We start from the raw sequence: 112,771 nt of genomic DNA, 5'->3' as shown, positions 1-112,771 counted from the left end.
CCGTGCACCACCACTCCCCTGGCCCAAAAGCCCATCAGCACGCCACGAAAGGAAGCAGCATGTCCAACTTTTACGCAACCTCGCCGGCCTCGAGCGCCGACGACTCCGAGTTCGACGGTTCGTCACCCGCAAAGACCACAAAAGCCGCCGCGACCCACACTGCGAACGTCGCCGCCGACCAGGCCGCGAACGTGGGCGACACCGCCGCGCACGCCGCCGGCGAGGTCGCCGACGTCACCAAGGATGAAGTGGGAAAAGTCGCCGCCGAAACCAAGAAGCAGGCGAAAGACCTGCTCACGGATGCCCGCAGCCAGCTCACCGAACAGGCCGGCGAACAGCAGGCCCGAGTCGCCGAGGGCCTGCGCTCGATCAGCGACGAACTGACCCAGATGGCCGGCGCGTCCGACGCTGACGGCGTCGCGACGGACCTCGTGCGGCAGGCCGCATCTCGCGCCGGCAGCGTCGCCACCTGGCTCGATGACCGCGACCCCGGGTCGCTGCTCGACGAGGTGCGCTCCTACGCTCGACGCAAGCCCGGCACGTTCATAGCCCTGGCCGCTGCAGCGGGAATCCTGGCCGGCCGGTTGACCCGCTCGGTCGCCGCCGAGTCTGCCGACGAGGCGAAGAAGACCTCCGGGGACCTCGCCGATACCACGCCGCGGTATGCCGGCGCAGCAGATGCCGGAGTCGGTCTGTCCGGTACCGGTGGCGCCGTCGGCCAGGCCGGAATCGTCGGACTCACCGACACGAGCGGCCGCACGAGCGTCACCGCGCAGCCTGGCCTGCTCGGCGACGACCCCGACCTGGCGGTTCCGGAACGATGACCGACCTGCACACTCCGTCGGAGCAGAAGGCCGCGGAAACCTCGCTGGGAGACCTGCTGGGAGAAGTCACCCGTGACCTCTCCACACTCATGCGCCAGGAACTCGAGCTGGCCAAGGCCGAACTGCGTCAGTCGGCCACCCGGGCCGGAAAGGGCGCCGGCATGCTGGGCGGCGCTGGCTACGCCGCGCTCATGGCCGTGCTGTTCCTGTCGATTGCCCTCTGGTGGGGACTGGGCTACCTGGTCGGCAACGCCTGGTCCGGCCTGATCGTGGCCGGACTGTGGGCGATCATCGGCCTCGTGCTCTTTGTGATGGGCCGCAAAGAGATGAAAACCGTCAAGGGTGCACCAAAAACCGTTGACTCCCTGAAGAAAATCCCCGACACACTGAAACGAAATGAGGAAAACCGATGACCGACACCGACCGCACCCCCGATCAGATCCGCATGGACATCGAGCGTACCCGGCGCGAGCTCGGCGGCGACGTCGATGCGCTCGCCGACAAGGTGACTCCGTCGAAAATCATGCAGCGCCAGACCGACAAGGTGAAGTCTGCCTTGGGTTCGGTGTCGGAACGTGTCATGGGCGCGGCCTCGGAGACCGGCGACGCTGTGTCTTCGGCGACCGACACCATCGGTGATCTGCCGCACCAGGCCGCAAACAGGGCCAAGGGAAACCCCATGGCCGTCGGGCTCATCGCCTTCGGTATCGGCTGGTTGGCCGCGTCGCTGGTTCCCGCCAGCGACAAGGAGAAGGAACTGGCCGGTTCATTGAAGGAAGCCGCCCAGCCGCTCCTCTCCGAAGCGACCGACGCAGCCAAGCAGTTGGCCGACAACCTGCGTGAACCCGCGCAGGAGGCCGTCGCCGCGGTGAAGGACAGCGCCACCGACGCCGTCGAGGAGGTCAAGTCGGCCGCGCAGGGAGCCGCCGGCGACGTTAAAGACGAAGCACAGTCAGCGAAGGACACCGTCACCGACACGGCTCGCGACGAGGCCGCGTCGGCGAAGCACAAGAGTGACACTGGCCTGTACTGATCTGCCGTACTGATTCACCAGACGGATGCTGCGGCTCGTCCGCCAGCCGCCCCGGTTCGGGCCGGGGCGGCTGGCGGGCGCCGCAGCATTCGTCGTACCCTTAGTACCCGTCAAAGCTGCGCGGCAGCCATGTCAGCGCCAAAATTGCGAGAACGCAGCACATTTTCAGCGCCGGGGATCGCGATCCCCGGCCTCATTCGACCCGAGCAGAGAGATTTTCATGGTTGACAAGGGCCAGAGCCAGGAACTCGCCGACGCGCCGGAGCCGGACGACGACCGTAAGCCAGACTCCCCGACCGAGGTAACCAAGACCTCCTGGAAGTACGTTTTCAAGCGCACGCTGGGCGAGTTCGGCACCGACCAATGCACCGACATTGCGGCGTCGCTCACCTACTACGCCGTCTTGTCGTTGTTTCCGGCGCTCATCGCCCTGGTCTCGCTGCTCGGCGTGTTCGGGCAGGGAAAGCAGTCGGCCGACACCCTGCTGACGATTCTGGCCTCGGTCGCCCCCGGGGACGCCCTCGAGGTCATTCGCGGACCGATCGAACAGTTCAGCACCTCACCCTCGGCCGGGTTCGCCCTGGTAGCGGGAATCGCGGTGGCGATCTGGTCGGCATCCGGTTATGTCGGCGCGTTCAGCCGTGCCATGAACCGCATCTACGAGATCGACGAGGGTCGCACCTTTCTCAAACTCAAGCCGACCCAGCTGCTCGTGACGGTCATCGGCATCGCCCTGCTGCTCGTGGCCGTGCTCATTCTGGCCATTTCCGGCCCCGTGACGGATGCCGTGGGCGCAGCCCTCGGGCTCGGCCAGACCGTGCAGGTGGTCTGGTCCATTGCCAAGTGGCCGGTGCTCGCGGCGACCGTGGTGCTGCTGATCGCGGTGCTGTATTACTTCACGCCCAACGTGCGGCAGCCGAAGTTTCGCTGGATGAGCCTCGGGGCGCTCGTGGCACTGGTGGCGATCGTGGTCGCCTCGCTCGGCTTCGGGTTCTACGTCACGACCTTCTCGAACTATGCCAAGACCTACGGCTCGCTGGCCGGGATCGTGATCTTTCTGCTCTGGCTGTGGCTGACCAACCTCGCCCTGCTGTTCGGAGCCGAGTTTGACGCCGAACTCGAACGCGGACGCCAGCTGCAGGCCGGCATCGCCGCCGAGCAGAATATCCAACTGCCGCCGCGCGGCACAAAGAAGAGCCAGAAGGCCGCCCTGAAGGAGATGCAGACGGTCGCCGACGGCCGTCGCATCCGCAAGGCGAACGCCGCCCCGCCCGAGTAGGAGCTGCGCCCGTCCCACCCCATCTCTGTGTCCGCCATTTTGACGGGGCCCGGGCCCGGAAAGCGAGAGGTGCGGAGGCTGGTTGGATAGGAGGACGTGTTCGACGGGACACGGTCGATCCATTCAGGGGGTTCAGCGTGCGACTGCTCTACGCCCTGCTGCTGAGCGGCATCATCCTGTGCGTGGGGCTGTCGGCGCTGCTGCCGAGCGCGACGCTCGTCGCCGGCGGGCTCACGATCGCCGCCGCTGCGGCCGGACTGGTGCTGGTGACCCGCACCCAGCGCATCATTGCCCTGCTGCTGATCGGCGTGGGACTGGCATCCGTTGTGCTATCGATTCAATTGGGCAGCAACATCAACGGCCGCGACCTGCTGTCGGTCAATCAGGACCTCATCGGCATGCTCACGGCGGTGTCCTTTCTGCGGCTGATCACACCGACCGCGCTGACCACGCGCACCCGGCTGCACGGCCGGCTCGCCGTGGTGCGAACCGCCCTCGCGACGCACGCGCTCGGCGCCGTCATTAATATCGGTGCGGTCAGCATCGTCGGGGATCACCTGCGCGGCCGGTCGCCGCTGCGGCTCGCCGATGCCGCACTGTTGACCCGGTCGTTTTCGGCGGCGGCGTTTTGGTCGCCGTTCTGGGCGGCGGCCGCGGCCGCGACCACGCTCGTACCCGGAGCGAATTCCCTCGTGCTGCTCCTGGTGGGTCTGGCGCTCGCGCTAGTCGCGATCGGCCTGAGTGTCTGGGACATCTTTCACCTGTGGGGCCGCGAACTGCCCGCGTATACCGGCTATTCCCTGACCTGGGCGCTCGTGCGCGTACCGCTGGCCCTCGTGGCAATCGTCATCACCGCTCACCAGCTGTTTCCCGCGGTTTCGGTGCCGCGCATCGTGCTGCTCGCCGGTCTGGGCGTGACCCTGATCGGCCTGCTGATCATCGACGGTCGCGGGGCCCTGCGCGCGCTCGCCCGGCACGCCCGGCATGACCTGCCCCAGCTGCGCGGCGAGGTCACGCTCTTCGCCTCGGCCGGCGTGCTCGCCGTCGGCCTGCGGATGCTGCTTCCCCTGTTCGACCTGCCGCTGCCGGTGTCGGAGTTCACCGTTTTCGTCGCCTGGACGATGATGCTCGCCATGATTCTGCTCGCGTTGGTCGGGGTACACCCGGTCGTGTCGGTCGCGATCGTCGCGGCGCTGGTGCAACCGCTGCACCCCGACCCCACGCTGTTCGTGCTCGCTGCGTGCATCGGTTGGGGAGTGTCGACAGCGGTCGGGCCGATCACCGGGCTGACCATGCTGCTCAGTGCGCGCTATGGCATCAGCAGCTCCACCCTCACCCGCCGCAACCTGGTCTACCTGGCGGCCGTGCTCGTCACCGCGTGGCCGGCGCTGCTGCTCTGCGCCGCACTGGTGTAGCCCAGAACCCGGCGGCTGCCGCCGACGTCGTCGCGCGAACAGCGGATGGCCACGCCAGATCTTGGCGCGCGCTACGCCCGTTACCGTCGCGCTCACCCAGATGAGGCGCGCTCAAGCGGATGCCGGCCGAAAACAGGAGTGCACCCGTTCGCGCGGCGAACGGACGTGCCCTCCTGAGCCAGATTAGACAGCGACTTCGACCGGCTCGTCGCTGACGACGTAGTTCTGAATTTCGATCAAAAGCAGGTCGCCGGCTTCCTGGTCGGTCAGGCCCTGGGCCAGAGCGAGTTCGGAGACGAGGATCTGGCGGGCCTTTTCGAGCATGCGCTTCTCGCCGGCCGAGACGCCCTTGTCCTGGTCGCGGCGCCACAGGTCGCGCACGACCTCGCTGACGCGGTAGACGCTGCCGCTGGCCATCTTCTCCTGGTTGGCCTTGTAGCGGCGCGACCAGTTGCCCGGCTCCTCGGTGAAGGCGTTTTGCAGAATTTCGTACACGGCACTCACGCCGGCGGCGTCGATGACGTCGCGCACGCCGACGAGCTCGACGTTGTCGACGGGCAGCTGAATGGTCAGCGCGCTGGTGTGCACGTTGAGGGTCATGAACTGCTTCTCGACGCCCTTGATGGTGCGGGTCGCGAGGGCCGTGATGGTGACCGCTCCGTGGTGCGGGTAGACCAGGGTTTCGCCGATTTCGATCTTCATAGAATGCGCCTTCAGTGTTGTGTGGGTGAGGCAACGCGAACGGGCGTTGCTGAAGCAGGGGTATCGAGCAACCAGCCGGGCAGCAGGGCCACGAGCTGGTCGACGAGTTCGTCATCTGAGACATCGAGGTGACCGCGCATCCAGGCGCCGATCAGGGTGAGGGCGCCGCCGGCGACGTAGGTCGTGACCAGTTCGGCGTTGACGGCGTCGTCGAAGACCAGTATCGACTCGAGCAGGCGGGTGGCGTAGGCCTCGATGATCTGGTCGTGCGCGCTGCGCGTCAACGGCAGTTCGAGCACGCTCGCGTAGAGGGGAAAGTTTTCGACCATGTGGTCGACCAGGCGGGCATAGCCGAGTCGGGCTGCGTTCTCGCCGGTGCGCGGCCGGGGCAGGTCGAGCCCGGCCGAGCCGATATCGGCGAACTGCGCCTGCAGCAGCTCGGCCGCAAGCACGTCGAGGCTCGCGAAGTGAGCGTAGAAGGAGCTGCGGCTGATGCCGGCCAGGCGCACGATCTCGGCCACCGAAACGGATGCCGCCGGTTGGGCGATCAGCGCCCGGATCGCCGTGAGAATAAGCTGCCGGGTGCGCTCAGCGCGGGGGTCGTGCTTCAATTCGCCCTGCACACTGAACGGCACCGCATCGGACTGCACCGCTCCCGCCAGCAGGCGGGGGGCAGTCAACGAAGTCATCCATCTATCCTACCACTTTTCGGACACATGTCCGAGACGGGGTTGCCGGTTCACGGCGCACTCGCACAAAGCCCGCGACCGGGCACTCGGATTCAGCGCTGACGACACTGGTCCAGCAGCTGCGCGCAGCGAATGAAGCCGAGGTGCGAGTAGGCCTGCGGGTGATTGCCCAGGTGGGTTTCGGTGGCCGGGTCAAACTCTTCAGAGAGCAGCCCGGTCGGGCCGGCCAGGGCGATCAGCTGATTGAACAGGGCTTCGGCCTCGTCAAGGCGCCCGGTGAGCACGTAGGCCTCGATCAACCAGGTGGTGCAGATATGAAAGCCGCCCTCGAGGCCGGGCAGGCCGTCGTCGTAGCGGTAGCGGAACACCGTGGGCCCCGCGCGCAGTTCGCGCTCCACCGCACTCACGGTCAACTGAAAGCGCTCATCGGTCACGTCGAGCAGTCCGGACAGACCGATGTGCAGCACGGCGGCATCGAGGTCGGGGCTGTCGTAGGCCACGGTGTAGGACTGGGCTTCCTCACTCCACCCCTCGCTCAGCACCTCCTCGCGAATGGTGGCGGCGAGCAGAACCCAGTCCTCGCCCACCTCGCGCCCATGCCGTTCGGCGGTGCGGATGGCCCGGTCCACGGTCACCCAGCACATGGTCTTCGTGTAGGTATGGTGCCGCGGCGAACGCCTGGCTTCCCAGATTCCATGGTCGGGTTCCTGCCAGCGACTCGTGACGGCGTCGACCATCTCGGTGAGCAGGTGCCACTGAAAGTCCGAGAGGGTACCCTGCCGGGCGCTGAGCGTGTCGATCAGTTCGGCGACCGGGCCGAACACGTCGATCTGCACCTGATTGTCGGCGGCGTTTCCAATGCGTACCGGGCGGGAGCCGGCGTAGCCGGGCAGCGACTCGAGGCTCGCCTCAGTCGACAGCGACGAGCCGGTGACCGAGTAGAGCGGATGCAGCCACTGCGCGCCGGGACTGTCGTCCACGACCCCGGAGAGCCAGCGCAAAAACCCGTCGGCTTCGTCGCTCGAGCCGAGGTCGACAAGCGCCCTGACCGTCATCGAGCCGTCACGCAGCCAGCAGTAGCGGTAGTCCCAGTTGCGGGTGCCGCCGATACCCTCGGGCAGCGAGGTGGTCGAGGCGGCGAGCACCGCACCGGTCGGTTCATAGCACAGGGCCCGAAGCACCAGCGCTGAACGGCCCACGAGCGAGGGCTTCACGCTCGGCAGCGACAACGAATTCACCCACGCACGCGAGTCATTCATGACCGCGCCGCGCCGCGTGGCTTCACCAGCGGCATCCGCTTGATAGGGCTCGGTGTCGCCGCAGCGCAGGTTGAGCATGACAGCGCCCTGCGACAGGTCGACGACGGCGGTCGCTGTTTCGTTGCGGCCGTCGCTCCTGACGGTGAACTCGACACCCGCCGCCGTGAGCACGATCGGGTCAGGAATGCCGGTGAGCGTGACGATGCCTGTGCCGGCGTGCATGTTGAAGTAGGCGACGGCGTAGTCGGGTCGCGGCGCGAACACGATGCGGGCCAGACCGGTGCCGGTGAGCTTGCGCACCAGGTTGGTGATGCCGAGCGGCGAGGGTTCAATGTAGTCGGTCACGGTGACGTCGGCCCAACGGGTTTCAACGATCATGGTGTTGTCGACGTAGCGCTGGCCGAGCACCCGGCTCTTCTTCACCGGTTCGATCGAGAAATGCCCGGCCTCTTCGCTGCCGAGAATGCTCGCGAACAACGAGCCAGAGTCGGGCAGCGGATGCGTCATCCAGCAGATGCGCGCTTCCGGCGTGACGAGGGCTGTCGAGGTGCCGTCGCCGAGCATGGAATGGCGTTCGATGGCAACGACGTGCTGGCCGAACAGCCAGTCCTTCCGAAGCTCGAACAGCAGAGCGAGCATCTGGGCGAGCATTTCCGGACCGCTGATGCGATGGTCGGCGACGGACTCGCCGTCGCCGATGCGAATGCCGAGGTCCGGGCCGTGCAGGGTGTTCATGGCCATTTCGTCGCTCTCGGCGTCGCCGGCGAAGAAGGCGGCGCTGACGCCGAGCCGGGTGCGCAGGCGATCCAGTGCCACACCGGAGTGTTGGGAATCGTCGGCCGGCTCCGGGGCGTCAAAGAATTCCGAGTCGAACTCGGCACCGTTCGACCCGACCAGGTGCACTTCGCGGGGCAGGCGGGAATCCGCGGCGAGGTCCCGCAGCGGGCGGCCCGACATGACGGCCGTGTGGGTGTTGGGCAGGGCAGCGAGGGCGCGCAGGGCGGTCGCCGACTCGGCCAGCAGCACCGACGGAACGTCGGAAGCGACGTGGTGCGAGAGCGTGCCGCCGTAGTTGCAGGCCACCAGCAGTGAGGGCGTGCGCGCGAGCTGCTGCAGGTCCTGCAGGATCTCAGCTGACAGCCCCGTCAATGTTCGTGGAAGATTTTTGGAAAGATTCATGCGATGGGGCATCTGAGATTCCTTGCAGGAGGCGTCGACCGTCAAACCAGTTGCTAGACCTAGGCGACGTTACCATTTGCGGATGTCCGCTCCACCTTTTGGCGCGAGGGTTCCGTCGGGGCGAGGCTGCGGCATCCGCTAGCCTGTAGGCGCGACCACACTCAGTGTGCGGCGAATCCGGCAGGTGGATGACATGGCAACGAGGTGGGCGCGATTCGTGCGCGGCTGGCTGACCGCCGCCGTGGCCGTGCTCGTCGCCGCCCTCTCTCACGTGGCCGCCGGTGGGCATGCCCCCGCCCCGGTCAGTATCGCGATAGCGCTCGCCTTCGCCGGCATGGTCAGCGTGGCGCTCGCCGGCAAGAATCTCTCGCTCGTGCGGCTCACCCTGTCGGTGGGGTTCAGCCAGGTGCTGTTCCACCTGCTGTTCGGGCTCGGCGGATCGGCCGGCTCGATGACCGTGGCCGGGCATCACGGAGCGGCGACCGTGATCGTGGGGGCGGCATCCGCTGCGCCGGTCTCGCCCGCTATGGACTGGATGTGGCTGGCCCACGCTGTTGCGGCGGTCGTCACGATCGTGGCGTTGCGCCGCGGCGAGCGCACCTTCTGGGCTTTGGTCGAGCTGGCGCGCACCGCCCTGGTGGCCGTGATCATCGCCCTGGGCATCGTGTTGCCGACGCCGAGGAGCGTTCTCGTGCGCGCCGCTCGGCACCTCACCTTCATTCCGTTTGATCTGGCCGTGCTGCTGTCGCCAATGCGACACCGCGGCCCGCCCGCCGCGCCCACAGCCGTCTAACCGGCGCGCCCGCGCGCATCCGCTCGCGGCACTCATTTGAGAAGCCGGCACTGGTTTGAACCAGTGCCCCGAGCCCAAACCCGTGCCACGAAGCACCCACCCTTCTCGCGACCTTTTCGGAGGCACAGCATGCACCATTTTCCTGCCCGAAACCGGCTCCTGGCCGGTCTCGGGGCTCTCGCACTCGCCGCGACGTTCGCGATCGGCGGTGCCGCACCGGCCGCAAGCGCCCACGACTCGGTGCTCGCCACCGTGCCATCCAACACCGAACACGTCGATCTGGCACCGGCCACGGTATCAATGCGGTTCACCGACGACATCATGCAGCTTGGCGCGATCATGCTCGTCGTTGATTCGGCGGGCACCGACTGGGCGCAAGGCGAACCTGCCCTCGACGGTCCGACGGCCTCCGTGGCCGTCGACCCGGCCCTGCCGGACGGCGGCTACCAGGTGCGCTGGCGGGTCGTCTCGGCCGACGGGCATCCCATCTCCGGCACGTTCGACTTCAGCGTCGGCTCCGGCGCGTCGGCAGCACCCACGACGGATGCCGCCACGCCCGCTGTCAGCACTGCCCCCGATCCGAGCATGGCCGCGTCCGCACCGTCCCCGGCCGGGCTGCCCGTCGGCGTCACCGCGCTTCTCGGTGCCGTCGTCGGCCTCGGACTCTTTCTCGGCATCCTGGCGCTGACCCGGCGCCACGCAGCATCCGCTGCACGCACTTTTCCCACTACAGAAAAGACAGAACAATGACTCTCACCACCACCCCTCGCATTCTCATCGTCGCCGTCGCCGCGCTCCTCACCCTCGCGGGCTGTGCCAGCACGACCGACACCGCGGCTCCGGCAGCCACGACCGACACCGCGGTCGAGACCACGGCGGCCACGAGCCTCACCATCACCGATCCGTGGGTCAAGTCCGCCGAAACAGGAATGAGCGCCGCGTTCGGCACCCTGACGAACTCGAGTGACACCGACATCAACATCGTTTCGGCCATGTCGCCGGCGGCGACCATGATCGAGCTGCACGAGACGATCGAAGACGACTCGGGAGCCATGGTCATGCAGCAGAAAGAGGGCGGCTTCATCGTTCCTGCCAATGGTTCCTACGAGCTGGCCCCCGGCGCCAATCACCTCATGATGATGAAGCTGACCGAGCCCCTCGTCGCTGGCGCCGAGCAGACCTTCACCCTCACCCTCTCCGACGGTTCAACCTTCGAGTTCACGGCCCCGGCCAAGGACTACTCGGGCGCCAACGAGAGCTATAACAAGTAATGTCCGGCGATCAGCAGGCATCCGCTGGTCGTCGTCTCAGCCGGCGGCATCTCCTTCTGGGAGGTGCCGCGGCCGGGATCGGCGCCGTCGGCGCGGTCGGCATCGACCTCGCCACCCGAGAGGCCCCGCAGGCCGTCGCTGAGCCCCTCAACGGCTCGCAGACCGTGCCGTTCTACGGGGTGCACCAGGCCGGAATCGACACCGTGCCGCAGAGCAACGCGACACTGATCGCACTCGACCTGGCCCCCGGAACCGACGCCCCGGCGCTGCGCCGGCTCCTGAAGATTCTCACGAGCGACGCCGCCCGGCTCAGCCAGGGCGAGGCGGCGCTCGCCGACTCCGAACCCGAACTCGCCGTCGCACCGGCCAGGCTCACCGTCACGTTCGGCTTCGGCGCGAACCTCGTGGCGATGGCCGGCGGCACCGCGCCGAGCTGGCTGCGACCGCTGCCCGCTTTCGGCATCGACCGGCTCGACCCGGCCTGGGCCGACGGTGACCTGCTGTTGCAGATCGCGGCCGACGATTCCCTCACCGTGGCGCACGCCACCCGCATGCTGCTCAAAGACAGCCGCTCCTTCGGCACCGTGCGCTGGGTTCAGAGCGGCTTTCGGCGGGCGCCCGGCTCGGTCAAGCCCGGAACCACCATGCGCAACCTGTTCGGCCAGGTCGACGGCACCGTCAACTTCGTGCCGGGTACCCCCGATTTCGAACGGTTGGTCTGGGGTTATGCCGGCAACCCGACCTGGCTGCACGGCGGAACCGGGTTCGTGTTGCGGCGTGTGGCCATGCAACTCGACAAGTGGGACAAGCTCGACCGATCCGGGCGGGAGGCATCCGTTGGGCGAACCTTGAGCAACGGCGCGCCGCTCACCGGCGTCAACGAAACGGATGAACCCGATTTCGACGCGAAGACCGCAATCGGTTTTCCGGTGATCCCGGAGTTCTCCCATCTGCGCCGCGCCCGCAGCGAGAACCCCGACGAACGTATCCTGCGCCGCGGCTACAACTACGACGACCTGCCCACCAATGACAGCGTGTCCAATTCCGGGCTTCTGTTCATTACCTTTCAAGCGGATGTGGACGCCCAGTTCGTGCCGATCCAGCGTCGCCTCGACGCTCTCGACCTGCTGAACGAGTGGACCACGCCGATCGGGTCGGCCGTCTTTGCCATCCCGCCGGGCTGCGCCGCTGGCAGCTACATCGGTGACACGCTGTTCTGAGCCGGCCGGCCCCCTACGCGCTCGTGGCCCGTGTTTGAGAAGATGGCACTGGTTTGAACACGTGCCACCTTCTCAAACACGGGCCACCAAAGCGGATGCCGCGGTTAGATGACCTCACCCATCGGGAGGTTGCCCTTGCGGGCATCCAGCTTGCCGAAGTGGGTCTCGAGCAGGCTCTTCATCTTGTGCAGGGCACCGGTCAGGGCTTCCTCGACGGCGTTGGCGTTCTCGGTCACGACGACCGGCGTTCCACCGGCCGGGCGAACCTCGAGGGTGCACTTGATGTCGTCGGTGCTGCTGCGTCCGGCGCTGCCATCGATGAGGTGAACCTCAACCCGGGTCAAACGTTCGCCGTAGCGTGCGAGGGATTCTTCGACGATGGTTTCAAGCGCTCCGGCGACCCGCTCGGTGCCGTTGACGTTGCTGTCGGTGTTCACGATGACCTGCATTATCACTCCTCTAATTGCTTCTGACTTAAGGCTACCGCTCCCCGCTCCTGGCCCGGTACGGCCGCCGCATCCGCTCGCCAGAGAGCCCGGCTGCAGATGACCACGACGCTGGCTCTCGACGCTGCGGGAACGCTGGCCGAAAGCATCAAGGCGCTCGGGTGATTCGCCTGACGAAGCCGTAGCCTGTGTGCATGCAGACCAGGCCGCAAGTGAGTGACCGGGTCGTCGCCATCGACATCGCACGCGGCCTCGCGATCATCGGCATGTTCGTCGCTCACGCCGTCCCGCGCGCAGGAGACGCCGAACTGTTCGTCGACGGCCGCTCGTCGATTCTGTTCGCGACCCTCGCCGGGGTATCGCTCGGCATCATGACCGGGTCGGCGCATCCACTCCTGCGCGGCCAGCGCTCCGATCGCGTCATCGGCATCCTGATCCGTGCCCTTTTCCTGTTCCTGCTCGGCGTGCTGCTCTCGAGCCTGAACAGCGGCGTGGCCGTTATCCTGCACTTCTACGCCCTCATGTTCCTGCTGCTCATTCCGATGCTCTTTCTACACCGGTGGCTGCTCGGCGTGATCGGCGTCATCTTTCTGGTCGGCGCGCCGTTGCTCGGCGCCGCCCAGAATGAAGTGGATGCCGGTGCGCCCCCGATCAGTTACTTCGTCGACTACTTCTTTCTGAACGGTACCTACCCGGTGCTCATCTGGATGCCGTTTCTGCTCGCTGGTCTCATCATCGCGCGCTCCGACCTGGCCCGGCCGAGAACGCAGGTGGCCCTGGTCGGGGCGGGTGCGTCAGCGGCGGTCGCCGGGTACGGCGCGGCGGTCGTCGTACCGGGCATCAGCGCGCAGGCCCATTCCGGCTCCATCGCCGAAGTGCTCGGCTCGGGCGGACTCGCCGTAATGCTCATCGCTGCGCTGCTCTGGCTCACAGCCGTGGAACGTGAGGCCCCGGCACGGAGCCTGCGCGGCATCCTCTCGCCGATCGCTGCAACCGGTTCGATGGCGCTCACCATTTATACGGTGCAGATTCTCGCCCTGGCCGTGGTCGCCGGTGGCACCGAGATCGACTATCCCGGCTGGCCGCTGCTCGTCGGGATGCTCCTGCTCACCCTGCTCGGTGCCGGTCTGTGGCGACAGTTCCTGGGCAAGGGGCCCATCGAGCGCCTGCTCGCCTGGCTGACCCGTGGCCCGCGCAGGGGCTGATCAGCTGATGCCGCCCATGCGTTCGAGCGCCGCGCGCATGATCTGCGCCTCCGGCGTCGGCGCCACATGGTGGTTGGTGTAGATGCCGACGAGCCACTGCAGAACTTCATCTTCGCTCATGGCAACGGCGTTCCAGTCCACCCCCGGTTCGGCGGCTGTGCGCGGCTCACCGGTCTCCGGGTCGAGCCAGGCCCGGGCTATCGGCGTGTCGGGGTCAGCATTGTTCATGTTCCAGAGCAGGGCAATCGGGTGGTTGTCGCCGTCGATGTGCTCGTGATCGACCCGGCCGGAACCGAGCCAGGGCAGCGTCAGCAGCTCACCGATGATACCGACCTCGATCAGTTCGAGCTGGGTCGGTTCGGTCTCGGGAACGTACAGTGTGAGGCCCTGCTCGAACCACTCGGCGGCCTCGAAGATCGAGTCGAGCAGATCATCGAGGGCGTCGACCGCCTGCACCAGAATAAGCGCCCACTCGAGCAGTTTTTCGGTCTGGTCGGCCGGCCAGGGGCTCTCGAACGGGTCGCTCGTGCCGTGGTAGTGAAAGCTGGGTCCGGCCTCGTCGAGCAGCACGTGCAACTGGCCGCTGTCATAGTCGATGCTCAGATTGAGCGCCCCGCCCTCGTCGTCACGGTCAGCAAACAGGTCGGGATGCGCCAGCTCCGGGGGCAGGGTGACGGCCGCAGCGAGCCGGGGTCCCAGATCGAGTACGACGCGAAACTGGATGGTCGGCAGGCGCAGGGTTTCATCCTGCTCGAAGTGCTGGTCTGACATGCTTTGAGTTTATCGATCGTGCAGGCACACTCCCGCGCGGACGCCCCGTCGCGCAGCATCAGCCATCGTGGCAGACTGCGCCGTATGGATATCGAGCTGTGGTGGCCCAAGCTGATGCCGTCGACGCGGGAGTGGCTGATGCAGAACAACGGTGACGCCGTGCCGCCCGAGTTCGTCTCCGAAATCGCCAGAGCCGGCGGTGAGATCGACCCGGACAGTGAAACGGATCAACCCGGCACGTACCTCTCCGATGACGACGTCGACTGGGTCGAAACACGCGCCAACGAAGAAGAGCCCACCTAACACCAGAGCGGGTCTGCTCGAGGGTCCGCCAGGCAGGGGCGACGCTGCAATAGGCTGGAGGTCCGAGGGCGATTCCGAACGTTTCGCCGAACGGATGTTCGCTGCCAGTGACACAGACCCGTCGCTCCTGGCTTCCGGCTGGTCCCGCGCCGACATCGGCCTGTCGTCAGCGTTGGGCAACCACCATTCTTTGGCTTCGTGACACAGACAGGAACAGCAATGACTGACTCCCCGGGCCAGTACGCCTTTGTTGTACGCCACCTCTCCAAGGTTTTCGGCGGCTCGGGGCAGGTTCATGCGCTGAGCGACATCAACCTGAACCTGAAAAAAGGCTCGTTCACCTGCATCGTCGGCCCGAGCGGATGCGGCAAGTCCACGCTGCTGCGCATTCTCGGCGGCCTCGAGACAGCCACCTCGGGTGACGTGCAGATTAACTTCGAGCAGACCCGGGTACCGCGCTCGGCCTTCGTGTTTCAGGAACACGGCGTGTTTCCGTGGTTCAACGTGCTGGAGAACGTGGCGTTCGGCCAGAAGATGGCCGCGGTGTCGAAAAGACAGCGCGAGAGCGAAGCCCGCAATTGGATCGCCGAGGTCGGCCTGACCGGCTTCGAAGACGCCTACCCGCACCAGCTCTCCGGCGGGATGCGGCAGCGCATCGCCATCGCGCGCGCGTTCGCGACCGGCTCGCCGTCACTGCTGATGGACGAACCGCTCGGCGCCCTCGACGCTCAGACCCGCATCCTCATGCAGGAGCAGCTGGTTCGGCTGTGGGAGGTTGAACGCAAGACCGTGGTGCTGGTCACCCACTCGATCGAGGAGGCCCTGCTGCTCGGTGATCAGATCGTGGTGATGTCGGCCCGGCCGGGCCGCGTGAAGGAGATCATCGACGTGCCGTTCGGTCGCCCGCGCAGTGTCGCCATGGAGGCCAGCCCGGAGTTCGCCCGCATGAAACAGGATATTTGGGAATCGCTGCGCGATGAGGTTCAAGCCTCGATGAGCTTCAAATGACCGTCACCGAGACTGTCGCCCGTCGTACCAGCGAACTCGATCAGGCCATCGACCAGGAATTCAGGCGGGAACAGCGACTGCGCGCTCGCGACCTCGGCCTCGCCATCCTCACCCCCATCGTGCTGCTCGCGCTCTGGGAGCTCGCTGCCGCTACCGGTGTGCTCGATTCCCGACTATTCAGCCCGCCCAGTGCCATCGCCGAGCGGGGTGCCGAAATGGTCGCCGATGGTTCGCTGGCCGTGCATATCGGGGCCACGGTCGGTCGCCTCGCCCTGGGCTTCGTCGCCGGCTCGATTCTTGGTGTGTTCGCCGGGCTCATCATGGGCGTCGTGCGGCCGATTCGAGCGGCGCTGAGCCCGACCTTCACCGCACTGTATGCGCTGCCGAAGATCGCCATCCTGCCGCTTTTGCTGCTCATCTTCGGCCTCACCGAGACGCCGAAGATCCTCGCCGTGGCCATCTCGGTGTTCTTCGTCGTGCAGATCAATACCCTGGCCGGCATCACGCAGATCGACCCCCGCATCCTGGAATCGGCGCGCGCCTACAAGGCCACCGGCATCCGCCTGTTTCTGAACGTGCTGCTTCCGGCCGCCGCGCCGGCCATCATGACCGGGCTACGCGTCGCCGCCGGCATGTCGGTGATCGTCGTCACAGCGGTGGAGTTCGTCGCCTCCAACAACGGTCTCGGCTATCTCATCTGGAACTCGTGGCAGCTGTTTCAGCCCGCCACGATGTTCGTCGGCCTGATCGTTGTCTCGGTCATCGGCGCGCTCGTCACCGGGCTCATTATCGTGCTGGAACGGGTGCTCCTTCCATGGCGTAATTCGAACAGCCTCAAGAAAAAGGAAACAAAAAAGTGAAGAAACTGAGAATCATCGCAGCAGTGTCGCTGGTTGGGCTGGCGCTGTCGGGCTGCACCGCAACGGATGCCCCGGCCGCGTCGGGAGACCTGCAGACGGTGAACGTGGGTCACGTTCAGCTCGCGATCTTCTCGCCGCTCTACGTTGCCGACGCCAAGGGCTACTTCGAAGACGAAGGTATCGAGCTCAAGCTGGAGGCGATCAAGTCGGGACAGGACGCCGTACCGCTCGCCGCGAGCGGCAAGCTCGACGTCGTAGTGTCCGGTTTCTCGGCCGGACTGTTCAGCGCGGTCGAAACCGGCCTCGACGTGAAGGTCGTCGGCTCCATGGGTGTCTCGGCCGGAGACGAAGAAGAACCGCCCTCGGCGCTCATCGCGTCGAAGAAGCTCGTCGATGACGGCACGATCACCGATGTCGCGGATCTGGAAGGACGCAAGGTCGCCGTGGCCGGCGGCGCCGGCGGAACCGGCGCCTTCTATGTGGGTATGGCCCTGGAAAAAGCCGGACTCTCGATCACCGACGTCGAACTGGTCACCCTCGGCAATCCCGACATGCCCACCGCCCTGGCCAACGGCAGCATCGACGCCGCGTTCGCGTCGGCGCCGTTCTGGAACATGCCCGTTGACGACGGCACCGCGGTGAGCCTGTGGACGTCGCCCGCCGGAACATCCGGCACCGGCGTCATCTACGGCGGAGACTTCGCGTCGTCGGATCTCGCCCAGAAGTTCTTCACCGCACTGACCCGGGGCGCGCAGGACCTGCAGGGTGACGACCGCTACAGCGACGAAAACCTGGGCATCATCGCGGCCGCGACCGGCCAGACGGCCGAGCAGGTGTCGGCGGTGCCGCTGTACCGTTGGCTGCCCGACCTCGCACCGCTGCCGGAGCAGCTCGCTGCGATGGAGCGCATGTGGATGGAACTGGGAGCGATCATCTACCCCGAACCCATTCCCGAGGCCGACTACATCAACGCAACCTTCGCACAAAACTCCTGACCGCTAGAAGCCGCGTCCGCCCGTGACCGGCAGAATGGCGCCCGAGATAAGGACGCTTCAGCTGCGGCCAGTTCGGCGGGCTGACCGGCCCGACCGAGCGGGGGTGTCCTGGCCGAAAGTGGGCAGCTTGTCGGGCCAGGACGTTTTTCCTCTTTGTTCGATACTTCAACCATGGACACGCAGGTGTGCGGGCTGAGCTTCGTGTTCTTGTCCACTCAAGTTCCGAGGCCGACCCTGTCGACCTTGCGGTGAAAACGCATTCCCGCGACACCGCCGAGGACGGCGCCGCCGAGGCTGACCAGCGCGATTGCGATGGCCGTGAGAACGCTGCTGAGGGCGAGGTTGCCTTCGTTGATGGGGATGCGTGGAAAGCTGTTGAGGTTGGCGAGGATGTTCATCTGGCTACCCGCGATCGCTCCAACGATGGCGAGCACAACTGCGATGATCAGAGCCCACAGCCACACGGCGACGCCCTGCTTCGCTCCGCTGAAGCGCGCCATTCTGCCCGCTACGTAGCCACCGCACAGGTAGGAGACGAAGACCACGACGATCAGGGCGATCCCTCCGACTAGGCCCACAGTCGAGGCGTTCTCGGCTGCGGCGTCGGCAGCCTGCCTGGGATCCGCTTGGGTTCCGAGCCCGACGGCGGCCCCTGCGCCAGCGACCAGCGCGGAAATCAGGGAACTCTTCGCTTGGCTGCCAGGTGCCCTAGGCACCGACCCGACTGATTGTGAACGCGGTCAAAAATCCCACAGCGGCGAAAAGTCCCGTCAACATGTGATGTTCCTCGAAGGCCTCGGGAATCATCGTGTCGGCAAGCATGGCCAGGATGGCTCCCGCAGCCGTGGCTGTGATGAACGCGATAAGTCCGACCGAGGCGCTTTGCAAACTGACATAGCCGACAAGGGAGGCGACCCCCGAGACGACAGCAATCCCTCCCCAAACTCCAAACACGTAACCGGCGCTCCGGCCGGCTTTCTTCATTCCCGCCGTGCTGGAGAGACCTTCCGGCACGTTGGAAATGAAGATGGCAGCCAAGATTGCCGGGCTGACCGCACCCCCCGCAACAAGTCCCAGCCCCAGGACGACGGATTCAGGGATGCCGTCCAGGAGGGCACCAACCGCAGTTGCCGTCCCGCTGCCCGGACTCTCCTTTTCAGAGGGCTGCTTCCCTCCGGAGCGTTTCCGGTGTTTGGCTCCCCGCTGTGCGAGAAGTGCGTTCGCTGTAACGAAGGCCACCGCACCAGCCAGGAAACCGGTCGCGGTAGGCCACAGGCCCCCGCCTCTGGCGGCTTCGTCAACTAAATCGAAGGCAAGCGCCGAAATCAGCACACCCGCACCAAAAGACATGATCAGGGAAACGAACTTAGCGGGAATGCTCCACCACCACGCCAACGCAGAACCAAGGACCAATGCCGCGCCGGCAAGCGTTCCCCAAAATAGAGCCTGCAGCCAAACCGGCATGGTCTCAACCCTTCCAGATTCCGGTCGCTGTTCCTGTTTTCCTGGTTCGTTACCGGGCTGCATGCGTTGGCGACAAAGGACTTCGCAGCGCGGATGCTGTCCAACGAGACGTGCACCGGCGGCACCTAAATCTAGACCAAATTCAACCGGCGAACTGTTCACGATCCAGCTGGTTCGTTGGGCACGACATCTACGCGCGAGGCCTCTTCGTCGGATGTACCCCGCGCAGAGCGAAAATTCTCCTCGAAGTGCCCACTCTTGACCTACGAGACACCTGGAGCACTCTGACGAGACTGCGTAGCGTCGGGTTCATTCCTGTCCGGTGATTTCGGTGAGCGCGGCGAGGTGGGTCTTCCAGGCGGCGCGGCCGTGGCGGGTCAGCGTCAGGGATGTGCGCGGCATCATTGTGCACCCGTCAGCACTGCGCACCGACTGGCCAGTCTCGGTGAAAACTCTCGTCTCCCAGTCGCCGGCGAGGCCCAACCGGCAACCTGGAAACCGATGCAATTTCGTTCAAATGTTGCCAAAATGTTGCCGCGGGTTTTCAACGTCGGTCCACTACCTGATGTCAACACTGGTCGGCTTCACGCCGCGACCACCGTTGCGACGACCGGTTGAATCCGCCGAACGTCTTACGGGCCGTTTTCGGTGAGCGCTCAGCGAGCTGTTGCCTCGTGCCTCGCCGAAGTCATCGCGCTGCTATGCCACGGGCGTTCCCTCGACGGGTATCTCGGTGACGACGCGGCACAGATCTCAACTGCCACGAATCGAACGAAACGAACGAAACGACAGACAGCAATAAGGTGGACTTCATTCAAGTTGTCACAAAATACCGGATCGATCCTCGGGCTGGTTGTTGGGCCCTCAATGCTTTTAGGTGCTGCGACACCAAGGGGCGCTGCGGGGCTGCTGCTTCGTTCGTGTGATAGTTGTCTGATGGATTCCACACGCTCGGTGCGGCCGGTTCGCCGCCGTCGATTCATTGCGGCAGTCGTCGCGGTCGTCGTCCTGGGCTCCGCTGGGTACAGCACGGCTGCGCTCACCCAGCCGATGCCGACCACGACCGCCACACTCACAGCACCGGTCATCGAAACAGGCGCTGCCGCGCAGATCGCCTGGCCGTCGGTCGGCCGTGGAGCGCTCGGCGCGGTTGGGTTCGACGGCGTCCTGAGTTCTAGCGGCGGCGAAGACCCCTTCCCGATTGCAAGCCTCGCAAAGATGATCACCTCGCTCGTCGTGTTGGAGCACAAGCCCATCGTCGCCGGCGAGAATGGTCCGGACATCCACATCACCGACGATGACGTCCAATGGCTCGACGACACGATCGCAGAAAACGGTTCCTGGGCACCGGTCGTCTCCGGATCCGTGTTCACGCAACGGCAGGTGCTGGAAGCGATGATGCTGCCCTCAGCCAACAACTACAGCAAGACACTCGCGATCTGGGCATTCGGGAGCGTCGACGCATTCCTCGACGCCACCCGGACGTGGCTTGCCGATAATGGGCTCACCGGTACCACGCTTACCAACACGAGCGGGCTCGGAGCCTCCAACGTGAGCACCACGAGGGACCTGGTCGAGATCGGCAAGCTGGCTCTTGCGAACCCAGTACTGGCGGGAGTCGTGTCCGAGAAGACGGCGATACTGCCCAACATCGGAGAGATCGAAAACCTCAACAGCCTGCTCGGCACGGCAGGAATCACGGGCATGAAGACCGGCACCGACTACGATTCAGGCTCGTGCATCCTCTTCTCGGCCGAAGTAGCGGTGGGCGCTACGATCATCACCGTGGTCGGAGCGATCCTCGGGGCAGACACCTGGCGAGAGCGCAACGCGGCTCTCCTCGATGTCCTCGCGAGCGTTCCACCCGCCTTCGAACGCGTCCAGCTCGTCACAGCAGGTGATCGTGTGGGCGCGTACTCACCCGAGTGGATCAACGGCGCCATGAACAACAGCGATGTCGTGGCCGGCACAGACGCGTCGGCCCTCGTCTGGAAAGGCACAACCGTCACAGCAACGGCAACAGCACTGTCCCTGGAGGACGGCTTGACCGGTTCCACTGTCGGCTCGCTCGAATTCACACTCAGCGCGGCCTCACAAGATCAAGGCACGTCGATCCGCGTCCCGCTCACGCTCGCCGCCGACATCACCCCCGCCACCGCCTGGCACCGCCTCACCAACCCAGCCTTGTAGCAACGCGACCCGACTTCGGGATCGGCCGGATGGGTTGATCTCGAAGGCGGGTCGCTTCGAGGTACGCCACCGACGAACAGACGGCCATAAAGGTCGTCGACGGCTCCGTCCAAGTGGTCTCCGAAGGACAATGGACGAAGTTCGGGCCTCGACCGACCTGACGACTTCATGAACCTGACGGCCCGGCGCCCCACGATCGCAATGCCACGCCTGTGACGACGATCTACAGGAGCCTGAAACGATCCGGGGAGCATGCGTGAAGCGAGGTATCGGACGCATTAATTGCCGAACCGAGGACGGCGCCGAGCGGGCGACCTCCCCCACGAGTGCTGGCTGCCACCGCCAGTGGGCAGTTCCTCATGGCCCTTGACGCTCAGTGGCGGTATTGCCGGTTGAATCCATTATCACTGCTAGCAGTGCATCAATGGATGGGCCCGACCGCCGGTTCTTCAAAACGCGTTTGGACGGTCTCGAAAAGCACCTCACGACGATGTTTCCAGCCACGAACGAATGCCCTGACAGGAAGAAGGAGCATGATGTCCCAGACACGCACTGAAAGAAGCTTTACCCTGACCCGCATCCTGCGGGCACCGCGCAATATCGTTTTCAAGGCTTGGACTGAGCCGGAAAACCTCGCCTGGTTTTACAACCCCGCTATGCCCACTCCCACGGCGCCTATCCAGGTTGATCTCAGAGTTGGCGGCGTATGGCGTCAACAAATGGTGGTCGATGACGATCTTCAATACCCCACCGGCGGGGTATACCTCGAAGTCGTTCCAGACGAACGGTTGGTCTTTCGGTGGGGAGCGGCTGGAGGATGGCCAGAGCTCGTCGGAGACCGCGAGCTCGAAGCACCGATCGTGACCGTCAACCTCCGCGACGTCGCAGAAGGCACACACCTCGAACTCACTGTCGCCTTTCCCGAGCAGCTGGCGGATGAGGAGGTGCGCGACCTCATGGAAGGCGGCACCCGTGATGGATGGAGCGCCACAATTGACCGAGTTGCACATAGCACCGCCATCACCACCTGGCACATTCGCCAATCCAATCCGCACGTGTGATGAGCAGGGGACTGCTGAACATGGGTGACGCACAACTGCTCGCACAGTTAGCGAACGAGCGCCAGCATGTGCTGCGAGCGGTTGACGGGCTGGCGGAGGATGCGATGCATCGGGTGATAGTTCCGTCTGTTTGGACGATCACGCGGCTTCTCAACCACCTCGCCTACGACGACGAGAGGTTCTGGATCTCGGCCGTTCTAAGCGGTGACGTGAGAGCGATCGAAGCCCTTCACGACGGCTGGGCATCGGACCCGATGACGGGCGCGGAAGCAATCGAAACATACAAGCGCGAGCGCTCGGAGCGACAAGGTGCTCAGGAGAATCGATTTCGACGCCCTTCCCCGGTGGAGGCCTCCAGCCGGCGTCTTCGAGGCACCACCGCTGCCTAACGGGCGCGAGGTCGTGTTTCGCGTCCTTGCTGAGACCTCAGTGCACGCAGGCCACCTTGACATCATGCGCGAGCTCATCGATGGTCATCAGAACCTTGTCGTTGGATAACTCCCAAAATGGGGTTCAAGTGACGTCAGCGGGCACCGGCCGGGCAGGACCCTGAATCTTTTTCTGCATAGGAGGCAAAGATTTTTCGCCGGAATGTCCTGCCCGTCGCCATCGAGCGGAGCTGGTTTCCGTGATGAGCCCGGCCGGCTCGAGTACGTTCAGGTGGCGTGAGATAAAAAGCACGCTGATCGTGTGCGGGGCGGCGAGTTCGGTAACTGTCGCCTCCCCTTTCTGTAGCTGCTCCATTAGTGCGCGGCGCGATGGATCAGCCAGCGCGAGAAATATCGTGCTCAAGCCATCCATTTGCGCTTCAATGTAATTACGTTTGAGCGCAATTACTAGCCCCGAGTTCCTCAGGAATCAGCGGCTCCCATGATCCGTACTGATCGAACAGTTGAAGATCTACGTCGAGGATGAAGCACGCAGTGGATGCGCTCTTGGCTGTGGTGTTGGCTTCCTCCGGGGCGTACGCTGCTATACGCACCTTGCCCGTAATACGGCTGCCCTCTTGAGAAACATCCCCGACGGCGACTCGTACGGAGGTGTCGGCCGACGACAAACGCGCCTTCTTGATCACGTCCACCACGGCGTCCGCATCGACCAATTCGTGACGCGGCTGGCTGCCGTCGCTGCTATGAAACAGAAGCCATCTGACGTCTTGGTTGAGGCTGCTGACGCTGACCTGAACCACCCAGGCAGCAGCCGCGTCTCGGGTCCACGAAGCCACCTCTGTTGGTGGTGACCACGCCGCGAGGGGGTGGGGGCAATCGACTGGTGTGGAGGTGACCTTGTGGCCCGTCCGCTCTATCGACGCGCACGCTGTGCCCACCACTATTTCCTCGGTACTGAATCCTCGTTCGGGATCAGAGCTGTAAGGTCCCGGTCCGGGGCCGGGTACATCCCTCCTCCAGAGAGCGATCCGGGCACGATCGACGGACGAGTCGATGACGCGATAAACCTCTCCTGAAGAGGTGAAGCGTGCACGCAAGTCGGCGCTCGGTTCATTGAACTCGCGCAAATCAGCCATCGTCGAAACCTCGCTGAACCCAGCGATCTCCGGAATGGACTCGCTCAACTCGGCGCAAATCTCCGCCCGCCCATCACCTCCGCTGAACAGTGCTGCCAGGGTGATCCCGCCCAGCGCGACACCGAGCCACGTCATCGGGCCGGGCGGGCGGCGTCCCGGTGTCGTCGCGCCGGCATACGGCTCGCCGCGACTCAAAACGTAATCCAATAGACACCGAGCGAACCCACTGCGAAGCGGGCGACTCGAAGCAAGACGATGACCGCTATTGCGATGGTCAGCCAGAGCCACCATCGACGGCCGGTATTCGCGATGGCCAACGCGATAAGGATGGGGACGGAGAGATATATCACGGACACGACCAGTAGGGCAGCGGCGGACCCCAGGGAAGATACGTCCCTTACTGAGGCGATGCTGGCCACCTCAGGGAACAAGGAAATGGCTGTGGTGATGGTTCCAATAACTCCGACCGCCCAAGCGAGCACGAACTGGATAGTGCGTGCAGGTCGCGGTTTGTTGGCGATCATCCGAGTTCGGAGACGAGCAGTCGCGTGGTGTCGGCTATCACGTCATTGTTACCTTTTGCGTTGGGGTCGTTGGTCCGGGTAAGGATGCACAGAGCGATGGGGTCAGTGTCGTCTTGCCAGAGGATGCCAGCGTCGTTGACGATGCCATAACCTCCTGCACCGGTCTTATCCGCGAGTTCGTATGAGCCGGTCAGTCCCGCGCGTGCCCGGGTGCTCGAGGTGCTATTACGGAGCATCCAGTCGTGGAGCTTGCTTCGGGCAAGTTGTCCGGCTCCTCCGTCGACGAGGAGCGCACGCAGGACGGCCACCATGTCATCAGCCGTGGTTGTGTCTCGCGGATCGTCAGGAAGTCCCTCATTGAGTTCGGGTTCGATGCGATCCAACCGGGTGGCGGTGGCGCCGAAAGAACCAACGACTCGGGCGATGGTTTTTGGCCCGCCAATTTCTCGCAACAAGAGGTTCCCTGCGGTGTTGTCCGAGAAGCGAAGCGCTGCATCCGCCATCTCATCCGGGGTCATCGTCAAAGTCGTCAGCTTGGAGGCGACAGGTGAATTTACGACGATATCTGCTGCAGTGAATGGGATCGGGGTGTTCCAGTACTGCTCGTCATAGCCACGTTCACTCACTAGTGCGCCGACGGCAATGACTTTAAACAGCGAGCACATCGGAAACAAGTCTGTCGATCGATGCTGGACGCGTCGGTTCGTACCGAGATTGACCGCGGTCACGGCGATGGTCACACCAGACTGCATTTCGAGGTCTTCGATTCGTCGGTTGAAGGCATCGGTGGTGGCTCGAGGAACGGGTGCGGTCGAGCATCCGGCCAGCGCGAGCATCGCTGCCCCACCGACTAGGAGAGCGCGCCGCGTTGGGCCGGAAGGAAGAGTAGTTGCCATGGCGACACTCTTCGGGACAAACTGTAGTCAGTCCAATCATTATTAAGCGCTACTGATTCCGTTAGGGAATAGACAAGAATCCTCGTATGGACATCGTTGCTGGCTGCGAAGCGTTCGTGAGCGTAAGTCGAAGAGGAAGCTTCACCTACGGCGCCGCCGAGTGCGGTATTCCGCAGTCCGTAGCGAGCAAACGCATCGCGTCACTAGAGGACCATCTCGGTGGCCAGCTTCTTGATCGGACGACCCGGCGAGTCGAGCTGACCGAGCTCGGTCGGACTCTGCTTCCATCCGCATCGGCGATCGTGTCACTTGCGGAGGGGCTACGCGATCAGGCAAGACGACAACTACACCGGCCCGTCACCTTAATGATGCCGACGGCCCTCGCTGTGGCAGATCTGTCACAGATAGCAATAGCGGCCCGTAAACACGACTTCGCACTGCGAATCGAGACGGCAGAGCCTGCTGTGCGAGGCGAGATGGTCAGGGTCGGGCAAGCGGAGTACGCCGTGCAGCCCGTACCGGCGGCGGATGCGGTGTGGCAAGTAAATCTCGGTGTGGCATCCGCACAAACTACGGGAGATAGCCAGTTTCAACTCGAATCGATCCGAGTGCGACGAGGCGAGATGAAACGACCGACGCGCAAGCTGTGGATTCAAACCGAAGACAACGTCCCGCACATTCGCGATCGCATCACCTGGCTGGCGAACTCGATCTCGTTACAGCCCGGCCAGCTGAAAGTCGCCGACACATTGATTGAAGCAGTCACCGGCGTGGCAGGCAGCAAAGACCTGCTCCTGTGCTCGGAGCGAGAAGCAGACCACCTGCAACTTCACTGGCGGCACATTCGAGAGCTGCACCTCGTACGGGGCTACGCTCTCGCAAGCAGAACCGGCGAACGCGACGCCGAGCTGCTCGACGGAAGCGCTTCTCCCATCGCTTGCGCTCTTGGCGGTCGAATCATATGAAACACCTCCAGCAGATCCTCGCTGACGCAGAAAATCAACTTGCAGAAGCCGGACTACGAGGGGGCTTCCTCGTCCGCGACCTCGACACCGGCACCGAGATCGGGATAGAACCAGACACCATCTTCCCCATCGCATCACTGGTAAAAGTGCCTCTCGCTCTCACTGTTCTCGAGATGATCCGAACCGGCGATTTAGACCCGGCACGCACGATCGAACTTCTTCCCGAAAACCGAACACCCGGGCTGACCGGGCTCTGCACCTTCCAACACCCGACCAAGGTCGCAGTATTCGACCTCGTCTCCCTCGCGCTTTCCATCAGTGATGACACCGCCGCCGACGCACTATTCGACATTTGCACGCCGCGCATGGTCGATCACCTTATGCAGCAGCTGCACATACCCGGCCTCCGTATCCGCCACACCATCCGCACTCTCTACCAAACTCTCGCCGAGCGGCTCGCCCCACACGAGGCCCACCTCGCCCACACCCTAGCCATCCAGGCAGGCACACCGGGCGGAGGACACCTCATCCCGCAACTCGACATCACTCAAGCCAACGCCGGCTCGGCGCGAAGCTTCGTCAACCTCCTCGAGCAGATCTGGATCCACTCAGCCCCTAGCCCCGAAACGGCATTCACCACCCAACAAATGATGAGCACAAACCTGATGCGGCACCGCCTCACGCCTGACTTTGCAACCGGAACATCCCGCTGGGCATCGAAAACCGGCACCTTCCTCAACCTCCGACACGAGGTAGGAGTCGTCGAGCACAACGACGGCACCCGATTCGCCGTCGCCGCCCTCACCGAATCACGAGTCCCGACCGCCACACAACCAGCCGCCGAACAAACACTCGGACACATAGCCCGCACACTTCACGACACCATCAGATAACAGCAGGTGAATACACTCGAGACTGGGAAAGCGTCTTGCAAATCCAGGGTTTCGAAACGGACCTCCCGGGCGACGAGCCACTGCGGATGTTAGCGCTACACAGCAGGATCGGAAGGTGCTAACAGCGCTCCGATCAGCAATCGTCCTATCGTGCGAAGGTCACGTGGATTGTGCCACTCTCGGCCACTTCCGTCGTCACCGTGTGGGTGAGGTCGAGGCGGGGCAGGCCGTCCCACAGTCGAGTGCCCCGGCCGAGGAAGATCGGGGCGACCATGAGATGCAAGTGATCGACGAGGCCGGCGCGCAGGAAGTCGCGCGCGGTGCGGACTCCACCGCCGACGCGCACGTCCAGGACGCCGGCAGCCTCGGTCGCCTCCGCGAGCACGTCCTCGATTGCTGCGTTGCGGAAGTGGAACGTCGTTCCGCCCTGCATCGGGATCGACGGACGCGGTGCGGTGCGGGTGAGGACGTAGACCGGGGTGCCGAACGGCGGCTCGCCACCCCACCAGCCCTTCCAATCCGGATCGTGCCAAAGAAGAACCCCCTACTCCCCAGTGAAACACTGGGATGTAGGGGGTTTTTCGTGGCGGTACCGGTGGGATTTGAACCCAAAGTCCCGCCCAGTCACAGCCTGTCTAGTCGCCAACATGCCCGTAGAATCCAGGGTTTTCAGTCACCGCGACGCCCTGTGGATCATGCCGAATCTATTCAAGTGTGGGCAAAGTGGGCAAGCCCTGCACGGGCAGGTACGGCCTCTCTACTGGGCAATGACCAACGAGTCGATGACCATTTGCGCCACGCCGTTGCACTTATAACTGTAAAGTCTTAGAGTGGGCTATTCAGGGTTCCGCACGCGACAGTTGCGAGGAGAGCGTACACATGACCACCACCCTCCTATCCAATGGCACCGTTGTCATCGACGAGGAGTTGCGCAAGCAAGCGGCGGCTCTTGTCAGGGAAGCGCACAACAACGCCTTCACGGGCGTTATTGTGACCGTCGACGATGGGCGTGAGATTCGGCTGAGCCCCGACCTCAGGACATTCATCACCCGTGTGCTCGATCGAGCGGCCCACGGTGCGGTTTCCGTGATGACACTCCCCGATGAACTCACCACCACCACGGCCGCAGAGTTGCTCGGGGTGTCACGCCCGACGCTGATGAAGCTCGTAAAGTCCGACAGAATTCCTTCGAAGAAGGTCGGCTCCCACACACGACTTGTCACCGCTGACGTGCTCGCATTCCGCAATGCACGTGACGAGAAACGAGACACAGCGTTCGCCTCTCTCCGCAGCTTGGACGACGAAATCGACGACCTGGTCACTAACCATAAGTAGTGAGTGCAGCTCAACCGATACTCTGAGGCTCATGCTTCAAAGAGTCTTCGTCGACGCCAACGTCTTGCTGAGTCGAACGACGCGTGACTGGCTCTTCCTGCTGCGCAACGAGACGCAGCAGATGTTCCAGCTCCACTCAACGATTGACGTGGTCACCGAAACAGTTCGTGCTCGACGGCGCCTGCAGCCTGAACTCGACGGAAACATAACCCGTCGTCTGCACGATGACCTCATCGAAAACCTCGACGAGGTCGTCACCGACTTTGACGGGTCCATCGAGTTCCACGGCTCGGACCCCCACGACCGGCACGTCCATGCCGCCGCAACTGCAGCGGCCTCCAATTTTTTGCTCACCAGCAACGGCAGCGACTTCGGCAATCCCGATCTTCTTCCCTATGAGATCTACACGCCCGACGAGTTCTTTCTCCTCGTCGACGACGGCGCGCAGGACTCCGTCCGCCGGGTCACCAAGGCACAGCTGAAGTAATGGAGCGCCAAACGTGCTCGCGGACACAGCGTCAAGCCTTTGCCCGCCGCGCTGACTGATGCCGGCTGTCCGCTCTTCGCTGACCGAGTCAATGGGCATGTGAGATTCCTGGCGGGACCACCGCCCCGCTGACCACCCGGCCATGCGGAGCATTGGCATCCAGACTCCTCCCGAATGCTTCATTCTCAGGCCAGTTCGGCGATGCGACGCTACTTGCTGCGGTTGAGCCGGTCACCTTCCGACGTCAGGTCAGCATCGGTGCGTATCGACAGCACCTCGAGGCCGGGCATCTGCACCAACTCCTGGATGAGCTTCGTGGTGCCCGCAACGAGTGTCGAGTCGAAGTCAATCTCTGTTGCAAGAACCCAGGAATGATCCTCGGGCCACACGATGCTCGGCGACTGCGCCCACATGGGCTGATCGACCCAGGGTGCACGTTCAGGCCATGCCCTATCCGCCAGGTCGTTCGCGCCGACCTCGAACAGAACGTAGTGTCGCCCAGTGTTTCCGTGCAGATCGAACCGTGACCCTGTCGCGACCTCTCGAGCAAGCAGCCCCGAACCTGGTTCCGGATCGCCGCCATCCTCACCCCCCGCATCAGCAATCCGTGCGGACTGGCCGTCACTCACCTCGAACGTGAGCCGGGCGACCCCTGCCGAACTTACGAGGCCTCCCCACCCCTCCCACACTGCGGCGATACCAGCATCCGGAGTCCCGGTGTGACGGGCAAGAACCGCGGATGCTGCCGCAAGCGAGGCGGCATCGATGCATCCCTCGCGCGGGGCCGCGTAGCGCCAGCCGTCTGGGGCGATCGCCATAGCGGCAGTACCGTCGTCGCGCGGTAGCAGTCGTGCGTACTGCGCTTCAGAGTGCATGGCTGTGCCGAAGGATGCCGCAGCGTTCGCCCAGGTTGTCACCTCGGTCTCGAGCGCCGCCCCGATATCAGCGACACCGTCGAAGTGCGTACTCTCATCGACGCCCCGCCACGTCTTCGTGTCACGCGGGCGGTCCCGCTCAACCGGATGAAAGACGCGCGCGTATGACTGGAAACCGCGAGGCACAACGGACAGAATGCTTCCGAATGGCTCAGCTTCCATCGCCCGAAGCCACTCACTCCGTCTGAGATCACGCACCCACTCGAATTGTCCCGGCATGCGCCCATCCTCCTCTACCCCGAGGACGATCGGCCACCTTCCAAGTTCTGCACTGAAATTCGCCTGTGCTCCATCGGCCCCACAGGTCTGCGAAAGCGATGATTGCCGCCCCACTAGGTGACTTAAATCAGGCAGCCCCAGGCGGTCCGGAGACTGGGGCATGACGCCTCATTCGCAAAAAAGATGAGTTCTCATTCGAGCGAGCTGCCCACGTTGATCGGAGTAACCGCACCGCGTGGATCCGGATGATTGCAGGCCATCAAATGGACGGCACCGCCCAGTCCGAAACGGACCCTTCCCCAACAAAAGACTGCCTGTAAATCACCATGATGTGGGCAAATTGTGGGCAAAGAGCACGCCGCAGCGTGCAAAATTCCTCTGATCAGGGATAAAAATGGCGGTACCGGTGGGATTTGAACCCACGGTGGAGTCTCCCCCACACGACTTTTCGAGAGTCGCACCTTCGGCCGCTCGGACACGGTACCGCCGTCGATCCTAGTAGAGACTGGGGTCCGACGCGAATCGGCGAACATGCAGCAGACACACGGATGCCGCGGAGTAGCCTCAGCGGGTGACCTCACCAACCCCACGCATCCGCTCGACCATCGCCACCGGAGCCGCCCTGATCGCGGCCGCCATCGCCCTGGGCACAACCTGGTGGCGGCGCGACTTGGAACAGCAGAAGGCTATTCTCAACGAGACCCTGCCGGTGCACTCGGCCTGGTGGCGCGCCCATGCCAAGCAACCGGGCGAGCTGCTCTACGTCGCGATCGGCGACAGCGCAGCGCAGGGCATCGGCGCTTCCACCCCGGACAAGAGCTACGTCGGCGTCCTTGCCGAACACGTGCGTCTGGCAACCGGGCAGACGGTACGCGTCGTGAACCTGAGCGTGTCGGGTGCAACCGTGGCTTTGGCCGTGCGCGATCAACTTCCTCGCTTCGCCAAGCTTGAGCCCGACCTCGTCACGGTCGCCATCGGCGCCAATGACATCGCCGAGTGGAACCCCATCACGTTCGAAGCGGGCATGCGCTCCGTGTTCGCTCGGGTGCCGCCGCACGCCCTTGTCGCCGACCTCCCCTGCTTTCACCTGCCGCACAACGAGGTCAAGGTGGCGGTGGCCAATGAGATCATTCGCCGCGTCGCTGCCGAGCACGACCTGACCGTGGTTCCGCTGCACGCGACGACCAAGCGGGCAGGATTTCGCAGCATCCTCACCCACGTGGCCAGGGATCTGTTCCACCCCAACGACCGCGGCTATCGGTCCTGGGCTGAAGCATTTCTGCCAGCGGTGAGCGCCGAGGTCGCACGCCGGTTCTCGGCGGTCAGCTAGACACCGACTCGAGTCGCCGCCGCCGTGCACGACTGCCTGTCGGTGGCCCCGGCTAGGCTCGAATCATGACAAAATCCGTCTCCTCTTTCCGCTGCTCCGAGTGCGGCTGGACCACCCTCAAATGGGCTGGCCGCTGCGGCGAATGCCAGCAGTGGGGCACCGTCGTCGATGCCGGCCAGACCGCTGGCATTACCCGCAAGCTCAAAGCCATCACCCTCGTCGGTGACGGCATCGCGCGACCCATCACCCACGTTGAAACGGATGCCGCCACCCACTGGCCGACCGGCATCAACGAATTCGACCGGGTGCTCGGCGGCGGCATCGTGCCCGGCTCGGTCGTTTTGCTCAGCGGTGAGCCCGGCGTCGGCAAGTCCACACTTCTGCTCGAAGTGGCCTCCAAGGCGGCCGCGGCCAAGAGCCGCGTGCTCTACGTGAGTGCCGAAGAGTCGGTAAGCCAGGTGCGATTGCGCGCCGAACGCACCAACGCGCTCGAACCCGAGCTCTATATCGCCGCCGAGACCGATCTCGGGGTGATCCTGGGGCAGATCGACGCCGTCAAGCCCGATCTCATCATCATCGACTCGGTGCAGACCGTGTCGAGTGCACTCTCCGACGGCTCACCGGGCATGCCCAGCCAGGTACGGGAGGTGGCATCCACTCTCATTCGGGTGGCCAAAGACCGCAACCTGCCGGTGTTGCTCGTCGGTCACGTCACCAAAGACGGCTCGATAGCGGGGCCTCGGGTGCTCGAACACCTGGTCGACGTGGTCTGCCAGTTCGAGGGCGACCGTCAGACCTCGCTACGATTCATTCGGGCGCTCAAGAACCGGTTCGGGCCCACCGACGAGGTCGGCTGCTTCGAGATGACCGGTGACGGCATCGCCGAAGTGCCCGACCCGAGCGGGCTGTTCCTCAGCCGTGCCACCGAGCCGGTCGACGGCACGTGCGTCACGGTTGCTTTGGAGGGCCGCCGAGCGATGCCCGTCGAGGTTCAGGCGCTCGTCACCGATACCCAGGCCCCGAATCCGCGCCGCGTCACGAGCGGCGTCGACGCCGCCCGGGTGGCCATGCTGCTCGCGGTGCTGCAGGAGCGCGGAGGCATGAAACTCTCCACCAAAGATGTCTACGTGTCGACGGTCGGCGGTATCCGTCTCACCGAACCGGCGGCCGATCTGGCCATTGCGCTGGCTATCGCGTCCGCCTTCACCGGGCTCGCCGTAGCCCACAACGTTGTAGCGTTCGGCGAGATCAGCCTGGCCGGCGAGGTGCGAGGAGCGCTCATGTCGAAGCAACGCGTGAACGAAGCCGTGCGGCTGGGGTTCACCACCCAGATCGACGCCGCCTGCGGGTCCATCCACGCGGCAGTCGCACTGGCCCTCGGCACCAGCCGCTCTCCGCGCGACACCGAACTCGATCGGGCTTTCAAATAAGACACCGCCACTGAACTACGACAGCGCCACTGAGGGTCGGTCAGCCGCAACAGGTGCGACGCGCACGACAGAGTCGCGCGCTCACCATGCGGGATAGGCGCGGGCCGTTATTCAGCGTCGCCCTGGCCGAGTTCCGGGCTCAATGCCTTCAGCAGGTCGGCCGGAGCGGCTTGCATCACATTCGGTCCGGCGATGTCGAAAAAGACCATCTCCAGCGTCGAGGCGTGCACCGTGATAAATTCCCGCAGCCACTGGCCGTCGCAGACCATGACCTGCGGGTTAATGTCGTCGGGCACCACACGCACATAGTTCTCCGCCGCAGAGAAGAGCAGCAGCATCCGCTTGTCGGAGCCTTCACGGCCGAACACGCGCACCTGCGCCGCCTCGCCGTTCACGACGAGCTGCGGCACGATCATGTAGTCGTTGCGCAGCGCATAGGCGACGGCGACCACGTCCTGCGCCGCCAGGGCGGAGGCCAGAGCCTCGGAACGGGTGTTGGCAGTCGTATCAGTCACCCCTACATTCAATCAGGCCATGCGGCTTGAGACCCAGCCGGCAGCGCATGCCACGAGCGAACGGATGCCGCGGCACGGCTCGCCCGGCGGGTGTGACCCGCCACCCCGGTGGCTGATTCAGGAGATTCGCCGCCTGGCGCAGCATCTGCCAGACTCGTCCGCCGGATCGACGCCGGCGGCGACCAGATTTCCTGAATCAGCCCCCGATCCGCGCGACAGCCAGGCCCCTAGTTCAGAATCATCAGGGCAGGGTCGGCCGCTTCGATGCCGTCCACCGTCACGTGAAGGTAATACGACGCTCCGCCGGCCGGAACCGCAGTGCGTGATTCGGCTTCACAGGTGTCAACGGCTGAGCGAGTGCGATCCCACGTGATCGGTGTCGCGAGCGGCATCACGACCCCGGGTTTGAGGGTCACCTGGGCGTCAATGGGGTTGGTCTGGCAGTCAGTCGAGGTCCAATAGACGTCCGACCCGCTCATCACGGTGAACACCTGCCGGGCGTTACCCGCGTTGATCACACAGTCGGTCGTTCCGATGTTGGTCAGGCTCAGCGACAGCTGCGGCAGCGCGTCGGCCGCGTAACTCGTGGCGTCGGTGATGGCCGCAACCTGCACCGCGGACGGATCGCAGGCGGCACCGTCGACGGCGGTGGCCGTCTCGGGAATCGTGGTGGCGGCATCCGTCGGTGCGGCGGACTCGGCGGAGTCGGCGGCCGGAGTCTTCGGGGCGTTTGCGTCGCCCTTACTGGCTCCCGGTTGCACGATGATGAGAAAGAGGATGACGAGCACGGCAAGCAGGCCGAGCCCCACTACGAAACGCCGGCGCCGGTACACCTTGCTGGACTGGCGGCCGACCGGTTGCTTGATCGTCGACATGCCCCAAGGTTATTGAAGTTCGGTGCCCGAAGCCGGTAATGGTGTGCGTGTCGGCAGCAATTGCTGTCGAAAATGGCGGGGGCCCGCCCGCGGCCGGGAAGCTGCGAGCGGGCCGGTGAGCTGAACTGCAGCCTAGCCGCGCCCTGGCTTCGGCGCCTTCTTGGCCTTGTCGACCTTGACGTCCGTCCAGCCGATCACATCACCGTCGACGTTCTGCACGGACACGCTGTACTTGCCGTGTGTGAGATTGTCCGGGAGCGTGACCGTCACGGTGCCCTCGGCGCTCACGAGCAACCAGCCGCCGAGGTTGGCAGCCTTCTTCTTGGAGTAAGCCCACACCGACACGTACTCCCCGGCGCGCTTTACCCCGACCTCGACCACCGCGGCGTCACCGGCCCGATATGAGTTTTCGTCCGTGTCGATCGCATTACGAAGCTTCTGGGTGAGCTCTTTCGAAGGGGCTGCCGTGGGCGCATTGCCCGGCTCGGCGCTCACGGCTACCGTGACGGCGACGCGCACGACCGTGCCCGATTCAACCGCGGTCATCTCGAGAATGCTGTTCTCCGCCGCGTCGGCTGGCACCGTCACGGTGACGGCAGCCGTACCCGTCGAATCAACGGATGCCGTCCCCACGTCGGTCCCCGACCAGCGGAGCGCGAGTTGCGTGTTTTTTGGCGCGCCGAGTGAGGTGAGGTTGAGGCTGCCGACCGTGAGGGTGACGGTGTCACCCGGATCGACTGCGGCTGTAGGAGCCCCGGTGATCGAGGCCTGGTTGGCTGCGAACGACGGCGTCAGCGGGCTGTTCGCCTCGATGTAGGAGATCCAGGCGTCGCGGTCGACGAGACCGGAGTCGCGGGTGTCCGTTCCATTCTTGAACTCACGAAAGTTGTCACCTCCGGTGAGCAGAAAGTTGAACGAACCGATGCGGTAGGCCTGGGCCGGGTCGATCGGGGCGCCGTCGATCCAGATGCCGGTCACGCGGTCCCCCGCAGCACGACTCGCATCGAACGTGTAATTCACGTTGTCGCTGAGGCCGAGCTGCAGGAACGGACGGCTCGGAATGGTGCCGTCGGCGTTGGTCTGCCACTGCTGTTCGAGCACCGTCTTGAACTGCGCGCCGGTCAGGCTCGTCGTCCACAGGTTGTTCAGGAACGGGAGCACCGCGTTCGCTTCGGCGTAGGTCACGACGCCGTCGGGAGCGTGCGACAGGTCGGCGCGCATCCCTCCCGGGTTGACGATGCCGATCTCGGCACCGCCGATGGTGGGGTCGGCCAGGGAGGCGCGCAGGGAGTTCGCGACGAGGGCGCCCATGGTCGAGGGAGCCATGCGATCTTCAGCGCACGGGGCGACTCCGCCGAGGCAGGCCCGGGTGATGTCAGCGATGACCGACCCCACCGGCACGTTGCCCTGGATCGCGGCCTCGGCCAGCGCAGCGTTGGTGATGGCCTGAACCTCGGCGACTCGCGGGTAGGCGGCCACAAGGTCGGCATCGGCTGCGGTGGAGCGGGCCACGTTGCGGTTGGTCACCGTGGTGGTGTCACCGGAGGCCACGTCGTAGCTCAGCACGACCTGGCCGACGTTCTCCCCGTAGTTGCCGGTCTGCAGCACGGGTCGGGTCACACCGTCGGCCGCGCCGGGAACCTGTGCATTCCATGCGTACTGCTTGTGCGTGTGCCCGGTGAAGATAGCGTCGACTGCGGCCGCGGTGTCATTCACGATGTTCGCGAAAGCTCCGCCGGCAGCAAGTTCCTGCTCGAGGGTTGCTCCATCGGGGATTCCCGCGCCGGCACCCTCGTGGTATTCGGCGATGAGCACATCCGCTTCGCCGTTGGTCGGGTCACCGTCGCTGAGCTGGGCGGCCACGCGGTTGACGGCCGCGACCGGGTCGCCGAAGCTCAGGGTCGCGATTCCGTTGGGCGAGACGAGCGCGGGGGTCTCTTCGGTGACCGCGCCGATCACCCCCACGGTGATTCCCGCCACGTCGAGCAGGGCGTATTCCTGCATCGCCGGGGTCTCGGTGCCGGCCTGATAGACATTCGCTCCCAGGTAGTCAAAATCGGCCGCGTCGGCCACCCGGCTCTCGAGGTCGCTGAAGCCCTGGTCGAATTCATGGTTGCCCACACCCGATGCTGCCAGGTCGAGGGCGTTGAGCACCTCAATGGTGGGTTGGTCATTCTGCGACGCTGAAGCGAACAATGAGGCGCCGATATTGTCGCCGTCCGAGAGGAACAGCGAATTCGCGTCACCGTACTCGGCTCGAAGTTGCTCAACGGTGGCGGCGAACTTGACGGTGTTCGCGTCGATGCGCCCGTGGAAATCGTTGATGTTGAGCAGGTTGAGTTCGATCGCGGTCGGCGCCGCGAGGTTCAGACCCAGCACGACCGGGTCGTGGTCAGAGGAACGGTAGGCGTCGGCGACGTAGAAGTCGGTCACATTGTTGTTGTACCGGCTGTACTCGAGGGCCACCGATTCCACCGAGTTGATGTTCCACACGTCGACGGCGTTCACCGTGGCATCCGCTTCGGGCGAAGCGAAGACGTGGTCGAGAGAGCCGACCGTGCCGCCGAAAGCGTAGGTGTACTCGCCACTCTTGCTGCCCTGGTTGATGTAGCCGGCCTCGAGCAACACCTGGATCGGATCCTCGAGGTCGTAAGCGTTGAAATCACCGGTGAGAAAGACCCGGTCGATTCCGGAGTCGGCCTTGACCTGATCGGCGAAGGCCACGAGAGCTGTGGCCTGCTCGACGCGGGTGGGGTTGGAGGCGCCCTGTCCGTCTCCCTGGTCGGCGTCGTCCCCGGTGCCGGAGCCTTTGGACTTAAAGTGGTTCACGATGACCAGAAAGCTGCTGGCGTCGTCGCCGACGAGTTGGAACGCCTGCGCGAGCGGCTCGCGCGCGCGACCGTTGAACGCGACTGATTCGGTGAGAATCACCGATTCGCCCACTGTTTCCACGGCGGTCGGCTTGTAGATGAACGCGGTGCGAATGACATCTTCACTGGCCGGAAGCGCCGCGGGAGAGGCCACGAAGGCCCACACGTCACTGCCCGCCGCTGCGTTGAGCGCGGCAGTCAGGTTGGCGAGGGCGTCATCGCGGTCTTTGCCGAATGCGGCGGAATTTTCAATCTCTTCGAGCGACACGACGTCGGCATCGAGGGCGTTGATCGCCGAGACGATCTTGGCCTGCTGGCGTTCGAAACTGAGCTGGGTGGCGGCGCCGCGGGCGTCGCATCCGCTGCTCACCGTGGTCGGTACCCCGGCGCGGTCAGAGTAATAGCGGCAGCCATCAAGCGAGTCACCGGTGGTGGAGAAGTAGTTCAGAACGTTGAAACTTGCCAAACGGATGTTTCCACCCACGTTCTCCGGTGCGCTCGTGCGGGTGTCGGCGAACGTCGCCGGCTGCACCGTCGCTGCGTTGCTCGCGACCAGTGCCGTGGTCGGCTGGAACTTCCAGGCGTCGTTGCGAAAGTCGAAGACGACAGGTGACGAGAACGACACCGCGGCACCGATCCGCACCGGTGCGGTAGTCGACAGGTACGGTACCGGGCTGCCCTGGTTGGCGGCGGCGAGGTAGTTGGTCGTGGCCCCGTCATCGAGGGTGACCGCGCGGCCGGCGTTGTCGGCGAGAGCAGTCTGGTATTCGGCGGAGCCGGGCAGGGCGGTGACGCTCGGGTTCACCAACGGCGTCGTTCCGGCGGCAAGGCCGATCTCGGCGTACTGGTTGGTCGTGTAATTGTTGGTGACGGTGAAGTCGCCCTGCGGAGCCAGCAGCATACCCTCGAGGGTTTCGCGCTGGTCTCTGCTGGTCGGCAGCGCCACCGCGACCGGAGTCGGGGCGACCACGTCGGCGGCGGAGAGCTGAGTGACGTCGGCGGCGGTTCCGAAGGCGACCTCGGTCATGCCGAAGAATTCCACGACGGTGCCGACGACCTGCACGTGGTCACCGATCTGCACGTCGGCGGTCGCCGTGCTCGAGTAGGCGAAGACACCGTGGGAGGCGGTGTGGCTGGCGAAGTCCAGATCGCCGCCGGTTGCGGCGGTCTGCAGGTAGAACCCCTCGAAACCGCCGGTCGGGTAGGCGGCCGTGACGATACCGGAGGTCTTGACGACGGTTCCGGCGAGGGGGCTGATGTCGCTCGTGCCCTGGATCGCGTTGATCGCGGTCAGGTCATCGGGCACCGGGGTCGGGTCGGGGTCGGGCTCAGGCTCAATCGGGGCGCCGGTATCCCCTGCTGTGTTCGTGGGCGTCGGGGCGGCGGTGCTGAAGTCGGCCGCGTTCACATCGGTGTCGAGCGAGCCGGTGCGATTGACCGAGCTGGTGACGGATGCCGGGGCGGCGGCTGTTCCCTCAAAGGTGTTCGAACTCCCGTAGCCGATGAGGTCGAGAATCTCGGCTCGCCCGGTAAGCGAGCCGGTGGCGGGAGCGGTGAGCGCCGTGGACTGGTTGGCGAAGAAGATCGTTCCGGAACCGGCGGCGAAGGAGGTGCCGAACGAGGCATCCGGTGTCGGCAGCGCAGCGCCGTTTGCCGCATTCGAACTGCCCTGCACGAGGTAGTACCCGCCAGGAGCGATCGTGCCGGTCAGGGCGACGACCCCGGTCGGGTTGGCGGTGCCCCCCGAGGAGCGGTACTGAATGGAGGTGCCGTCGAGCGTCACCTCAGCGTCGGTCGGGTTGTGGAGCTCGACGAACTTGTTCAGGTAGGTCGCGCCGGAGCTTCCACCATGGAGGTAGGCCTCGTTGATGACGACTCCGGTGCCGGCGATGTTGGCGCTGGCCGGTACGGCAATCAGCGGAGCGGCCGCAAGGCTCACCCCGAGAAGTGTGGCGAAAACAAGCTGGGAGCGGCGGCGAACAGCGGATGACATGGATCTCCTCATTCATAGAACGATGCGTGTCTCATTACCCCGGGGAGTCGTGCTGTCGAAAATTCCCCCGGCCCACCTGTGGCAGGTGCAATAGTTCGCAGCTTAGCGACGGCCCATGTCCGGGGGGTAAACTCCGTCTATTTTGCTCATATGAGCACGCCTCGAAGCAGTGATTCGGCCGATCCGCTCCAAATCGGTCAGCTCAGGCGCTTCACCATGCGGGTGTTGCCGAGTGTGTTCGGCTTGACGCGGGCCAGGTCGAGGAATTCGGCGACACCCTCATCGGGTGACCGCACGAGCTCCGCGTAGATGGCCGGATCGACGGTTTCGGTCCCCATATCACTGAACCCGTTCCGCGTGAAGAACCCCACCTCGAAGGTGAGGCAGAACAGTCGACTGAGGCCGAGGTCGCGGGCATCCGCTTCGAGGCGTTGCATCATGGTGTAGCCGACGCCGCGGCCGAGCCACTCGGCGTCGACGGCGAGAGTGCGAACCTCGCCGAGGTCTTCCCACATGACGTGCAGGGCGCCGCAGCCGATCAGCGTGCCGGATGCGTCAACGGCCACCCGAAATTCCTGCACCGCCTCGTAGAACACCACGCGGTCTTTGCCGAGCAGAATGCGCTGCTGCACGAGCGGCTCGACGAGCGCTTGAATGCCGGGCACGTCGCTCGTGCGCGCGCGGCGCACCGAATATTCCAGTTCGGGTTGTTCCGGTGCGGTCTGCTGCAGTTCAGTCACGCCAATCGGCCCCTTTCGCGCATAATTCAGGATCAAACCACCAGTCTAGGGATCGGTCCGCGTGATTCCGCAGCCGCAGACCCCCGCCCGCCCCGTTCCTCCTGAATTCGCCCCACATTTTCGACCCAGCCAGAGCGGATGCCGGCTCTCCCGACCTCTCCCCCCGCCTATAACTCCTGCAATTCGGGTCACCCCGATCGAACACCCCCCGGAACGACGCGTAACTTGCCTGGACTCGTCAGAATCTGCAGGAGTCATGCGCACCCAACGCCGCCTTTGGGCACAGAAAAAGGCCCGGCAGACGAATCTGCCGGGCCCTGGAGAACTGCTAGTCGCTCGTGATCGCCAGGTCGGGAGTTGCCGGTCCGGTTCCGATAGCAGCAGCCGTGTTCACTCCGACGCCGACCGGGTCAACTCGGGTCGTGGTGGTGAAGACGTAGGCACCGTCGATGTAATCCACGTGCACGTGGTCACCGGCGTTCAGCTCGCCCTGCAGGATCTTCTCCGACAGGCGGTCTTCCACCTCGCGCTGGATGGCGCGGCGCAGCGGGCGAGCACCGAGCGTCGGGTCGAATCCGACCTCGATCAGGTGTTCCTTCGCCGGAAGGGTGACCTCGACGGTCATGTCCCGGTCGAGCAGGCGCACACCGAGACGCTTGATGAAGAGGTCGACGATCTGCAGCAACTCGGGCTTGGTCAGCTGCGGGAACACGATGATCTCGTCCACGCGGTTGAGGAACTCGGGCTTGAAGTGCTTCTTCAGCTCGTCCTTCACCTTGCCGGCCATGCGCTCGTACCCGGTGGTGCTGTCGCCTTCCAGCTGGAAGCCGACCGGTCCACCCGAGATGTCCTTGGTGCCGAGGTTGGTGGTCATGATGATGACGGTGTTCTTGAAGTCGACGACGCGACCCTGACCATCCGTCAACCGGCCCTCTTCCAGAATCTGGAGCAGGGAGTTGAAGATATCGGGGTGGGCCTTCTCGATCTCATCGAACAGCACCACGGAGAACGGCTTGCGCCGTACCTTCTCGGTGAGCTGGCCGCCCTCTTCGAAGCCGACGAATCCGGGAGGCGCACCGAACAGGCGCGATACGGTGTGCTTCTCGCCGTACTCACTCATGTCAAGCGAGATCATTGCAGCTTCGTCGTCGAACAGGAACTCGGCGAGCGCCTTGGCCAGCTCCGTCTTGCCGACGCCGGTGGGACCGGCGAAGACGAACGAACCGGAGGGACGCTTCGGGTCCTTCAGGCCGGCACGGGTGCGACGGATGGTCTTGGCGAGTGCCGAGATGGCCTCTTCCTGGCCGATGACGCGCTGGTGCAGTGCCTTCTCCATGAAGACGAGCCGCGAGGACTCTTCCTCGGTGAGCTTGAACACCGGGATGCCGGTGGCCTGGGCGAGGACTTCAGCAATCAGGCCCTCGTCGACGACCGCGGTGGTCTTGACGTCGCCCGACTTCCACTTCTTCTCGAGGCGCAGGCGCTCGCCGAGGAGGTTCTTCTCCTCGTCACGCAGGCCGGCGGCTTTCTCGAAGTCCTGTTCTTCGATGGCGAGTTCCTTGGCGGCACGCACCACGGCGATTTTCTCGTCGAATTCGCGCAGCTCGGGCGGGCTCGAGAGGATCGACAGGCGCAGGCGGGCGCCGGCCTCATCGATCAGGTCGATGGCCTTATCGGGCAGGAACCGGTCGGAGACGTACCGGTCGGCGAGGTTCGCCGCGGCCACGAGGGCACCGTCGGTGATCGACACCTTGTGGTGCGCTTCGTAACGGTCGCGCAGACCCTTGAGGATGTTGATGGTGTGCGGCAGCGACGGCTCGTTCACCTGGATCGGCTGGAAGCGGCGCTCGAGCGCGGCATCCTTCTCGAAGTGCTTGCGGTACTCGTCGAGGGTGGTCGCACCGATGGTCTGCAGCTCACCGCGGGCGAGCAGCGGCTTCAGAATGGATGCGGCGTCGATCGCGCCCTCGGCGGCTCCGGCACCCACCAGGGTGTGGATCTCGTCGATAAAGACGATGATGTCGCCGCGGGTGCGGATCTCCTTGGTGACCTTCTTCAGGCGCTCTTCGAAGTCACCGCGGTAGCGGCTACCGGCGATGAGCGAGCCGAGGTCGAGCGAGTAGAGCTGCTTGTCTTTCAGCGTCTCGGGCACATCGCCCTTGACGATGGCCTGGGCCAGGCCCTCCACGACGGCGGTCTTGCCGACGCCGGGCTCACCGATCAGCACCGGGTTGTTCTTGGTGCGACGCGAGAGGATCTGCATGACCCGCTCGATTTCTTTCTCGCGCCCGATCACCGGATCGAGTTTATTGTCGCGGGCCATCTGGGTGAGGTTACGACCGAACTGGTCGAGCACCTGGCTGCCAGCCGTGTTGGCTGCCTGCTCGTTGGCGCCGACCGCCACCTGCTCCTTGCCCTGGTAACCGGAGAGGAGCTGAATGACCTGCTGGCGCACACGGTTGAGGTCGGCGCCGAGCTTCACGAGAACCTGGGCGGCGACGCCCTCGCCCTCGCGGATGAGGCCGAGCAGAATGTGTTCGGTACCGATGTAGTTATGGCCGAGCTGCAGCGCTTCGCGCAGGCTCAACTCGAGGACCTTCTTTGCACGCGGCGTGAAGGGAATGTGGCCGGTGGGCTGCTGCTGCCCCTGGCCGATGATGTCCTGAACCTGCTCGCGCACGGCGTCGAGCGAGATGCCGAGGCTCTCCAGAGCCTTCGCGGCGACGCCTTCACCCTCGTGAATCAGTCCGAGCAGAATGTGCTCGGTCCCGATGTAGTTGTGGTTGAGCATCTTGGCCTCTTCCTGGGCCAAAACGACGACGCGACGAGCTCGGTCGGTAAATCTCTCAAACATATGATCGCTCCCTTGGCGCCAGGGCAGTTGGTGCCGTTACATCGAGAGTAACCAGCCTGAACGCCTCGCGGGTGTTTGTTCGCCGTAGGCGTGACGCAGGCTGCGTGCAGCCTGCGTCACGCCTTTGTTTTAGCAGGAGCAGCGTGACGGATGCTGCGCGCGGCCCGGCCGCGCCGCATCCGTTTCGCGCACCTACTGCACCGCGGAGGTGAGCCGGGCGAGGTTGTCGAGGATGGTGGAGCGCAGCGGCTGCTTGCGCCATTCCTCCAGGGTCAGTTCGCGACTATTGAGCCGGTTCTCGTCTTCCATGGCCCGCAGGTTGCGCACGAACGACCGGCCGTGCACCATGAGCGACACCTCCATGTTGAGGCTGAACGAACGCTGGTCCATATTGCTCGAGCCGACGACAGCCACCTCGTCGTCGATCGTGAAGTGCTTCGCGTGCAGAATGTAGGGCGCTTTGTACATGTAGATGTGTACGCCGGCCGTTAGGAGTTCCTCATAATACGAGCGCTGCGCGTGGTAGACCACGGCCTGATCGCCGATTTCGGACACGAACAGTTCCACGTGCAGCCCCCGCTGCACAGCGGTCGTGATGGCGTACATGATCGATTCGTCCGGCACGAAGTAGGGGCTCGTGATGATGATGCGATCCTGCGCGTAATAGAGCAGTGCGAGGAACAGCCGCAGGTTGTTTTCCCCCTTGAACCCCGGCCCGCTCGGCACCACCTGGCAGTCGAGGGCATCCGTCACTGGCCGCGGATGAACCGGCTCGATGTCGCGGGTGAGTAGTTCATTGGTTTCGCTGTACCAGTCGGTGATGAAGATCGCGTTGAGGCCCGACACAATCGGGCCTTCCAGCCGGGTCATGAAATCTTTCCACTGCAGGCCGCGACGAATGTTGCTCTTCATGTTGTAGGAGCGGTCGATGATGTTCTGTGACCCCATGAAGCCGACCATGCCGTCGACGATGAGCAGCTTGCGATGATTGCGCAGGTCGGGTCGTTGCCATTTGCCCTTGAACGGCTGCACCGGCAGCATCAGCTGCCACGCGATGCCGGCATCCGTGAGCCGTTTCTTGGTCTGGTGAAAGCCGGGCTTGCGCATGGACTGAATGTGGTCCATCAGCACCCGTACGCTGACACCGCGTCTGTGCGCATTCTCGAGGGCGTCAAAGAAGGGGGCGGTGGTGTGATCGAGCGAGAGGATGTAGAACTCGACGTGCACGTATTTCTGAGCCTGGTCGATGTCGGCGATCATGGTGTCGAACGCCACCTGGTATTCGCCGATCAGGCTCGCCGTGTTGTCGCCGACCAGCGGCATGGCACCCAGGTTGCGATTGAGTTCAACGACGGATTCGAGCCAGCCCGGCCACGGGTGGTCGCGTCGCACCAGTTCCATGCCCTCGGTGCTGTCGAGGATAAACTTGTTGATTTCATCCTGCATCAGGCGACGCTTCTTCGGCAGCGTACGGAAGCCGATCAACAGAAACAGCAGCACGCCGAGGTAGGGAATGAAGAAAATGGTCAGCAGCCAGGCCATGCCCGACATGGGCCGCCGATTGCGGGGCACCACGATGATGGCAATGACGCGAACCGAGAAGTCGACGATCAGGGCCAGCAGAACGGTGATGGTCAGGCCGTCGATGCCGAACATTGGTACTTAGGTGACCGGTTTGTCGAGACCGAGCCGGGCGCGTTCTTCGGCTTCGATTTGGGCGTACACCTTGCGTTCGGTGCGGTCAGCGCGCAGGATCGAGCGCATCATCAGCCAGAACATGAGGCCGAGCGCAATGGTGGGCACAATCGAAAAGAGCGCGTTACCCCAGAAGTTCTCAATCACGGACCCAGCCTACGCGTAAAGACTGGGAGCGCCGCTACTTGCTCAGCAGGCCGATCAGGCCGCTGCCCAGGTAGTACAGCCCGACGCCGCCGACGATCACCCAGAGGGCGATGCGGTTCATCGACGGCGGCTTACGGCCCCCCTGGTCGGGCCGCAGCTCGTCATCGGGCAGATAACTCATCACTTCACCAGAGGAAAAAGGATCGTTTCGCGAATACCAAGTCCGGTCAGCGCCATCAGCATGCGGTCGATGCCCATGCCCATGCCGCCAGTCGGCGGCATGCCGTATTCGAGGGCGCGCAGAAATTCTTCGTCAAGACGCATGGCCTCCGGGTCTCCCCCGGCGGCCAGGCTCGCCTGCTCGATGAAGCGTTCACGCTGCACGACCGGGTCGACGAGTTCGGAGTAGCCGGTGGCCAGTTCGAAGCCGCGCACGTAGAGATCCCACTTCTCGACCACGCCGGCCACCGAGCGGTGCCCGCGCACCAACGGGCTCGTATCGATGGGAAAGTCCATCACAAAAGTCGGTCGCACGAGCGAACCCTTCACGAAGTGCTCCCACAGCTCTTCGACGTACTTGCCGTGAATGGGGTGGTCGATCTCGATCCCCTCGCGGGCTGCGAGGGCGACCAGGTCGGCCAGTGGCGTCTCCGGGGTGATCACGATGCCGGCGGCCGCCGAGAGGCTGTCGTACATGCCGATGCGGTCCCAGTCGCCGCCGAGGTCGAACAGGGTGCCGTCGGCCCAGGTCACCACGTGCGATCCGGCGATCGCGAACGCGGCATCCTGAATCAGCTTCTGGGTGAGGTCGGCAATGGAGTTGTAGTCGCCATACGCCTCGTAGGCTTCGAGCATCGCGAACTCGGGCGAGTGGGTGGAGTCGGCGCCCTCGTTGCGAAAGTTGCGATTGATCTCATAGACCCGATCGATGCCGCCCACCACGGCCCGCTTCAGGAACAGCTCGGGTGCGATCCGCAGAAAAAGTTCCGTGTCGAAGGCGTTGCTGTGGGTCTGAAACGGTCGAGCGGATGCCCCGCCGTGCATCGTTTGCAGCATCGGCGTCTCAATTTCGATGAACTCGAGGTCTGTGAACGTTTTGCGCAGGCTCGCGACGGCCCTGGAACGGGACAGCACGTTGGTGCGGGCCTGCTCGCGGCTGATCAGGTCGAGGTAGCGGCTGCGTACCCGGGTCTCCTCGCTGAGCTCGGAGTGCAGGTTGGGCAGCGGCAGCAGCGCCTTCGCGGCGACCTGCCAGTCGGTGACCATGATCGACAGCTCGCCGCGACGGCTGGAGATGACCTCGCCGGTGACGAACAGGTGGTCGCCGAGGTCGACGAGGTCCTTCCAGGCGGCGAGGGACTCGTCGCCGACGGCGGCGAGCGAGACCATGGCCTGGATGCGGGTGCCGTCACCCGACTGCAGGCTCGCGAAGCACAGCTTGCCGGTGTTGCGCAGGTGCACGATGCGTCCGGCCAGTCCCACGGTGACGCCGGTGACGGCATCCGCTTGAAGGTCGCCAAATTCGGCGCGCACCGCCGGAATGGTGTGCGTGACGGGCACTGACACCGGGTAGGCGCCGCCGGCCGGGCTCGCGGCGGTCGCATTCAGGCGGTCACGCTTGCCGAGGCGTACGGCCTTCTGCTCGTTCATCTCCGCGTCGGAGAAGCCCTCGGCGTCATCGGTCGAGGTGGGCGGGGTGTTCTGGCTCATCTGGTTCTCCGTTGGTGCTGTCAGTTCACAATAAAGCGGATGCCACGCCTCACCCGAGACGGATCGACACGTTGTCGATCAGTCGGGTGGTGCCGACCCGCGCGGCCACGAGCATGCGCGCCGGCCCGCGATAGTCGTAGGGCACCGAGAGGAAAGTCTCCGGGTGCACGATCACGAGATAGTCCAGTTTAACCAGCGGCTGGGCGGCAATGCGCGCACGCGCTGCGGTGAGCGCTGCACCAGGGCCGGCCTGCGCCTCCGCTACGGCAGCGTTGAGCCCGGCGAACAGCGCCTGCGCTGCCGTGTGCTGCACGTCGTCGAGGTACCGGTTGCGGCTGGACAGGGCCAGTCCGCTGGGTTCGCGCACGGTATCGACAACCTCGATGGTGGTGCGCACATTGAGATCGGCGACCATGCGTTGCACCAGAAAAGCCTGCTGGCCGTCTTTTTGGCCGAACACCGCGGCATCCGGCGTCACGATGCCCAGCAGTTTCGCCACGACGGTGAGCATGCCGTCGAAGTGGCCGGGCCGCGCGGCTCCCTCATAGAGTGAGCCGACCGTTCCGGCGGTCACCCGGGTATCGTTCGTGCCGCCCGGATACATCTCGCGGGCGCTCGGCGCGAACACGAACGCCACGTTCTCGGCCTCGAGCGCGGCCAGGTCAGCCTTGAGGGTGCGCGGGTAGCTGTCGAGGTCTTCGCCGGCGCCGAATTGCAGGGGGTTGACGAAGATCGACACCACCACGATGTCGCCGAGGGTGTGCGCCCGTCGCACGAGCTCGAGGTGGCCGGCGTGCAGCGCCCCCATGGTCGGCACCAACACGATGCGCGTGTCACCGCCGGTCAGTGCCGCGCGGTCGCGCGCCTGGCCGAGACGGTCATGCAGCTCGGCGATGGAGCCGATCATTTCTGGCGTAGTCATTCGCGCGACCTGTCGTCGTCAAACGGATGCTGCCGCTGCTCGATTTCATCGAAGCCCGCCAGGTCGAGTCGTTCGGGGCTCGTGCGCCCGAGGGCGTTCTCCATCGCGGAGCGCAGCAGCGGACCAAGAATAGCCCCTGGATGTTCGAGACCGATTCCGGCGAGCAGCCGCGTGGCCTGCTCGACGATCGACGTGGAGAAGGCGGTGGCGATCTGGATCGCTTCGGCGTAGCTGGCACGGTCGGCCTCGGCGATGATGAGCGGTTCGCCGCCCATCTCCACGGCGAGCGCCTGCCCGATCGGCAACACCGGGCCGGGTGCGGTCACCGCGAAGTAGCTGTCGGCGAGACGGGCCAGGTCGAGGCTGGTTCCGGTGAAGGACATCGCCGGGTGAATGGCGAGCGGAATGGCGCCGGCCGCCTGCGCCGGCGCGAGCACGGCGGTGCCGAAGCGGGCCGAGGTGTGCAGCACGATCTGGCCGGGCTGCCAGGTGTTCGTCGCGGCGAGGCCCTGCACGAGGCGCGCCAGGTGGGCGTCCGGCACCGCGATGATGACCAGTTCGCTTCGTTCGACGACCTCGGGCACGGTGAGGATGGGCACGAGCGGCAGGATCGCTTCGGCGCGGTCGCGGCTGGCCTGCGAGATCGCGGAGATGCCGACGATCGCGTGGCCAGCGCCCGCGAGGGCCGCTCCAAGAATGGGGCCGACGTGACCGGCGCCGATGATGCCGACGCCGAGGCGTCCGGGCTTGTCGTTCATTCCGCTGCTTCCCGGGCTGGCGAGGGTTTGCCCGCGCGGCTCCACTGGTGGGTAGTGTCGGCGAGCGCCGACCGTACGGCTCCCGTGGACATCCACTCGAAGAGAACCAGTGCTTCATCGACGTCGATGACGGGCAGTGAGGCACTGACCGGCCCGGCAACCGTGTGCAGGTCTGCCGACGCGAGGCGTAGGCGCCTTCGCACGGGTCCCTGGCTGATGCGCACGCCCTGCATTCGCGCGAGGGGCACGAGAATGAGGTCGCGGGAAAGCACGCCGCGGCGAATCACGGCGACCTGATCCGAGACTGCCCAGCCGGTGCGCCACCACGAGAATGGGCGCAGCCAGGCGGCACGGGCGGGGGCATTACTGTAGAAATCGGCGAGCGCGGCGTCACGTTTGTGACCGCCGAGCAGTCCGTTCTCGACCAGGGCGCGTTGAGTGTCGGTGTCGAAGCCGGGCAGCGCCAGTTGGAGTACCTTCTCGACGTCGGCAAGGGTGCCGACCGGCAGGATGTTGGCGCTGGTCGCGGGGGCGCTGCTGCGGCCGGCGGCCTGGCCCGCCGTGTTGATGCTGACCTGCCACCAGCCGAACCGACGCCAGAGAATGGGCTGTGACACCTTGATGGCGTGGATGCGGCCGGGCGGCAAGGTCTGACTGCTCGTGGACAGCAGACCGAAGCCGACCCGCACACCGTCGGGGGTGCCCGCGATGCTGAACCGCAACGTCTTGGTGATGCGGGAGAAGTAGTAACCGACACTGCCGAGGAGCCCAGGCAGCACCGCCACGAGCACCCAGCCGCTGCTCCCGGCGACCACGCTGACGATGAGACCGACGCCGGCCAGAAGGAGAAAGACGGTGAAGCCGCTGAGCACAACCGATCCGATCAGGCGCCCCGGCGGAATGCGCACGACCGATTCGGGCGGGGCCGCATCGGGGTCGAGCTCCGGAGCCCGAAATTCGTTGTAGCGCGCGGTCGCGAAGTCACCGAGGGCCGTGTGCGCGGGTGGCGCGGTGGCCGGCACGATCGGGGTGGGTGCGGCTGCCGCCGGCACACCGGGCAGGTCGGCCGGCTGCCGTGCCTGCCACAGACCGGAGGCAAGGTGCAGGATGTCGCGGCGCAGGTCATCCGCTAGTTTCGAGCCGAGATAGGCGAGCTGTACGTTGCCGTCTTGTCCGGCGACCGTGATCTCCAGCCGGGCCGCACCGAACAGGCGGGCGATCAGCGGCCGGGCCAGATTGACACCCTGCACCCGGTCGAGACGGGCCTTGCGGTTGCTGCGAAAGACCACGCCGCTGCGCACTTCGACGATCTCTCCGGTCACCCGAAAGGTGTGCATGCGCCAGGACAGGTAGAACACCCCGATGATGACCAGAAGCACCCCGGCGACGATCAGCAGGGCCCAACCGGCGGCTCCGCGCTCGTAGATCGCGTCGATCGGATCGCCCCGATAGTTCTCCTCACCCAGGAACAGGTCGACGAGTCGTTCGCGCAGGTTGGCGATGATGAAGCCGATGATGGCCACCATAAAAATGCCACCCCGCAAAACCGGCGTCGCGGGGTGCAGGCGGTGCCATTCCCCGTCGGTGAGGTCGGTGCGCGGCGCCGCCAGGGGGGCCGGAATCGGAGCGGCTGGCTCGCTCACAGGCCGGCCCGGCGGCTCTCCGCGAGTTCCACCAGCCGGTCGCGCAGGCTCTCGGCGTCGGCTTCGGCCAGCCCGGGAATCGAGACCCCGGCGGTGGCCGCGGCCGTCACGAACTTGAGGTCGGCCAGCCCGAGCCACCGGGCGATCGGGCCACGGGTGATGTCGATGAGCTGCATCCGCCCGTACGGCACCGCGACGAAACGTTGAAAGAGGATGCCGCGGCGAAACAGCAGGTCATCGCCCCGCAGCAGATACCCGATGGAGCGCACCCGACGCGGCTCGAACACGAGATTGATGATCGACGCGACCAGCACGGCTATGCCGACCCACAGGGCCCAGGTCTGGTCGAGCAACAACCAGAGCAGGCTCGCTCCGCCGCACACGACAACGGCGTTCACGATGGTGCCGACGATCTCGACCAGTACATACTTCGGGGAGACGCGCATCCAGTCGCCCGTCTCGGGCAGTTCGAGCCGCGCCGACGGTTCGGGCCTATCGGCCGATTCGGCCACGTCGTGTGGAACGGGCGGCAGCGCACCAGGCTGGTTTACGTCGGGCAGGTCAGGCACGGGTACCTCCGGAGTCATCGGTATCGCCATTGGTGTCATCGTCGGGCGGCAGGGTACAGAAGTGTTCGGCCACAAGGCCGGCCGTGAGCATGAGCGCTGCGCCGATCGCCGTGCCGATCGCGAGCCACAACGATAGGACTGCCGGTACCACCGAACGGGTGAGAATGTACAGAACGAGGCCCAGAGCGGCTCCCAGCAGCAGCGACGCCGACAACGACGTGGCCTTCGACAGCACGGCCACCCGCATGGCCCAGAACGGGTCGATGCGGCGCAGCGCCCTGCGACGGGTACCCTGGCGCACCTGCCAGGCCAGGCTCACGACGACCGCGCCCAGCAAAATCAGCGTCAACGGCAGGGTCACCGGCGGAACGACGATCGGAGCGCCCGATGCCGCGAAGGCGATCTCGAGCAGAAAGCCGATCACGAGACCGATCAGCACCGCGGCGAGCAGTCCGGTCGCGTGTGAACGCTTCACCGCCCGGCTCCCGGTGCCGGCGCGGATTCAGCGGCTGAGGCATCCGCTACCCGGCGCACCGTGATGCCGGTGGCGGCGAGCAGATCCCGAACCAGCCCACGGCCGGGGATGACGGCCGCCGCGTCGAGGTCGAGCCACGGGGCCAATACGAAGTCACGTTCCGCCGCGCGCGGGTGCGGCAGGATGAGGCGATCATCGTCGATACGCAGCTCGCCGAACACGATGAGGTCGATGTCAAGCGTTCGGTCCCCCCACCGTTCGGCGCGCACCCGGCCGTGCCGGGCCTCGATGAGATTGACGGCGTCGAGCAGGGCGTACGGGTCGCCGCTATAGCCGATGGTCAGCACGGCGTTGAAGTATCGGGGCGCACTCTCGTCGACGCCGCCCGGTTTCACGGCCGCAGATTCATACACGGGCGAGACGGCAACGCGGGTGGCACCGGGGAGTTCGCTGATGTCCGCCGCGGCCCGGGTGAGCGTGGCCGCCCGGTCGCCGAGATTACTGCCGAGGGCCAGGACCACTCGCTCGATGCTCCCGATCATGACCGAGACCGGGTGATCTGCACGGCCACGTCGGTGAACGGCACCGAGATGGGAGCTTGCGGTTTGTGCACCGTGACCTGCACGCGCAACGCCGGCGGGTGCGCCAGCACGACGGCCGCGATGCGCTCGGCGACGGTTTCAATGAGGTCGACCGGGTTGTGCCGGGCCGCGTCGGTGACCTCTTCGGCGAGTTCGCCATAGTGGATGGTCTGGGTCACGTCATCGCTGGCCGCTGCGGCCAGCAAATCCAGCCAGACAGTCACGTCGATGACGAAGTCCTGACCGTTTTCTTTCTCAAAGTCGTAGACGCCGTGGTGGGCGTTCACCCGCAGGCCGGTGAGGGTGATCGAATCAGTCATGGGTCCATTGTGACGGACGCACAGCGCTGTGCGGCAATCCCTGCGCACGGTGCGGCGTCGACCGCTGCACGCTGGCCAGCACGTTCAGGGCGGTGCGGGTCGCCGCGACGTCGTGCACCCGCACCGCCCAGGCGCCGGCCTGAGCGGCGAGCACGCTGACCACGGCGGTGGGCAGGTCGCGGTCAGGCAGAGCAGCACCGTTTGGCAGCACCCCGGCGAGGAAGCGTTTGCGTGAAGCGCCGACCATGACCGGCAGGCCGAGTTCAGCGAAGGCGTCGAGCCGGGCCAGGAGCTGCCAGTTGTGTTCGGTCTTCTTCGAGAATCCGAGTCCGGGGTCGAGCACGATCCGTTCCCTGCCCACTCCGGCGCGGGTCAGCGCGTCGACGCGGGTGCGCAGTTCGGCGATGACGTCGGTGACAACGTCGCCGTAGTCGGCGAGGGTGTCCATCTGCTGCGCGTGTGCGCGCCAGTGCATGGCCACGTAGGTGAGGCCGGTCTCCGCTGCAACGGCCCCCATGCCGGGGTCGGCGAGACCACCGGACACGTCATTGATCACGCTCGCGCCCGCCGTCGCCGCGGCACGGGCGGTGGCAGAGTTGAAGGTGTCGATGCTCAGCCGCAGGCCCTGCCGGGCGAGCTCGGTGACCACCGGAATGATGCGTCGCTGCTCTTGTTCCGGTGAAACACGGGCGGCTCCGGGCCGGGTGGACTCGCCGCCCACGTCGATGAGGTCGGCACCCTGGGCGTGCAGCAGCAGACCGTGCTCGATGGCGGCATCCGTTGACGCCCACCGGCCGCCGTCACTGAAGGAGTCCGGGGTGACATTGAGCACGCCCATGATGAGCGTCATCCGCCGGCAGAAATCAGCGCGATGATCTCGGCGCGGGCCGTCGGATCGGTCAGCGCTCCACGCGTGGCCATGGTCACCGTCGAGCTCGCGGTCTGGCGCGGTCCGCGGGTGCCGACGCAGCCGTGCACGGCGTCGAGCACGACGAGCACGCCGAGCGGGTCGAGGCCTTCGTGCAGGGCATCGGCGATCTCCTCGGTGAGTCGCTCCTGCAGCTGCGGCCGAGCGGCGAGGGTCTCCACGACGGCGGGCAGTCGGCCGAGGCCGACGACCCGGCCCCTGGGCAGGTAGGCCACGTGGGCGATGCCGAGAAACGGCAGCAGGTGGTGTTCGCAGACCGAACGAAAGGCGATATCGCGCAGCAGCACGAGCTCGCCGGTACTGCCGTCGACCGGAACGAAGTCCTTCAGGTGGTCTTGTGGGTTCTGGTCGAGGCCGGCGAAGAACTCGGCGTAGGCATCCGCTACCCGCCGTGGGGTGCTCTCCAGGCCGGCCCGTGTCGGGTCCTCACCGATCGCAGCGAGAATCTCGGCGACGGCCGCCTGAATGCGCGCCCTATCCACTGCCACGGGCGCCTAGGCGGTCGCGGGGCGGGGGTTGCGGGCCGGCGCGCGCTTCGGTTTGGCAGGGACGGCGTCACCGCTGGAGATGCCACCGTCAACGGCGGCACCGTCGATGGGAGCCTTCGGCGCCGGCATGGCGATCGGCGGTACGTCCGAGACGGGGCGCTTGTCACTTGAAAGCCATTGCGGTCGTGGCGGGAGTTTCTCCACGCTGGCGAAGATCTCGGCGAGGGCGGTCTGGTCGAGCGTTTCGTGCTCGAGCAGGGCCGCCGCGAGGCTGTCGAGGATCGCACGGTTCTTGATCAGCACCTCGTAGGCCTCGTCGTGGGCGTCTTCGAGCAGCTGGCGCACCTCGCGGTCGACGCTTTCGGCGACGCGCTCCGAGTAGTCGCGCTGGTGTCCCATGTCACGACCGAGGAAGACTTCGCCCGATCCCTGGCCCAGCTTGAGCGGGCCGACGACCGCGCTCATGCCGAACTCGGTGACCATCTTGCGGGCAGTCGCCGTTGCTTTCTCGATGTCGTTGGACGCGCCGCTGGTCGGGTCGTGAAAGATGATCTCTTCAGCGACGCGGCCGCCCATGGCGTAGGCGAGCTGGTCGAGCAGTTCGTTGCGGGTGACCGAGTAGCGGTCTTCGAGCGGCATGACCATCGTGTAGCCGAGGGCGCGGCCGCGCGGCAGGATGGTGATCTTGGTCACCGGGTCGGTGAAATTCATCGCGGTGGCGACCAGGGCGTGGCCACCCTCGTGGTACGCGGTGATGAGCTTTTCCTTGTCACGCATGACGCGGGTGCGGCGCTGCGGTCCGGCCATGACCCGGTCGACGGCCTCGTCGAGGGCGCGGTTGTCGATGAGCTGGGCGTTGGACCGCGCGGTCAGCAACGCCGCCTCGTTGAGCACGTTCGCCAGATCAGCACCGGTGAAGCCGGGCGTCTTACGCGCGAGCACCTCGAGGTCCACACCGTCGGCCATCGGCTTGCCCTTGGAGTGCACCTCGAGGATGCGTTTGCGACCGAGCATGTCGGGTGCGTCGACGCCGATCTGCCGGTCGAACCGGCCAGGGCGGAGCAGGGCGGGGTCGAGGATGTCCGGGCGGTTGGTGGCGGCGATGAGGATGACGTTGGCCTTGACGTCGAAGCCGTCCATCTCGACCAGCAGCTGGTTGAGGGTCTGCTCACGTTCGTCGTGGCCGCCGCCCATGCCGGCACCACGGTGACGGCCGACGGCATCGATCTCGTCGATGAAGATGATGGCCGGAGCATTTTCCTTGGCCTGGCTGAACAGGTCTCGCACTCGGCTGGCACCGACACCGACAAACATCTCGACGAAGTCGGAGCCGCTGATGGCGTAGAACGGCACGTTGGCCTCGCCGGCGACCGCGCGAGCGAGGAGGGTTTTACCGGTTCCGGGCGGGCCGTACAGCAGTACGCCCTTGGGAATGCGGGCACCGACCGCCTGAAATTTAGCCGGCTCCTTGAGGAAGTCCTTGATCTCTTCGAGCTCTTCGATGGCTTCGTCGGCACCGGCGACGTCGGCAAAGGTGACCTGCGGGCTTTCCTTGGAGACCAGTTTGGCTTTGGACTTGCCGAACTTCATGACCTTGCTGCCGCCGCCCTGCATCGAGATCATGAGCCAGAAGAAGGCACCGATCAGCAGTACGGGCAGCAGAAAACTAAGCACGCCCAGCACCCAGTTGGCCTGTGGCACCTCGTCGGTGAAGCCGTCCTTCGGGTTGGCGGCGGTGACGGCGGTAATGATCTCCTCGCCGCGCGGTGCGACGTAGTAGAACTGCACCTGGGTTCCGAGGTCCCCGCTGGCCTTGGTCAGCGTGAGGTCGACCCGCTGTTCGCCGTCGACGATAGTGGCCTCGGCGACATTGCCGGATTTCAGGTAGCCGAGACCCTCCTGCGTGCTGACCTCGCGAAATCCGCTCATGGTAATGAGGCTTGACCCCACCCAAACGGCGATGACGGCGAGCACAATATAGAGAATCGGGCCGCGGAGTAGCTTCTTGACGTTCATGGTGACCTCAGGCTAGCGCTCGATTACAAAGGAATGCCGTGTGTTCGCCCAAAGGAGAACTCAGGCGCGGGTCGCGGTACGCCTAGAGAGCGGCTGCGGCGACCGTGGAGTAGACGTGCGGGGCCAGAATGCCCACCGAGCGCAGGTTGCGGTACTTCTCGTCGTAGTCGAGGCCGTAGCCCACCACGAATTGGTTCGGAATGTTGAAGCCCACATATTTCACATCGATGTCGACGCGCGCGGCGTCGGGCTTGCGTAGCAGCGCGCAGATTTCAATGGATGCCGGACCACGCGTTTTCAGGTTCGCCAGCAGCCACGACAGGGTCAGGCCGGAGTCGATGATGTCCTCCACGATGAGCACGTTGCGGCCGGACAGGTCGGTGTCGAGGTCCTTGAGAATGCGCACAACGCCGCTCGACTGGGTTCCGGAACCGTAGGAACTGACGGCCATCCAGTCCATGGTGACCGGGTGGTGCAGTTCGCGCGCCAGATCGGCCATGACCATGACCGCGCCCTTGAGCACGCCGACCAGCAACAGATCGGTACCCGCGTAGTCGACCTCGATCTGGCGGGACATTTCGGCCAGGCGAGCTCGAATCTGCTCTTCGCTGATCAGGATCTCGGTGAGGTCGCCGTCAATGTCGCGAGGTTCCATGTGGAGAGAGCAGTCCTTTGTGTCAGGTGGGTCCAGGAACGGAAAAAATCAAACTTCCACCCTGCCGTATAACTCTAATGCCTGGCAGGCTGAGCGCCCCCTGTCCATGCCAATTCGTCACGAGCGCCGCCACGGCGAGGGCCTGCCCCCGATCCAGCCACACCCCGCACACTTCCTCGACGGCGAAGCGAATCACCCGCTGCCGTATTGCGGCAGGGTGCGCTGCGAGCACGGCCGCCGCTATTCGCCGATCAGCCCAGTGCGCGCGCAGCACAGTGCGCGCAAGCTCGTCGAGCGCGTCGGAATCCTCCCGCAGGGCTTCGGAGGTGCGGGCGAGCGCCAGACCGACGCCGGGGCCGAGCTCACTCTCGAGCATCGGCAGTACCGTTTGCCGTACCCGCACGCGGGAATAGCGCGGGTCGAAATTCTGCGGGTCGCTCCAGGGTTCGAGGCCGGCGTCGGCGCAGAATTGCCGGGTTGCCGCGCGACGGATGCCCAGCAAGGGTCGCAGGATCAGCCCGGTTCGCGCCGCCATCCCCCGCAAACTGGTCGGTCCGGAGCCGCGAGCAAGGCCGAGCAGCACGGTTTCGGCTTGGTCATCGAGGGTATGGCCGAGCAGCACCCCGCTCGCCCCGGTCTGTGTGAGCGCGACATCGAACGCCGCGTAGCGGCTCGTTCGTGCCGCAGCTTCCGGCCCGGTTCCGTCGTCGACGACGCTCACTCCCAGAACGAGCACCGGGTCGAGGCCGAGCTGGCGGGCGGTGTGTGCAGCCCGCGCCGCAACATCCGCTGAACCGGGTTGCAGGTTGTGGTCGACGATCACCGCTCCGGCACGGATGCCCGCCCGCCCCGCTTCGAAGGCTGTCGCGGCGGCGAGGGCGAGCGAATCAGCGCCACCGCTCAGGCCCACCAACACGAGCCCTTGGGCCGGCAGGAGTGCGCGCACGGCCCGACGAATATCGGCGATGGCCGGGGTGAGGCGCGGGCGGCGGGAGGATTCCATCCAGTAACGTTATCCGCAGACTTAGATCAAGGGAGAAACACAGCCATGGCCGAATACGACGCAGTCATCGAAATCCCTCGCGGGAGCCGCAACAAGTATGAGGTAGACCACGAAACCGGTCGGGTGTATCTCGACCGAGTGCTCTACACGAGCTTCATGTACCCCACCGACTACGGCTACTTCGAGAACACGCTCGGCCTCGACGGCGACCCCGTCGACGTTCTCGTACTGCTCGACTATCCGCTCTTTCCGGGCGTCGGAGTCTCCGTGCGTCCCGTCGGAGTGTTCAACATGACCGATGACGGCGGCTCCGACGCCAAGGTCATCGCTGTTCCGGCCGGCGACCCGCGCTGGGACCACATCCAGGATGTCCTCGACATTCCGGAGTACACCCGCAAGGAAATCGAGCACTTCTTCGAGCACTACAAGGACCTCGAACCGAACAAGTGGGTCAAGACGGAGGGCTGGGGCGACGCCGCTGAAGCCAACCAGATCGTCGTCGACGGCATTGCCAAGCTCGCCGAAGAGGGTCACTAACCCTCACATCGACGAAGGCCCCCTGGTCGACCAGGGGGCCTTCGTTCTGCCTGCGGGCCCCTTGCGGGGGCTAATTCAGGAAATCTGCCGGGATGTTCGATGTTGATCGCACTGGTCTGCGGGGCCGCACCTAATCCTGGAACGATCTCCTGAATTAGCCACCAAGTAGCGACGTCAGGGTATGAGCGGCGGGCGTCAGGCGGCCGGACGGCCGACGTAGGGCGCGACGGCCCAGGACGACCAGATGCTGTGCACTCGCACGCGGGAAGACGGGTTCGGGGCTTCGAGGACCTGGCCGTTGCCCACGTAGATCGCCACGTGGTAATAGTTACCCGGGCTGCCCCAGAACACCAGGTCGCCGACCTGCACCTGGGCGAAGGAGACGAGCTTGCCCTGCTTGGCCATGGTGTTGTACTGGTTTGTGGCCGAGTGGGTACCGATGTAGACGCCGCCCGCCGCGTACGCGGCTTTGGTCAGACCGGAGCAGTCCCACGCGTCGGGGCCGGAGCCGCCGAAGACGTAGCGGTCGCCGAGCTGGTTGCGGGCGAACGCGAGTGCCGTGTCGACGATGCTCGCGTTGGGAGCGGCAACCGGAGCGGAGGGCGCTGGCTGCGCAGCGGGCGTGACGGGCGCAGCGGGCGTGACGGGCGCGGCGGGGGTGACCGACCCGGAACCCGATCCCGAACCCGAACCGGAACCGGACCCGGCGGCGGCATCCCGCACGGCCTGCGCTGCCGCAGCAGCCGCTACCGCTGCAGCGGATGCCTGCGCCTGCGCGAACGCGGAAGCGGCAGCAGCAGCGTCTTCGCCCGCGTGAAAGCTGCGTTCGGCCTCGGCCGTGGTGTCTTTGAGCAGGGCGAGCTGCTCGAACAGCTCGCTCGACTTGCGTTGCTGGGTCTCGTACGCGGCCTCGGCTGCCGTCGAGCTCGCCGTCGCGGCGTCGAAGGTGGTCTTGGACTCTTCGGAGAGGCGTTCGCGTTCCTCGGTGGCCGATACGGCCTGCGCGCCCAGGGACTCGGCCGCGTTCTTGTCCTCCACGGCCTCGGTGTAGATCTGCTCCGACTGCTCGCTGAGCTTGCTGGCCGTGCCGAGCTGGCTGAGCAGGTCATCAGCGCTGTTGCCGTTCAAGAACAAATTGAGTGACAGGCCGCTGGCACCGGACTTGGCGAGGTGAGCGGCGATCAGGCCCGCGCGCATTTTCGACGTCGCGGCGGTGGCCTCAGCCGTTTCAGCCTGGTCCTTGAGGCTGGTTTCTCGCGCGGTGGCGGCATCCAGGGCGTCCTGTGTCACGCGGTAGGCCTCGGCCGCAATCTGGGCGGTCGTAACGGCCTTCGCTGCTTGGGCTGCCAGCCCGTCGAGCAGCGCGCCGAGGGTCGCAATTTCGGCCTGCTTGGTCGACTCGTTTTGCTTGGCCTTCTCGACGTCGTTCCAGCTCGGGTAGTCGGGCGCGGCGAAGGCAGCCCCGCCGGCGGCGGCAACGGATGCTGTCACCGCCGACACCGCCCCGATTGCCACGGCGGAAAGCAACCGTTTTGACGTCGTGCGCACTCGTGCGCGCGCGGTGTTGGTGGTGCTCGGTACGTTGGTGGTGCTCGGTATGTTGGTGGTGCTCGGTATGTTGGTGGTGCTCGGTACGGTTGTGGTGCGCTTAGCCAAGTGATGCTCCCCGATCGGCCATGAATGGAACGGGATTGATGCGGTTTCCGCCAATCCAGACTTCGAAGTGCAGGTGGCAGCCGTTGGCGGCCCCAGTATCGCCGGAACTGGCGATCAGCTGGCCGGCGGAGACCGATTGGCCGACGCGCACGTTGTAGCCGCCGTTTCGGATGTGCGCGTACCCCGTTGACACGTTGTCGCCGTGGCTGATCTTCACAAAGTTGCCGTAGGTACCGAGCACTCCCGCCCAAGTCACGACGCCGGCGTGGGCGGCATAGATGGGTGCGCCACAACCGGTGCCGAGGTCGGTGGCGTAGTGGAAGCTTCCGCTGCACTGGCCGCCGCTACCGCAAATTGTCGAGCGAGGGCCGTAGCCGCCGGTGATGCGTCCGCTGGCTGGAACGCCCCAGCCGGACATGCTCACCGACCCGCCGGAGCCACCGCCGCCGCTCGCAGCGGCCGCCGCGGCAGCTGCCCGAGCCGCCGCAGCCTCAGCGGCGACGCGGATCGCTTCGAGCCGGGCACGTTCCGCAACGCCGGCTTCATACCCGGCCGACGTCGTCGCTTGGGCGTCGCGCATGAACTGCAGCTGCTGCTCCAGCTCGATGCCCTTGGCTTCGGACTCGGCGAGGGCGTTCGCCGCTGCCTCGGCGGCGGCCTGGGCGGCGGCGAGCGCAGCCTCGGCGGCGACCCGCAGGGTTTCGCGCTCGGTCTGAGCGATCTTGGCCTGGTCCCCGAGCGACTGGGCGTTGTTGGTGGCGGACTGCGCCGATTCGTAGACGTCGGAGCTGCGCTCGACCAGCTTGCTCATGTTGCCCAGTTTCGCGAGCAGCAGGTCGGCGTCGGCGCCGTCACCCTCCCCCTCGAGGAACAGGTTCACGCTCAGGTCGGTGCCGCCGGTGCGGTAGAGCTGGGCGGCGAGCTGCCCGGCCTGCTTGGTGGCGGCATCCGCTGTGGCCTTGCTGGTATCGGCCTGGGTCTGGATGTCTTCGGCGCGGCGGGTGGCGTCATCGAACTCTTGCTGCGCGACCTCGAGTTCGCTCGCGCTTTTCTCCGCGGCGGCCTGGGTCTGCTGCACCTGCACCTGCAGGCCGGCGATGAGGCTCTCGATTGCGGTCACCTGCGCGGCGGCTGAGGCGGTGTTCGCCTTGGCGTTTTGCAGGTCCTGCCAGGACGGGTAGTCGACGGCGCTGGCCGGGGCTGCGGGGCTCACGAGGGTGACCAGCAAGGTTAGCGCCGCCAGGATGCTGGTCAGCGCCAGGGTGTGCCGGGGCCACCGATTGGTCACACGCAAACGGCGGGCGGCCTCGTCAGTTCCGCGGCCGGTCACAGTTCTCATACGAATCATTGTTTCCCAACAGGCTTATAGCAGTCGCCACGTGCGCCGAGGCAGACTCTTCAGAGTAACAAGGCGGGCACGATTCGCCCAGTCTTACCGGCGAATCTAACCCGCGAAATAGCCGCTGGCCCGCCCATTTGCGGGCGCGGTGCGAACTGGGTCGGCAAAATGTTCACCGTTTGAGCGGATGCCGCGCGCGCCGATTTGGCCTCAGCCGCACAAGACCGTATGCTTACTCTTCGGCAGCCATGAACTTTGTGGCTCACGGCCCCATCGTTTAGCGGCCTAGGACGGCGCCCTTTCACGGCGTTAACACGGGTTCGAATCCCGTTGGGGCTACGCAAACTGCACGTGCATGAAAAAGTAGCAAAGAAATAGAATAGTCTTATCAAGTGCCTCGCACACAGATTCATATCTTTACATCGAGGCCCTGTAGCGCAGTTGGTTAGCGCGCCGCCCTGTCACGGCGGAGGTCGCCGGTTCAAGTCCGGTCAGGGTCGCAAAGGCAATAGCCCTTTCGAAAGGAAGGGCTTTTTTCCTTAGAAGAGGCGTTTTTGACGCAGCTTTGGGGCCCTGTAGCTCAGTTGGTAGAGCGTTCGACTGAAAATCGAAAGGTCACCGGATCGACGCCGGTCGGGGCCACCACCGCCACTCCCTAGAAACTCACTCGTGAGGAACTCGGGGAGTGGCCTTTTTTATGCCCATTTTCGGGCTCCGCGCCGGCCTGCTCTCTCGCGGTGGCCACACTCTGGACACAAGTGAAATCAACGTGCGCTGCTTGACGCCTGACGGTGCGGCACATGTGTCGTGTCGCGGGCGCTATTCCGGCTGTTCGCAACGGTGGGTCATACACCTGGTATTCATTGGCCGAGCAGGACTTCCGGCTGGTAGCGTTGGGTTGCCTGCGCAATGCAGCTCTTATGGGGGAGTGTCACATGGCCAACATCAACGTCTCGTACCTGGAACTTAATTCGTCGGCCGACCGCCTTGTTGTCGGTCGCGACGACATCAACTCCAAGCTTGCTGAGTTGCAGAGCCTGATCGCTTCTCTCGTGAGCTCTGGTTTCGTCACCGACAAGTCCTCAGGCGCCTTCAACTCTTCCTACGAGCAGTTCACCAGCGGCGCCCGCGCCACCATCAACGGCCTCGACGGGCTGTCCAATTATCTGCGCACCACGGCGACCACACTGTCCGAGGTCGACGCACAGCTCGCCGCTCGACTCTCCCGCTAACCCCTCGCTGCCTGGCACTCGACGTTTAGCGGCGGCTGCCACTGTTTGGAGGTAACTATGTATGGAGACATGTCTGTCGTCAGGCTTGACTCGACGCGCCTGCGCACCCAAGGTGATGAAATGCGGGCCCGCGCACTGGCTATCAAGGCGCGTGCCGAGTCGATGAACTGGAACTCGGTCGCTGCGACCGCGTTCCGCACTGAAATCGGCGTCGCGGCCGATGCGCTCGGTCGATCTGCTGCCGCACTCGACACGGCAGCGGATGCCCTGACGAACCACGCTAGATCCGTCGACGAGGTCAAGGCGCTCATCCAGCAAGCCCAGGTGTGGGCGGGTGAGCGCCTGAATGAAGCACGCTCGATCGTCGGCAACGCCGTCAAGGTCGTTCACGATGTCGCGGAAAACGCGGTCACCGGCTTCATGACCGTGCTCGCCTCCGTCCCCGATCAAGTCAACAACGTCAAGGTCTCCGTTTTCCAGGTGTTCGGCGTTGACGTCGCACCCGAGACCGTTTCCCGCGCCGAGGACATCGTGCGGGCTGTTCCAAACCAGCCAGTTGACGGTGCCCGGGAGTGGCTCGACGTGCAGCGTTCCCTGGGCGCTTGCCGCTAAACCAGTCGCCGGGTTTCAACTCCCGCCCCGTCAGATGCCGGCGCCCTGCCCGGACTTAACCTGCCGACAGGGTGGGAACCGCACCCGGCCAGGCACCCAAGTATTCCGGACCATTGAAATAGACGCTGTATACCCCGGCAGTGGGCGGGTACGCGAACCCGGCGAGCAGATTCGCCTGCGTTTGCAGGTCGAGGGTTTGGCCGTTGCTGCGCACGGTCAACGTCAGTTCTGCAGGCTGGCGGTCGAAGGACGTCGCCCAGCCAACGCGCAGCACATAGTCAAGGACCCCTTCGGCAGTCATCGCGGCCTCGTCATCGACGTAAACCTCGATGATCGTTGCTGTTGACAAGCCGGAGATTGAGCTTCGAACAGTGGCGTCACTCAGCCCGGGAACAGCGTTCAAGAGCACGACGGCGGCATCGCTGCTGATCCCGGCGGCCGCGTCGGTCGGGGTCGGCGCGACGGTGGACATGCCGGGTTTCAGGATCGAACAGCCGCTCAGCACGCCCACCATAACCAGGACCGCCATCGTGGCGCAGGTCCAACGCTTTCGGATACTCATAGTTGGATCCTTATCGAGTTGCTGCATAGTCATGAACGGTTGCTTCGCCACCAGTGAAAAAGCCCCGCGCGGAAGCGGTGAACGCGTCGGCATTCGGATCGCCCGAACCCTGGAACTCTCCCGCCGTCACCGCGTACTTCACCGCGTTGTGGGGTTCCGTGTTGTCGCCCATCCCCGGGGGATCCGCGTGCACGGTGGCCTGGTTGGTCGTTGCGGGGTTGTCTGACCCGTCCCCTGCCGGGACCAGGTCCCCCGTGTGTTCGAAGGAGAGCACGTTGACGTCGGAGGGAATGTCGAAGTTGCCGATCGACGCACCGGCGGTGACGACATTGGTGATGTTGTAGTGCTGGTTCATCCAGGGGTCGGAGCTCATCAGGCCCGCGGTGATTCCGCCGAGGCTGAAACCGGCGAGCATGACCGGATCGTGGGGTTTCACACCCGCCTGCTCCATGGCTTCCTTGACGGCCGCCATGAGCACGGTCTGATGTTGCGCCATCGACGCCAGGTCGCTCGGCAGGTCGTTCGTGGCGGTGCCGGGTGCCAGAGCCCAGTTCTGGGTGCTGGGGATCTGGACAATCCAGTGCTTCACTCCGTCGACTCCGACTCGCTCCACCAGGCGAATGTCGGAGAAGTCATCCGGAGTACCTTCGGGAGAGCCAGCGGGGGCGTCCCCGTTCGTGTCGATCTCGTTGGCTCCGCGGAACAAGGTATCGAGGTCGGTCGGTACAAGCTGTGGTATCGGGTCCCCCTTGGAATCGGTGAAAGTAACGAAAGCCACGGTCGGCTGGCCGGTAGCGTCGTCGAGGGCGCCGAAGCGGCCGCCGCCGACAATGATGCCTTCCAAAAGCTGGTCATAGTCCAGCGGTGGCCAGGGTGCGCCGGTCAGGGAGGTCGTTCCGACGATGCCCAGCGGGCCGACGGCGAAGGTCGCTCCGGCGAGCAGCCCGGGAGCGAATTTAATGATCGTCTGCACGAAATCGGTGTGCTCGGCCGCCCAAGCCTGGATCGATGGCAAATCGGGGGCGCTGGCGAGCAGGGCTGCGAACTCGTCCGCGAGCTGCTGGTTGGCAGCGGTGGCAGCATCCGCTGGTGAATAGGCTGAGGCAAATGCGCTCGCTCCGGGTGCGAGGAGCGCGCCCGCACCGCCCGTCACCAGCACGGTGGCCAGCAGCCACGGGTTCTGCTGCACCTGATCGCCGATCGCATTCACGGCGGTCCCCGCCGAATCAGCCACCTCGGCGAGCTGATAGCTCACTTCGACGCCGGCCGCGTAGAGCGTTGCCCCACCGGCCACGACGGTCGCCCCGGCAACAACGACAACGCCAACCGCGAACCCGCCCACGAAGTACAGGCCATCTGCGGCCGTGGCCAGCGCGGAATCCACCGTCTCATAGGTGACGACGGCGCCGTCGATGAACAGGTGCAGCACCGCAACCCGGGCACTCTGCACGAGATACCCGGCTGCGGCCTGCAGAATCTTCGTCTCGGCATCGGCAAAAGTGGCGGGTGAGAGGATCGCCGATTCAAGCAGGTCACCGCCGACCGCACAGGCCGCGGTGTGGAGGCTCTCCGTCGCGAGGTACTCCTGCACCAGACCGAGTTCGGTTGAGAATGTGCGCATATCCTCGAAGGTCGCGACGAGGGGGGAGGTATTGGTGCCACCCGTCACCGTGAAGTCACTCATGAGCCATCTCCTCGAGGGTGATTTCGGCACAGAGGGAGGCGACTTCCGCCCGAATAGCGGCGTGCGTCACAGCGGCAATCGTGATGGTTGCAGAATCGACCACCTGCTCTGCCGTCGGCAATCCATCGTCTCCGGCCGGGAGCCGCACGTCCACACTGCGCCAACCGGCGGCGCCACGCACATAATTCAGCATCCGAACGGGAAGGCCGTCCTGCCGCGAGAGCCGCAGCTCGAACCCCGCGTCAAGATCACCGACGAGGCCCGAAAGCGCCCGCACAGCATCGGGGCCGCCGATTCGGCGAGACAGTTCCTCCAGCAGCAGCGGGTCGTGGGCGCGGAGAACCTCGATGCCGCCTCGGCTGTCCGTGAGCGACATCGTCACGAGCGGCCCGTTGCCGCCGGCTTCTCCACCGGACGGGATGGCCAGGGACAGTTTGTCGGCCAGGCGCGAAAACGGCACGACCGCGAACTCGACGCCAGCCAGGTCACCGGTCGATCCGCGCCCGTCATTGATCTCAACCCTCTGCGCCCGCGCGAGCGTAGACCCGAACCCGCCGCGCGCCGAAGCGACGAGCAGCAGCGTCGACTCTCGGGTCCACGCTGACACCTCGACCACCCAAGCCGGAACCATGTGCAGCGACAAAAAAACCATGAACGACTCAAGAAGCCAGTCGCTCAGATTCGCCGGGATCGGTGCGCGCGGGACATCCGCTGCAACAAGGCCCTTAGCGACCAGTCCGGAAAGCGCCGCCTGCGCCCGATCCGCAGCCTCAGCCAGGCCCAAATCACCGGTCCAGTCCTGACGAAACCGCAGCGGCAACCGCAGGGACGGCACATGATCCTGCACGAGGTGCAACTCGTCAGCGGTCAACAGAATACGCGGCACCGACGTGCCCGCCCCCAACGACTCACTCGTCACCATGCGCTCCCCCATGTGCTCACGCCCAGCCTACCGAGAATGCGTCCCCGAGAGTTTTTATCGCATCGAGGAGCGTGTTCACCCGATAACAACGCCCGCCGGGATTCCCCTCGCGGCTTAAGCGACGAAGGCGCGGTAAGCCGGGTCGTTGGCGCGGAGTACCCGGAGCAGGTTCCGGGAGCCAAGCTTGGCGAGGTCGGTGTCGCTCCAGCCTCGGCCCTGAAGCTCAGCGAACAGGTTCGGGTAGTCCGACGCGTCGGCGAGGCCGATCGGCATGTCGGGGCAGCCGTCGAAGTCACCGCCGAGACCGATGTGATCGATGCCGGCCACGTTTCGGGCGTGTTCCACATGGTCGGCAACCTGCGCAACAGTCACGACCGGCTTGTCACCGACCGAACCGTTGTCTTCCCAGCGCCGATAGTCGGCCGAGATGAACGCCGGAACGAAGGCGATCATCTGCACACCGTCGTTGGCGGCGAGCTGCCGAAGAATCGCATCCGGCACGTTGCGCGGGTGCGGATTGAGGGCGAAGCACGAGGAATGACTGAACAGCAGAGGAAGCGTTGTGGCGTCGAGGGCGTCCTGCATCGTGGCAGCGGAGACATGCGAGAGGTCGACCATCATGCCGATGCGGTTCATCTCTGCGATGACGGCGCGGCCCCGCTCGTTGAGGCCGTTGTGGGTCGCGTCGTCGACGGCCGCGTCAGCCCATTCCGTCGTCGAGTTCCAGGTCAGGGTCATGTAGCGCACACCGAGCCGCGCATACTCGCGGAGCACCGCGAGCGAGTTGTTCATCTGGTTGCCGCCCTCGACTCCCAGGAGCGACGCAATCTTTGCGCCTTGCTGGGCGCGTTCCACGTCGTCGGCGGTCATGGCACGCTCGAAATCGTCGGGGTAGGCCGCTATCAACCGGTGAACGAAGTCGATCTGCTCGAGCGTGGCCTGCACCGAGTCGGTGCCCTCGAGGTCAGTGTGCACCCACACCGACCAGAACTGGCCCTGCACGCCTCCGCGACGCAATTTCGGGACATCGGTTTGCAGCTGGCCGCGCCTCGACTCGTGTTCGTCGTCCAGCCCGGCAACCGAGTAGTTGCGATGCTCGCGGCACGCCCAGGCGAGGTCGTTATGGCCGTCAATAACGGCGAATTTCGGAATTCTTACGGTCATGTGAACTCTTCCCGGCAATCGATGCGCTCAGACCAGCCTAGGACCCCCACCATCGGGCGTTTTGGTTACCCCATCCGCCCAGCCCTGCGGCACCGATTGCCAAATTCCTGCCCGTAAAACCGGGGTTGATCTGCGGCCCAGCCGCGCCGGCGCAGCGCACGCTGTTACAACCTCCCCAATACAAGGGATTTTGACCCCTATTGAGGTTACAGCGCCGCCGACTTGAATCGGGGTAGTCTCTGCCAGTAAGTTGCTGAGAAAGAATCATGTTCCCCCGCCACGCTCCATCAAACGACAAGTGCCAGCATCGTCACTTTGTCACTATGACCGCCTGTTCCTGTAAACCCGACTGCAGGGAATGAAGAAGTGACATTGAATCCAATTTGCCCGACCGCCCCGGCAAGCTCGCGTTCCACCTCACTGCACCGGCCGCACCTGGCACCGCTTTCCCGCTCGACCGCAGGAGGAACGACGCATGAGTGAATCAGATTCGCCCGCATCCTTTGCCCGGTCCACGCCGTTTGGGCGTACCCCGAAACTGCGGCTCGTCGACGAGGCCGTGTCGGCGCGCCCCGACATGGCCGTCGACACCCCCTCCTCCGGCCTGATCTGGGCCCGACGGTACCGCACAAAGCTGCGACTGACCGATGTCGCCGTCATCGTTCTCGCTGTCGGCGTGGCGCTGGTCTTTCGGTTCGGCGTTGCCGACATTCCAGCCGTGCCGGGATCGTTCAGCGCCAACTACTGGCTCGTTTCCTTGCTCATCGTGGCGACCTGGCTCATAACCCTCGAACTTTTTCACACCAGGGATTCCCGCGTCATTGGCGTCGGAGCGAGTGAATACAAGCAGGTCATCAACGCGAGCGCTGTGACCTTCGGCATACTCGCCATCATTTTTCTGATCTTCAACATCGACATCGCCCGGTTGTACTTCGTTCTGGCGCTCCCCCTCGGCATCGTCGCGCTGGTTCTGGAACGGTGGCTGTGGCGCAAGTGGCTGCTGCACCAGCGCCGATTCGGCCACTACCTCTCTCGGGTAATCGTCGTCGGAAACCGCGACGATGTGGAATATGTCGTCAGCCAAATCGACAACAAGTCCGGCGCTGCCTATTACATCGTCGGCGCAGCCTTGGAAGACGGCATCGGTGACGAGATCTCGGCGGGCGATCGAAGGGTGCCGATCGTGTCCGATTTCGAACACGTCGCCGCTGCGGCGGCGGCTATGGGTGTTGACACGGTCATCGTGGCCGGACAGCCCAGCGGCGGCAGCTCCTACATCCGCAACCTCGGCTGGGACCTCGAAGGAACGTCAGCAGAACTGGTTCTCTCCAGCCGGCTGACGGATGTCGCCGGTCCCCGCATCCACTTTCGCCCGGTTGACGGCCTGCCGCTGATCCACGTTGAAATTCCCCGGTTCGAAGGAGGGCGCCATGCTCTCAAGCGCACCCTCGACATCGTCACTACGGCCTGCGCCCTGCTGCTCCTGCTGCCCGTGCTCGCGGTGATCGCCGTTCTCATCAAGCTGGACAGCCCCGGCCCCGTACTCTTTCGACAAGAACGCTGCGGCCGCAACGGACAAACCTTTCGCATAATCAAATTCCGCTCCATGGTGCAGACCGCGGAAGACGACCTGGCCGGGCTGCTCGACCAGAACGAAGCCTCCGGGGTGCTGTTCAAGATTCGCAACGACCCTCGGATCACCAAGATCGGCCGCGTGCTGCGCAAGTACTCGCTCGACGAGCTGCCCCAGCTGTGGAACATTTTTGTCGGCGAAATGAGCCTGGTGGGACCGCGCCCGCCCCTGCCAGAAGAGGTCCAGGTTTACGAAACGCACGTGCACCGCCGCCTGTACATCAAGCCCGGGCTGACCGGAATGTGGCAGGTCAACGGACGGTCGAATCTCAGCTGGGAAGACAGCGTACGCCTCGACCTGTACTACGTCGAGAACTGGTCGCTCGCCGGCGACCTGATGATCATCTGGCGCACCTTCAAGACCGTCATTCAACCAGTTGGGGCATATTGACATGACCGCGGGGACCGAACACAGTGCGCCCACCAGCCGCCGGCGTCTGAGCATCGCAATGATCGGTACCCGCGGAGTGCCCGCAGCCTACGGCGGCTTCGAAACCGCCGTCGAGGAGATCGGGCGCCGCCTCGTCGACCGGGGCCACGACGTGACCGTCTACTGTCGCCGCACGATTCAGCCGGTGCCGAAGGAATATCTCGGCATGAAGCTCGTCGAGCTGCCGGCACTGCGCCACAAGATACTGGAGACCCTGAGCCACACCGGGCTCTCGGTGCTGCACGCAACCCTGCACCGACCGGCCGATGTCGCTTTCGTGTTCAACGCCGCCAATGCCCCTTTTGTGCCGTGGCTGCGGCTGCGCGGAATTCCCAGCGTCGTGCACGTCGACGGACTCGAATGGAAGCGCGACAAATGGGGCGGCGCCGGTCGCCGCTACTACCGCTGGGCCGAAGAAGTGTCCGTGCGTGAAGCGGATGCCCTCATCGCCGACGCGCAGGGCATCGTCGACTATTACCGGGACGAATTTGCCATTCCGACCGAGCTGATCTCCTACGGCACCCGAATTCTGCACGACACTCCGACCGATCGGCTCTCCGAACTCGGACTCCGACCCGGCGGCTACCATCTGGTCGTCGCCCGATTCGAACCGGAAAACCACGTCGATGTCATCGTGGAGGGATACCGCGCGAGCGGGGCCCGTTTGCCGCTTGTCGTCGTCGGCTCTGCGCCGTACGCGGCCGAACACATCACCCGCATCAGCGACCTGGCGGCATCTGATTCCCGCATTCGCATGGTCGGCAGCGTCTGGGACCAGGACCAGCTCGATCAGCTCTACACGCACGCCAGCACCTACCTGCACGGTCATTCGGTCGGCGGAACGAATCCATCACTCTTGCGGGCCATGGGCGCCGGTACCAAGGTCATCGCCTGGGACGTCGTCTTCAATCGTGAGGTCCTCGGTACCGACGGTGCCTACTTCTCGCGGGCCGAGTCCCTGGGAGCCCTGCTCGAAGACGCCGAGCTCAGCCCCGACCGCGTCGCCGAGGTTGCCGCGGCCCTGCAACGACGTGCCGCTGAGCTCTACAACTGGGACGACGTCACGGCCAGTTACGAACATCTTGCCCGGCGCGTGGCCGTCGGTTACAGCACCCATCGCCAAAGCAGCGGGCGAGCGGGAGAGTCGACCTGGAGCCTTCCCGACAGCATCAACCGGCAACCATCCACTTCACCGTCCAGGGGGATCACACTATGACCAGCACCTCAGCCCAGGCAATCCGGTCGACCGAAACATACTCTGACACCGTGCGCCGTTTGTCGTTGGCGCAGAAGACGGCGGCGCGTGGGGCGCCGCCGTACTCCGTCTACGTCAACCGCCGGGTTGGCCGTTATCTCGCGGCCGGCGCCTATCGGCTGGGCCTCACCCCCAACAACGTCACCGCGATCAGCGCCGGCTTCACGTTCTGCGCCATCGGCCTGCTCGCGATCGGTGAGCCAAGCTGGTGGCTTGGAATCGTCGTCTGGCTGCTCCTGGCCACCGGGTACGCCTTCGACTCGGCCGACGGCCAGGTCGCTCGTTTGCGCGGTGGCGGCTCGCCGTCGGGCGAATGGCTCGACCACGTCGTGGACTCCATCAAGATCTCGACCCTGCACCTGGCGGTGCTCATCACCATGTTCACGCACTTTCCGCTCACGAATTCGGCCTGGTTGCTCGTGCCGATCGGGTTCACGGCCGTAGCCGCTGTGTCGTTCTTCGCGATGATTCTCAACGATCTGCTCAAGGCCAAACATGCTGAGGCCGCCCCGCTCTCCACCGCTCCGCGCACCGTAGTGCGGTCCCTGCTCGGCCTGCCCACCGATTATGGGGTGCTCTGCCTGGCCTTCGTGCTGCTCGGCGCCCCGCTGGCCTTTCTCGGCCTGTACAGCCTGCTCTTCGTCGCCAACACGGTCTATCTCGCACTCGCCCTCGCCAAATGGTTTCGGGACATGAGCTCGCTGGGTCGTGTCAGAGTCGCCCGATCCTGATTCGCGCATCCGCTCGGCTCAAGCCCGGTCCTGCCGTGTGCCCCCTACTGGGGATGCTACCTCAGGAGTTCGGAGGTGAGTTTTGATCAGCTTGATTGTAGTGTGGGCGCAACCGGACGGAGAATGCTGTGGAACCAATCGACTATTTGAGGACCATCACGAGACGGTGGCTGCTCATCATCATCGTGGGCCTCCTCGGCGGCGCTGTGGCCTGGGGCTACGCGGCCACCCTCCCGGCCCAATACCAGGCCACCAACAGCGTTTTCGTCACGAGCGACCGCGGGGAAACCACCAGTGAGCTGCTGCAAACATCGACGTTCACGCAGAACCTGGTTGAGTCCTATGCCCAACTCGCCACGACGCCGACGGTGCTGGGCCCGGTGATTAGCCGGCTCGGACTGGACATCTCCACTCCGGCCCTCGCTTCCCGAGTGTCCGCAGTCACTCCTCTCAATACGGTGTTCATCGAGATCACCGTCACCAGCCGATCGGCGGTGCAGGCCGTGGAACTCGCCGACGCCGTCTCCGATTCGCTCGCGACAGCGGTGGAAAACCTGGCGCCCAAGGGGCCGGACAACCTGCCATCGATCACCGTCAAGACCGTATCGCCAGCCCAACTTCCCGGCAGCCCCTTTGCACCGAACACGCAGCTCATCGTGCTCACCGGGTTGCTGGTGGGGCTCGTGCTCGGTGTGCTGTACGCCCTGGCCCGCGAGATGTTCGACACCCGGGTGAGTTCCGAGAAGGATCTCGATCGTGTGTCCTCTGATCCCCTGCTCGGCAAGGTCGGTCGCAAGAAACGCACCGATCCGGCCGGCCTGGTCATGCGGGTCATGCCGCACAGCGCTATGGCCGAGTCGTACCGCCGAGTGCGGGCCAACCTGGAATTCATCGACGTTGACAGCCCACCGCGCAGCGCCGTGGTCACGTCGGCGGTCACGCGCGACGGCAAATCGACGACCGCGATCAACCTGGCCCTAGCCATGGCGGAACGGTCCTCCCGAGTACTCCTGATCGACGCCGACCTGCGACGCCCATCGATCGCCGAACTGTGCGACCTCGAAGGTGACGTGGGCCTCACCACGGTGCTGCTCGGCGACGTCGGTCCCGACGATGCCATCGTGCGCTGGTCAGACGGGCTCGACGTGCTGCCGTCCGGTGCCGTGCCGCCCAACCCCGGACAACTGCTCGGTTCGGACGCGATGAAGACTCTTATGCACCGCCTGCTGCAAGATTACGACTTCATCGTGGTCGATTCCCCGCCGCTGCTGCCGGCCACCGACGCCCTCGGCCTGTCGCACCTCACCGACGGTGCCATCGTCGTCGCCCGTTACAAGTCGACCACCCGCCAGCAGCTCGCCACCACCCTGGAGTCGCTCGAAGCGGTCAACGCCCGCATCCTGGGCATCGTGCTAAACCAGGTGCGCGAACGGCGAGCCGAGGTGTACTACGGTCCTCTCGCTCCGGTGACCGGCACCGCGCCGCGCCCACCGGGAACCACCAACCGCGTCACGGCAACCCGGGTGCCGCGCACCACCTTCGATGAGACCGGTCGACGCAGTTCCCGCACGTCGGAACCTACGCGGTCGTCGTAGTGCGGGTCCTCCAGTCGTTTCCGGAGGGTCGTGCCACGACGAATCCCTACCTGCTGCAGTTGAGCCGGGCCCTCGCCCCGAGCGTCGAGGTGTTCGGCTTCACCTGGCGCCGGGCGCTCACCGGCCGGTACGACGTCTTTCACGTGCACTGGCCCGAGATCCTGTTGCAGGGGCGCACACCGGGGCGGGCACTCGCCAAACGGATGCTGTTCCGCCTGCTCCTGGCGCGGCTGCGGCTGCGCCGTACCGCGGTGGTGCGCACCCTGCACAACGTGCGCAGCCACGAAGCCGCGCCGCGGCGTGACCGACGGTTGCTGCACGCATTCGACCACCGCACGACGTTGTGGATTCGGCTCAACCCGTTCACCCCGGTGCCGGAGGGCGCGCTGGAGCGCACCATCCCGCACGGCGATTACCGGGACTGGTACTCGAACCGAACGTCCGCGGCGCCGATTTCAGGCCGCCTGCTGTACTTCGGCCTTATCCGTGCCTATAAGGGGGTCGACGGCCTCGTCGAGACCTTCCGCCAGTTCCCCGGCGAAGTCGAATCGTCGCTGCGGATCGTGGGTGCTCCCCAATCAAACGAACGGGCCCAACGACTGCTGCGAGCGGCGGCCGGTGACCGCCGCATCGAATTACTGCTGCGCCACGCGAGCGATGCCGAGCTCTCCGACGCCATCGGCGCCGCCGAACTGGTCGTGCTGCCCTACGCCGAGATGCACAATTCGGGTGCCGCCCTGCTGGCCCTCTCGCTCGACCGTCCGGTGCTGGTACCGACGAACGCGGTGACCGCAGCGTTGGCCGGCGAGGTCGGTCCCGACTGGGTACTCACCTACGACGGGCCGCTGTCGGCCAAGGTTTTGGCTGACGCACTCGATCGGGTTCGGCGGCCGCGCAGCGCCCCCGACCTCACGCACCGCCGCTGGAGTGTCAGCGCCTCCGACCATGTTGAAGCGTATGGCCGGGCCGTGCAGGCCGTGCGAGCGCGCTGACCGCAGAGCCAGCCCGGCGGCCGTTGAGCTGCATCGAGCTCAGGCGCCCGCGAACAGCCAGGCGTCGGCGGCGAGCCGCCCGTCGACGGGCGGGAGATCGCTGGCGGGCGGGCGTGGCGCCAGCAGGGCGTGCGCCACGGCATCCGCTAGCTGCTGTTCGGTACAGCCGGGCGCGACCACGTTGTGACCGTGTTCATCGAGCCAGGTTGCGAGCCCGGTTTCGGTCGTGGTCACGATGGTGCAGCCGTGCGCGAGGCCCTCAACGATCGGCAAGCCGACCTGTTCGCGCCAGGTGGGGGCCGGCTGGCTGGGCAGGGCCAGTACCCGGGCCCGGCGCAACTGCCGGTGAATTTCGCTGCGTGGCGGGTCAAGAACCAGTTCAATGGTCGGGTCGAGGGCGGCGGCCTGCCGCACCTGGTTCTCCAGCGCCCCCTTGCCGATGAGTGTGAGGCGGGCCTGGGGCAGCACCGCGGTCACGAGCGGCCACGCCGCCAGAATGTTCGGCAGCCCCTTGCGCGGCACGAACGCTCCGAGAAAAACCACCCGGTGAGCATCGAAAGCGTCCGAGCCGGTGCACGTGCACGAGGCTGGCAGGGCCGGGATGACGGCTGAGACCAGATTCCGAGCGGGTTCGGGCAGCGCTTTGCGGTAGGTGACCCGGGCGGCATCCGTTCCGAAGGCGATACGGTCGGTCTGCTGCCAGACAAACCGAGCCGCGAGACCGTTGAGACCGCGGCGTAGTCGTGGGCGAGCGCTGAGCGGGCGGTCAAACGGGTCGGCGTTCTCCAGTGCGTAGCTCACGATGGTCGATCGGCGACCACCGAGCAGCGTTCGCAGGCGCAGGGCACCGATCGCCAGCGCACTGGCCCACACACTGGACAGCATGAGCGGTTCGCCGATCTCGAGGGTCGTGACCGGGGAACGGGCCAGCAACCAGGCAGCGTGCAGGGGGTGAGCCTGCACCACCACGAGCCCCTTGGTGAGTTCTTCGTGAAAGTCATACCTTTTGACGCGGAACAAAATGGCTGCCGGTGGCAGCTCGTGCGCTCGTTCGAGGTGGGCGCTGCGCAGGGTGCGGTAGAGCCGTGCCCGGTCGGTGGCAATTCGGCGGCTAGCCACGCTTGTACTCGTGGTACACCGACCCAACCGAACCGGCCAGCATCCCCGCTCCGCGGGCGGCGGTGCGCAGTCCTCGGGCACGCAACGGCACTTGCCCCACGAGCGATCCGGCGAGGTAGCGCATAATTCCGCCGCAGACCCGGGCGGCCCCACGCGCCTGCAGCTTCATCCGCACCAGAACGCGTTGTCCGTTTTCGGTCTCGTCGAGGTTGATCCGACTCCAGGTGTTGCCCATGCGAAATGCACGTTGCAACACCCATTCCCTGGTGAGGCGGTCCGCCGGCACGATGTCGATGACGATGGCTTCATCGCACCAGATCATCTGCCCGCCGCGCTGGTGCAGCTGCCGCGTGAACAGCGAGTCCGAGCCGCCGGAGAGCCCGAAGCGTTCATCAAAGCTGAGCCCCAGACGGCGAACCTGAGCGAGATCGAGCAGCAGATTGTTCGTGGCCGCGAGAGACACGGGTGTGCCGGTGGTGAACCGGCGACGCTCGAAGAAGCCGCCGGCCCGAATCCACTGATCGGGTTCAATGTCGTACTGCGAGAGCACCGGACCGACGACGGCTGCGGGTCGGTAGGTCGAATAGGTGTCGAGCAGTTGCACCAGCCAGTGGCTGCTGGGCCGTTCGTCATCGTCGATGAAGATGAGCAGGTCGGCGCCCTGTCCTTCCTGCAGCGCGCGATTTCGCGCCGAAGCGATTCCCGGGGTCGGTTCGTGCACGTAGCGAACGGGTGTCTGTCGCTGCGATGCCGATGGCCGCGCCTCCAACCAGCTGGTTTCGGTCACCAGAGCACGCGCGCCGGCCTCGGGATCGTTGTCGACGACGACAATCTCAACCGGCGCGTGCACCATGTCTGCCTGGTCGAGCAGCTCCGGCAGGAGCTCCTCGAGGTCGGCCGGTCGGCGAAAGGTCAGCACGGCAATCACGACGCGCGGGTCACTCGTGGCTCGGTTGAACATGACCAGCCCCTCTCTTGTGGTGCGAAAATTGCAGCTGCTGCGGGAACGAAGGGATGGGCTCGTGGAGGCGGCCAGGATCAACCGGCTCGCTTCACGATGAGGTCGTCAAAGGTGGCGGTGACGGGCGTCACCGTGGCCGTCGACCCCAGATAGAAGGCCAGGCCGACGGCACCGGCCGTCTGCAGGGCGGCGGTGGAGTCCGTCGCCGTGGTCTGCCACGCCGCCGGTTCCACAGACCCGAGGGCCCAGATCTTGGCGCGAATGGTGGTCGGTGCCGACCCGGTTACCTGCAGGCGGAGTTGCATCGCGCTGCCGGTTGTGTAGGTCAGGCCGGCGATGTTCTGCGCTTTCAGGCTCGTGGCGCCGCGCATGAGCTGCAGCTGCACCACCCCGGTCGATAGATTCTTTATGCGTACCCGGTAGTCGTCGGTGCCGACCCGGCGACCGATCAGCGAGGTGTATGCACCGGATCCGGTCGCATCCTGCTGAAGGGTCGTGGTGACGAGCAGGTCGGTGTCGAGCAGGGAGACGCCGGAGAGATAGGCGTTGACGGTGGCGCCGGCCGAGGCCTTGAGTCGGCCGACACCGCCGCTCACCGAGTAGTTCGCTGCGGTACCGGTGGTGGTCCAGGTTCCCCCGGTATCGGCGGCGCCCAGCCCGGTCGCCACGGTGCGGGTGAACGCGTCAGTAGCGAGTGGGGTGTTCGGATCCACGTTCGGCACCACGACCGTCTGCACGATCTGCCCGGTCGCGGTCGAGTTGTCGGTGACCGTGAGAGTCACGTCGTAGCTGCCAGCGGCCGCGTAGGAGTGAGTCGCGCTTGCGCCGGTACCGGTGCTCCCATCGCCGAAGTCCCAGCTGTACCCGGTGACGGTCCCGTCGCTGTCAACGGAGGCGGAGGCATCCGTCGTCACTGTCAACGGTGATGCCTGGTAGCTGAACGCGGCGGTCGGCGCTACGTTGGCTGCCGGGTCTGAAGACTGCACCGTACGGGTCGTGACCGTGCTGGCGCCGGAGTTGTCGGTGACCGTGAGGGTGACCGGGTAACTGCCGGCGGTCGCGTAGGAGTGTGTTGCGGTGACGCCGGTCGCGGTGCTGTCATCGCCGAAATTCCAGGCGTAACTCGTGATGGTGCCGTCGGAATCGGTGGATCCGGTGGCGTCGACGCTCAGGTCACGATTGGCGATGGCGCTGCTGAACGAAGCCGTCGGTGCCACGTTGGCGGGGGGGCCGGATCGGCCGACCGAATTGTGCCTGGCGATGGCGCCGGCGCTGAGGGCTGTGTTGTAGACGGCGACCTCGTCGATGTCGGCGGCGATGTAGTCACTGGCCGGCCGGCTGGTCCACCCGCTGAGATTGTCGCCCCCGATGCGCCAGTAGCCCTGGATCGGGGCTGCCGAAGTCGTGTCGGCACGTTGTGCCACGAGAGCGCCATCGACGTACAGGGACATGCCGGCGGCCCCGACCGATGCCACAACGTGATGCCACTGGCCGTCGTTGTAGGACGCGGTCGTGTTGACGGTGCGGAGCACTCCGGGCTTCACCCCGAACCAGAGGCGGCCGGCGTTGTCCATGTAGACCTGGCGGTCGTAGGCGGTGGATGCTCCGCTCGCCGCACTCCCGAGTCCGATGATCTTTCCGCCACGGGTCGTGGTGGTCTTCACCCAGGCTTCCACGGCAAAGGCGCCCCGCGGGGTTTCGAACGCTGATGAGGCGGCGGTTCCGGCGGAAGTGCCACTGAATCGCGAGGCCGTTCCCGAGTCGGCGGCGAGCGCGCCCTCGACGTTTCGAGTGACTCCGGTTCCTGTTGTCGCGTTGGAGCCGGCAGCCCAGTCATAGGCGGTCGTGCCGGTTGGTTCGCCGAGCGGCCAGTACGACGAGGGCGAGTCGCTCTGCACGGTCTGGGCATAGGCGTTGTACTCGCCGGAGCCAGAAACGGTCACGCTCGCGGGATTGCCGGTTTTCACATTGCCGAAGGAATCCTGCACCCGCACGCGGTAGTCGTAGGTCTGGCCCGGCGTCAGCCCACTGTCGGTGAATCCCATGGCCGGTCGAGACCAATCGGTCGAGAGGCCCTTCACCGTGCCCACGGCGACACCATCACGCAGTACCTCGTAGGTGAGCTGTTCGTTGTCCCGGTCGAAAGCGGCTTTCCAGCCGATGCGGGCGGTGCCGGCCGACAGCGAGTCGGCGGTGGGTACGAAAGCGGATGCGGCGAAGGCCGCGTTCGCCACGCGCGGACCTTCCTTGTTCGGGGCAATAGCCTTGTTCGCGAAGCGCACGAGGCCCTGTTGTCCCTTGTTGTTGACGTTGGTGAACTCGCCACCATAGAGCAGGTATTGACTGTTGGCGGTGACGTTCCACGGCCCCTGGCCCTGGCCGGTGAACTTTCCGGAATTGATCTCGGGGTAGAAGGTCAACAGGCTCGGGCTCGGCTGGCCGGTGAAGCTGACGTAGCTGCCAACCGCGTTGGGGGTGAGCGTGCTCGTGGCCGCCATTGAAAAAGTCAGGGTGCGGTGGTAGGAACGCGGGCTGGTCTCGACCGGGCCGCCGAGGTTGCCGAGATTGCCGCAGTAGTGCGGGTGACCCGTCGTGTAAACGGCACCCGCGACCGGAACGGCGGAATAGGTATCTCCGTGGCAGTCTTCCAGCCAGATGATCGAACCGTCGCTCCAGTTTGCCCGAAAGGTGCCCTCGAAGTTCGCCCCGCTGCCATAGTCGTAACCGGTGCCGAAGGCGCCCTCGGCCGAGGAGCTGAGGCTGGTGATGCCCCCGTTGACGCCACCGTTGCGAACCACGGTGTTCACGGCCCAGGGCAGCGACGCACCGGTGATCGAATCTGTCGCGGCCATTCCGTAGCCGGGAGCGTTACCGCCATTGTAGGAGGTGAAGGAGCCACCGATGAGGACCTTCGCACCGTCGGGCGAAACCGCCAAGGCGTTGACCGATCCGCCGGCCGGGGTGCCGGTCCAATCGCGAATGGCCCCGTTGGAGGCGGCGAACGCGGCCATTTGATTGCGGGAGGCCCCACTCGCCGAGGTGAACACGCCCCCCACATAGACGGTGTCAGCGAAAGTGGCCAGCGATTTCACCGAGGCGTTGACGGTCGGCGCCCAGGACGAAATGAGCGACCCGCTAGCAGTGTCGAAGGCGGCGAGGCGGTACCGGGCCACCCCGCCGACGGTGGTGAAAGCCCCGCCGGCATAGAGCCGGGAGCCGTCGGGGGAAGCCACGAGCGACCGAACGGCGCCGTTGAGGTCAGGATTGAAGCTCGCGACCAGCACACCGGTGCTGAGGTTGTAGGCGAGCAGGTTGTTGCGCACGACCTCGTTGACTCCGGCGGCCGAGCCGGCCGGCCGCGCCCTGGTGAACTCGCCGCCGGCGTACACGGTGTTACCCACGATGACCTGAGACCAGACGACGCCGTTGATCTGGGCCGTGGGGAGCGCGTCGGCCGCGAAGGTCACGGGAGTGCCGGCATCCACTGGGGCCGTGTCAGCCTGCGCGGCGAACGGTACCGTCAGAACCCCGGCGATGACGGCCAGGATGGTCAGCAGGCTGAGCCAGCCTGCACGCAGCGACCGAGCAGCCCGCGATCGGGTCGGCTCTCGAAATGACGCCGTGGGCGGGGTGATGTGCAGGCGGAACACGGGGAGAAGTCGCACGGCGATTCCTTACTCGGGACGAGGCGGAAGGGCGTCGGGTAGCCACCGCATTCTTCGGAGTATAGTGAGAATCTTTCACTGATGGATGCCCCCTGTCCGGGGTACACCGTCGTGGCGGTTTTCGGCTGGCCCGCGTCACCGCGGTGCAGCACCCTCGAACAGCACGATTGGCACACCGACCGAGTAATCCACGGCGATGCGCACCCGGTCGCGCTGGTCAGTGGGAACAGCGAAAACGAACATCCCTTGCTGGGTTGCGCCCGGCGCGACGGCCTCCGGGAAGGGCGCGCCGCCCGAAGCGGTCAATTCAGTCGCCGGGCTCTGGTCGGCACCGAAGAACAGGTTGACGACGGTTGCGGTCAGGTTGACGGTATCGGCCGTGTCGTTGCGCACCGTCACGGTGAAACGCAGCGAGGGCCCGCCCACCTCTCCCGGTCCGCGGGCCACCCCGTTGACCGCTTCCACCGCACCGACACCGAAGACCACGCCCGGCACAGCCGCGGCGGGTTCGGTGAGCGGCACTGGAGCCTGTGCGGCAGGCGGGGCCAGCTCGCCCGCGGCGGATTCGGGCGGCGCCGGCGGAGCGACCGGCGCGGGCGTGGTGGCCGTCGGAGGAGCCGAGGGTTCCGCGCCTGGCGTGGCGGGCGTTGCTCCGGTTGACCGTGGGCTCGACGTGGAAGTCTCGCTGGTTCCTGCCGCGTCCGGGGATGTGCCGTTGGAGGCCGCGACCCCCGCGACGACGAGAACGACCACGACCACGGCGAGGGCAGCGGATGCGAGGATCCCCCAGAAGCGCCGCCGACTGGGAACTCCCTGACCCGCGGTTGGGCCGGTGGCGTCCGGGGCGGGGTGGCGCACTGACATGGTAAAACTCCAGGTTGCTTGGCTGGTCGGGATCGGGAAAGAATCGTGCTTCGGAAAAAATTGGTGCGCTATAAATACCGTGCAGCCATTAATACACGGGGTTCACCCTCATTCCTAGGGGGCAGGCGAACCCCGTACGGGGCATCCGCTCACGCTGTACAGTGTGCAAAACCGACACCGACACCGAGCGGCATTCAATCACGATGCGATCAACGAGGCGAGACAGATGAAGATTGCCATCCTGCACGGCAGCAACGATGCCTACGGTGCCTCCAAGGTGCTCTGTCAGGAAGTGGAATGCCTGGTCGGCCTGGGGCACGAAGTACTGGTCGTGGTTCCGCACACCGGCCCGTTAGCCACCGACCTGGCCCAATTCGGGAGAGCAGTGTCGGTGGTCGTCGACCCGACATTGGTGGTATTGCGCCGGAGCAAATTGACCGATCTGCTGCACCCGCTCACCCTGCGCCACGACGTGGCCCGTGCTGACGTCGTCGTGTTGTGGACCCTGGCCCTGAGCGCGTACATTCCCCTGCTGCGGTTGCGACGCCGCCGGTTCTACGTCTCCGTACACGAACTACTGCTCGGTCGCGTCGGCGGGCTGCTGGTTCGAACCTTGCTGGCATCCGGCGACTTCCCGGTGTGTGCGTGCAGTGAAGCCACCGCCGCCTGGTTGCGCGACCATGGCGTTGGTCGGGATCGACTGACGGTCACGTCTCCGGTGTTCGCTGCCGTCGAGGCGGTGCCTGATCGTTTTGTGCATGACCCGCTGACGTTGGCCGTCGTCGGGCGGGTCAATGGAAACAAGGGGCACCTGGAAGTCGCCACGGCCTTGCAATCGCCGGCCCTGTCCGGTGCGGGGTGGCGGCTCCTGCTGTTCGGCGCACCCTACCCCGGCCAGGACGAAGCTTTGCGGGCCGTGCAGGCGCTGGTGCACAGCGATCCCCGCATCGAATACCGCGGGGAAGCCGCTTCGGTGGCGGCCATTGCCGAGGAGATCGATGCCGTGGCTTGTTTTCCGTCGACACCGGAACCGTTCGGGCTGGTGCCGATCGAGGCCTGGCGGGTCGGCGTGCGTTCGGTCGGCTTCGCGGACGGGGGCGCGGGGGAAGTTCTTCCCGTCGTCGGGGGTCTCGGAGTGCGCCGCACCGACCGCCCCGACCGCGACATCACCGCCGCGCTCCTCGGCCTCGCTGTGGCACTGAAGGCACGCTCCCCCCTGCCGAAGCCGGCAGAGGTCAACCCGCTGTTCTCCCAGGGTCGCCGCCGCAACCTCATCACGCAGGTCATCGCTCGCAGCTGACCCAGCCACCAACGCGAATCTGAGGCAACTACCCGGGTGTCGGATGGTTGCCTCAGATTTGAGCCTGCGCGGGCGATCGCCGCGAGTGCTGACCGCCCTAGTCGGCCGGCACCTCGGGGATCGGCGCCGGGGCGTCATCCGGCAGCGGCTTGAGGCCCGGGTCCGGATTCACCTCCGGCACCGGTGGTGCCTCCGGGGCTGGCGCGATATCCGGCGTCAACGGCGTCTCGGGGGCCTCCGCCGGGGCGTTCGGGGTGACATTTTCGGTGGGAGCCTCCTTGGCCACCGCACCGGTCGCTCTAATGCTGGCCGATGACCCGGTCACGGCATTGCCAAAGGGATCAGTGGCCCGCACCTGGTAGGTGTAGGTTGTGCCGCCGGATCGCCCGGTGTCGGTCCAGCTGATGGTGGGCCTCTTCCAGTCCGTCGACAGCCCGGTTTGCGTGCGCACCACGACACCGTTGCGCAGCACCTGATAGGTGAGCTGCTCGTTGTCGCGGTCGTAGTTCGACTTCCAGGTGACTTTAACGGCGTTCGCACTCGGGGTGCTGAGTGTGGGCTGAAAGCCGGTGCCCGTTGCCTTGGGCCCCTCCTTGTCGGGAGCGATAGACGACACGGCGAACCTGGTGAGTCCCTGCTGCCGTTTGTTGTTCACGATCGTGAACTCACCCCCGTAGAGCACATACTGCGAGTTGGCTGCCACATTCCACGGCCCTTGGCCCTGACCGGTGTACGTGCCGGTGTTAATGTCGGGATAGAAGGCCAATAGCGTGGGGCAGGGCCGGCCTGCAAAGTTGAAGTAGCTGCCGCCCGTGACGTTTCGCGTGATGGTGCAGGTGGCGGCCTTGCTGAAGGTCAGCGTTCGGTGATAGCTGCGCGGGTTCGTCTCCGGGAATCCGCCGATGTTGCCGCAGAAGTGAGCATGAGCGGTGGTATACACGACGTCACCGACCGGAACTGCTGAGTAGGTGTCGCCGTGACAGTCTTCGATCCAGACGGTGTTGCCGCTGCTCCAACTGGCCCGGAAGGTGCCTTCGAACATGGCGCCCGAGCCAAAGTCATAGCCGGTGCCGTACACACCGTCGGCGTCGGAGGTGAGCGAAAGAATGGCCCCGTTGGGGCCGGCGTTCTTGATCAGTTTGCCGATATTCCAGGTCACTGCGCCGCCGGTGCTCGAGTTGGTGGCGGCCATACCGTAGCCGGGGGTGGTGGCCCCGTTGTAGGAGGTGAACGAACCGCCGATGACGACCCGGTCGCCGTTCGGTGAGATCGTCAGCGCATTGACGGCGCCGTCAGGAATGGTGCCCTTCCACGCTCCCACGGTGCCGGTGGAAGCACTAAACGACGCTGCCTTCTGACGGCTCTGCCCGCTTGTCGACGTGAAGCTTCCGCCGGCGTACACCGTACTTCCGTACGCCCCCAAGGCGCGGACCGTGCCGTTCGCGGTCGGCGTCCAGTCGGTTAGCAGAGCCCCGGTCGACGTGCTGAACGCAGCGAGTCGGGTGCGGGTAACTCCGCCGACGCTGCTGAAGCCACCCCCGACATATATGCGCGATCCGTCCGGAGATGCTGTTATTGCTCGTACGACCCCGTTCAGGCTGGGGTTGAACGATGTCATCACCCCGGTTGACAGGTTGTAGGCCATGAGGTTGTTGCGTGACACCTCGCTGGTTCCCGCAGACGCCCCCGCTGGCCGAGCCCTGGTGAATTCGCCACCCACGTAGACGGTGTCTCCGACGATCAGCTGCGACCACACGACGCCGTTGATTTGAGCCGTGGGCAAGGCATCCGCTGCAACGGTGGTGGGAGTGGATGAGCTGGGAGGCGACGTGTCAGCCTGGGCCGCTCCCGTCCCGATGAATAAAGCACCGGCAAGTGCAGCCGCGGCGACAATGGCTGTCACGGGAGAACGGAAACGCCACAACATAGAAGGGCCCTATCTCTGGGGCGGTGACCTCGGACAGCCCACGCAGTTGTGGAATTATACTCAGTTTACCGTTTGCCCCAACCCTCGGCAGCGAAGTCGCCGCGATGCGATTGACGGCGGTCGAACGTCGTTCGCTGCACTCCTAGCCACCGTGCCGAATAAACGTTAGGATTCCTCACTACCTCCCCCACCCTCTCCCACCCGAATTCTGCCGTGCTCGCGTGGCAGCCTGAGAGAAAAGAAAATTGAGCACCCGATGGCCACAGAGCAGCCCGTCCCCCCTTTTGGCACCGACGGAGCCAGCCCCCTGCGCATCGGCTACGCCGCCGGCGGGTTCGATCTCTTTCACGTGGGGCACCTGAATATTCTCAAGCACGCCAAAAGCCAGTGTGATTACCTGATCGCCGGCGTCGTCTCCGATGAGATGCTCGAATTGACCAAGGGTGTCACGCCGGTGGTCCCGCTGTTCGAACGCCTCGAGATCGTGCGGCACATCTCCTTCGTGGATGAGGCCGTCGCCGAAGTCGTCGAAGACAAGATGGAGACCTGGCGCCAGCTGCGGTTCGACGTGTTTTTCAAGGGCGACGACTGGCGCGGAACACCCCGAGGCACCCGTCTGGAGCGTGAGTTTGCCGCAGTCGGGGTGGACGTCGTCTATTTTCCGTACACCGTCAACACCTCCAGCACGATGCTGCGCCGCGCGCTTGACGCGCTGACGCGACCGGATGCCGCCTCACGCTGGCAGTCCCAGGCGATCGAGGGCACGTCGTAGCCTGCCCTGTGTCGTTTCAGCACAATTAGGGGCGGATTCTCGTGCACGAGAATCCGCCCCTCTGCCGTTAGGTCCGAGTCTGCTACCCGGGGTGCACCTCCACGAGGGTGTCGTCGGGCGTGTAATAGTTGTGCGACATCTTCACCTTGGTTGACGAGGGGGCAATCACCGCGCAATCGTCGACCCGAGTATTGCGGCCAAAGGTGTTGTCACTGATGACCACACCCTGCAGGGGACCGTATGCTTTCTCGGCGAGGTTGATCGAGCATCCGCCGCCGTCGGCGATGTTGTTCGTAATGGTGAGATTGGACACGTCACCGCGGTCCTGGGTGACCTGCACGGAGGCATTCCACGCATCGGTCAGACGGTTGCCGTCGATGCGAATGTTCGACCCTTCCTGAATCTGAATGGAATCGTCGTGGCTCGGCGTTCCGCCCTGATTCGGGTCCCGGTCGTAGTGGAGGTTGTCGTGCACCCACGAGTCCAGGATCGTAACATTTCCACCGGTCAGATGGATGCCGTCGATCACACCGTGAATATTCAGGCGGGTGGCCTCGAAGTTGTAGCCGTAGATTCCCTGGACGTCTGGTGACGACTTCGAGGGAGACAACTCCGTGTCAATGATGCGCAAATTGTCGTAGCCGCCGAGATTGCCGATGAGGGCCATCGGACCGCTGAGGTCCCGGCCGCGCACAATCGAGTTCTTGATGGTGACGTTGTCGGCCTCGATCTTGACCATGCCGCGAATGTCGAGGCCGTCGATGACGGTTCCGGCCCGGGTGATCGTCAGGTCGCCGTTGTGCACCGTCAATGCCGTGCCTGCCGGTACTCCTGTGTTGCTGGCGTTCGGCGTGCCTCCCGTCGAGGGCGGCGTGGGAACGGGTGCCGGTGCGGGTGCCGGCTTCGGGGCTGGTGCCGGCGCGGGAGCCGGAGCCGGGGCGGGCGCCGGCGCCGGCGCCGGAGCCGGGACGGGGGCGGGGACCGGCACTGGAGCCGGCTGCGGTGCGGGGGCCACAATCGGTTCCGGGGCGGGAGTCACCGGCGGAAATAGTTGCGCCAGGAGCCAACGTAGTTGGGCCAAGGTCAGGCCCGTTCCCGGGGTGGTTTCTGACGCGGGGGGCCCGGCGGGCTCGGCACCCCACGGAGTGATCGTGGAGTTCTCCGCTGCTTGTTGTGCGGCCTCGGCGGGGGCGATTCCGATGAATGCGCCGGTCAGTCCGAGCGCTACAGCGGCAACGGCCGTCGTGCGTCCGCGACGGAATGTGGACCGAGCTTTGTGGGGGGCGGGTAAGCCGGTCGTCTGAATCGGGTTGAGTTTCATGTATGTAATTTCGTGTCCTGCACACGTTTCGGGACGTGTTGGGCGGGGCAGCTGAAGGGAGCCGCCGGTCGTGGGTAAAGCATTCCGTATCGCCAGGAGCGGGTCAAACGGAAGGTTATGAATACCTTGAAGAACGCGCTGACGCGCGAGGCGCCAACTCGAATCAGGGGCACCGAGGGCCCCTCGCGCAGGCGCCAACGAGATGCACTGCGCGAAGGACTGGGGGCTGCCTAACCGGTGCGAACGGCGACGGTCTTGCTGTCCGGCGTGTAGTAGTTACGTGCCGTGGAGATCTTCGTGGTGGTCGGCGAAATCACGGCGCAATTGAGCAGTCGGGTGTTACGGCCGAATTTGTTGTCCTGGATGACCGTACCGTGGATGGGGCCGTAAGATTTCTGGGCCACATTGATGGTGCAGGCGCCGCCGTCGGCGAAGTTGTTGGTGAAGGAGAAGTTCGAAACATCGCCGGTGTCCTGCGTGATCTGCACCCCGGCGTTGTGGGAACCGCTCAGCGTGCTGCCGTACACCTTGATGTTGCTGCCCTTCTGAATCTGAATGGAGTCATCATGGCTGGGTTTTCCGCCCTGGTTCGGGTCGCTCACGTAGTGCAGGTTGCCGTGCAGCCAGGAGTTCGCAATCGTGACATTGCTGCCGGTAATGTGAGCAGCATCAATGACGCCGTGGATATCGACCCGGGTCAGCGTGAAGTTATAGCCGTTGATCCCGTTGATGTCGGGAGACGGCTTCGACGGATACAACTCCGAGTCGATGACCTTCAGGTCGGAACGTCCGCCGAGGTTGTTGATCAGCGCAGCGGGTGCGCTGACGCTTCGTCCGCGGATGATCGAGTTCTTGATGGTCACGTTGATCGCGTTGATCTTGACCAGACCGCGAATATCCAGGCCGCTGATGACGGTTCCGGCCCGGGTGATATTGAGATCGCCGTTGTGGACCTTCAGGGTCGTACCGGCGGGGACTCCGGTCGTGCCGGCGCCCGCGGTCGCAGCGCGAGCGATGCCAGCGATTGCGGCCTGGGCTGGAGCGGCGAGACCCGCCAGTGGAATGAGAACGGCGAGGGTAGCAGCGGCCACCAACGCTGGGGTTCGTGTGGTCGCGGTGAATCGGGCCCGCTTGCGCTCCAGACGCACGGCACCGGGCAGATCGGGGCGGTTAAGGTCGGGACGAGGCGGTTCGAGGCGATGCGCGGCAGGGCCGCGCTGGGAAGCGCCATTGTGATGCGTCGGGGTGAGAGTCAGGGGTCGGCGATAGGAACGTGAGATATGGTCGGTCATGAATTCTTTTCGGGTGGTGCACGTTCGGGTATGCGGCTGAGGCAACCGCAGGGAGTCACCGATAGTTATTCGAGTGTTACCCAAAAATGAAATTACGTCAAATTAACTTTCTGAGTCGACGAGATCACGGTCACGCTTCGGACTGCCGACCCAGGATTTGACCGGCACGGTGAAGACCCCCGGAATGGCGTGAAATTGCCGGTGCAGTGCCAGAGCGAGCATGATGGCACCGGCGCAGAGCAGTGGCGGCAAGAGGGTGGCCACTGCGGGCCCAATTTGCACGTCGAAAGCGACCAGGACGGCCGCGAGCGCTGTCATCGGAAGGGTATGCACGAGGTAGATCGGTAGGGTGCGTGATCCAAGCGCACGCACGAAGTCGAAGGCCGGCAGGCGGGCGAGTACCACGGCGACGGTGATGCCGACGACGACGGCGAGCGTGCTCAGTACCAGCAGGACGAACGGAACCCTCGTGAGAGCCAACTTTGTGGTGACGACCACCAAGCCGGCATATCCAACGCAGAAGAACACAACGTGCCACCACCGCACGAAGGGAACGAGGCGACGAACCATGGGCCCCAGATAGATCGCGGCGATGAAGAACACCAGGTACTTGCCCATCTTGTCCCACGGCGAGCCGGTGTGCAGCAGCTGACTTCCAAACAATACCGCGACGGCCGCGGTGAGCCCGATTTGCAGCAGCGGAGGCCACCGACGCATCAGCCAGGCCAGGGTGAAGAACAACGGCAGCGCGTAGATGAACCACAGGTTGGGGCTGGGTCGCACGAACAGTGTGACGAGGCTCGCCCAGGTGGCGTTGGGCGTGCCGGTCGGGCTGATCGGCGGCAGAGCGAGTAAAAACAGCGTCTGCAGGGTGACCCACGCGATATAGAGATACAGGAGCAGCGATATCCGCTTACGAAACAACTGCCGGTACGCCAAGCGGATGGCCGACGCCGCCAGGATTCCCGACATGAAGAAGAACAGGGGCATGCGAAACGTGTCGAACAGCGGGTTGAGTGGGGCGAGCGCGCCCGCCAGACCGACCTCGTCGAGGTACATGATGGCGTGATAGAGCACCACCAGGGTGATCGCGATGCCCTTGGCGACGTCGATCCAGGCCTCACGGGGCGCTGTCGACGCTGCTGCCGCTGTCATGTCGGTTCCTCGCCCGGTCGGACCGGGCGAATCGAGCGCTTCCGGCGGTGATCGAACGCGGTGACGAACGGCGGCGGCTCATAGGCGTAGCGCAGAACGCTGCGTGAGGCGAACCGGTGGAGCGCGAGGGCCAGCAGCACGGCCGTGAGCGCGAGTAGGGGTGGCAGGACGGGCGCGATGACGGCGACCGGGGCGAAGAGAATCGGCAGAGAGAGTGCGAAGGAAATCAGGATGACGATGGGGGTGTGTGCCAGGTAGATCGGCAGGGTGTTCCGCCCGACCGCACCGAACCAGTGCGCACCGCGCAGGGTTCGGCTGAACGCTATGCCGCCGACGACACCGACCAGGCAGTTGAGAAAATACACGCCGAAGACGTCGCGCAGGCCCAGCAGCGTGACGGCGGCGGTGACGGCCATCCACATCAGCATGGCGGTACCGATGAGCAGCCGGTTGTCCACCGCACCGATGCGAATGATCCAGGTGCGCAGGTAGATGCCGGCCAGAAAGAAGAAGTAGTACTTGAGGGACCCCGACCAGCCAACGTTGGCCGTCTCGAGTCCGCTCAGCGCCACGATCGATACTGCACCGGACATGACGAGTTGCAGACCGGGGTTCAGCCGCCGGCTGAGTTTGGCCACCACGAAGAAGATCGACAACGCCCAGATGAACCAGAGTTCAAACCGCGGCAGGATCGGGGAGACGACGAGGCCCAGAATGGCCTGGCGCAGGCCAAAACCCTCGCCCTTCATGGTCTGCCCAAGAAGAAAGACGACTGACCCGATGACCTCCCAGAGCAGAAAAACCCAGAGGTAGAGGCGCACCTTGACCGTCCACAGGTCGCGCCACGGCTTGAGCAGCCATTTAGGGGCGAACAGCCCGGACAAAACGAAGAACAGGGGCATACGCATCGACGACAGGGCGTCGTTGATTTCTCGCCAGTAGGGAATGTCGAAACCGGCCCCGAGCAGCCAATTCGCCGAGTGGAACATGGCCACGAGCAGGATGGCGATTCCCCGACCGGTGTCTACCCAACCGATTCGTTCGATCGCCGGCCTGGTGGCGCTCATGGCCGGAACCGAGCCGGTGGGGCGCCGGGGAGCGTGGGCCGTAGCAGCGCAGCATCCGTTTCGGTCGGCACCCTGCGGGTGATGAGCAGTCCGAGAACGAGCACCAGCAGCACCGAGGAGCTGAAGAACGGGCCGAAGAACATAAACCAAACGGCCTTGACCCCGAGGTAGAGCAGCACAGCACTCGCCGTGTTGGCTGACACGTGCACGCCGACGCTGCGCACGATGAGCACGAGAATGATCACGGCGAGCAGCAGGCCGGGAATGCCGAAACTCGCCCAGAAATCGCCGATGATGGAGTGCAACTCGACGTGCCCGCCGAACATGTAATTCTCAACGTAGCCATTGTTCGGGTCGTAGTTGATCGCGGCCATTCCCGTCTTGGCCGCGAGGATGTCCTCGGGATTGGGCGCGGTACCCACGCCGAAACCCCACGGCTGATGCTGCATCAGGGCAATGGTCGCGGCGACTTCGGGACGGCCACCGAGGATGAGGGACCCGGCCTCCTCGAGCTGGGCGAGCGTGCGCTTCTGGGTTGCCTCGCCGAGGGCCCCGTCGAGGATGAGTGCCTGGATCACGTTGAAGACGATCAGGGCGAGGGCGCCGAGTCCCAACAGGGCGCGCAGCGCGGACTTGCCACGCGTGGGCCGGGTGGGGCGCATCTGCCAGACGACCAGCAGAACCGTGAGAAGCATGAACGCGAAGGTGGAGCGGGCGTCCGTGAGGGTAGCGACGACCGTCAACAGCAACGCGACGGCCAGTTCCAGCCAGCGGCGGCGAAGCTGCAGGGTGATTCCGAGCAGCAAAATGGTCAAGGCTACGGAATAGCCGAATCGCCACGGGTTCGCCGCGTACAATTCGCTGCTCGGCGACACGCCGAGCAGGATTCCGGCACCGTACCAGATGGCGATCTGGGAGTCAGGCAGAACCGTGCGCGCCCAGAGCACGAAGCCGACGCCGGAGAGCAGCCCGACCAGACCGGCGATCGCGCCGAAGGCCTGGCCGAGGCTCGTGTCGTGCGTGGGTGCCGACAGCGCGGTGAGCCACAGCCCGGAGCCGATCGCGATCACTCCGGCGAGCACGAACAGTCGGGCGCCCCAATACTGGCGCAGCACCGGGAACCACACCGGAAACAGCGCCACACAGGCCAGCACTCCCACGGTCACACCCTGATCGATCTCGAGGCGCATGGCTACGATGACCAGAACGATCACGGCGATGAATTTGTTGACGACGGGTGGAGCCTGCGCAATAAAAAGGCCGGCGCGGGTGCGCGGGGGCGGCATCGGGGCGCGGCGCGCCGCGGTGCCGTCGGTGGAGCGCACCTGAAAGGACAATAGCCACCACCAACCGGGCCGCACAGGAACGATTCGGGCACCGATTCCTGTTGCGCAGCCGCATCGTGCCTAACAATAGACGGCCCTGACCAGAAGCGACAAGGGCAACACTGCTCAAAGTGAGTGATTTTCATCCCCCCAAGAAGGGGGCGCGGGCATGGGTGGTGCGGCCTGTATAGTGGCGATTTCGTGAGAGATATTCATCGTGCGACCGGAAGCAGCCTGTGGTCATGTATAGATTCGATCGGCTCGTCGCCGACCTGCGCCACGACCCGGCCGCCCTCGTGCAGCGCGCAGTGGTCCGGCTGCGGCTTGCCGCCCTGCGGTTGAGCAACCGGCTCAGCCGACGATCGGTAACCGGGTCGGGCGCCGTCGTGGTGAATTTGACCTCGTACGGCCATCGGATCGACCTGGTGTTTTATGCCCTCGAGACAATCGCCGCCGGACGAATTCGCCCCCGACGGCTTATCCTGTGGCTCGACGACGCCGCGACACTCGCGAACCCGCCGGCCACCCTCCGTCGCTTGCAGCGACGGGGTTTGGAAATTCGATCCTGCCCCAACTTCGGTCCGCACAAAAAACAGTATCCCTACGCGCTGACCGGGCCAACACTCCCCCTGGTGGCCGCCGACGACGACGTACTGTACCCGCGCAGGTGGCTGGCCGAGCTGCTCGAGGCGGCCGCGCAACATCCGCTCGACGTGACCGGTCAACGCGCCCACACGATCACCTTCGAAGGCGACCGGGTGGCACCGTATGCCCGGTGGGTCGCCGCCCGCGGCACCACCTTCAGCTTTCGAACACTCTGCACCGGCGTCTCCGGCATCTACTACCCGCTCGGACTGCTGCAGGCCCTGCGCGCCGAGGGGGACCACTTTCTGCGCGTCGCTCCGCGAGCCGACGACCTGTGGGTCTACGCGGTCGCTGTGCGGCACGGCATTCGTGCGGGCCAGGTCGGCGAGCAGCAGGCGGAGTATCCGGCGATTCCGGGTTCGCAACGCGGCACCCTCTATCGGCAGAACGTGACGGAAGGCGGCAACGACGCGCAGTTCGCGGCGTGCGTGGGCGAGCGGGAACGCGAGCGGATGCTGCGCGACGACCCCCACGATTCGGGCCCGCTGCCGGGGGTACCGCTGGGCCAGGTGGTGAGCGGCGATGGCGCTTAGGCGGCCTCGCGGGCCGGTGCCACGGCCCGCCCCGCCGATCGTCGCCCCGGCCACCACGCGCCCGGCGGCTACGAACTCCGTGTCGCGCAATATGACGATCGCGCTGATCGGAAACGCTTTTCCCCCGCTCGTCGCGCTCTTTTCCGGTCCAATCCTGGCCCAGGCCCTCGGTGTCGACGGTCGTGGTGCGGTGGCCGCTGCCACGGCGCCGCTCGCCCTCGTGGTCACCGTGGCGACCTTCGGTGTTCCCGAAGCCGTCACCTGGGCGATTGCCCGCAACCCCGCGCTGGCCCGCAACGCCTCGAACCGGGGCATGCTCATCATCGTTGTCGCCGGGCTACTCGCCATGGGCGCCGTCGCCCTGTCAGCGGCCTGGCTCAGCGGCGGCGATCCCACGGTGCAGCAGCTCATCCTGGTGGCCTGCCTCGCCATCGTGCCCAACCTGCTGGTCGGCGTGTTCCGGGGGGTGGCATCCGCTACCCAAAGCTGGCGGCTGGTCGCGCTGGAACGCATCGTCACGTCATCGCTGCGGCTCGCCGTGCTGATCCCGTTCTGGCTTACCGGCACCCTGACTCCGCTCGTGGCGACGATCGCGGTAGCGGCGATGCCGGTGACCGGGCTGTTCGTCTACATCGGTCGCATGCGCACCCTCGACCCGCGTGCCTTCGACGTGCCGCGGGAGGCCCGCACAGCCGGGTTGCTCAGCTATGGCCTGCGAATCTGGGTCGGATCGCTGTCGGGAATTCTGCTGTCGCGGCTCGACCAGGTACTCATGACGCCGTTCGCCGGCACCTACCAGCTTGGGCTGTACGTGGTCGCGGTGAGCGTGAGTGAGCTTCCGCTGATCATCAACCAGGCGGTGCGTGACGTGACCTTCGTGACGGATGCCGCCGATTCCGTCGACGCGCGCCTCGCGTCGTCCGCCCGCATCAGCACACTGCTGAGCGGCTTGGCGGCCCTGTTCTTGGGGATCACCATGCTGTGGTGGCTGCCGTTTTTGTTCGGCGAGGATTTTCGACCGGCCCTGCCGGTGGCCGCCGTTCTGCTCGCTGCGGTGGTCTTCGGCACTCCTGGGTCGATCGGCGGTTCCGGCCTGAGCGCGCGCGGTCGCCCTGGGCTGCGCAGCGTGTCTCTGCTGATCGCCTGCCTGGTGAACATCGCCCTGCTGATCGTGTTGGCGCCGATGCTCGGGGCGATGGGGGCTGCGCTGGCCACACTGGCCGGTAATTTGATCTCCAGCAACCTGAATCTGCTGTTCCTGTATCGCCGGTTCGGCATCAACCCGCTGAAGTTCTACGGTGTGCGGCGGGTGGACTTCGTGACCCTGCGTGAGTACGCGAAACGGTTCACCCGGCGGCGCAAGCGCTAGATCGTGCGGGTCGGTGCCGCTGTGGGCCCGGCCGCCGGATCCGGTCGGTAGGCGAGGCCGTCACGAAGCCCCCGGGCCGCTGCGATCAGCGGCCGCACCGAGGTCAACAGCTGACGTCGGCCGCCGCGGGCGATGACCTCCCAGGCCGCCGGCACGCTGCGACGACGCCAGCGTCGCCGGTCGGGGGCGTCGAGGTTGCGGGCCGCGTAGACCAGGCGGTTGCGCACGTTGTAGTAGTAGTAGGAGTACGACTTGGCCTGTCCGGCGCTGTGCTGGCCACCGCCCTGGGTACCGCCCTGCGCGTGGGTCGCCTGGGCGTCGGCACAGACCGCGACAGTTCCCCCCACCTGCAGCGCCCGCTGCGACAGCTCGACATCTTCCCAGTACAGAAAATAGTCGTCGCTGAACCCACCGATCCGACACCACAGCTCGTCACTGACCAGCAGGCAGGCCCCGCTCAGCCACGGCGTGGTACGCGCGCCCGGGTGGTCAGTGCGTCGACGCGTCGCGCGCACCCGACCGTCATCGAGGTACAGGTCGCTGCCGTCGAACCACACCGTGCCGTCGGGCCGCAGGATGCGGGGCGAGACCAGGGTGAGCGGATGCTCGCTGACCACATCGAGCAGGCGGGCGACCTGGTCGGCGACGATGGCGGCATCCGGATTCAACAACAGGAAGTGCGCACACCCATTCTGTTGCGCCCGAGCGACACCGACGTTCATGCCTCCGCCGAAGCCGAGGTTGGTCGGCGACAGCACGTGTTGCCAGCCTTCCCGTTCAGCGAGCGCGCTCACCCGGTTCTGCTCGGCCACGTCGGTGAAGTTGTCGACGACGACGACCGCGAGCCCCGGCGCCGATCGGGAGAGCGGTTGCAGGTTCTCTTCGAGCAGGGCCGACGACCCGAAGTTCACCACCACGACGGTGAGGGAGGTGAGGTTCGTGTCGGTCATGCGGTCAGTATTGCAGATCGACGCACACAACCTGACAACTTCTCAACGCACCGCGCTGTTCTCCGAGCTTCACCCCGCGAAGCGGTCGGTCGCCTCGATGAGGGCGTCGAGGATGCCGGGCTGGTCGAAAGCATGGCCGGCGTCGGGAATCAGGTGGAATTCGGCTTCCGGCCAGCTCTTGTGCAGGTCCCAGGCGGTGAAGGCCGGGGTGCACATGTCGTAGCGGCCCTGCACGATGACGCCGGGAATGTCGGCGAGGCGGGTGGCGTTGTCGATGAGCTGGTTGGGCGTGAACCAGCCCTTGTTGGTGAAGAAATGGTTCTCGATCCGCGCGAAGGCCACCGCGAAGGCCGGATCGGAGAAGTGCGCGATCTTGTCGGGTTCTTGCAGCAGGGTGATCGTCGACGATTCCCAGGTTGCCCACGCCACGCCGGCGCGTTCCCGCACGAACTGGTCGGGATCGTGCAGCAGTCGGCCGTAGGCCTCGATCAGATGACCGCGTTCGGTTGGCGGAACCGGCGCGAGGAACGATTCCCACAGGTCGGGGTAGATGGCCGCGGCGCCGCCTTCATAAAACCAGTCCAGCTCGACCGGGCGCAGGGTGAAGATGCCGCGCAGAACGAGTTCGGTGACCTTCGCGGGGTGGGTCTCGGCGTAGGCGAGAGCGAGGGTGCTGCCCCAGGATCCGCCGCAGACCAGCCAGCGGTCGATTCCGAGGTGCTCCCGCAGCATTTCCAGGTCGGCCACCAGTGTCCACGTGGTGTTCACGCTCAGGTCGGCGTCGGGCTCGCTCGCGTGCGGCGTACTCAGGCCGCAACCGCGTTGGTCGAACAGGATGATGCGGTACTTCGCCGGGTCGAAGACGCGACGCTGGTTCGGGCTCGACGCGCCGCCCGGGCCGCCGTGCAGGTACACCGCCGGCTTACCGTCTGGATTGCCGGAGGCTTCCCAGTAGATGGTCTGGTTGACGCCGACATCGAGCATGCCGGTTTCGTAGGGTTCGAGCTCGGGGTAGAAGGTACGCATTGCTCGAGCCTATGCCCCCGGGTGGGAGGCCACGAGTTGACCAGGTCTGGTCAGCGGCCGACCAGGCCTTGTTCGTAAGCCAGGATGACCGCCTGCACTCGGTCACGCAGGCCGAGCTTGTGCAGGATGCGGCCGACGTGGGTCTTGACCGTCGATTCGGAGAGAAAGAACCGCTCGGCCAGTTCGGTGTTGGAGAGACCCTCGGCGATGGCGAGGAAGACCTCGGTCTCACGATCGGTGAGTGCCGCGAGGGCCGTGCCGGTGCCCGCGTCGGGCGCGTCGACCTGGGGCAGTTGGGTACCGAACAGGTCGAGCAGACGTCGCGTGACGCGCGGTGAAACGGATGCCTCGCCGGAGACCACGGTACGGATCGCGGTGATCAGCTCCCCCGGTTCGGCGTTCTTGAGCAGGAAGCCACTCGCCCCGGCACGCAACCCGCCGAACGCGTACTCGTCGAGGTCGAAGGTCGTCAGGATGATGATGCGGGTGTTCGGCTGGGCCGCCATGATCTGCCGGGTGGCCTCGATGCCGTCGAGCCCCGGCATGCGCACATCCATCAGGATGACCTGCGGGCACACGCTTGCGGCGAGCGCGATCGCCTGCGCGCCGTCGCTCGCCTCGGCGACGACGCGCAAGTCGTCTTCGGCTTCCAGCACCATGCGAAAACCCACGCGCAGCAACGCCTGGTCGTCGACGAGCATGATCCGGATCGGATCCGGCCGCGCGGTCTCAAAAACCGTCATGTCTCATCCTCATACGTCATCGACGCGTGCACCCGCCAGCCGTCGTGGAGTCCGGCGCCGGCTTCAAAGGTTCCTCCATAAATAGCCACCCGTTCCTGCATGCCGATCAGGCCACGACCGAAACTCCGAGCGCTCGGTTCGCGGCGCTGCCGGCCATTGTCACTGACCGTGACCTCGGCCATGCCTGGCGCCGAGTTCAGGCGAACCACGACGCGGGTCGGAGTATCGGCGTAGCGCAGCACGTTGGTGAGCGACTCCTGCACCAGCCGAAAGATGGTCAGCTGCACGCTCGGATTAGCCGGCTCGCGCCCACTCCGTTCCAACACGACCGGAAGCCCGGTCGAGCGAAAGGATTCGACCAGGTCGGCGAGTTGATCGATGCCCGGCTGCGGCTCGCGCGGGGCCGGCTCCGAGCCGACATCGAGCACCCCGAGCAGGCGCCGCATCTCAATCATCGAGCGGCGCCCGGTGACCGCGACGTCGAGCATCGCCGCACGGGATCGCTCCACATCCTTGGGGGCGATGGCGTGGGCACCGTCAGCAAGAGCCACCATGACCGAGAGGCTGTGGGCGACCACATCGTGCATTTCACCGGCAATGCGCGCCCGTTCGGAGATGCGCGAAAGCTGGGCCTGCTGGTCACGTTCCCGGGTCAGTTGCGCGGCCAGGTCAAGTAGGGAGGCCACATAACGTTTACTGTTTCCCATGTTGACCCCGACCAGGGTCGCGGCGAGCATCATGATCGCCACCTGAATGACGACCGGAATCCAGGGCGCCTCGGCCGGGTCGTCGGTCAGCCAGGCTGCCAGACCCGCCAGGAGCGTCGAGGTTCCGAACCCGATCCAGGCGCTGCGCACGTCGGAGTACACCGCGACCGCGTAGAGCGCGAGCAGCTGGGCGATCAGGTGAACCTCGCCGTAGTCGGCGAAGGTGAGCAGGCCGATCCAGGTCACGGCCAAAACGAGCCGCGGCATCCGTCGGCGAAGGAACAAAGCCGCGGCCAGAAGTACCACGATAGCGGCGTTCAGAAGAACGTCGGCGAGTGGTGCGGGGTCGGCATCGAGCAGGTTGAGCACCAGGGTGAGCGCCGTCGGCACGACGTAGATCGCCGCGATGAGGGCGTCGGCCAGGTGCGGATGCCTGGTCCAGAACCTCCGTACGATGCCGGGCGGGGTCGGCAGACGCAGTTCTCCCCCCGGCGTCAGTGCGCGCCCGGGGGGAGAACTGTTGCGGCTCATTCTTCGATGGTACGGGTCAGGCGTCGCGGCGCTTGAGCAGCAGCGCGGCCGCACCGAGACTCACAACGACCCAGGCGAGCACGACGAGGAAGGCCTGCCAGGACTCCATAGTGGTCGGGGTGATCATCTCGGAGCCGGCCACGGTGAACATGAACGGCACGATGTCGGCGACCCACTCGACGAGCAGCGAGAACAGGGCCACAACCGTGGGCAGCAGCAGGATGATTCCGAGCACCGTGGCGATTCCGCCTGCGCTGCTGCGCACAATGGTTCCGATGCCGATGGCGAACACAGCGATGAGGCCGAGGAACAGCGCATTGCCGAGCAGCGGCAGGATCACCCCAACATCGAACAGGTTCGCGGTCATGCCCTTGGCTCCCAGGATGGGCGTGGCCACGAGGAACGAGCCGACGACGCTGAACAGGCCCACCGCAAAGGTGAATCCGAACAGCACAAAGACCTTGGCCCACAGTGCAGGCAGACGGTTGGGCACCGCGGTGAGCGTCGACCTGATCATGCCGCTGGAGTACTCCCCGCTGATCGAGAGCACACCGAGGACGGCGACGATCAGCTGGCCGAGGCTCAACCCCGATGTGGCGACCATGACGAACAATTGGTCGTTGTCGATGCCCATGGCACCGGCGGAGTCAACCCCGGAGGTCATGGCGAACGCCATGAGCACCGCGATGCCGAGCGAGGCGAGGACGACGAGGGAGAAGCTCCAGTAGGTGGAGCGCAGGCTCCACACCTTGATCGACTCGGAGCGGAGCAGGCCGATGAAGCTGAGCCCGGACCCGGTCGGGACGAACGATGCGCGGGCTGCGGCCGGCTGGGTTGAGTTGATTACGGCGCTCATCGAGCGACCTCCGCTTCGGTCTGGGTATCGCCGGTGCGGTACTCCACTTCGTTCTGGGTCAGTTTCATGTAGGCGTCTTCGAGTGAGGCGCTCACCGCCGTGAGCTCGTGCAGGGAGATCTGCGCGGCCGCAGCGCGGTCACCGATCTCGTTGACGGTCAGTCCGCTGATCTCGAGCACGTCCTGCTCCAGGTTGGTGATGGTGACATCCGCCTGCGCGAGCAGGCTGGCCAGGGCTGCGGTGTGCGGTGTGCGCACGCGAACCGTGTTCTGCGCGGCCGAGGCGATGATGTCGGCGACCGAGGCATCCGCTATCACGCGGCCGCGCCCGAGCACGATGATGTGGTCGGCGGTGAGTGCCATCTCGCTCATGAGGTGCGAGGAGAGCAGAACGGTACGCCCCTCGGCCGCGAGCTGCTTGGTGAGCTTGCGTACCCACTGCACGCCCTCCGGATCGAGGCCGTTGACCGGCTCGTCGAGGATGAGGGTGGCCGGGTCGCCGAGCAGCGCAGCGGCAATGCCGAGGCGCTGCCCCATGCCGAGGGAGAATCCGCCGACGCGCTTGCGGGCGACGGACTCGAGACCGGTGAGGTTGATGACCTCGTGCACCCGGCTGGTGGGGATGCTGTGGGTTGCGGCCATGGCGCGCAGGTGGTTGTAGGCGCTGCGACCGGTGTGTACCGCCTTGGCATCGAGGAGCACGCCGACCTCGCGCAGCGGCGCCTTGTGCTCGTGGTACGGCTTGCCGTTGACGATGACCGAGCCGGCGCTGGGGCGATCCAGACCGACGATCATGCGCATCGTGGTGGACTTGCCTGCACCGTTCGGCCCGAGAAAACCGGTGACCTTGCCGGGCTGCACGGTGAAGTCGACCGCGTCGACCGCCGTCTTGCTTCCGTAGTGCTTGGTCAGGGACTGTGCCTGGATCACGACTGCCTCATTCCGTTGATGGGTGAGGCCCCGTTTCGTGCCGCGAAGCCCCCATACCCCAAGATACGGAATGAGATCTTTGTGGCGCATCAACCGAGGGGATGGTTGTGCGCCACCGGTGTCGTACCTGAGTACGACGTTTGCGAGCTACTTTCTGGCCGGCTTCACGGCCGGTTTCTCTGCGGCGGGCGCACTGCCGGAGGCCCGCTGCTCGGCATAGTAGTCGCGGGCTTCGGCCTGGCGCTCGGCTTCGATGCCGCTTGCGATCGTGGCCCGCAGGTGGTCGGGCGAGTAGCCGAACGCGTCGACCAGGTCGAGGGCATATGGGCGGATGCGGGCGATCAGCCGGTCGATGTAGGCCGTGACGGCTTGGGCGCGCTGGGCGGACAGCCGACCGTGGATGAGGTACCAGGCCAGGTTCTTCTCGACCAGTCCGAGGCCGAACAGGTCGCGCAGCCAGGTGAGCACCTGCCTGGTGCCGGAATCCATCGGAGCGTCGAGGGCGCGGGTGAACGATTCCCATTGCAGCAGTTCGCCGTGGGCGCGTGCCGCTTCGATGAGCTCGTTCTGGTGCGCGTTGAACAGGTCGGCGGCTTGCTTCTTGGGCAGCTTTGTGGCACCGCGCAGCTTGCCGGCGACTTCGCCGATCATGCTCTCCACCCGATCGGTGAGCAACTCGCGCTGCACGTCGGCATCACGGAGGGCGCCGACGGAACGGGCCGTGGACCCGCGGTCGAAGACGGTCTGACCGAGGGTGCGCAGCCCGGTGCCGTGGTAGGCGCGACCGGCGGCGTGCTGGACGACGTAGCGGGCGAGGGCACCGGCATCCGCTGTGGCGAACTTGCGGCTGTAATCGGTCAGCAGGCGCTTGGCGACGAGCTGCAGCAGTACGTTGTTGTCGCCTTCGAAGGTGGCGAAGATGTCGAGGTCGGCGCGCAGGCCGACGAGGCGGTTCTCGGCGAGGAAGCCAGCACCCCCACAGGCTTCGCGGGCTTCCTGCAGGGTGTCGAGCGCGTGCCAGGTGGAGAGCGGCTTGAGAGCGGCGGCGAGAGTTTCGAGATCTTGCCGGTCGTCGTCGGTGTCGGCCTTGCCGCTGAACACCTCGTCGAACTTCACCAGAAACTCGTCGTGCGCGAAGGTTTGTGCGTAGGTCGTGGCGAGCCGGGGGAACAATCGGCGCTGGTGCCGCTGGTAGTCGAGGATCACCTCTTCGTCGGTGTCGCTGCCGGCGGTGAACTGGCGGCGCTGGCTTCCGTAGGTGATGGCGATGGTCAGGGCCAGAGCGGATGCCGCGGTGGCGGCCCCGTCGAGCGACACGCGCCCCTGCACCAGGGTGCCGAGCATGGTGAAGAAGCGGCGGCCGGGGCTGGATATCGGGCTCGTGTAGGTGCCGTCTTCGGCGACGTCACCGTAGCGGTTGAGCAGGTTTTCGCGGGGAATGCGCACGTCATCGAAGTGCAGCCGGCCGTTGTCGATGCCGTTGAGGCCGCCCTTGAGGCCGTCGTCTTCGCCGCCGATACCGGGCAGGAAGGTGCCGTCGGCGCCCCGAATCGGCACGTAGAAGGCGTGCACGCCGTGGTTGACGCCCTGGGTGATGAGCTGCGCGAACAGCACGGCGGCGATGCCGTCTTTTGCCGCATTGCCGAGGTAGTCCTTCCAGGCGGCGCGGAACGGGGTGTTGATGACAAACTCGCCGGTTTCGGCGTCGAAGGTGGCTGTGGTGCCGATGCTGGCGACGTCGGAGCCGTGGCCGATCTCGGTCATGGCGAATGCGCCGGGAACGGAGAGGTCCATGATGCCGGGCAGGTACTTGTCGTGGTGGTTCTTGGTGCCCAGGTGCAGCACGGCGGCGCCGAACAGGCCCCACTGCACGCCGCCCTTGATCTGCAGGCTCGGGTCGGCGATGACGAGTTCTTCGAAGCCGGCGATGTTTCCACCGTGGTCGTCGTGCCCGCCGAGGTGTTTGGGGAATGCACGCAGCACGTGACCGTTGGCAGCGAGCACCTTGAGCTGCTCGAGCACGCGCAGCCGGTGGTCGGCCATGGAGAGGCCCTCGATGCGCTGCATGTCGGGGCGCGCGGTGACCTCCCGGGCGGCGAGGCGCACGTCGGCCCAGGTGCCGAGCAACTGGCGGCCCAGCTGTTCAACGTTGACCGTGGGGGCGGTCGGGTCACCGACCGTCTTGATGGGGCCGGTGTCGATGCTGGCATCGAGGATGGGGTCGATCGTCGTCGATCGGGTGCTGGAGCGCTGTTTCGTGTCAACCATGGTTGGTCCTAACTGTTCGCGCGAAAGTGGTGTTCGCAACGTTAGGACCGCGTGGTCGCGGTCGTGAAACGCGCGGTGCGGGGGCGACAACGTTATACGCCACCCACGGCATTCGTTTTGTAGATTACACACAACTCTTGGCACTGCTGACCTGCGCTCACCCACAACTAACGCGGTCAGGCGGAACCGGCCACGACTTCGAGCAGGGCTGCTCCGTAGGCCTCGAGCTTCTTGGCGCCGATACCGGTGATGCCGTCGAGCCCGGCAAGGGTCGTCGGGCCCGCCGCGGCGACCGCGATGAGGGTCGCATCGCCAAAGACGATGTAGGCCGGAACACCCTGCTCCTTCGACTCGGCGGACCGCCAGACACGCAGCGCCTCGAACAGAGTCTCTTGCTCGGTGCTGAGGTCGGCGGCGGCGACCTTCGCGGCGCTGGGGCGACGGGCGGCACTCGACCGCGCCGGGCGGTCGGGTTCCCGCCGCAGCTGCACGTCGCGACGGCCGCCGAGAACGTCCGCCGCGGCATCCGTCAGCACCAGGGTGCCGTATTCGCCGGAGGTGGCGAGCAGACCCTGGGCCAGCATCTGACGCACAACGCCGCGCCAGGATTGGTCGCTCAGGTCGGCGCCCAGACCCCAGGTACTGAGTTCGGTATGTCGGTACTGGGTGGCTCGGGGGGTCTCCTTGCCCCGGAGAATATCGATGAGGTGCCCGGCGCCGAACTTCTGGTTGCGTTCGCGGTGCAGGCGCACGATGGTGGAGAGCAGTTTCTGGGCGGGGATGGTGCCGTCCCAGGCTTCGGGCGGTTCGAGGCAGGTGTCGCAGTTGCCGCAGGGTTCGCTGCTCTGGCCGAAGTAGCGCAGCAGGTTGACCCGGCGACAGTGCACGGTTTCACACAGGGCGAGCATGGCGTCGAGGTGGGCGGAGAGCTTGCGCCGGTGGCCGAGATCGCCCGGTGACTCGTCGATCATGCGGCGCTGTTGCACCACGTCTTGCAGGCCGTAAGCGAGCCAGGCCGTGGCCGGGGCACCGTCGCGGCCGGCGCGACCAGTCTCCTGGTAGTAGCCCTCGACCGATTTGGGCAGGTCGATGTGGGCGACGAAGCGCACGTCGGGCTTGTCGATGCCCATGCCAAACGCGATCGTGGCCACGATGACGACGCCCTCCTCGCGGAGGAACCGACTCTGGGTGCGGGCGCGCAGACCCGCGTCGAGGCCGGCGTGGTACGGCAGCGCGTTCACGCCGTTCTGGCGCAAAAATTCGGCGGTCGCATCGACGGTCTTGCGGCTGAGCGCGTAGACGATTCCGGCGTCGCCCGGGTGCTCGGACTTCAGGAAGGACAGAAGTTGTTTGCGCACCTCGGATTTGCCGACGATGCGGTACTGGATGTTGGGCCGGTCGAAGCTCGCCACGAAATGCTTGGCGTCGCCCATTTGCAGGCGGGTGGTGATCTCTTGGTGTGTGGCGTCGGTGGCCGTGGCGGTGAGCGCGATGCGCGGTACGTCGGGCCAGCGGTCGGCCAGTTCACCCAGCGCGAGGTAGTCCGGCCGAAAATCGTGCCCCCACTGCGACACGCAGTGCGCTTCGTCGATGGCGAACAGGGCGATGGTGCCGCGTTCGAGGAGCCGCTTGGTGGCCTCATTGGAGAGCCGCTCCGGAGCGACGTAGAGCAGGTCGAGGTCGCCGCCCAGGTAGTCGCGTTCAACCTGATTGCGGGTGGCGGAATCCTGGCTGGAGTTGAGGAACTCGGCGCGCACACCGACGGCGGTGAGGGCATCCACCTGGTCTTGCATGAGGGCGATGAGCGGCGAGACGACGATGCCGGTGCCGGCTCGCACGAGCGCCGGAATCTGGTAGCAGAGGCTCTTGCCGCCGCCGGTGGGCATGAGGACGACGGCATCTTTGCCGTCGACGACCTGCGCGATGATCTCAGCCTGATCGCCACGGAAGGAGTCGTAGCCGAAGACGGTGTGCAGGGCTTCGGCCGCGGAGGTGAACTTGCGAGTCGCCGCGCGAATGGGAGCGGTGGCGCGGGCGGGCGGTTGCTGTGAAGCGGATGCGGCACCCGAGTAAGCCGGCTGTTGGCTGTACTGCCGATCCCCGAGGTCCCGGTCGAACTCGGGCGGTGGTGCGTCGTAGTCGTCCGGGGCGTCGAAATCGCTCGGGCCGTCGACGGAACGGGGCGGTTCGACATCGTCGGGGTTCTGGGGTAGCTCAGCGTTCCAACTCACCTGTACAACTTTACCCGGGCCCCCTGACACGTTGCCCCTGCCCCGTTTCCAGCCACAGGAGCGGGCTCAGGATCGGGGGGTGCGGCGCAGCAGGAGCAGGGTCACGGTGACCGCCAGAAGCACTGCGCCCAGGGTCCCGCCGATCCAGGCGAGAGCAGAGAGGGAACTGTCAGCTGCAGTGTCTGCGGGGGGCGAGGTGGCGGCATCCGTGGCTGCGGCATCCGCTTCGGTGCCGCAGGTCGGAGCCGTGGCCGCGCCCCCGGCGAGCGTCTGACCCGCCGCCGGCTGCCAGTCGAAACGGAATTCGTCGGAGATGGCATGGCCGTCGGTGGAGACCGTCTGCCAGATCACCGTGTACTCCCCCGCAGCGCCGAGCTGCGCCGCAGTCTCGACCGTGGCACCCGACACGCTCGCGCAGCCGTCACCGTAGAACAGCGGCGCGCTGGCCGGCCCGGTGACGACCATCGCGCTGCCAGACCCGGTTCCGCCGAGATCGAGCAGAAGGTCACTGGTGGTGACCGAGAACAGGCCGGGTTGCTCGGTCACCACGGCGTCGGCGGCCGGCGACGAGCCGACGACATAGTTGTGAGCGGAGGCAGGGGTAGAGCCCCAGCCGAGGGCCGCGGCAGCAACGACGATCGCGAAGACGGCGCTGGCCGTTCGGCGAACCGTCCGGCCGGGCGATCTACTCGCACCGGCAGCTGCCCGGCTGGCCGGCCGGCCAGCCGATGTACCGACCTCGCCGCGAGCCGTCGTGTTGCCGCGCATGCCGCTAGACCGACTGCTTGCGGCGCGCGGTGACGGCCAGCACGATGCCGACGGCACCGACGACGAGTCCGCCGGCACCCAGCACGCGGGCCAGAATGTCATCGGCGGATGCGGCCGTGGCCGGTGCGGCCGTGGCGTCATCGTGCGTGGCGACCGTTTCGGCGTCGGTGTCGGCATCGCTGTGTCCGTGCGCGTCACCGGTGGCTGCGGTGACCGTTATGAACGGAGCCGGGAGGGCCGGTTCGTCCTCGCCAGAGACCGTGGCTTCGTTCCAGTTGGTCTCTCCCACTTCGCAGGTTTGCAGCACGGGAAATGCAAGCGTCTCACCCTCGGAATCAGCGGGCAGCTGCAGGCTCAACGCAAACGTGTCGCGAAAACCGTCGGGAAGAGGGGTCACGGCGGTGTATCTGACCTGGCCGACCCGGGTAGTGATGTCGTTGCCCTGGCCGTCGTCGATCGGCGTAGCGAGATCGACAGCGACTTTTTCGACGGTCCAGCCCGGGTTCACTGTTGGGGAGACGCTCGCGATGCTCTCGGGAATGTCAATGGTCATCGTCGACGTCGACGAGCCTGCGCAGCCGTGCGCGGTCGAGAACGTGAGCACGGTATATGCTCCGGCGCCGGTCGCGTCGGGGGTCACGGACACGTGGGCGCTGGCCGCGAGCGGCGCCGCGAGGGCAAGCATCATTCCCGCAGCGAGCGCGGAGGCTGCGATGAGGGGGGTCGTGAACTTCATGATCATCCTTAAACTGTGGGGTGCTCGAAACGACGACCGCCAGCAGTCCGGGCGCTGAGGTGCCGCCCGGCGCGTGCGACAGAGCCGCGACAAAGATCGAGAGAATGGCAACGATCCAGCCGCGCGCAAAGCTGGCCCAGCGTGTGTGCATGTGACCCCTCTCCGGCTCACACCACAGTAGCCGACCGACCCGGCAAGAAGACTGGCCCGAGCGGCTGGCCCGAGCGGCTGGCCCGAGCGGCTGGCGGGCTGGCCGGCATCCGCTTATCAAGGTACCGGGCGACGCTAGGCTGGTGGCCTATGTTGACCGCGTTTTTTGGACTCACCGGGGCCGTGATCTTCGGCTCCGCAGACTTTCTCGGCGGGCTCGCCGCCAAGCGCATCAGCGCCGTGCTCGTGACCGCCGTCGCGGCGACCTCCGGGCTGGTGGTTTTGCTGCTCCTGCTGCCCTTCGTCGCCGGCGAGTGGTCGGCGTCTGCCGTGATCTGGGGTGCTCTGTCCGGGATCACCGGTGCGCTGGCCATCTCACTGCTGTACGCCTGCCTCGCAATCGGGCCCATGAGCATCCTCTCCCCGTTGACCGCGGTGGTCTCGGCGATCGTGCCGATGACCGCCGGTCTGCTCGGCGGGGAGCGATTTCTGCCCATCGGCTATTGGGCGCTCGTACTGGCCCTGGTCGCGGTCGTGTTGGTCGGATTCGTGCCGGAGCGCGGTGCCGTTCGACCACGTCTGCTGGGCATTGCCATGGCGATCGGCTCTGGCACGATGATCGGTGCCTTCATGATTCTGATCGACCAGACACCGTCCGACAGCGGGCTGGTTCCGCTCGTTATGAACCGCGCCGTGAACGGCGGCATCATGTTCACCGTCGTCGGGCTGATCGCCCTGCGCACGCTGCACCGGCGACGCGCGAGGGCAGCCGCGCCTGTCCTGGTCGCGGCTGGCCGATCAGTCGGTGCAGCAGAGCTGAGCGAACCCGTTGCAACATCCGACCGCCTGGCTCTGCGAACCGGCCTGAAACTGGCGGTGGCCTGCGGGGTGATCGACGTGACCGCGAACTTTCTGCTGTTGCTCGGTTTGCGCTTCGGCGACCTGAGCGTCGTCAGCGTGCTCACGGCCATGTATCCGGCCGGTACGATTCTGCTCGCCGCCGTCGTTCTCAAGGAACGCATCGCGCCGGTGCAGTGGTTCGGGCTGGCCCTCGCGCTCGGTGCGGCCGGAATGCTCGCGATCGCCTGATTGCGGGTCGCACCCCGTGGCGTATTCAGGAAAAACTGCCAGCCCCCACCACTCACCCGCGTGGATCAGGGCAGCTGCAGTCCCGTCAGCGAGGAATTTCCTGAATTGGCCACGCGAGGGGGTGACGATTCGGCTCGCGGTTGGGCCAGCGCCCGTGCGCGTCAGGCGCGACCGGTAAAAACGGGCTTGCGCTTCTCCTGGAACGCCGCAAAGCCCTCGCGGTAGTCGCCGGTGGCGCACAGCGCGGCCTGGGCTGCGGTCTCGTCGCTCATGCTCTGCCAGAGTCCGAGTCGTTCATCGCGCAGCGACTGCACGAGTGCCTTGCTCGCCAGAAAAGCCTGCGTTGCACCGGATGCCGCGCGCGCGGCCGCCTGCACGGTTCGGTCGGTCAGGTCTGCGGCGGGAAAAACCTGGCTGAACAGGCCGCCGGCGACGGCTTCGGCCCCGGACATGAGGCGACCGCTGTAGATGAGGTCGAGGGTGCGGTGAGCGCCGAGGCGTTCCACGAACAGGGCGTGCCCGCCCGAATCCAGGGTGGCGCCGAGGTTCGCGAACGGGGAGCCGATCTTGGCGGTGTCGGCGACGTAAACGACGTCGGTGGCGATGAGCAGGCCGAGCCCCACACCGAGGCAGGCGCCGTGAGCGGCCGCGAAGGTCGGCGCCGGAAACCGGCTCATGCGCTGCAGCAGCGGGGTGACAAGGTCGCCGAGGTAGCCGAGCACATCGTCGGTGCGCGGATCGACCGCGGAAATGTCTCGTCCGGCGCAGAAGGCACGGCCCTCACCGCGCAGGACGAGCGCGCGCACGCCGGCCCGCTCTGCGGTTTGGTAGGCCGCGTCGAGTTCGACGATCGCCCCCTCATCGAGGGCATTGAGCTTGTCGGGTGCGTTCAGCACCACGTAGGCGACGTCGTTGTCTATCGAGAGGTCAATCACGGCATCCGCTTTCTTGAGTTCCAGGCGACCTAGACGTCGTAGTCGACGACGACGGTGTCGGTGGTCGGGTGCGACTGACAGGTCAGCACATATCCGCGGGCGATTTCTTCGGGTTCGAGGGCATAGTTCTCGGTCATGGTGACGTCTCCGCTGACCAGCTTGGCGCGGCAGGTTCCGCAGACGCCTCCGGCGCAGGCGAACGGCACGTCGGGGCGCACCCGCAGAGCGGCGTTGAGGATGCTCTCGTTCGCGTTGACCGGGGTGGTCACCGTGTTGCTCTGACCGTCGAGGGTGAACTCGATCTGGAAGGTTTTGTCGCCCTGGCCGATGATGACCGGCCGGCCGCGATCCCCGCTGGCCGCGGCGGGCTCACCGGTCGTGAACAGTTCGAAGCGCACGTGGGAGCGCTCCACGCCGGTGCTTTCGAGGGTGTCGCGGCACAGCTGCACGAGTTCGAACGGGCCGCAGAGGAACCATTCGTCGACCGAGGCCGGGCGCAGGATGGTGTCGAGCATGCGCCGAAACTTCTCTTCGTCGATGCGTCCGGAGAGTAGCGAGGAGGAGCGCTGCTCCCGGGAGAGCACGTGGTAGAGCGCGAGGCGGGCCGGGTAGCGGTCCTTGAGCTCGGCGAGGTCGTCGAGGAACATCACGTCGAGCGCTGTGCGGTTGGTGTAGACGAGGGTGAAGCTCGAGGTTTCCGAGGCGGCGAGCACGGTGTGCGCGAGCGCCATCAGCGGCGTGATGCCGGAGCCTGCGGCGACGCCGACGATGTGCTTATGATCGAGGTTGCGCAGGGTCGAGGTGAAGCTGCCCTGCGGGCTCATCACGTCGATTTCGTCGCCGGGATGCAGCTCGCTGTTGGCCCAGGTGGAGAAGGCGCCGCCGAGGTCGCGTTTAATGGCGACACTGATCTGTCCGCCGTTGCTGGTTTTAACACCGGCCGGCCGGCAGATCGAGTAGCTGCGCCGCAGTTCCTGGCCGTCGATCGTGGCGCGCAGGGCGAGGTGCTGGCCGGGAAGGTAGTCGAACGCACCCTGCAGTTTGGGCGGAACGGTGAAGGTGACCTCAACGCTGTCGGCCGTGAGTGGCCGCACCTCGGCCACGGTGAGGGTGTGGAAGCGCGCGCGATGCTTGACCGGCGCCAGCGTGGTCGCGCCCTGGATGGTGGATTCGAGACGTGTTGCAGCCATTAGAGCACCTTGAAGTAGTCGAACGGCTCGAGGCAGTCTCGGCATTCGTAGAGGGACTTGCAGGAGGTGGAACCGAAATGCGCGAGCTCACGGGTGTTGAGCGAGGAACAACGCGGGCACTTCACGGCCATTTTCAGACTGATCGGGCCGGCCGGTCCGGAGGCACGGGCCGTCGCATGCCCTGTGGGGGCGGCGATACCGTATTCCCGAAGCTTTGCTTTGCCGATCTCGCTCATCCAGTCGGTGGTCCAGGCGGGGCTGAGCACGAGGCGAACCGCGACGTTCTCATACCCGGCGCTCGTGAGCACCTCGAGCACATCGTCGCGCATGGCGTCCATCGCGGGGCATCCGCTGTAGGTCGGGGTGAGCGTGACGGCGACGGCATCATCGGTGACGGTAACTGAACGCAACACACCGAGGTCTTCGATCGTGAGCACCGGGATCTCCGGATCGACAACCTGAGCGGCGATTCTCCACGCGGCGAGGGACGCTGCGTCGGTGGGACGCGGCCGGGCTTCAGCTTCAATCCGTGCTGCGGTGGTGCCGGCGGTGGTCACCATGATGCTCCGGGGTGAGCGCGGGTGAGCACCTGCATCTCGGCGAGAAGAAAGGCGAGGTGCTCGGAGTGCTTGCCGGTGCGCCCGCCGCCGGAAGCGACGAATCCGCTGGGAATGTCGAGTTCGGCTTCGGCGAGCACCGGTGCGATGGCTGCGTCAAAGGCCGGTAGCAGGCTCGACGGGCGAACCGCGATTCCTTCGAGCCGGTCGATGAGCGGGTCGTCGCGAAAGATCTCTTCAACGTAGGGCCACAGGTCGGAGAACGCGGTGATCATGCGGCGGCGCGACTCGTCGGTGCCCTGCGCGAGGCGCAGCACCCACTGGGTGGAGTGGTCGCGGTGGTAGTCGACCTCTTTCACCGCCTTGGCGGCGATCGCGGCGAGCGTCGCATCAGCGGATGCCCGCAGCCGGCTGTACAGCTCGAACAGGTAATGGGCCACGATGAACTGACGCGCGATCGTGTGGGCGAAATCACCGTTGGGCTGCTCGACGATGTGCAGTGACCGAAAATCGGGCTCGGTACGCCAGTAGGCGAGATCGTCTTCGGTACGGTTCGACGCGGTGCCGGCGTAGTGCAACAGGGACCGGGCGTGCCCGATCAGGTCGAGGGCGACGTTGCCGAGGGCGACGTCTTCCTCGAGCTCGGGCGCGCGGGAGATCCAGGCGCCGAGTTGCTGGGCGAGGACGAGTGCGTCGTCTCCGAGCCACAGGGCGTATTCCGCAACGTCGGCCGTTGCGACGGACGCGCCTTCGATGAGCTCAGCGTCGAGGGTGGTGACGTCGACCGCGACGTGGCCGTGAATGTCTTCGGGGGTTTGGGCGGGGGCATCCGCTTCGATGTGTTCACTCACAGGTGTTTCACTCCCTCGCTCTTGGAGTAGTAGCTCGCGTGGCGGTAGTTCTTGCCGGCGGGAGATTCGAAGAAGGCACCCTTGGCGTCGGGATCACTCGTCGTGATGGCGGCGGCGGGGACTACCCAGACCGAGACGCCCTCGCTGCGGCGGGTATACAGGTCACGGGCATTGCGCACCGCGAGGGTTTCGTCGGGGGCGTGCAGGGATCCGACGTGCACGTGGCTGAGGCCGCGGTTGGAACGCACGAACACCTCCCAGAGGGGCCAGATTTCTGCTGCGGAATCGCCGGGAGTGGTCATGAGGCTGCCTTTTCAGATCGTTCGGACTGTTTGCGTGCATACGCTGCGGCTGCTTCGCGCACCCACTGGCCATCTTCGTGGGCGTCGCGGCGGCGCTGCAGCCGCTGGGCGTTATTCGGACCGCGACCGGCGAGCACCTCGTGAAACTCGGTCCAGTCGATCTCGCCGAGGTCCCACTGCTGGGTTTCTTCATTGAAGTGCAGGTCGGGGTCGGGCAGGGTGACGCCGAGCACGGCTGCCTGGGGAACGAGCATGTTCACGAAGCGCTGGCGCAGCTCGTCGTTGGAGTGGCGCTTGATCTTCCAGGCCATGGACTGCGCGGAGTTGGGAGAGTCGTCGTCGGGCGGGCCGAACATCATGAGCGCGGGCCAGTACCAGCGATTGACCGAGTCCTGAGCCATCTGGCGCTGCTCCTCGGTGCCAGCCATGAGCTCGAGCAGAATCTCGAAACCCTGACGCTGGTGGAAGGATTCTTCCTTGCAGATGCGCACCATGGCGCGGCCGTAAGGACCGTAGGAGGCACGGCAGAGCGGCACCTGGTTGCAGATGGCGGCACCGTCGACGAGCCAGCCGATCGAGCCCATGTCGGCCCAGCTCGGGGTGGGGTAGTTGAAGATCGAGGAGTAGCGCGCCTTGCCGGCGATGAGGGCGTCCGTCATGTCGTCGCGGGTGGCGCCGAGGGTCTGCGCCGCCGAGTACAGGTAGAGTCCGTGGCCGGCTTCGTCCTGCACCTTGGCGATGAGGATGGCCTTGCGCTTGAGGCTCGGTGCGCGCGTGATCCAGTTCGACTCGGGCTGCATGCCGATGATCTCGGAGTGCGCGTGCTGCGAAATCTGGCGCACGAGCGACTTGCGGTAGCCCTCCGGCATCCAGTCGCGCGGTTCAATGCGCGAATCGGCTTCGATCAAGTCGTTGAACTGCTGCTCTTCGACGCTGATAACGGCGGTTGCGCTCGTATCGGGCGTGATGGTGCTTGTCATCATCGGCTCCTGGTCTGCGTTGACTGTGGTGGTCGGATCGTTTTCGTGCACAAGCGGGTGACGCTAGGGTGATGCAGGTCGGCAATTGTGCGCACGGATACGAAATCTATTACCGACCGACCGTTCAGTTAGTATATAGTCACATTATCGGCCGGGCAACCCCGTCCGCCACGGCAACTCAACGAGGAGATCCGAATGACGCAAGCTCGCTCTGTCGGCAGTCAAGCCATGATGCAGCGCGATCGGGCATCCGCTTCTCTCGGAATGATCGTGCATCGGAACGAGCCGGGCCACTCGGTCGTCTCCATGATCGTGCGCGACGACATGCTCAACGGTTTTGATGTGACCCACGGCGGTTTCATCTTCGCCCTCGCCGACACGGCTTTCGCCATTGCCTGCAATGATTCACACCACGTCACCCTCGCCGCCGGCGCCGACATCACCTTTCTGAAACCAACCACGAGCGGCCAGACCCTGACGGCGACAGCGTTACTACGCGTGAAAAGCGGTCGCAGCGGCATCTACGATGTGCGCGTCACGGTAGATGACGATGTCACCGTTGCCGAATTTCGCGGCCGCAGCCGCACCACCAATCTGCCCGTCCCTGCCCGCAACCACCTCTAACTCCTTTCGGAAGGCCTCATGTCAACGCTGACCAAGACCCGTCTGCACGCACCAGCACTCGAAGAACTCGACGCTGCCGAGCGGATGTCCCAGGGTGAGATCCGCGCGCTGCAGCTCACCCGCCTGCAGCACACTGTGCGGCACGCCTACGAAAACGTACCTCTTTATACGCGAAAGTTCGATGCGGCCGGCGTGCACCCCGACGATATTCGCAGTCTCGAAGACGTGTCCTTGCTGCCGTTCACGACCAAGGAAGACCTGCGGGTGTCCTACCCGTTCGGCATGTTCGCTGTTCCGATGGACCAGGTTGCACGCATCCATACATCATCGGGCACCACCGGACTTCCGACAGTGGTCGGGTACACGAAGAACGATCTCGCCATGTGGGCGGGCCTGGTGGCTCGCAGCCTGCGTGCTTCTGGCGTGCGCCCCGGCATGAAGGTTCACAACGCCTACGGATACGGCCTGTTCACGGGTGGCCTTGGCGCCCACGCCGGAATCGAAGCGCTCGGTGCCTGCGCCATCCCCATGTCGGGTGGTCAAACCAACAAGCAGGTGCAGATGATCACCGACTTCGAGCCCGACGTCATCCTGTCGACGCCGAGCTACCTGCTCACAATCACCGACGCCATGGTCGCCGCCGGCCTCGACCCGCGCCGCTCGAGCCTCAAAGTCGGAGTGCTCGGCGCCGAGCCGTGGACCAACCAGATGCGCCGTGAACTCGAAGACCGGCTGGACTTCGACGCCCTCGATATCTATGGTCTGAGCGAGGTCATGGGGCCGGGTGTCGGCAACGAGTGCATCGAGTCCAAAGATGGCCCGCACCTCTGGGAGGACCACTTTTTGCCCGAGATCATCAACGGTGACACCGGGGTCACCCTGCCCGATGGTGAAACCGGTGAACTCGTCTTCACCTCGCTCACCAAGGAGGCTTTTCCGGTCATTCGTTACCGTACTCGCGACCTGACCCGTCTGCTTCCCGGCACGGCCCGTCCCGGCATGCGCCGCATGGAGAAGATCACCGGCCGCAACGACGACATGATCATTCTGCGCGGGGTCAACCTGTTCCCCACTCAGATCGAAGAGATCGTGCTCGGCATCGAGCACCTCTCTCCGCATTTCGTGCTCGAACTGACCAGGCCGTCGCGCATGGACGAGCTCACCGTGCGCATCGAGCGACACGAGCACACCGACGATGCGGCCTCAGCGGCCGCTCGTGCGCTGCTCATCGACCTGATCAAGGACCGGATCGGCTCCAGCGTCAATGTGCTCATCGTCGAACCGGGCACCCTCGAGCGCAGCACCGGCAAGCACAAGCGCGTCTACGACCTGCGCTGAACGGTCGTCGTCGGTACGCCCGCGTGAGAGACTCAAGACCTATGTCTGACGTACACACTCCTAAACGCGGGCGCCCCGGCTATGACCAGCGGGCCATTCTCGAGATCGCCGTCGCCGCGTTCAACGAATTCGGATATGACGCAACCTCCATGGGAGTGCTCGCGGCACGTCTGGCTCTCTCGAAGGCGGCAATTTACCACCACTTCTCGTCCAAGGATGAAGTTCTCCAGCTTGCCCTCGACGAGGCCCTCAATGGCCTGGAGGGTGTGCTCGTGGAGTGCGGTGCCGTGACCGGGACCGCTATCGATCGTTTGGCCTACGTGCTTCGCGGCGCCGTGCAGGTTCTCACCTCACGCCTGCCCTACGTGACGCTCCTCCTGCGGGTTCGGGGGAACACCGATGTTGAGCGCCTCGCGCTGACCCGGCGTCGCGCCTTCGACCGCGCCGTTTCCGTTCTGGTTATCGAGGCACGCGATGAGGGTTCGTTGCGCAGCGACATCGATCCGCGGGTCGTGACTCGTCTGCTCTTCGGCATGGTTAATTCAATCGCCGAATGGTACCGCCCGGAGGGACCGGAAGATGCCGCGCAGCTCGCCAACGACGTGCTGGCCGTTGCCCTGGACGGCTTGCGGCGCCGCTAGGACGCGCCAGGACAAGGAAGGGCCACGCACAGTGTGCGTGGCCCTTCTTTGCTTTGTCGGCTACGCACGTTAAACGCAGAACGGCCACCCTTTCGGGTGGCCGTTAACGCAGAAAGGCCACCCGGGGGTGGCCTTTCTGGTCGTTCTAAGTTAAGTCCGGCGGTGTCCTACTCTCCCACAGGGTCCCCCCTGCAGTACCATCGGCGCTGAGAGTCTTAGCTTCCGGGTTCGGAATGTGACCGGGCGTTTCCCTCTCGCTATAGCCGCCGAAACATCTTCCGATGAATCGAATCTATATTATTCAATTATAGAGCCCTCAATGATGAGGGTTTGTTCTCGACCGTACATCGAGAACCACATAGTGGACGCTAAAGCAGCTTCTTCAAACTGAAGTGTTATCAAATTATCGGCTTATTAGTACCGGTCAGCTCCATGGGTCTTTAGTCCC

Annotated in this window: 104 protein-coding genes, 4 tRNA genes, 1 rRNA gene and 2 pseudogenes; 42 read left to right on the top strand and 69 right to left on the bottom strand. The window is 65.3% G+C overall.

The window, feature by feature from the left end; all coding sequences use genetic code 11:
- Window positions 1-59 precede the first annotated feature (59 nt).
- From BMW72_RS02760 to BMW72_RS02740, 5 genes are all read left to right on the top strand, one after another.
- Window positions 60-824 (top strand): methyl-accepting chemotaxis protein, encoded by a 765-nt coding sequence (locus BMW72_RS02760; RefSeq protein ID WP_092107049.1) that lies wholly within the window; start codon window positions 60-62, stop codon window positions 822-824.
- Window positions 821-1,237: a phage holin family protein gene (locus BMW72_RS02755; RefSeq protein ID WP_092107047.1), complete on the top strand. Its 417-nt coding sequence runs from the start codon at window positions 821-823 to the stop codon at window positions 1,235-1,237. Before BMW72_RS02760 ends, BMW72_RS02755 begins: the two co-directional genes overlap by 4 nt.
- Window positions 1,234-1,857: a DUF3618 domain-containing protein gene (locus tag BMW72_RS02750; protein ID WP_092107045.1), complete on the top strand. Its 624-nt coding sequence runs from the start codon at window positions 1,234-1,236 to the stop codon at window positions 1,855-1,857. Before BMW72_RS02755 ends, BMW72_RS02750 begins: the two co-directional genes overlap by 4 nt.
- A 220-nt stretch (window positions 1,858-2,077) precedes the next feature.
- Window positions 2,078-3,136, top strand: a complete 1,059-nt coding sequence (locus BMW72_RS02745; protein WP_092107043.1) for a YihY/virulence factor BrkB family protein — start codon at window positions 2,078-2,080, stop codon at window positions 3,134-3,136.
- A 137-nt stretch (window positions 3,137-3,273) separates the two neighbouring features.
- Window positions 3,274-4,551 (top strand): hypothetical protein, encoded by a 1,278-nt coding sequence (locus tag BMW72_RS02740; RefSeq protein ID WP_092107041.1) that lies wholly within the window; start codon window positions 3,274-3,276, stop codon window positions 4,549-4,551.
- Window positions 4,552-4,734: 183 nt separating this feature from the next.
- Here the strand turns inward: BMW72_RS02740 and BMW72_RS02735 are convergent, their stop codons facing one another.
- The 3 genes from BMW72_RS02735 to BMW72_RS02725 all read right to left on the bottom strand — a co-directional run bounded on the left by BMW72_RS02735 (window position 4,735) and on the right by BMW72_RS02725 (window position 8,392).
- The gene (locus tag BMW72_RS02735; RefSeq protein ID WP_092107039.1) at window positions 4,735-5,253 is read right to left on the bottom strand and encodes a CarD family transcriptional regulator; all 519 of its coding nucleotides are present in this window, start codon (window positions 5,251-5,253) and stop codon (window positions 4,735-4,737) included.
- A gap of 11 nt (window positions 5,254-5,264) precedes the next feature.
- On the bottom strand, window positions 5,265-5,942 hold the full coding sequence (locus BMW72_RS02730; RefSeq protein WP_092107037.1) for a TetR/AcrR family transcriptional regulator: 678 nt from the start codon (window positions 5,940-5,942) through the stop codon (window positions 5,265-5,267).
- A 92-nt stretch (window positions 5,943-6,034) separates the two neighbouring features.
- Window positions 6,035-8,392, bottom strand: a complete 2,358-nt coding sequence (locus tag BMW72_RS02725) for a trehalase-like domain-containing protein (RefSeq protein ID WP_092107035.1) — start codon at window positions 8,390-8,392, stop codon at window positions 6,035-6,037.
- A gap of 181 nt (window positions 8,393-8,573) precedes the next feature.
- Between BMW72_RS02725 and BMW72_RS02720 the strand changes: the two genes are divergently transcribed.
- The 4 genes from BMW72_RS02720 (at window position 8,574) to BMW72_RS02705 (ending at window position 11,664) form a co-directional block, all read left to right on the top strand.
- Window positions 8,574-9,173, top strand: a complete 600-nt coding sequence (locus tag BMW72_RS02720; RefSeq protein ID WP_092107033.1) for a hypothetical protein — start codon at window positions 8,574-8,576, stop codon at window positions 9,171-9,173.
- Window positions 9,174-9,302: 129 nt separating this feature from the next.
- Window positions 9,303-9,923 carry a copper resistance CopC family protein gene (locus BMW72_RS02715; RefSeq protein WP_092107031.1) on the top strand — a complete coding sequence of 207 codons (621 nt, stop codon included), beginning with the start codon at window positions 9,303-9,305 and terminating at the stop codon, window positions 9,921-9,923.
- Window positions 9,920-10,444: a copper chaperone PCu(A)C gene (locus tag BMW72_RS02710; protein ID WP_092107029.1), complete on the top strand. Its 525-nt coding sequence runs from the start codon at window positions 9,920-9,922 to the stop codon at window positions 10,442-10,444. The genes BMW72_RS02715 and BMW72_RS02710 overlap by 4 nt, the downstream gene beginning before the upstream one ends.
- A complete protein-coding gene (locus BMW72_RS02705; protein WP_092107027.1) occupies window positions 10,444-11,664 on the top strand; it encodes a Dyp-type peroxidase in 1,221 nt (406 codons plus the stop codon). The genes BMW72_RS02710 and BMW72_RS02705 overlap by 1 nt, the downstream gene beginning before the upstream one ends.
- 104 nt (window positions 11,665-11,768) lie before the next feature.
- On the opposite strand, the gene BMW72_RS02700 is transcribed toward BMW72_RS02705, so the two are convergent.
- On the bottom strand, window positions 11,769-12,113 hold the full coding sequence (locus tag BMW72_RS02700) for an HPF/RaiA family ribosome-associated protein (RefSeq protein WP_092107025.1): 345 nt from the start codon (window positions 12,111-12,113) through the stop codon (window positions 11,769-11,771).
- Window positions 12,114-12,304: 191 nt separating this feature from the next.
- On the opposite strand from BMW72_RS02700, the gene BMW72_RS02695 reads away from it, so the two are divergent.
- The gene (locus BMW72_RS02695; RefSeq protein WP_092107023.1) at window positions 12,305-13,315 is read left to right on the top strand and encodes an acyltransferase family protein; all 1,011 of its coding nucleotides are present in this window, start codon (window positions 12,305-12,307) and stop codon (window positions 13,313-13,315) included.
- On the opposite strand, the gene BMW72_RS02690 is transcribed toward BMW72_RS02695, so the two are convergent.
- Entirely contained in the window at window positions 13,316-14,086 is a 771-nt protein-coding gene (locus BMW72_RS02690) for a hypothetical protein (RefSeq protein WP_092107021.1), read from the bottom strand.
- An 84-nt stretch (window positions 14,087-14,170) separates the two neighbouring features.
- Between BMW72_RS02690 and BMW72_RS02685 the strand changes: the two genes are divergently transcribed.
- The 4 genes from BMW72_RS02685 to BMW72_RS02670 all read left to right on the top strand — a co-directional run bounded on the left by BMW72_RS02685 (window position 14,171) and on the right by BMW72_RS02670 (window position 17,252).
- On the top strand, window positions 14,171-14,389 hold the full coding sequence (locus tag BMW72_RS02685; protein ID WP_092107019.1) for a hypothetical protein: 219 nt from the start codon (window positions 14,171-14,173) through the stop codon (window positions 14,387-14,389).
- Window positions 14,390-14,608: 219 nt separating this feature from the next.
- Window positions 14,609-15,397, top strand: coding sequence for an ABC transporter ATP-binding protein (locus tag BMW72_RS02680; protein WP_092107017.1), 789 nt, complete (start codon window positions 14,609-14,611; stop codon window positions 15,395-15,397).
- A complete protein-coding gene (locus tag BMW72_RS02675; RefSeq protein ID WP_092107015.1) occupies window positions 15,394-16,257 on the top strand; it encodes an ABC transporter permease in 864 nt (287 codons plus the stop codon). The genes BMW72_RS02680 and BMW72_RS02675 overlap by 4 nt, the downstream gene beginning before the upstream one ends.
- Window positions 16,254-17,252: an ABC transporter substrate-binding protein gene (locus tag BMW72_RS02670; protein WP_092107013.1), complete on the top strand. Its 999-nt coding sequence runs from the start codon at window positions 16,254-16,256 to the stop codon at window positions 17,250-17,252. The genes BMW72_RS02675 and BMW72_RS02670 overlap by 4 nt, the downstream gene beginning before the upstream one ends.
- A gap of 3 nt (window positions 17,253-17,255) precedes the next feature.
- Here the strand turns inward: BMW72_RS02670 and BMW72_RS19160 are convergent.
- From BMW72_RS19160 to BMW72_RS19155, 4 genes and pseudogenes are all read right to left on the bottom strand, one after another.
- Window positions 17,256-17,396 (bottom strand): annotated as a pseudogene (locus BMW72_RS19160) (NAD(P)-dependent dehydrogenase); the annotation flags it as partial.
- A gap of 71 nt (window positions 17,397-17,467) precedes the next feature.
- Window positions 17,468-17,968, bottom strand: a complete 501-nt coding sequence (locus tag BMW72_RS02665) for a hypothetical protein (RefSeq protein WP_092107011.1) — start codon at window positions 17,966-17,968, stop codon at window positions 17,468-17,470.
- Window positions 17,961-18,716, bottom strand: coding sequence for a ZIP family metal transporter (locus BMW72_RS02660; protein WP_092107009.1), 756 nt, complete (start codon window positions 18,714-18,716; stop codon window positions 17,961-17,963). The genes BMW72_RS02665 and BMW72_RS02660 overlap by 8 nt, the downstream gene beginning before the upstream one ends.
- Window positions 18,717-19,025: 309 nt before the next feature.
- Window positions 19,026-19,121, bottom strand: coding sequence for a transcriptional regulator (locus BMW72_RS19155; RefSeq protein ID WP_241983924.1), 96 nt, complete (start codon window positions 19,119-19,121; stop codon window positions 19,026-19,028).
- A 531-nt stretch (window positions 19,122-19,652) separates the two neighbouring features.
- Between BMW72_RS19155 and BMW72_RS02655 the strand changes: the two genes are divergently transcribed.
- The 3 genes and pseudogenes from BMW72_RS02655 (at window position 19,653) to BMW72_RS02645 (ending at window position 22,465) form a co-directional block, all read left to right on the top strand.
- Entirely contained in the window at window positions 19,653-20,906 is a 1,254-nt protein-coding gene (locus BMW72_RS02655; RefSeq protein ID WP_166787737.1) for a D-alanyl-D-alanine carboxypeptidase family protein, read from the top strand.
- 359 nt (window positions 20,907-21,265) lie between these two features.
- Complete coding sequence (locus BMW72_RS02650) at window positions 21,266-21,967, top strand: SRPBCC family protein (protein ID WP_134450377.1); 702 nt, start codon at window positions 21,266-21,268, stop codon at window positions 21,965-21,967.
- A pseudogene (locus tag BMW72_RS02645) lies at window positions 21,967-22,465 on the top strand (mycothiol transferase). Before BMW72_RS02650 ends, BMW72_RS02645 begins: the two are co-directional and overlap by 1 nt.
- A 15-nt stretch (window positions 22,466-22,480) precedes the next feature.
- On the opposite strand, the gene BMW72_RS02640 reads toward BMW72_RS02645, so the two are convergent.
- The 3 genes from BMW72_RS02640 to bla all read right to left on the bottom strand — a co-directional run bounded on the left by BMW72_RS02640 (window position 22,481) and on the right by bla (window position 24,852).
- On the bottom strand, window positions 22,481-22,768 hold the full coding sequence (locus tag BMW72_RS02640) for an ArsR/SmtB family transcription factor (protein ID WP_092107003.1): 288 nt from the start codon (window positions 22,766-22,768) through the stop codon (window positions 22,481-22,483).
- Between the two features lie 16 nt (window positions 22,769-22,784).
- Window positions 22,785-23,687, bottom strand: a complete 903-nt coding sequence (locus BMW72_RS02635; protein ID WP_134450376.1) for a hypothetical protein — start codon at window positions 23,685-23,687, stop codon at window positions 22,785-22,787.
- 325 nt (window positions 23,688-24,012) lie between these two features.
- Entirely contained in the window at window positions 24,013-24,852 is an 840-nt protein-coding gene (gene bla, locus BMW72_RS02625; RefSeq protein WP_167361057.1) for a class A beta-lactamase, read from the bottom strand.
- 146 nt (window positions 24,853-24,998) lie between these two features.
- Between bla and BMW72_RS02620 the strand changes: the two genes are divergently transcribed.
- Both BMW72_RS02620 and BMW72_RS02615 read left to right on the top strand, forming a co-directional pair.
- Window positions 24,999-25,877, top strand: coding sequence for a LysR family transcriptional regulator (locus tag BMW72_RS02620; RefSeq protein WP_092106994.1), 879 nt, complete (start codon window positions 24,999-25,001; stop codon window positions 25,875-25,877).
- Complete coding sequence (locus tag BMW72_RS02615) at window positions 25,874-26,770, top strand: serine hydrolase (RefSeq protein WP_092106992.1); 897 nt, start codon at window positions 25,874-25,876, stop codon at window positions 26,768-26,770. Before BMW72_RS02620 ends, BMW72_RS02615 begins: the two co-directional genes overlap by 4 nt.
- Before the next feature lie 145 nt (window positions 26,771-26,915).
- Here the strand turns inward: BMW72_RS02615 and BMW72_RS02610 are convergent, their stop codons facing one another.
- Window positions 26,916-27,203 carry a dihydrofolate reductase family protein gene (locus BMW72_RS02610; protein WP_241983921.1) on the bottom strand — a complete coding sequence of 96 codons (288 nt, stop codon included), beginning with the start codon at window positions 27,201-27,203 and terminating at the stop codon, window positions 26,916-26,918.
- Between the two features lie 446 nt (window positions 27,204-27,649).
- Here BMW72_RS02610 and BMW72_RS02605 point away from each other — a divergent pair, with 446 nt between their 5' ends.
- Together BMW72_RS02605 and BMW72_RS02600 are read left to right on the top strand one after the other, a co-directional pair.
- A complete protein-coding gene (locus tag BMW72_RS02605) occupies window positions 27,650-28,105 on the top strand; it encodes a helix-turn-helix domain-containing protein (RefSeq protein WP_092106990.1) in 456 nt (151 codons plus the stop codon).
- 31 nt (window positions 28,106-28,136) lie between these two features.
- Window positions 28,137-28,592 (top strand): PIN domain-containing protein, encoded by a 456-nt coding sequence (locus tag BMW72_RS02600; protein WP_092106988.1) that lies wholly within the window; start codon window positions 28,137-28,139, stop codon window positions 28,590-28,592.
- 209 nt (window positions 28,593-28,801) lie between these two features.
- Here the strand turns inward: BMW72_RS02600 and BMW72_RS02595 are convergent, their stop codons facing one another.
- Both BMW72_RS02595 and BMW72_RS02590 read right to left on the bottom strand, forming a co-directional pair.
- Window positions 28,802-29,746, bottom strand: coding sequence for a hypothetical protein (locus tag BMW72_RS02595; protein ID WP_092106986.1), 945 nt, complete (start codon window positions 29,744-29,746; stop codon window positions 28,802-28,804).
- 395 nt (window positions 29,747-30,141) lie between these two features.
- Window positions 30,142-30,231, bottom strand: a tRNA-Ser gene (locus BMW72_RS02590).
- Window positions 30,232-30,317: 86 nt separating this feature from the next.
- On the opposite strand from BMW72_RS02590, the gene BMW72_RS02585 reads away from it, so the two are divergent.
- Together BMW72_RS02585 and radA are read left to right on the top strand one after the other, a co-directional pair.
- The gene (locus tag BMW72_RS02585) at window positions 30,318-31,076 is read left to right on the top strand and encodes an SGNH/GDSL hydrolase family protein (RefSeq protein ID WP_241983920.1); all 759 of its coding nucleotides are present in this window, start codon (window positions 30,318-30,320) and stop codon (window positions 31,074-31,076) included.
- Between the two features lie 65 nt (window positions 31,077-31,141).
- Window positions 31,142-32,506, top strand: coding sequence for a DNA repair protein RadA (gene radA, locus BMW72_RS02580; protein WP_092106984.1), 1,365 nt, complete (start codon window positions 31,142-31,144; stop codon window positions 32,504-32,506).
- Window positions 32,507-32,613: 107 nt separating this feature from the next.
- Here radA and BMW72_RS02575 read toward each other — a convergent pair whose 3' ends face one another.
- The 21 genes from BMW72_RS02575 to tilS form a co-directional block, all read right to left on the bottom strand.
- A complete protein-coding gene (locus tag BMW72_RS02575; protein ID WP_198416334.1) occupies window positions 32,614-33,021 on the bottom strand; it encodes a dehydrogenase in 408 nt (135 codons plus the stop codon).
- 227 nt (window positions 33,022-33,248) lie between these two features.
- Complete coding sequence (locus BMW72_RS02570; RefSeq protein ID WP_092106980.1) at window positions 33,249-33,896, bottom strand: hypothetical protein; 648 nt, start codon at window positions 33,894-33,896, stop codon at window positions 33,249-33,251.
- 132 nt (window positions 33,897-34,028) lie between these two features.
- Window positions 34,029-38,759, bottom strand: coding sequence for an ExeM/NucH family extracellular endonuclease (locus BMW72_RS02565; protein ID WP_092106978.1), 4,731 nt, complete (start codon window positions 38,757-38,759; stop codon window positions 34,029-34,031).
- Window positions 38,760-38,956: 197 nt separating this feature from the next.
- The gene (locus tag BMW72_RS02560) at window positions 38,957-39,499 is read right to left on the bottom strand and encodes an amino-acid N-acetyltransferase (RefSeq protein WP_241983919.1); all 543 of its coding nucleotides are present in this window, start codon (window positions 39,497-39,499) and stop codon (window positions 38,957-38,959) included.
- 328 nt (window positions 39,500-39,827) lie between these two features.
- On the bottom strand, window positions 39,828-42,353 hold the full coding sequence (locus tag BMW72_RS02555; protein ID WP_092106976.1) for an ATP-dependent Clp protease ATP-binding subunit: 2,526 nt from the start codon (window positions 42,351-42,353) through the stop codon (window positions 39,828-39,830).
- A gap of 192 nt (window positions 42,354-42,545) precedes the next feature.
- Entirely contained in the window at window positions 42,546-44,009 is a 1,464-nt protein-coding gene (gene cls / locus BMW72_RS02550) for a cardiolipin synthase (RefSeq protein ID WP_092106974.1), read from the bottom strand.
- A 6-nt stretch (window positions 44,010-44,015) separates the two neighbouring features.
- Entirely contained in the window at window positions 44,016-44,195 is a 180-nt protein-coding gene (locus BMW72_RS02545; protein ID WP_092106972.1) for a hypothetical protein, read from the bottom strand.
- Between the two features lie 34 nt (window positions 44,196-44,229).
- A complete protein-coding gene (locus tag BMW72_RS18615) occupies window positions 44,230-44,376 on the bottom strand; it encodes a hypothetical protein (RefSeq protein ID WP_166787735.1) in 147 nt (48 codons plus the stop codon).
- Window positions 44,376-45,845 carry a lysine--tRNA ligase gene (gene lysS, locus BMW72_RS02540; protein ID WP_370448726.1) on the bottom strand — a complete coding sequence of 490 codons (1,470 nt, stop codon included), beginning with the start codon at window positions 45,843-45,845 and terminating at the stop codon, window positions 44,376-44,378. The genes BMW72_RS18615 and lysS overlap by 1 nt, the downstream gene beginning before the upstream one ends.
- A 109-nt stretch (window positions 45,846-45,954) precedes the next feature.
- Window positions 45,955-46,827: a pantoate--beta-alanine ligase gene (gene panC / locus BMW72_RS02535; RefSeq protein WP_092106968.1), complete on the bottom strand. Its 873-nt coding sequence runs from the start codon at window positions 46,825-46,827 to the stop codon at window positions 45,955-45,957.
- Window positions 46,824-47,585 (bottom strand): Rossmann-like and DUF2520 domain-containing protein, encoded by a 762-nt coding sequence (locus BMW72_RS02530; RefSeq protein ID WP_092107572.1) that lies wholly within the window; start codon window positions 47,583-47,585, stop codon window positions 46,824-46,826. The genes panC and BMW72_RS02530 overlap by 4 nt, the downstream gene beginning before the upstream one ends.
- On the bottom strand, window positions 47,582-49,228 hold the full coding sequence (locus BMW72_RS02525) for a PH domain-containing protein (RefSeq protein WP_092106966.1): 1,647 nt from the start codon (window positions 49,226-49,228) through the stop codon (window positions 47,582-47,584). Before BMW72_RS02525 ends, BMW72_RS02530 begins: the two co-directional genes overlap by 4 nt.
- On the bottom strand, window positions 49,225-49,815 hold the full coding sequence (locus BMW72_RS02520) for a PH domain-containing protein (RefSeq protein WP_092106964.1): 591 nt from the start codon (window positions 49,813-49,815) through the stop codon (window positions 49,225-49,227). The genes BMW72_RS02525 and BMW72_RS02520 overlap by 4 nt, the downstream gene beginning before the upstream one ends.
- On the bottom strand, window positions 49,790-50,272 hold the full coding sequence (locus tag BMW72_RS02515) for a DUF3180 domain-containing protein (RefSeq protein ID WP_166787734.1): 483 nt from the start codon (window positions 50,270-50,272) through the stop codon (window positions 49,790-49,792). Before BMW72_RS02515 ends, BMW72_RS02520 begins: the two co-directional genes overlap by 26 nt.
- Window positions 50,269-50,814: a 2-amino-4-hydroxy-6-hydroxymethyldihydropteridine diphosphokinase gene (gene folK / locus BMW72_RS02510; protein WP_092106960.1), complete on the bottom strand. Its 546-nt coding sequence runs from the start codon at window positions 50,812-50,814 to the stop codon at window positions 50,269-50,271. The genes BMW72_RS02515 and folK overlap by 4 nt, the downstream gene beginning before the upstream one ends.
- A complete protein-coding gene (gene folB, locus BMW72_RS02505; protein ID WP_092106958.1) occupies window positions 50,811-51,173 on the bottom strand; it encodes a dihydroneopterin aldolase in 363 nt (120 codons plus the stop codon). The genes folK and folB overlap by 4 nt, the downstream gene beginning before the upstream one ends.
- Window positions 51,166-52,023: a dihydropteroate synthase gene (gene folP, locus BMW72_RS02500; protein ID WP_092106956.1), complete on the bottom strand. Its 858-nt coding sequence runs from the start codon at window positions 52,021-52,023 to the stop codon at window positions 51,166-51,168. The genes folB and folP overlap by 8 nt, the downstream gene beginning before the upstream one ends.
- Window positions 52,020-52,589, bottom strand: a complete 570-nt coding sequence (gene folE, locus BMW72_RS02495; protein ID WP_092106954.1) for a GTP cyclohydrolase I FolE — start codon at window positions 52,587-52,589, stop codon at window positions 52,020-52,022. The genes folP and folE overlap by 4 nt, the downstream gene beginning before the upstream one ends.
- Before the next feature lie 6 nt (window positions 52,590-52,595).
- Window positions 52,596-54,605: an ATP-dependent zinc metalloprotease FtsH gene (ftsH, locus tag BMW72_RS02490; RefSeq protein ID WP_092106952.1), complete on the bottom strand. Its 2,010-nt coding sequence runs from the start codon at window positions 54,603-54,605 to the stop codon at window positions 52,596-52,598.
- 82 nt (window positions 54,606-54,687) lie between these two features.
- The gene (gene hpt, locus BMW72_RS02485) at window positions 54,688-55,260 is read right to left on the bottom strand and encodes a hypoxanthine phosphoribosyltransferase (RefSeq protein ID WP_092106950.1); all 573 of its coding nucleotides are present in this window, start codon (window positions 55,258-55,260) and stop codon (window positions 54,688-54,690) included.
- A gap of 22 nt (window positions 55,261-55,282) precedes the next feature.
- On the bottom strand, window positions 55,283-56,263 hold the full coding sequence (tilS, locus tag BMW72_RS02480; RefSeq protein ID WP_092106948.1) for a tRNA lysidine(34) synthetase TilS: 981 nt from the start codon (window positions 56,261-56,263) through the stop codon (window positions 55,283-55,285).
- A gap of 45 nt (window positions 56,264-56,308) precedes the next feature.
- Here tilS and ppa point away from each other — a divergent pair, with 45 nt between their 5' ends.
- Entirely contained in the window at window positions 56,309-56,800 is a 492-nt protein-coding gene (gene ppa, locus BMW72_RS02475) for an inorganic diphosphatase (RefSeq protein ID WP_092106945.1), read from the top strand.
- A gap of 195 nt (window positions 56,801-56,995) precedes the next feature.
- On the opposite strand, the gene BMW72_RS02470 is transcribed toward ppa, so the two are convergent.
- A complete protein-coding gene (locus BMW72_RS02470; protein ID WP_241983918.1) occupies window positions 56,996-58,456 on the bottom strand; it encodes a C40 family peptidase in 1,461 nt (486 codons plus the stop codon).
- Window positions 58,449-59,795, bottom strand: coding sequence for a M23 family metallopeptidase (locus tag BMW72_RS02465; protein WP_092106943.1), 1,347 nt, complete (start codon window positions 59,793-59,795; stop codon window positions 58,449-58,451). Before BMW72_RS02465 ends, BMW72_RS02470 begins: the two co-directional genes overlap by 8 nt.
- Window positions 59,796-60,061: 266 nt before the next feature.
- Here BMW72_RS02465 and BMW72_RS02460 point away from each other — a divergent pair.
- From BMW72_RS02460 to BMW72_RS02440, 5 genes are all read left to right on the top strand, one after another.
- Window positions 60,062-60,134: transfer RNA gene (locus tag BMW72_RS02460), tRNA-Glu, on the top strand.
- A gap of 87 nt (window positions 60,135-60,221) precedes the next feature.
- Window positions 60,222-60,295, top strand: a tRNA-Asp gene (locus BMW72_RS02455).
- 69 nt (window positions 60,296-60,364) lie between these two features.
- Window positions 60,365-60,440, top strand: a tRNA-Phe gene (locus BMW72_RS02450).
- Window positions 60,441-60,730: 290 nt separating this feature from the next.
- Window positions 60,731-61,027 (top strand): WXG100 family type VII secretion target, encoded by a 297-nt coding sequence (locus BMW72_RS02445; protein ID WP_092106941.1) that lies wholly within the window; start codon window positions 60,731-60,733, stop codon window positions 61,025-61,027.
- 120 nt (window positions 61,028-61,147) lie between these two features.
- The gene (locus BMW72_RS02440; protein WP_134360597.1) at window positions 61,148-61,639 is read left to right on the top strand and encodes a hypothetical protein; all 492 of its coding nucleotides are present in this window, start codon (window positions 61,148-61,150) and stop codon (window positions 61,637-61,639) included.
- A 55-nt stretch (window positions 61,640-61,694) separates the two neighbouring features.
- On the opposite strand, the gene BMW72_RS02435 is transcribed toward BMW72_RS02440, so the two are convergent.
- The 4 genes from BMW72_RS02435 to BMW72_RS02420 form a co-directional block, all read right to left on the bottom strand.
- On the bottom strand, window positions 61,695-62,201 hold the full coding sequence (locus BMW72_RS02435; RefSeq protein ID WP_134450375.1) for a hypothetical protein: 507 nt from the start codon (window positions 62,199-62,201) through the stop codon (window positions 61,695-61,697).
- Window positions 62,202-62,211: 10 nt separating this feature from the next.
- Window positions 62,212-63,885 (bottom strand): hypothetical protein, encoded by a 1,674-nt coding sequence (locus BMW72_RS02430; protein ID WP_092106935.1) that lies wholly within the window; start codon window positions 63,883-63,885, stop codon window positions 62,212-62,214.
- A complete protein-coding gene (locus tag BMW72_RS02425) occupies window positions 63,878-64,819 on the bottom strand; it encodes a hypothetical protein (RefSeq protein WP_134450374.1) in 942 nt (313 codons plus the stop codon). Before BMW72_RS02425 ends, BMW72_RS02430 begins: the two co-directional genes overlap by 8 nt.
- A gap of 102 nt (window positions 64,820-64,921) precedes the next feature.
- Complete coding sequence (locus BMW72_RS02420) at window positions 64,922-65,971, bottom strand: dipeptidase (RefSeq protein ID WP_092106931.1); 1,050 nt, start codon at window positions 65,969-65,971, stop codon at window positions 64,922-64,924.
- 475 nt (window positions 65,972-66,446) lie between these two features.
- Here BMW72_RS02420 and BMW72_RS02415 point away from each other — a divergent pair, with 475 nt between their 5' ends.
- The 5 genes from BMW72_RS02415 to BMW72_RS02395 all read left to right on the top strand — a co-directional run bounded on the left by BMW72_RS02415 (window position 66,447) and on the right by BMW72_RS02395 (window position 72,606).
- Window positions 66,447-67,994 (top strand): sugar transferase, encoded by a 1,548-nt coding sequence (locus tag BMW72_RS02415; RefSeq protein ID WP_241983917.1) that lies wholly within the window; start codon window positions 66,447-66,449, stop codon window positions 67,992-67,994.
- Window position 67,995: 1 nt separating this feature from the next.
- Window positions 67,996-69,249: a DUF1972 domain-containing protein gene (locus BMW72_RS02410; protein ID WP_198410953.1), complete on the top strand. Its 1,254-nt coding sequence runs from the start codon at window positions 67,996-67,998 to the stop codon at window positions 69,247-69,249.
- Window positions 69,246-70,019, top strand: a complete 774-nt coding sequence (locus BMW72_RS02405) for a CDP-alcohol phosphatidyltransferase family protein (RefSeq protein ID WP_092106929.1) — start codon at window positions 69,246-69,248, stop codon at window positions 70,017-70,019. Before BMW72_RS02410 ends, BMW72_RS02405 begins: the two co-directional genes overlap by 4 nt.
- 128 nt (window positions 70,020-70,147) lie before the next feature.
- Window positions 70,148-71,614 (top strand): tyrosine-protein kinase domain-containing protein, encoded by a 1,467-nt coding sequence (locus BMW72_RS02400; RefSeq protein WP_092106927.1) that lies wholly within the window; start codon window positions 70,148-70,150, stop codon window positions 71,612-71,614.
- Entirely contained in the window at window positions 71,614-72,606 is a 993-nt protein-coding gene (locus tag BMW72_RS02395) for a glycosyltransferase family protein (RefSeq protein ID WP_092106925.1), read from the top strand. The genes BMW72_RS02400 and BMW72_RS02395 overlap by 1 nt, the downstream gene beginning before the upstream one ends.
- A gap of 39 nt (window positions 72,607-72,645) precedes the next feature.
- Here the strand turns inward: BMW72_RS02395 and BMW72_RS02390 are convergent, their stop codons facing one another.
- From BMW72_RS02390 to BMW72_RS02375, 4 genes are all read right to left on the bottom strand, one after another.
- Complete coding sequence (locus tag BMW72_RS02390) at window positions 72,646-73,725, bottom strand: glycosyltransferase family 4 protein (protein ID WP_241983916.1); 1,080 nt, start codon at window positions 73,723-73,725, stop codon at window positions 72,646-72,648.
- Entirely contained in the window at window positions 73,718-74,686 is a 969-nt protein-coding gene (locus BMW72_RS02385) for a glycosyltransferase family 2 protein (RefSeq protein ID WP_092106921.1), read from the bottom strand. The genes BMW72_RS02390 and BMW72_RS02385 overlap by 8 nt, the downstream gene beginning before the upstream one ends.
- A gap of 77 nt (window positions 74,687-74,763) precedes the next feature.
- Entirely contained in the window at window positions 74,764-78,351 is a 3,588-nt protein-coding gene (locus BMW72_RS02380) for a PKD domain-containing protein (protein ID WP_134450373.1), read from the bottom strand.
- 135 nt (window positions 78,352-78,486) lie between these two features.
- Window positions 78,487-79,215: a hypothetical protein gene (locus tag BMW72_RS02375; RefSeq protein ID WP_092106917.1), complete on the bottom strand. Its 729-nt coding sequence runs from the start codon at window positions 79,213-79,215 to the stop codon at window positions 78,487-78,489.
- A 226-nt stretch (window positions 79,216-79,441) separates the two neighbouring features.
- Here BMW72_RS02375 and BMW72_RS02370 point away from each other — a divergent pair, with 226 nt between their 5' ends.
- Complete coding sequence (locus tag BMW72_RS02370; RefSeq protein ID WP_092106915.1) at window positions 79,442-80,515, top strand: glycosyltransferase; 1,074 nt, start codon at window positions 79,442-79,444, stop codon at window positions 80,513-80,515.
- Window positions 80,516-80,612: 97 nt separating this feature from the next.
- Here the strand turns inward: BMW72_RS02370 and BMW72_RS02365 are convergent, their stop codons facing one another.
- Window positions 80,613-82,418: a hypothetical protein gene (locus BMW72_RS02365; protein WP_134360606.1), complete on the bottom strand. Its 1,806-nt coding sequence runs from the start codon at window positions 82,416-82,418 to the stop codon at window positions 80,613-80,615.
- Between the two features lie 280 nt (window positions 82,419-82,698).
- Between BMW72_RS02365 and BMW72_RS02360 the strand changes: the two genes are divergently transcribed.
- Complete coding sequence (locus tag BMW72_RS02360; RefSeq protein ID WP_092106911.1) at window positions 82,699-83,214, top strand: FAD synthase family protein; 516 nt, start codon at window positions 82,699-82,701, stop codon at window positions 83,212-83,214.
- An 82-nt stretch (window positions 83,215-83,296) separates the two neighbouring features.
- On the opposite strand, the gene BMW72_RS02355 is transcribed toward BMW72_RS02360, so the two are convergent.
- The 5 genes from BMW72_RS02355 to BMW72_RS02335 form a co-directional block, all read right to left on the bottom strand.
- Window positions 83,297-84,535 carry a right-handed parallel beta-helix repeat-containing protein gene (locus BMW72_RS02355; RefSeq protein WP_092106909.1) on the bottom strand — a complete coding sequence of 413 codons (1,239 nt, stop codon included), beginning with the start codon at window positions 84,533-84,535 and terminating at the stop codon, window positions 83,297-83,299.
- A 230-nt stretch (window positions 84,536-84,765) separates the two neighbouring features.
- Entirely contained in the window at window positions 84,766-85,827 is a 1,062-nt protein-coding gene (locus BMW72_RS02350; RefSeq protein WP_092106907.1) for a hypothetical protein, read from the bottom strand.
- Between the two features lie 102 nt (window positions 85,828-85,929).
- Window positions 85,930-86,982 (bottom strand): acyltransferase family protein, encoded by a 1,053-nt coding sequence (locus BMW72_RS02345; protein ID WP_092106905.1) that lies wholly within the window; start codon window positions 86,980-86,982, stop codon window positions 85,930-85,932.
- The gene (locus BMW72_RS02340; RefSeq protein ID WP_092106903.1) at window positions 86,979-88,049 is read right to left on the bottom strand and encodes an acyltransferase family protein; all 1,071 of its coding nucleotides are present in this window, start codon (window positions 88,047-88,049) and stop codon (window positions 86,979-86,981) included. Before BMW72_RS02340 ends, BMW72_RS02345 begins: the two co-directional genes overlap by 4 nt.
- The gene (locus BMW72_RS02335) at window positions 88,046-89,386 is read right to left on the bottom strand and encodes an O-antigen ligase family protein (RefSeq protein ID WP_092106901.1); all 1,341 of its coding nucleotides are present in this window, start codon (window positions 89,384-89,386) and stop codon (window positions 88,046-88,048) included. The genes BMW72_RS02340 and BMW72_RS02335 overlap by 4 nt, the downstream gene beginning before the upstream one ends.
- A gap of 230 nt (window positions 89,387-89,616) precedes the next feature.
- Here BMW72_RS02335 and BMW72_RS02330 point away from each other — a divergent pair, with 230 nt between their 5' ends.
- Together BMW72_RS02330 and BMW72_RS02325 are read left to right on the top strand one after the other, a co-directional pair.
- Window positions 89,617-90,552: a hypothetical protein gene (locus BMW72_RS02330; RefSeq protein WP_092106899.1), complete on the top strand. Its 936-nt coding sequence runs from the start codon at window positions 89,617-89,619 to the stop codon at window positions 90,550-90,552.
- 16 nt (window positions 90,553-90,568) lie between these two features.
- Entirely contained in the window at window positions 90,569-91,921 is a 1,353-nt protein-coding gene (locus BMW72_RS02325) for an oligosaccharide flippase family protein (protein WP_166787733.1), read from the top strand.
- On the opposite strand, the gene BMW72_RS02320 is transcribed toward BMW72_RS02325, so the two are convergent.
- From BMW72_RS02320 to BMW72_RS02275, 10 genes are all read right to left on the bottom strand, one after another.
- The gene (locus tag BMW72_RS02320) at window positions 91,918-92,871 is read right to left on the bottom strand and encodes a glycosyltransferase family 2 protein (protein WP_092106895.1); all 954 of its coding nucleotides are present in this window, start codon (window positions 92,869-92,871) and stop codon (window positions 91,918-91,920) included. The genes BMW72_RS02325 and BMW72_RS02320 overlap by 4 nt on opposite strands.
- 69 nt (window positions 92,872-92,940) lie before the next feature.
- Window positions 92,941-93,897: a prolyl aminopeptidase gene (pip, locus tag BMW72_RS02315; protein ID WP_092106893.1), complete on the bottom strand. Its 957-nt coding sequence runs from the start codon at window positions 93,895-93,897 to the stop codon at window positions 92,941-92,943.
- Between the two features lie 50 nt (window positions 93,898-93,947).
- Complete coding sequence (locus BMW72_RS02310) at window positions 93,948-94,640, bottom strand: response regulator (protein ID WP_092106891.1); 693 nt, start codon at window positions 94,638-94,640, stop codon at window positions 93,948-93,950.
- The gene (locus BMW72_RS02305; protein WP_092106889.1) at window positions 94,637-95,878 is read right to left on the bottom strand and encodes a sensor histidine kinase; all 1,242 of its coding nucleotides are present in this window, start codon (window positions 95,876-95,878) and stop codon (window positions 94,637-94,639) included. The genes BMW72_RS02310 and BMW72_RS02305 overlap by 4 nt, the downstream gene beginning before the upstream one ends.
- 16 nt (window positions 95,879-95,894) lie before the next feature.
- Window positions 95,895-96,734, bottom strand: coding sequence for a hypothetical protein (locus tag BMW72_RS02300; protein ID WP_092106887.1), 840 nt, complete (start codon window positions 96,732-96,734; stop codon window positions 95,895-95,897).
- Complete coding sequence (locus tag BMW72_RS02295) at window positions 96,731-97,663, bottom strand: ABC transporter ATP-binding protein (protein ID WP_092106885.1); 933 nt, start codon at window positions 97,661-97,663, stop codon at window positions 96,731-96,733. The genes BMW72_RS02300 and BMW72_RS02295 overlap by 4 nt, the downstream gene beginning before the upstream one ends.
- 147 nt (window positions 97,664-97,810) lie before the next feature.
- Window positions 97,811-99,931: an acyl-CoA dehydrogenase family protein gene (locus tag BMW72_RS02290; protein WP_092106883.1), complete on the bottom strand. Its 2,121-nt coding sequence runs from the start codon at window positions 99,929-99,931 to the stop codon at window positions 97,811-97,813.
- 176 nt (window positions 99,932-100,107) lie between these two features.
- Window positions 100,108-102,162, bottom strand: coding sequence for a DNA helicase RecQ (recQ, locus tag BMW72_RS02285; protein ID WP_092106881.1), 2,055 nt, complete (start codon window positions 102,160-102,162; stop codon window positions 100,108-100,110).
- 66 nt (window positions 102,163-102,228) lie between these two features.
- Window positions 102,229-102,930 carry a copper resistance CopC family protein gene (locus BMW72_RS02280; protein WP_166787732.1) on the bottom strand — a complete coding sequence of 234 codons (702 nt, stop codon included), beginning with the start codon at window positions 102,928-102,930 and terminating at the stop codon, window positions 102,229-102,231.
- Window positions 102,931-102,934: 4 nt separating this feature from the next.
- Window positions 102,935-103,666 (bottom strand): YcnI family copper-binding membrane protein, encoded by a 732-nt coding sequence (locus tag BMW72_RS02275; RefSeq protein WP_166787731.1) that lies wholly within the window; start codon window positions 103,664-103,666, stop codon window positions 102,935-102,937.
- 300 nt (window positions 103,667-103,966) lie between these two features.
- Between BMW72_RS02275 and BMW72_RS02270 the strand changes: the two genes are divergently transcribed.
- Window positions 103,967-104,905 carry an EamA family transporter gene (locus BMW72_RS02270; protein WP_092106875.1) on the top strand — a complete coding sequence of 313 codons (939 nt, stop codon included), beginning with the start codon at window positions 103,967-103,969 and terminating at the stop codon, window positions 104,903-104,905.
- Between the two features lie 161 nt (window positions 104,906-105,066).
- Here the strand turns inward: BMW72_RS02270 and BMW72_RS02265 are convergent, their stop codons facing one another.
- Genes BMW72_RS02265 through paaA form a run of 6 tightly spaced genes read right to left on the bottom strand, consistent with a single transcriptional unit; the run spans window position 105,067 to window position 109,723 of the window.
- Window positions 105,067-105,840, bottom strand: a complete 774-nt coding sequence (locus tag BMW72_RS02265) for an enoyl-CoA hydratase/isomerase family protein (protein ID WP_092106873.1) — start codon at window positions 105,838-105,840, stop codon at window positions 105,067-105,069.
- A 29-nt stretch (window positions 105,841-105,869) separates the two neighbouring features.
- Window positions 105,870-107,030, bottom strand: a complete 1,161-nt coding sequence (paaE, locus tag BMW72_RS02260; RefSeq protein ID WP_092106871.1) for a 1,2-phenylacetyl-CoA epoxidase subunit PaaE — start codon at window positions 107,028-107,030, stop codon at window positions 105,870-105,872.
- Entirely contained in the window at window positions 107,030-107,590 is a 561-nt protein-coding gene (gene paaD / locus BMW72_RS02255; protein ID WP_092106869.1) for a 1,2-phenylacetyl-CoA epoxidase subunit PaaD, read from the bottom strand. The genes paaE and paaD overlap by 1 nt, the downstream gene beginning before the upstream one ends.
- Window positions 107,584-108,438, bottom strand: coding sequence for a 1,2-phenylacetyl-CoA epoxidase subunit PaaC (gene paaC, locus BMW72_RS02250; protein WP_241983915.1), 855 nt, complete (start codon window positions 108,436-108,438; stop codon window positions 107,584-107,586). The genes paaD and paaC overlap by 7 nt, the downstream gene beginning before the upstream one ends.
- Entirely contained in the window at window positions 108,435-108,740 is a 306-nt protein-coding gene (gene paaB / locus BMW72_RS02245) for a 1,2-phenylacetyl-CoA epoxidase subunit PaaB (protein ID WP_092106867.1), read from the bottom strand. The genes paaC and paaB overlap by 4 nt, the downstream gene beginning before the upstream one ends.
- On the bottom strand, window positions 108,737-109,723 hold the full coding sequence (paaA, locus tag BMW72_RS02240) for a 1,2-phenylacetyl-CoA epoxidase subunit PaaA (RefSeq protein ID WP_092107562.1): 987 nt from the start codon (window positions 109,721-109,723) through the stop codon (window positions 108,737-108,739). The genes paaB and paaA overlap by 4 nt, the downstream gene beginning before the upstream one ends.
- A 192-nt stretch (window positions 109,724-109,915) precedes the next feature.
- On the opposite strand from paaA, the gene paaI reads away from it, so the two are divergent.
- Genes paaI through BMW72_RS02225 form a run of 3 tightly spaced genes read left to right on the top strand, consistent with a single transcriptional unit; the run spans window position 109,916 to window position 112,323 of the window.
- The gene (gene paaI / locus BMW72_RS02235) at window positions 109,916-110,344 is read left to right on the top strand and encodes a hydroxyphenylacetyl-CoA thioesterase PaaI (RefSeq protein WP_092106863.1); all 429 of its coding nucleotides are present in this window, start codon (window positions 109,916-109,918) and stop codon (window positions 110,342-110,344) included.
- An 18-nt stretch (window positions 110,345-110,362) separates the two neighbouring features.
- Window positions 110,363-111,682 (top strand): phenylacetate--CoA ligase PaaK, encoded by a 1,320-nt coding sequence (gene paaK, locus BMW72_RS02230; RefSeq protein WP_092106861.1) that lies wholly within the window; start codon window positions 110,363-110,365, stop codon window positions 111,680-111,682.
- A gap of 41 nt (window positions 111,683-111,723) precedes the next feature.
- Window positions 111,724-112,323, top strand: coding sequence for a TetR/AcrR family transcriptional regulator (locus tag BMW72_RS02225; RefSeq protein ID WP_092106859.1), 600 nt, complete (start codon window positions 111,724-111,726; stop codon window positions 112,321-112,323).
- A 154-nt stretch (window positions 112,324-112,477) separates the two neighbouring features.
- Here BMW72_RS02225 and rrf read toward each other — a convergent pair.
- A 5S ribosomal RNA gene (gene rrf, locus BMW72_RS02220) occupies window positions 112,478-112,594 on the bottom strand.
- Window positions 112,595-112,771 lie beyond the last annotated feature (177 nt).

The sequence above is a fragment of the Cryobacterium luteum genome (assembly GCF_900110125.1).
GTDB classification, from domain to species: Bacteria; Actinomycetota; Actinomycetes; order Actinomycetales; family Microbacteriaceae; genus Cryobacterium; species Cryobacterium luteum.
The sequence above is the reverse complement of the archived record's forward strand: the minus strand, read 5'-3'. Positions and strand labels throughout refer to the sequence as shown.

Coding starts and splice junctions, on each gene's coding strand:
- tilS (WP_092106948.1), bottom strand. CDS start 56,263: ATGGAATCCTCCCGCCGCCCGCGCCTCACCCCGGCCATCGCCGATATT.
- BMW72_RS18615 (WP_166787735.1), bottom strand. CDS start 44,376: ATGAGTTATCTGCCCGATGACGAGCTGCGGCCCGACCAGGGGGGCCGT.
- BMW72_RS02750 (WP_092107045.1), top strand. CDS start 1,234: ATGACCGACACCGACCGCACCCCCGATCAGATCCGCATGGACATCGAG.
- BMW72_RS02715 (WP_092107031.1), top strand. CDS start 9,303: ATGCACCATTTTCCTGCCCGAAACCGGCTCCTGGCCGGTCTCGGGGCT.
- BMW72_RS02530 (WP_092107572.1), bottom strand. CDS start 47,585: ATGAACGACAAGCCCGGACGCCTCGGCGTCGGCATCATCGGCGCCGGT.
- BMW72_RS02655 (WP_166787737.1), top strand. CDS start 19,653: ATGGATTCCACACGCTCGGTGCGGCCGGTTCGCCGCCGTCGATTCATT.
- paaE (WP_092106871.1), bottom strand. CDS start 107,030: ATGGCTGCAACACGTCTCGAATCCACCATCCAGGGCGCGACCACGCTG.
- cls (WP_092106974.1), bottom strand. CDS start 44,009: ATGTTCGGCATCGACGGCCTGACCATCACCGTTCTGCTGGCCCTGATC.
- BMW72_RS02465 (WP_092106943.1), bottom strand. CDS start 59,795: ATGAGAACTGTGACCGGCCGCGGAACTGACGAGGCCGCCCGCCGTTTG.
- ppa (WP_092106945.1), top strand. CDS start 56,309: ATGGCCGAATACGACGCAGTCATCGAAATCCCTCGCGGGAGCCGCAAC.
- BMW72_RS02370 (WP_092106915.1), top strand. CDS start 79,442: ATGAAGATTGCCATCCTGCACGGCAGCAACGATGCCTACGGTGCCTCC.
- BMW72_RS02340 (WP_092106903.1), bottom strand. CDS start 88,049: ATGAGCGCCACCAGGCCGGCGATCGAACGAATCGGTTGGGTAGACACC.
- BMW72_RS02225 (WP_092106859.1), top strand. CDS start 111,724: ATGTCTGACGTACACACTCCTAAACGCGGGCGCCCCGGCTATGACCAG.
- BMW72_RS02445 (WP_092106941.1), top strand. CDS start 60,731: ATGGCCAACATCAACGTCTCGTACCTGGAACTTAATTCGTCGGCCGAC.
- BMW72_RS02705 (WP_092107027.1), top strand. CDS start 10,444: ATGTCCGGCGATCAGCAGGCATCCGCTGGTCGTCGTCTCAGCCGGCGG.
- BMW72_RS02555 (WP_092106976.1), bottom strand. CDS start 42,353: ATGTTTGAGAGATTTACCGACCGAGCTCGTCGCGTCGTCGTTTTGGCC.
- BMW72_RS02570 (WP_092106980.1), bottom strand. CDS start 33,896: ATGTCGACGATCAAGCAACCGGTCGGCCGCCAGTCCAGCAAGGTGTAC.
- paaI (WP_092106863.1), top strand. CDS start 109,916: ATGACGCAAGCTCGCTCTGTCGGCAGTCAAGCCATGATGCAGCGCGAT.
- BMW72_RS02760 (WP_092107049.1), top strand. CDS start 60: ATGTCCAACTTTTACGCAACCTCGCCGGCCTCGAGCGCCGACGACTCC.
- BMW72_RS02600 (WP_092106988.1), top strand. CDS start 28,137: ATGCTTCAAAGAGTCTTCGTCGACGCCAACGTCTTGCTGAGTCGAACG.
- paaD (WP_092106869.1), bottom strand. CDS start 107,590: ATGGTGACCACCGCCGGCACCACCGCAGCACGGATTGAAGCTGAAGCC.
- radA (WP_092106984.1), top strand. CDS start 31,142: ATGACAAAATCCGTCTCCTCTTTCCGCTGCTCCGAGTGCGGCTGGACC.
- BMW72_RS02710 (WP_092107029.1), top strand. CDS start 9,920: ATGACTCTCACCACCACCCCTCGCATTCTCATCGTCGCCGTCGCCGCG.
- BMW72_RS02310 (WP_092106891.1), bottom strand. CDS start 94,640: ATGACGGTTTTTGAGACCGCGCGGCCGGATCCGATCCGGATCATGCTC.
- BMW72_RS02350 (WP_092106907.1), bottom strand. CDS start 85,827: ATGACCGACCATATCTCACGTTCCTATCGCCGACCCCTGACTCTCACC.
- BMW72_RS02660 (WP_092107009.1), bottom strand. CDS start 18,716: ATGCCGGTTTGGCTGCAGGCTCTATTTTGGGGAACGCTTGCCGGCGCG.
- BMW72_RS02290 (WP_092106883.1), bottom strand. CDS start 99,931: ATGGTTGACACGAAACAGCGCTCCAGCACCCGATCGACGACGATCGAC.
- BMW72_RS02320 (WP_092106895.1), bottom strand. CDS start 92,871: ATGACCGACACGAACCTCACCTCCCTCACCGTCGTGGTGGTGAACTTC.
- BMW72_RS02300 (WP_092106887.1), bottom strand. CDS start 96,734: ATGAGCGCCGTAATCAACTCAACCCAGCCGGCCGCAGCCCGCGCATCG.
- BMW72_RS02280 (WP_166787732.1), bottom strand. CDS start 102,930: ATGCGCGGCAACACGACGGCTCGCGGCGAGGTCGGTACATCGGCTGGC.
- BMW72_RS02270 (WP_092106875.1), top strand. CDS start 103,967: ATGTTGACCGCGTTTTTTGGACTCACCGGGGCCGTGATCTTCGGCTCC.
- BMW72_RS02725 (WP_092107035.1), bottom strand. CDS start 8,392: ATGCCCCATCGCATGAATCTTTCCAAAAATCTTCCACGAACATTGACG.
- BMW72_RS02415 (WP_241983917.1), top strand. CDS start 66,447: ATGAGTGAATCAGATTCGCCCGCATCCTTTGCCCGGTCCACGCCGTTT.
- panC (WP_092106968.1), bottom strand. CDS start 46,827: ATGACTACGCCAGAAATGATCGGCTCCATCGCCGAGCTGCATGACCGT.
- BMW72_RS02410 (WP_198410953.1), top strand. CDS start 67,996: ATGACCGCGGGGACCGAACACAGTGCGCCCACCAGCCGCCGGCGTCTG.
- ftsH (WP_092106952.1), bottom strand. CDS start 54,605: ATGAACGTCAAGAAGCTACTCCGCGGCCCGATTCTCTATATTGTGCTC.
- BMW72_RS02385 (WP_092106921.1), bottom strand. CDS start 74,686: ATGTTCAACCGAGCCACGAGTGACCCGCGCGTCGTGATTGCCGTGCTG.
- BMW72_RS02650 (WP_134450377.1), top strand. CDS start 21,266: ATGGCCCTTGACGCTCAGTGGCGGTATTGCCGGTTGAATCCATTATCA.
- BMW72_RS02695 (WP_092107023.1), top strand. CDS start 12,305: ATGCAGACCAGGCCGCAAGTGAGTGACCGGGTCGTCGCCATCGACATC.
- BMW72_RS02640 (WP_092107003.1), bottom strand. CDS start 22,768: ATGGATGGCTTGAGCACGATATTTCTCGCGCTGGCTGATCCATCGCGC.
- folB (WP_092106958.1), bottom strand. CDS start 51,173: ATGACTGATTCGATCACCCTCACCGGCCTGCGGGTGAACGCCCACCAC.
- BMW72_RS02735 (WP_092107039.1), bottom strand. CDS start 5,253: ATGAAGATCGAAATCGGCGAAACCCTGGTCTACCCGCACCACGGAGCG.
- bla (WP_167361057.1), bottom strand. CDS start 24,852: ATGCTCGCGCTGGCCGGATGCTCGACCGCACCCGTTCCTCGAGCCACC.
- pip (WP_092106893.1), bottom strand. CDS start 93,897: ATGCGTACCTTCTACCCCGAGCTCGAACCCTACGAAACCGGCATGCTC.
- BMW72_RS02420 (WP_092106931.1), bottom strand. CDS start 65,971: ATGACCGTAAGAATTCCGAAATTCGCCGTTATTGACGGCCATAACGAC.
- BMW72_RS02610 (WP_241983921.1), bottom strand. CDS start 27,203: ATGCAGGGCGGAACGACGTTCCACTTCCGCAACGCAGCAATCGAGGAC.
- BMW72_RS02520 (WP_092106964.1), bottom strand. CDS start 49,815: ATGACTCCGGAGGTACCCGTGCCTGACCTGCCCGACGTAAACCAGCCT.
- BMW72_RS02690 (WP_092107021.1), bottom strand. CDS start 14,086: ATGTCAGACCAGCACTTCGAGCAGGATGAAACCCTGCGCCTGCCGACC.
- paaK (WP_092106861.1), top strand. CDS start 110,363: ATGTCAACGCTGACCAAGACCCGTCTGCACGCACCAGCACTCGAAGAA.
- BMW72_RS02430 (WP_092106935.1), bottom strand. CDS start 63,885: ATGAGTGACTTCACGGTGACGGGTGGCACCAATACCTCCCCCCTCGTC.
- BMW72_RS02355 (WP_092106909.1), bottom strand. CDS start 84,535: ATGAAACTCAACCCGATTCAGACGACCGGCTTACCCGCCCCCCACAAA.
- BMW72_RS19155 (WP_241983924.1), bottom strand. CDS start 19,121: ATGATGCCGCGCACATCCCTGACGCTGACCCGCCACGGCCGCGCCGCC.
- BMW72_RS02425 (WP_134450374.1), bottom strand. CDS start 64,819: ATGGGGGAGCGCATGGTGACGAGTGAGTCGTTGGGGGCGGGCACGTCG.
- BMW72_RS02440 (WP_134360597.1), top strand. CDS start 61,148: ATGCGGGCCCGCGCACTGGCTATCAAGGCGCGTGCCGAGTCGATGAAC.
- BMW72_RS02360 (WP_092106911.1), top strand. CDS start 82,699: ATGGCCACAGAGCAGCCCGTCCCCCCTTTTGGCACCGACGGAGCCAGC.
- BMW72_RS02680 (WP_092107017.1), top strand. CDS start 14,609: ATGACTGACTCCCCGGGCCAGTACGCCTTTGTTGTACGCCACCTCTCC.
- paaB (WP_092106867.1), bottom strand. CDS start 108,740: ATGACCACTCCCGGCGATTCCGCAGCAGAAATCTGGCCCCTCTGGGAG.
- BMW72_RS02330 (WP_092106899.1), top strand. CDS start 89,617: ATGTATAGATTCGATCGGCTCGTCGCCGACCTGCGCCACGACCCGGCC.
- BMW72_RS02745 (WP_092107043.1), top strand. CDS start 2,078: ATGGTTGACAAGGGCCAGAGCCAGGAACTCGCCGACGCGCCGGAGCCG.
- BMW72_RS02755 (WP_092107047.1), top strand. CDS start 821: ATGACCGACCTGCACACTCCGTCGGAGCAGAAGGCCGCGGAAACCTCG.
- BMW72_RS02345 (WP_092106905.1), bottom strand. CDS start 86,982: ATGACAGCGGCAGCAGCGTCGACAGCGCCCCGTGAGGCCTGGATCGAC.
- BMW72_RS02275 (WP_166787731.1), bottom strand. CDS start 103,666: ATGAAGTTCACGACCCCCCTCATCGCAGCCTCCGCGCTCGCTGCGGGA.
- BMW72_RS02405 (WP_092106929.1), top strand. CDS start 69,246: ATGACCAGCACCTCAGCCCAGGCAATCCGGTCGACCGAAACATACTCT.
- BMW72_RS02595 (WP_092106986.1), bottom strand. CDS start 29,746: ATGCCGGGACAATTCGAGTGGGTGCGTGATCTCAGACGGAGTGAGTGG.
- BMW72_RS02435 (WP_134450375.1), bottom strand. CDS start 62,201: ATGAGTATCCGAAAGCGTTGGACCTGCGCCACGATGGCGGTCCTGGTT.
- BMW72_RS02565 (WP_092106978.1), bottom strand. CDS start 38,759: ATGTCATCCGCTGTTCGCCGCCGCTCCCAGCTTGTTTTCGCCACACTT.
- folK (WP_092106960.1), bottom strand. CDS start 50,814: ATGATCGGGAGCATCGAGCGAGTGGTCCTGGCCCTCGGCAGTAATCTC.
- BMW72_RS02375 (WP_092106917.1), bottom strand. CDS start 79,215: ATGTCAGTGCGCCACCCCGCCCCGGACGCCACCGGCCCAACCGCGGGT.
- BMW72_RS02720 (WP_092107033.1), top strand. CDS start 8,574: ATGGCAACGAGGTGGGCGCGATTCGTGCGCGGCTGGCTGACCGCCGCC.
- hpt (WP_092106950.1), bottom strand. CDS start 55,260: ATGGAACCTCGCGACATTGACGGCGACCTCACCGAGATCCTGATCAGC.
- lysS (WP_370448726.1), bottom strand. CDS start 45,845: ATGAACGAGCAGAAGGCCGTACGCCTCGGCAAGCGTGACCGCCTGAAT.
- BMW72_RS02675 (WP_092107015.1), top strand. CDS start 15,394: ATGACCGTCACCGAGACTGTCGCCCGTCGTACCAGCGAACTCGATCAG.
- BMW72_RS02700 (WP_092107025.1), bottom strand. CDS start 12,113: ATGCAGGTCATCGTGAACACCGACAGCAACGTCAACGGCACCGAGCGG.
- folP (WP_092106956.1), bottom strand. CDS start 52,023: ATGACGCTCATCATGGGCGTGCTCAATGTCACCCCGGACTCCTTCAGT.
- BMW72_RS02615 (WP_092106992.1), top strand. CDS start 25,874: ATGAAACACCTCCAGCAGATCCTCGCTGACGCAGAAAATCAACTTGCA.
- BMW72_RS02620 (WP_092106994.1), top strand. CDS start 24,999: ATGGACATCGTTGCTGGCTGCGAAGCGTTCGTGAGCGTAAGTCGAAGA.
- BMW72_RS02730 (WP_092107037.1), bottom strand. CDS start 5,942: ATGACTTCGTTGACTGCCCCCCGCCTGCTGGCGGGAGCGGTGCAGTCC.
- BMW72_RS02685 (WP_092107019.1), top strand. CDS start 14,171: ATGGATATCGAGCTGTGGTGGCCCAAGCTGATGCCGTCGACGCGGGAG.
- BMW72_RS02605 (WP_092106990.1), top strand. CDS start 27,650: ATGACCACCACCCTCCTATCCAATGGCACCGTTGTCATCGACGAGGAG.
- paaA (WP_092107562.1), bottom strand. CDS start 109,723: ATGATGACAAGCACCATCACGCCCGATACGAGCGCAACCGCCGTTATC.
- BMW72_RS02305 (WP_092106889.1), bottom strand. CDS start 95,878: ATGAGCCGCAACAGTTCTCCCCCCGGGCGCGCACTGACGCCGGGGGGA.